This is a genomic window from Xanthomonas campestris pv. campestris str. ATCC 33913 (genome assembly GCF_000007145.1).
In the GTDB taxonomy this organism is placed as follows: Bacteria; Pseudomonadota; Gammaproteobacteria; order Xanthomonadales; family Xanthomonadaceae; genus Xanthomonas; species Xanthomonas campestris.
The window spans coordinates 2,764,383-2,879,725 of record NC_003902.1 but is presented as its reverse complement, the minus strand read 5'-3'; the positions used below and the strand labels follow the sequence as shown (position 1 = coordinate 2,879,725).

Genomic DNA, 115,343 nt, shown 5'->3' with positions numbered 1-115,343 from the left:
CGTCCACCAAGAACCGCGCCTTGGACAAGGGCGGCAACGAAACCATCCTGATCGTGGAAGACAAGGAGGACGTGGCGGTGGTGGCCAAGATGTTCCTGGAAGGTGCCGGTTATCGCGCGCTGTCCGCGTCGAGCGGGCGCGAAGCGATCGAGGTGCTGGAGCAGCATCCGGAAGTGGACGCCTTGTTCACCGACCTGATCATGCCAGGCGGCATGAACGGCGTGGTGCTGGCGCGCGAAGCACGGCGGATGCTGCCCAAGATCAAGGTGCTGCTGACCACCGGCTATGCCGATGCCAGCATCCAGCGCACCGATGTGGGCGGCGCGGAGTTCGACGTGGTCAACAAGCCGTACACGCAGAAGGAATTGCTCAAGCGCATTCGCATGTTGCTGGATGGTCCCACCGGCGTTGGTTGAATACGTGCAGGTGCCGGCGCGGCCTGGAGTGCCCGGCAGTGGCCCATCCGTGAACGCGTGGCCAGGCACGCGCGCACTTTCAGCCAGGCATGACATCCGGCGGGGCATGCTCAGGCGTCATTGCCGAGGTGTCCCATGCACAAATTCATTTGGATGGTCATCGCCCTGCTGAGTCTGGTTGGCTGCGCCACCGGGCGCCTGTCTGACGAAGAGCGCCTGCAGCTGTACCGCGCCAACGCCGGTGCGCCGGTTCGCGATTTCCGCTATGGCAACAGTCTGGCCGGCTGGACCGCATTGGGCGGCAGCGCGTTGGCGGTGTGGACGCGCCCCAATCAGGCGTATTTGCTGGAACTACGCGCGAGCTGCAACGAGCTGGGGTATGCGCCGGCCATTGCGATCACGCAGCGCTTTGGTCAGGTGAGTGCGCGCTTCGACAATGTGATTGCGCTCGGTGGCCCGGGGATGATCCGTATTCCGTGCCGCATCGAGACGATTCGCCCGCTCGACGTCAAGGCGATCCGTGCCTCGGAGAAACAACTACGCGAGGCCAGGATGCAGGAGCGCACGGAGGCGGAAGCCGAACAGACTACGCAGGAGTGAGCGTGGGCGCCTACTCCGGCGAGTCATGATGTCGGCCCGCTGGTCGGCGGCAGTGGCGATGCACCACAGCGCCTCAGCGCGAACATGTGGGCACTACCGGGTCGGACGCACGCTGCAGCCACATCAGCGCATTGCCGTGCTCACTCTTCACCCAGCGGATCGACATACCCTTCCGGCTTGTCGGCGTTGCGTTCGAACAGGAACTTCTGCAGTTCCGCCTCGAGGAAGGCGCGGTGCTTGGGGTCACGCGGCGAGAGCCGGTTTTCGTTGATCAGCATGGTCTGGTGCGCAAGCCAGGCCTGCCAGCCGGCCTTGCCAATCTGCGCGAAGATGCGTTGGCCGAGCTCGCCCGGATACGGCGCAAAATCCAGGCCTTCGGTGTCGCATTGCTGGTACTGGCAGAACACGGTGCGGGACATGCAAAGTTCCTTGTATGGGGCGCGCGTGATGTGGGCGATGCAGGTGTGCAGGGCTCAACCAACACACGGTGCGCTGGAGTCGCAGTGTAAGCCCGTGTTCTGTCAAAGCCGAGCCGCGGTTGCCTGCGCACGTGGTTCTCGTGCGGCGCGTTTACAACGCGTCGAGCAATTTGCGGATCGGCGCCGGCAGACCCAGCGTTGCAAGGTCTGCGCGTGCCACCCAACGCAGGTCGTCGTTGTCGCGCAGCACCTGGCGCAGCGCGACCTTGCGCAGGCGCAGTGGCTGCAAATGCAGACGGTAGTGGCTGAAGGTGTGCACGATCATCGGCATTTCGTCGGCACGGTCGTAATCGCCATCGATATGCGCGGCGAACCACTCACGCAGGTCGCTGTCGGTTTCGGCTTGTGGCAGCGTCCACAGCGACGCCCAGATGCCGGTGGGCGGGCGGCGTTGCAGCAGGATCTCGTTGTGCGCGTTTTCCAGCAGCAGCGCGGTGGCCTCGCGCTCGGGCAATTGCTTGCCGGGCTTGGGCGTGGGCAGTGCCTCGACCAGGCCTTCGCGGCGCGCCACGCAGTTTTCCTGCAGCGGGCACACCATGCACGCCGGTCTGGCGCGCGTGCACAGCGTGGCGCCGAAATCCATCTGTGCCTGCGTGTAGTCGGCCAGGCGGCCGGCGGGCACGTGGGCGACATGGTTCGCCGCCAACTGCCATAGCTGTTTTTCCACGACTGGCAAGCCGGGATAGCCGGCAATGCCGTGGATGCGCGTGAGTACGCGTTTGACGTTGCCATCCATGATTGGAAAGCGGTCGTTCCAGGCCTGGCTGAGGATCGCGCCGGCGGTGCTGCGGCCGATGCCGGGCAGCGCCAGCAGCGCATCGAAATCGCGCGGCAACTCGCCTGCATGCAAGGCCACGCACTGCTTGGCGGCGGCATGCAGGTTGCGAGCACGCGCGTAGTAACCCAGCCCGGCCCAGTGCGCCATCACCGTGTCGTTGTCGGCGGCGGCCAGATCGGCCAGGGTCGGGAAGCTGGCGACGAACTTCTGGAAGTACGGGATCACCACCGCGACCTGGGTCTGCTGCAACATGATTTCCGACAACCACACCCGGTAGGGCGCGCGCGGATGCTGCCAGGGCAGGTCGTGCCGGCCGTGGCCGTCGAACCAGTGCAGCAGACGGTCGACGAACGCATCGGTGGTGAGCGTGGCGGGTACGGGCATGGGGTCTGCTGGCGTGGGAAGGCGAAGGGTCAAGGCGGTTGGTGTGCAAAAAAAGCGGGGTGGTGACTTCATCCCGCATGCGGCTGCGCGCTTCGTGCGAGCTGAGACGCAATGCCACCATCGTGCAGTGTAGGCGTCGGTGGCTTGACCTCGGCACTCAGCAGCGCACCAAGGTGCGTGTTTGCTGCGTGGATAGGCATCGCGCCTTATGGCTAGCTGCACATCCGGCCGCCCTTGATGGCACTGCCACGCCGGTACTTTGTCGATCAGACGCTGCAGGGTCGATCACGCGCTGCAGATGGCAAACCTGCGCCGCGCCAGAGGCGCATGCCGCAGCGCCTCCCGCTGCATCGGCTGAAGGTGGCCGCTGCAGCGCAATCCCGCAGCTGCCTGGCCAGTGCAGACGCAGCGCGGTGAATGCATCCGCGCAGCCATCTGGACCCCAGCGCCAGTGCTGCATGCGTGCAGCACTGCAGCAGGCGTGGAATCAGCTGCCCAGCGCTTCTGGCAGCAGCGCATCGACAAACGCTTCCGGGTCGAACACGCGCAGGTCTTCCGGGCGCTCGCCGATGCCGGCGAAGCGGATTGGAATGCCGAACTCGCGGGCCAGCGCAAATACCACGCCGCCCTTGGCGGTGCCATCGAGCTTGGTCACCACCAGGCCGGTGACGCCGACGGCCGCGTGGAACTGGCGCAGCTGCGAGATGGCGTTCTGGCCGGTGGTGCCGTCGATGACCATCAGCACTTCGTGCGGCGCGGCGGCATCGATCTTGCCGAGCACGCGGCGGATTTTGCCCAGCTCGTTCATCAGCCCGGTCTGCGTGTGCAGGCGGCCAGCGGTATCGGCAATCAGCACCTCGGTGCCACGGGCCTTGGCGGCCTGCAGTGCGTCGAACGCCACCGAAGCGGCATCGGCGTTCTGTCCCTGCGCAATCACGGCCACGCCATTGCGATCGCCCCAGGCCTGCAGCTGGGCCACCGCGGCGGCACGGAAGGTGTCGCCGGCGGCCAGCATCAGGCTGTGGCCGTCGTCCTTGAAGCGCTTGGCGAGCTTGCCGATGGTGGTGGTCTTGCCGACGCCGTTGACGCCGACGGTCAGCACCACGAACGGCTTGACCGAGCGGTCGATCACCAGCGGTTTGGAGACCGGCTGCAGCAGTGCGATGAGGTCGGCGCGAAAGGCCTTGAACATGGCCTGGGCATCGACGAACTCGCGCGACTTCATGCGCTTGCGCAGGCCTTCGACCAGCGCGGTGGTGGCGCCGATGCCGACGTCGGCGGTGATCAACGCGGTCTCGATCTCGTCGAGCAGGTCGTCGTCGAGCTTGGGGTTACGGGAGAACAGGCCGCCAAAGCTGCGCGCAAAGGTGCTGTTGCGCAGGCGCTCGCGCCAGCCCGGCTTGCCGGCCGGCGCGGCAGGCAGGCTGTCGTGGGTGTCGATGCCGCTGTCCTGCACGAGGTGCGTGGGCGCAGCCACCGGTGTGGTGACCACGGGCGCTGCCGGAGCTGGCGCGTATGCGGCGGGCGGTGTCGCTGCGGGCACCGCAGGCGCGGCCGGTGCAGGCACCACGGGCGGTACCGCCACCTGCGGCGTGGCTACTTGCGCGGCTGGCGTGACTGCCGGGGTCGGCGCTTGCAGCGGTGCAGCAGGTGCGGCCTGTGGCAGGGGCTGTGGCGTAGGCACCACAACGACGGGCGTGGCGGTGGCAGGCGCGCTCGGCGCAACCGGATCCGGCAATGCCTGCAGCGCCGAGGGCGCAGCGGCTGGCGCCGGCGTGGGGGCGCTGGGCACCGCGGCAATGCTCTGCGCCTGCCCGGTGCGTGCGGCGATGTCCTGCGCCAGTTGTTCAGCGGGTGCGGCCGGCGCTGTTGGCGTTGGCGTTTCTGCAGCCGGCGTGCTGGGCGCTGCAACCGGCGCGACCGGTGTGGTCGGCGCGCTGGCAGGCGGTGTCTGGGTGGGCGCGGGCGGAGCGGCTGGCGTGGCAGCCGATGGCGCCGTGGGGAATGCGGCTGCCAGTTCTTCCAGGCTGTAGCGCGAGGTCCGCGAGCTGTCGGGCGTGGTTGGCTTGTTGCGACGGAAGAAGCTGGCCATTGGCAACGCAGTAGGGGAAACGCGGAATTCTACCATCCGGGCCCGGTTCGGCCCTTGACGCGTCCTTCAGCGCAGCCAGCGCCACGGGCCTCGCGGCCCGGCTGCAATCCTGCCGAATTCTGCATCTGCGGCATACGCCCTCACGGCGTGCTGCCGCGGTCTTAGAGCTGGCCTTTCAGCGCCCGGTAGTCGCGCGGGGTCATGCCCACCGTGGCCTTGAATTGCCGCGCGAATGCGCTCTGGTCGGCAAAGCCGCAGCGCTGGCCGATGCTGGCAATGCTGTCGTCGCCATACAGCAGGCGCATCGCCGATTCGATGCGTAACTTGGTCAGCAGTTGCTGCGGCGTCACCTGGAACACGCGGCGGAAATGCCGTTCCAGCTGCGCCACCGACAACCCGGCCAGGTCGGCCAGCGCCTGCACGCGCAGGTTGTCGCCGAAGTTGGCCTGCATGTGGTCCATCACCTGGCTCAGGCGCTCGTACGCCGAGTGACGGCTGTCCGGCTGGCCAAGATCGCGCGAAATGCCGACCACTCCAATCACCTCGTCGCCTTCGCACAGCGGGCGCTTGAAGGTGAGGCACCAACCCGGCAGGCGATTGGGATACAGGTGCACTTCCAGCTGGTTGTCGATGAGCTCGCCACACAGCACGCGGCGGTCCTGCATCATGTAGCTGCCACCCAGCGGCAGCGGGAATACCTCCAGCGGCGAGCGGCCGATGATCTCGCTGCGCAGCTTGCGCCCGAGCCGGCGCACCAGGGTGAGGTTGCAATGGGTGTAGCGGCCTTCGCCATCCTTGATGAAGAACACCACATCCGGCAGCGCGTCGAACAACGTCTGCATTTCCAGCGCGGGCAGGTTGAGGTCCATCGGAGTCATCGTGGCGGTCGCATTTGTCGGTCGCGCGAAAGGCGCGGCCCGACCCCGATCCTAGCGCAAACGCGCGGCTGTGAATCAGGTCGGCGATTGTGCGGATTTCCGCATTTGCGCCTCGCATTGCGCGCTAGTCGCCCGCGCGCCGTGGATGGGAGCATGGCGGCATGCACACCATCGACGTCATCGACTCCCATACCGCAGGCGAACCGACCCGCGTGGTCCTGGCCGGCTTCCCCGACCTGGGCGATGGCGACCTGGCGCAGTGCCGCGAGCGCTTCCGCAGCGACTTCGACCACTGGCGCAGTGCCATTGCCTGCGAGCCGCGCGGCTCGGACACCATGGTCGGTGCCTTGTTGCTGCCGCCACGCGACCCGAGCGCCTGCACCGGGGTGATCTTCTTCAACAACGTCGGCTACCTGGGCATGTGTGGGCACGGCACCATCGGCGTGGTGCGCACGCTGGCCGAACTGGGCCGCATCGCGCCGGGGCAGCACCGCATCGAGACGCCGGTGGGCACGGTAGGCGTGGCGCTGGCCGACGACGGCACGGTGTCGATCGACAACGTCGAAAGCTACCGCCACGCCGCCGGCGTGGAAGTGGACGTACCCGGGCATGGCCGCGTGCGCGGCGACGTGGCCTGGGGCGGCAATTGGTTCTTCATCACCGAGCAGGCGCCGTGCGCGTTGGGCCTGGCCCAGCAGCGCGAACTCACCGCCTACACCGAGGCGATCCGCCTGGCCCTGGAAGCGGCCGGCATCACCGGCGAGGCGGGCGGGGAGATCGACCATATCGAGATCAGCGGCGTGGCCCCGGACGGCAGCGGCGCGGCACGCAACTTCGTGCTGTGCCCCGGCTTGGCCTACGACCGCTCGCCGTGCGGCACCGGCACCAGTGCGAAGCTGGCCTGCCTGGCCGCCGACGGCAAGCTGGCCGAAGGCGAGCGCTGGCTGCAGCAAGGCATCCTCGGCAGTGCGTTCGAAGGCAGCTACCGGCACAGCGGGCGTGGCATTGCGCCGCGCATCAGCGGGCACGCGTTCATCACCGCGCGGTCGCAACTGCTGATCGATCCGGCCGACCCATTCGCCTGGGGCATCGTGGCCTGATGCAGCCGCCACCGCGCGCGCAGGGCGGTACCGGTGCAGCGCCTGCTGCGGCGACTGCCGTGCCCGAAGCCGCACCGCCATCACATAGCGACACGCACGCCACCGCCGCTTCAACGCGCCGCAGCTACGACCTGATTGTGGTCGGCGCCGGCATCGTTGGCGCGGCCTGCGCGGAGGCCGCCGCCGCCGAGGGCTTGCGCGTGGCGATCGTGGAACCGGGGCCGATCGGCGGTGGCTCCACCGCCGCGGCAATGGGGCACCTGGTGGCGATGGATGACGACCCCGCCGAGCTGGCCTTATCGGCGTATTCGCTGCGCCTGTGGGAGCGGTTTGCCGAGTTGAGCGAGGCCGAATTCAGCCGGTGCGGCACGCTGTGGGTGGCCCGCGATGCGCGCGAACTGGCAGCGGTGCCGGCCAAGATTGCGCGGCTGGCCGCCGCCGGCCTGCGTGCCGAAGCGATCGACGCCACGCAGCTCTACGCGCTGGAACCACACCTGGTGCCCGGCCTGGCGGGTGGCATGCGCGTGCCTGACGAGGCAGTGGTGTATCCGCCGCGGGTGGCGCGGCATCTGGTGAGCCTGGCTTGCACCGCAGGCGCGCACTTGTTCGCCGGCCGCAAGGTCGAGCAGCTGCAGGTCGGCGGCGTGCGTCTGGATGATGGGCAGGCGCTGGCCGGGCCGGTGCTGGTTGCCAGTGGCGTGGCCTTGCCCGCCTTGTTGCCCGAACTGGCGCTGCGCCCGCGCAAGGGCCATCTGGTGATCACCGACCGCCATCCGGGGCTGATCCGGCATCAGTTGCTGGAACTGGGCTATGCAGATTCCGCACATGGCGCCGACGACAGCAGCGTGGCCTTCAATGTGCAACCGCGGCCGACCGGGCAGATCCTGATCGGCTCCTCGCGCCAATACGGCGCGGACGACCGCACGCTGTCGATGCCGATCCTGCAGCAGATGCTGCAACGCGCCTTCGCGTATTTGCCGGTACTCCGCGAGCTGCAGGCGATCCGGGTATGGACCGGCCTGCGCCCGGCCACCCCGGATGGCCGGCCGTATCTGGGGCCGGTGCCGGGCCGGCGCGATGTGTGGGTGGCGGCCGGCCACGAGGGCTTGGGGGTTACCACGGCGCTGGGGAGCGCACGGGTGATCGTGGACAGCCTGCTCGGGCGCACGCCGGCGATCGACCCGGCGCCCTATGCGCCCGCCCGCGCGGTACAGGGCGTGGCGGCATGAGCGGCATGGTGCGCCTACATGTGGATGCGCAGCCGGTGGAGGTGCCGCTGGGCGTCAGTGTTGCGGCCGCCGTGGCGCAGGCAACGCTGCAGTTTCGCCAGTCGGCGAGCGGGCAGCCGCGCGCACCGCTGTGCGGCATGGGCGTGTGCTTCGAGTGCCGGGTACGCATCGACGGCATCGGCCAGCAACGTGCGTGCATGGTGGATGCACGGGATGGCATGCAGGTGCGTACCGATGGCTGAGCGTGTGCGCCATTTCGATGTGTTGGTGATCGGCGCCGGCCCGGCCGGGCTGGCGGCGGCACGGGCGGCCGCCAGCCACGGCGTGCAGGTGGGCGTGGTGGATGCGCAGCCGCGCGCCGGCGGGCAGGTGTGGCGCAGCGACGTGCAGCACGGTGCGCCGGCCGATGCACGCACGCTGCTGGCGCAGGTGGCCGGCGATGCGGCGATCACGCTGCTCACCGGGCTGCAGATCGTGCTGGCGCAACCGGGCTGGCTGTTGGCCGACGGCGCGCAGGGCAGCGTGCAATTGCATTACGCCGCGCTGGTGCTGGCCACCGGCGCGCGGGAACTGATGCTGCCGTTCCCCGGCTGGACATTGCCCGGCGTGACCGGCGCCGGTGCGGCGCAAGCGCTGACCAAGCAAGGCTGGCCGGTGCGCGGCAAGCGTGTGCTGGTGGCCGGCAGCGGGCCGTTGCTGCTGGCCAGCGCGGCCACCTTGCAGCGGCACGGCGCGCAGGTGCTGGGCATTCACGAACAAGCCAGCGCGGCGGTACTACGCGGCTTCGCGCTGCAGTTGTGGCGCTGGCCGGGCAAGGCCGCGCAGGCGGTGGCACTGCGTCTGCAGTTGCATGCGGTGGCTTACCGCAGCGGCAGCGTGGTGGTTGCGGCGCATGGCGACACCCAACTGCGCGAAGTCGAGATCGACGGCCCTGCCGGGCGCAGCCGCATGGCCTGCGATCAGCTCGCAGTGGGGTACGGGCTGGTGCCGAATGTCGAACTGGCGCAGTTGCTGGGCTGCCAGCTGGAGCCGTGCGGTGCGCACCAGCAGGTACAGGTGGATGCGCTACTGCGCACCAGCGTGGCGCAGGTGTTTGCCGCTGGCGAAGCCTGCGGGATCGGCGGGCGTGAGTGCGCGTTGATCGAAGGTGCGATGGCCGGGCACATGGCCGCCGACGTGCCGGACGCAGCGCAACACCTGCAACCGCAACGGCTCAAGGCGCGTGCCTTCGCCGCCCTGTTGCAGCAGCACTTCGCGCTTGATCCGCGCATTCGCCGCCTGGCCCAACCGGACACGCTGGTGTGCCGCTGCGAAGACGTGCCGCTGGGCGCGCTGGACCCCTTCAACGATGCACGCGATGCGAAGTTGGCCTCGCGCTGCGGCATGGGCGCCTGCCAGGGCCGCATCTGCGGCAGCGCGCTGGCCGAACTGGGCCGCTGCCTGCCCGCACTTTCCACCGACGCCGGCCGCCGGCCGCCGTTGTTCCCGGTCCGCCTCGCGGCGCTGGCCGACTCCTTCACTTCCGACTCGCAAGGGAATCATCCATGAGCATTGCTGCGTTCTGGCACGGCGTGTTGCCGGCCATCACTACCCCGTTCACCGCCAACGGCGACATCGACCACGACTTCCTGGCCAAGCATGCCAATCAGCTGGTGGACGCCGGCTGCACCGCGATCGTGCCGCTGGGTTCGTTGGGCGAAGCCGCCACCTTGAGCGTGGACGACAAGCTCGCCATCCTCAAGACGTTGGTAACGGCCTTGCAGGGCCGCGTGCCGGTGGTGCCGGGCATCGCCAGCCTGGCCACGGGCGAGGCGGTGGCATTGGCAAAGGCGGCAAAGGAACTGGGCTGCGGCGGGCTGATGGTGTTGCCGCCGTACGTGTATTCCACCGACTGGCGCGAGATGGGCGCGCATGTGCGTGCGGTGATCGCGGCCACCGATCTGCCGGTGATCCTCTACAACAACCCGGTGGCCTACAAGACCGATTTCGGCCCGGCACAGATCGCCGAGCTGGCGGCCGAATTCCCCAATCTGCAGGCAGTAAAGGAATCTTCCGGCGATGTGCGCCGCTTCGCCGCGCTGCAGGAATTGCTGGGCGATCGTCTGGCGCTGCTGGTCGGCATGGACGACGCCATCGTCGAAGGCCTGAGCATGGGCGCCAAGGGGTGGATCGCCGGGCTGGTCAATGCATATCCGAAGGAGTCGGTACGCCTGTTCGAACTGGCACGCGACGGCGGTTACCCCGCCGCCAAGGAACTGTACGACTGGTTCCTGCCGCTGCTGCGCCTGGATACCGTGCCCAAGTTCGTGCAGCTGATCAAACTGGTGCAGGAAAAGGTGGGCCTGGGCAGCGAGCGTGTCCGTGCGCCACGCCTGGTGGTGGACGGTGCCGAGCGCGAGGCAGCGCTGAAGGTGATCGACCACGCCATCGCCACCGCGCCCAGCCTGCACTGAGCACGCGCCACCGCCGTCGCGCGGCCTTGTTTAGCGCAGCCGCGGTGCGTGCTGCGTTGTATGGGCCGGTGCCGGTAGTGGTCCACGATTCAAACGGGTGGCACGTCGCAGGCGCGTTACCCTCATCCGCCGTTCGATCGCCCGTGCTGCGTGCGGGCGCTTCCACGTAACCGAAGGTGCCGCGATGACCCAGACTCTCCAACCCGTGCTGCTGGCCGGCCAATGGCAAGCCAGCCGCGATGCCGCCGGCAGTTTTCGCGCTGCCGACCCCACCACCGGCGAGGCGATCGGGCCGCAGTTCCCGGTCAGCGGTGCCGACGATATCGACACCGCCATTGCGGCGGCGCACGCGGTGGCTGCCGAACTTGCCGCCGCACCTGCCGAACGGATCGCTGCGTTTCTGGACGCCTACGCGGATGCGCTGGACGCCGATGCCGAGACCCTGGTGGCGCTGGCCCATGCCGAAACCGCAATGCCGGCGCCCACGCGTTTGCGCGGCAACGAACTGCCGCGCACCAGCGGGCAGCTACGCCAGGCCGCCCAGGCGGTGCGCAGCTACAGCTGGACGCACCCCGTCATCGATACCGCCGCCGATCTGCGCTCGCATCTGGCGCCGCTGGGCAAGCCGGTGCTGGTGTTCGGGCCGAATAACTTTCCGTTTGCGTTCAACGCGATTGCCGGCAGCGATTTCGCCTCGGCGATCGCGGCGCGCAATCCGGTGATCGCCAAGGCGCATCCGCTGCATCCGGCCACCAGCCAGCGCATGGCCGAGCTGGCGCATCAGGCGCTGTTGACTGCCGGGCTGCCGGCCGCGGCGGTGCAGTTGCTGTATCACTTCGACAACGCGCTTGGCCTGCGACTGGCCGGCGATGCACGGCTGGGGGCGATTGGTTTCACCGGCAGCCGTGCCGGTGGCCTGGCGCTGAAGGCCGCCGCCGATGCCGCCGGTGTGCCGTTCTACGCCGAGTTGTCCAGCGTCAACCCGGTGTTCCTGCTGCCCGGCGCGGTGGCCGAACGCGGCGCCGCACTGGCACAGGAATTCTTCGCCTCGTGCACGCTGGGCAGCGGCCAGTTCTGCACCAATCCCGGCGTGCTGGTGCTGCCGCACGGCGAGGCGGGCGATGCACTGGTGGCCGCGGCTACCGCGCACTTTGCCGGCGCCGCACCGATGGTGCTGTTTTCGCAAGGAGGCGTGGATGGCGTGCAGCGCGGCGTGGAGACCTTGCGCGCGGCCGGTGCCCAGGTGCTGGCCGGGGCAGCGGCAGGCGAGGGCGGCTACCGCTATGCGCCAACCTTGCTCAGCGTGGAAGCGGACGCCTTCATCGCGGCGCCGCACGCGCTGCAGACCGAAGCTTTTGGCCCGGTGAGCCTGCTGGTGCGCACGCGCGACAGCGCCCAGATGGCGCAGGTGGCCGCCGCATTCGAAGGCAACCTCACCGGCACGCTGTACCGCGCCAGCGATGGCAGTGACGATGCCGCCTGGCAACAGATTGCACCGGTGCTGCGCGCACGCGTGGGCCGGTTGATCAACAGCAAGATGCCGACCGGCGTGGCGGTGAGTGCCGCGCAGAATCATGGTGGGCCGTTCCCCAGCACCGGGCATCCGGGCTTCACCGCCGTGGGCATGCCGGGCGCAATCCGCCGGTTTGCCGCCTTGCACAGCTATGACGCCGTGCCGGATGCGCTGCTGCCGATGGAGCTGCGCCAGCGCAACCCGGGCGGTGTGGCACGCCTGGTGGATGGGCAGTGGAGCAGCGCCGACCTCGGGGCGCATGCATGAGCACGCAGATCGGCGGGATGTCGCTGGACCAGGCCCGCACGCAGCTGGCGCCGTGGACGCAGCGGGCAGCGCCGATCGGCGCGGACGAATACCAGCAGCGTATCGAGCGCGCACGCGTGCTGATGCGCGCGCAGGGCGTGGATGCCTTGCTGATCGGCGCAGGCACCTCGTTGCGCTATTTCAGCGGCGTGCCGTGGGGCGCCAGCGAGCGGCTGGTGGCGCTGTTGCTCACCACCGAGGGCGACCCGGTGCTGATCTGCCCGGCCTTTGAAGAAGGCTCGCTGGATGCGGTGCTGCAACTCCCGGTGCGCAAGCGCCTGTGGGAAGAGCACGAAGACCCGTATGCGCTGGTGGTGCAGGCCATGGATGAGCAGCATGCGCATGCCCTGGCGCTGGACCCGGGCATCGCCTTTGCGGTGCACACCGGTTTGCGGGCGCACCTGGGCACCGCGATCCGCGATGCCGGCGCCATCATCGATGGCTGCCGCATGTGCAAGTCGCCGGCGGAGCTGGCGTTGATGCAGCAGGCCTGCGACATGACGCTGCTGGTGCAGCGGCTGGCCGCCGGCATTGCGCACGAAGGTATCGGCACTGACCAACTGGTGCGCTTCATCGACGAAGCGCACCGCGCGCTGGGTGCCGATAACGGCTCCACTTTTTGCATCGTGCAGTTTGGTCATGCCACCGCATTTCCGCATGGCATTCCCGGCGTGCAGCATCTGCGGGCCGGCGAGCTGGTGTTGATCGATACCGGCTGCACCGTGCAGGGCTACCACTCCGACATTACCCGCACCTGGATCTACGGCACGCCGAGCGACGCGCAGCAGCGCATCTGGGAACTGGAGCTGGCCGCGCAGGCGGCCGCGTTTGCCGCGGTGCGCCCGGGCGTGGCGTGCGAGGCGGTTGACCAGGCGGCGCGCGCGGTGTTGCAGGCGGCCGGGTTGGGGCCGGATTACCGCTTGCCCGGGTTGCCGCACCGCACCGGCCATGGCTGCGGCCTGGCGATCCACGAAGCGCCGTACCTGGTGCGCGGCAATCGCCAGCCATTGCAGCCGGGCATGTGCGCCAGCAACGAACCAATGATCGTGGTGCCGGGTGCGTTCGGTGTGCGCCTGGAAGACCATTTCTATGTCACCGACACCGGCGCGCAGTGGTTCACGCCGCCGTCGGTGGCGATCGATCAACCGTTTGCATGAGCCAGCACACGCGCGCAGTGCGCTGGTGTGGTGACCGGCATGGTCCGGTCGATCTCGTAGGAGCGCGCTTGCGCGCGATGCGGCATTCCCGGGACAGCGTCATCGCGCGCAAGCGCTCCTACGGTGCCGATGGGTCGCGTCTCTTGGAGTGAATGCATGAACGTGTTGCGCCCTGTTGTTGTCAGCCTGCTTGCCGCTGCGTTGTCTACTTTGCGTAGCTGCACTGATCGGGCGGCCGCCACGCGCAAAAATGACCTGGATGTCGTAGGAGCGCGCTTGCGCGCGATGGGGCATTCCCGGGAAAGCGTCATCGCGCGCAAGCGCGCTCCTACGGTGCCGATGGGCCGCGTCTTTTTCGGAGTGAATGCATGAATGTATTGCGTCCTGTCGTTGTCAGCCTGCTTGCCGCTGCGCTGTTCACTGCCTGCAAACCGGCAACGCCCGGTGCAAGCACCGCCGCCGCCGCAGCGCCTGCACCCACCAACGAACAGGCGGCCAAAGCCTTCGATGCGTTGCTCGATCAGCAATGGCAATACCAGCTGCAGCACAGCCCGGAATTTGCCAGCATCATCGGCGACAAGCGCTACAACGATCGCTGGAGCGACTATTCGCTGGAGGCCGCGCAGGCCGAGCGCGTTGCCACCGCCGCATTACTGCGTAAGTTCGAGGCAGTCGACGCCAAGGCGTTGGACGAGCAACGCCAACTCAGCCTGCAGATGATGCTCGGCCAACTGCGCGACCGGCTGGAAGGGCTCGACCTCAAGACCTATGAAATGCCGCTGGAGCCGATCGGCGGTATCCAGCTGGCGCTGGCCGGGTACGGCGATGCGTTTGCGTTTGAGAACGCCAAGGACTACCAGGACTACATCACCCGGCTGAAGGCGATCCCCACGGTGATCGACCAGGTCATCGCGGTGTCGCGCCAGGGAGCGAAGGATGGATTGGTGCAGCCGCGCTACCTGCTCGAGCGGCTGCCGGAGCAGATCGACAAGATCGCCGCGATGCAGGGCGCGCAGAGCCCGTTTGCCTCGCCATTGAAGAAGCTCGACGGCGCGGTGCCGGCCGACCAGCGCGCTGCCTTGCGCACACAACTGATTGCAGCAATCGACCAGCAGGTCCGGCCCGCCTACACCCACCTGGCGGCATTCGTGCGTGACGAATACGCCGCCCAGGGGCGCGCGCAGGAAGGCATCTGGTCGCTGCCCGATGGCGAGCGCCGCTATCGCTACGCCATCCACACCCAGACCACCACCGACATGGCGCCGGAGGAGATCCATCAGATCGGCTTGAAGGAGGTGGCGCGCATCGAAGGCGAGATGGCCGTCATCGCCAAGGCGCAGGGCTATCCGGATCTGGCCAGCTTCCGCAAGGCGGTCGACGCCGACAAACGCCACTTCGCCAAATCCGGCGAGCAGATCCTGCAGCAATACCGGCAGTACATCGCCGCGATGCAGCCGGAGTTGCCCAAGCTGTTCGGCAAGCTGCCCACGGTTGCGCTGGAGGTGCAGGCAATGCCGGCGTTCCGGCGGACCGCACCGGGCGCGGAGTACTGGCAGAGCAATCCGGAAGGCAGCAAGCCGGCCATCGTGAAGGTCAACACCAGCGACTACGCCAGCCGCACGCTGATCAATATCGAAACCACCGCCTACCATGAGGGCGTTCCGGGCCATCACCTGCAAATTTCGCTTGCGCAGACGTTGCCGCTGCCGCCGTTCCGCCAGCAGGCCGGCTACAACGCCTACATCGAAGGCTGGGCCCTGTATGCCGAGCGGTTGGGTAAGGACATCGGCTTCTTCAAGGACCCGTACAACGATTACGGGCGGCTCTCCGGCGAGTTGCTGCGCGCCAATCGCCTGGTGCTCGATACCGGCGTGCACTACAAGCGCTGGAACCGCCAGCAGATGGTGGATTTCTTCCACGCGCATCCGTCCGACGACGAGCCGAGCATCCAGTCCGAAACCGACCGCTACATCGTCTGGCCGGGCCAGGCGCTGGGGTACAAACTGGGTCAGTTGCAGATCCTGGCCTTGCGTGCCGAAGCCGAAAAAGAACTGGGCACGCATTTCGACATCCGCGGTTTCCATGATGCGGTGCTGGGCGGTGGCGCAATGCCGCTGGCGATGCTGCAACAGCGCGTGCGCGCGTGGATCGTGCAATCGAAAGCGGCCATTGCCACGCGGGATGCACGCGGATGAGCGCGCTGACCGTATTGCGTAACAGCGTCCTGAGCAGCGTGATCGCAGCAAGCCTGTGTAGCGTGGTTGCGCCCGTGCAGGCGGCGGCGCCGGCGTCGGCTGTACAGACGTCCGCTGCGCAACGCTTCAAGGCGTTGTACACGCGCGAATGGCGCTGGCGGCAGGCGCAGCTGGCGGGTGCGGTGGACGAAGACAACCAGGCCACCCAGAGTGGGCCGGCTGATCACCTGCCCAAGGTCGACGTGGCCACGCAGCAGATGCGCACCGCGTACTGGCAACAGGTGCTCAAGGAGCTGGACGCGATTCCGATGGCGCAGCTCTCGGCCGAGGATCAGGTGAACGCGCAGGTGTATCGCCAGCAGCTCGACGTGCTGCTGGACCAGCAGCATTTCCGCGCCTGGGAGATGCCGTTCAACAGCGACTCGGCGTTCTGGAGCGACCTGGGCTTCAGTGCCGAGGCCACCTTGCGCACGCGCCAGGATTACCAGCGCTATCTGAAGATGCTGGCCGATATTCCGCGCTACTTCGGTGAGCAGACCGACAACATGCGCGCCGGCCTGGCGCGCGGTTTCAGCCAGCCCAGGGTCACCTTGACCGGGCGCGATCAGTCCATTGCCGACGTGGTGCAGGCCAAGGGCGAGGCCAATCCGTTCTACGCACCGTTCAAGCAGATGCCGGCGACCCTGCCGGCCGCCGAGCAGGCGCAGTTGCGGCAACAGGCGCTGCAGGTCATCGCCCAACACGTGGTGCCGGCGTACGCCAAGCTGCTCAGCTTCATACGCGAGGAGTACCAGCCACGCGCCCGCGACACTCTGGCCGGCGAAGCGCTGCCCGACGGCGCGGCCTATTACCGCGCGCAGATCCGTGAGTTCACCACGCTGGATCTGAGCCCGGAGCAGATCCATCAGATTGGCCTGCAGGAAGTGGCCAAGCTGCGCACGCAGATGGACCAGACCATCGTTGCCAGCGGCTTCAAGCCGCCAGCCGGGCAGGCGGTGTTTCCTGCGTTTTTGCAGTTCTTGCGCACCGATCCGCAGTTCTATGCCAAGACGCCGGAGGAGCTGCTCAAGCAGGCGGCCTGGATCGCCAAGCGCGTCGACGCCAAGGTGGGCGACTACATCGGCCGCCTGCCGCGGCAACGCTTCGCCATCGAGCCGGTGCCGCCGGAGCTGGCACCGTTTTACACCGGTGGCCGCGGTGGGCCGGGTATCTATCTGGTCAACACCTACAACCTGCCATCGCGCCCGCTGTACAACCTCACCGCGCTGACCTTGCACGAGTCATCGCCCGGCCACGCGTTGCAGATGCCGCTGGCCGCCGAAGCGCAGGACCTGCCGGAGTTCCGCCGCTACAGCTTCATCTCCGCCTATGGCGAGGGCTGGGCGCTGTACTCGGAGTATCTGGGCCAGGAAATGGGGATGTACGAGACGCCGTACGACCGCTTCGGCTATCTCACCTACCAGATGTGGCGTGCCTGCCGGCTGGTGATCGACACTGGCATCCATCACCAGGGCTGGACGCGTGCGCAGGCGATCGCGTATCTGCGCGACAACACCGCGCTCAGCGAGCACGAAGTCACCACCGAGGTGGATCGCTACATCGCCTGGCCGGGCCAGGCGCTGTCGTATTACCTGGGCGAGTTGAAGATTCTGGAGCTACGCCGCAAGGCAGAGGCGGCGCTGGGCGAGACGTTCGACCTGCGCCACTTTCATGATGCAGTGCTGCAGACCGGCTCGGTGCCGTTGCCGGTGCTGGAAGCGCGGATCGACCGCTTCATTGCCGATGGTGGTGCTTCGCCGTATCCGGATCCGCGCGCCGGCTCCGATGCCGATGCCAAGGTGTCGGCCAGCGACTGAGCTGCTTTGCCTCATGCCGGCGCACGCCGCGCGGTTTCACTGCTTTCCTCTCTGGGGGTGACGTATGACCACACACGGTGCGAGCGCACAGGGCAAGTTCCACAAGCGGCTCAGCCTGACCGACCTGACCTTCATCGGGCTGGGCTCGATCTTCGGCTCGGGCTGGCTGTTTTCCGCCAGCCACGTGTCCTCGATCGCCGGGCCGGCCGGCATCGTATCGTGGATTCTCGGCGGCATCGCGGTGTTGTTGCTGGGGCTGGTGTATTGCGAACTCGGCGCCGCGTTGCCACGCGCCGGCGGCGTGGTGCGCTACCCCGAGTACTCGCACGGGCCCTTGCTCGGGTCGTTGACCGGCTTCATTACATTGATTGCGTTTTCCAGCCTGATCGCAATCGAAGTGGAAGCGGCGCGCCAGTATGCGGCGGCCTGGTTCCCGGCGCTCAGCCAGGCCGGCAGCACGCATCCCAGCCTGCTGGGCTGGCTGGTGCAACTGGCGTTGTTGCTGCTGTTCTTTGCGCTCAATTACTTCAGCGTCAAGACCTTTGCGCTGGCCAACAACATCGTCAGCGTCTTCAAGTTTCTGGTGCCGATCCTGGTGATCGTGCTGCTGATGAAGCACTTCAATGCCGACAACCTGAGCGTGCATGGCTTTGCACCGTCGGGCATGGCCGGGGTGGAAGCGGCGATCTCCGCCGGCGGCATCATCTTTGCGTACCTGGGGCTCACCCCGATCGTCTCGGTCGCCAGCGAGGTGCGCAACCCGCAACGCAATATTCCGATTGCCTTGATCCTGTCGGTGGCGCTGTCCACGGTGATCTACGTGCTGTTGCAATTGGCATTTCTGGGCAGCATTCCGGCCGCGCAACTGGCGCAGGGCTGGAGCGGCATCGACAAGGCGTTTTCGCTGCCGTACCACGACATCGCGCTGGCACTGGGGATGGCGTGGCTGGCCGCGCTGGTGATCTGCGATGCGATGGTGTCGCCCAGCGGCACCGGCAATATCTACATGAATGCCACGCCGCGCGTGGTGTACGGCTGGGCGCGCAGCGGCGGGTTTCTGCCGGTGTTGACGCGGGTGGATCCGGCCTCGGGCATCCCGCGGCCGGCGTTGTGGCTGAGCCTGGGGTTGTCGATCTTCTGGACCTTGCCGTTCCCGTCCTGGGAAACCTTGATTGGCGTGGTGTCGGCCGCGTTGGTGCTGAGCTATGCGGTGGCGCCGGTCACGGTGGCCGCGCTGCGCCGCAGTGCGCCCGGCCTGGCGCGGCCGTTCCGCGTGCGCGGATTTGCGGTGCTGGGGCCGCTGTCGTTCGTGGTGGCCGCGCTGATCGTGTACTGGTCCACCTGGCCCACGCTGTCCTGGCTGCTGGGCCTTCAGGTGCTCGCGTTCGCGGCGTACGTGCTGTATCGCCTGCCATCGCGCGCGTGCAGGGCCCGGCTGTTGCGCCAGGTCCGTGCGTCGCTGTGGCTGATCGTGTTTTTCGTGCTGGTGATGGCAGTGTCGTGGGCGGGCACCTTCGGTGGCCATGGCTGGATCGCGCATCCGTTCGACACGCTGAGCGTGGCGGTGATCGCCTTCGGCATCTATCACTGGGGCGCGCGTAGCGGCCTGCGCAGCGACGAACTGGCGCTGGAGGAGGACGATGGTGAGTGAGCACTGCAAACGCACCTACGTGCGGCAGTGGTTGCGCGGCGTGGTTGCCTACGCGGTACTGCTCACCGCTGCGGCGCAAGCCGCGCCAAGCGTTGCCGACTACCAGCGGTCGCTGGGCCTGCGTGCGCAGTGGATGACACTGACGGAGAACGTGAGCTGGCCGGCGCAATGGCACGACGCTGAGACGTTCTACTACCGCAAGACCGTGCCGGGCGGCTTCGCGTTCATGCGCGAAGACCTGGCCACGCTGCAGAAAACGCCCGCCTTCGATCACGCGCAGCTGGCGCGTGCGGTGTCTGCTGACGGCGGCAACAGCGTCACCGCGACGACACTGCCGTTCGAGCGTTTTGCGTATGCCCAGGAGGACGGGCGTGCCGATGGCGCGATGGAATTCGAGATCGGCGATACCAGCTGGCGCTGCACACTGACCAACTACCAATGCGCGCCGGTGGCTGCCACTGCGCAGCCGCGCCCACGCGGGTTTGGTGTGGTGCGCGATCCGGCTGTGCCGGCCGACGCCACGCCGCGGCGCTCGCCCGATGGTGCGTGGGAGGTGGTGGCCAACGGCTGGAATCTGCAGCTGCGGCGCGTTGCCGACGGCCAGAGTACGCGGTTGAGCAGCGACGGCCGCGCCGAGGATTTCTATGATCTTGAAAGCGTCGCCTGGTCGCCGGATTCGCAGCACCTCGCGGTGTACCGCGTACGCCCCGGGTATGCGCGGCGGGTGACCCGCGTGGAAGCGGCGCCGCCTGGTGGCGGGCAGCCGGTGGTGCACACGCAGCTGTACCCAAAGCCGGGCGATGCGGTGGACGTGGAGCGGCCGGTGCTGTTTGCACTGGATGGCAGCCGGCGTGAGGTGGACACGGCGTTGTTCGGCAACCCGTATGCGCTGTCGCCGTTGCAGTGGCGCAGCGATAGCCGCAGCGTGAGTTTCGAGTACGTGCAACGCGGGTTTCAACGCATGCGCGTGATTGCGGTGGACGCGCAGACCGGCCGCGCGCACGTGGCCGTGGGCGAGGACGCGCGCACGTTTGTGTATGCCGACCGCAGCTTTCGCCACGATGTCGAAGGGCGCGGCGATGAGATCCTGTGGATCTCCGAACGCGACGGCTGGCGCCATCTGTATCTGTTCGACGGCCGCAGCGGCAAGGTCAAACGCCAGCTCACCCGCGGTGCATGGATCGTGCGCGATGTGCTGCGCGTGGACGATGCACAACGCCGCATCTGGTTCACCGCCAGTGGCATGGATGCTGGCAAGGACCCGTACTACCGCCAGCTCTACAGCGTGGATTTCGATGGCCGTCAGCTCACCCGGCTGACCCACAGCGATGCCGACCACGACGTGGCGATTGCCCCCGATGGGCAGCATTACGTCGATACCTATTCGCGCCCGGATCTGCCCCCGGTGATGGAGCTGCATGCCATCGATGGCCGCCTGCTGCAGCAGGTGGAGCAGGGCAGCATCGATAAACTACAGGCCGCCGGCTGGCGTGCGCCGGAGACCTTCGTGGCCAAGGGCCGCGATGGCCGCACCGACATTTGGGGCATGGTGGTGCGCCCGCGCGATTACGACCCGCGCAAGCGCTACCCGGTGATCGAGAACATCTACGCCGGGCCGCACGACGCCTTCGTGCCGAAGACGTTCTGGCCGTTCGGCTACCACTCCGGTGGCGACAAGCAGATCGGCATGCAGGCGCAGGCGGACCTGGGCTTCATCGTGGTGATGATCGACGGCATGGGCACCGCCAACCGCTCCAAGGCCTTCCACGATGTGGCGTGGAAGAACCTGGGCGATTCCGGCTTTGCCGACCGCATTGCCTGGCACCGTGCGCTGGCCGCAAAGGACCCCTCGTACGACATCAGCCGGGTCGGCATCTATGGTGCCTCTGCGGGCGGGCAGAGCACCCTGGGCGCTCTCGAACGCCACCCGGAGTTCTACAAGGTAGGCGTGGCGTTTGCGGGCTGCTACGACAACCGCATGGACAAGATCAGCTGGAACGAGCAGTGGATGGGCTGGCCGGTGGATGCCAGTTATGCCGCCGCATCGGGCGTGGTCAATGCAGCAGCGCTGCAGGGCGATGTGTTGCTGATCGTCGGCGAGCAGGACAGCAACGTGGATCCTGCGTCCACCGCGCAAGTGGTGGATGCGCTGATCCAGGCCGGCAAGGATTTCGACCTGCTCAACGTGCCGGGGTGGTGAGCATTCGGTAGGCCGCTCCAGCGGGGCCGATCGACTACGTGCAGCGCCGCCAGTACGACTTTTTCGTTCGCCATCTGCGCGGCGACGCCACGCCGCGCTGGAATGCCACTGCCCAGGAGGCCCGCTGATGCGCCTGTTTCTTTCCCGTGGCGCCGTGCGTCGCTGTGTTGCGCAAGTGCTGCTCTGCATGCTGGCATTGCTGGGCGGCCCCGCTGTTGCCAATGCTGAAGAACTGCCACGTTTCTTCACCCAGAACGGCCGCCACGCCTTGCTGGTCGACGGCGCGCCGTACACCATCCTGGCCGCGCAGCTGCACAACTCCAGCGCCTGGCCGGCGGTGCTGCCGCCGGCGCTGGACCAGGTGGTCGCGCTGCATGCCAACACGGTGGAAGCGCCGGTGTATTGGGAGCAGTTCGAGCCGGCGCCGGGGCGGTTCGATACCACCAATGTGGATGCGTTGATCGCCGGGGCACGCAAGCGCGGCCTGCGCGTGGCGCTGCTGTGGTTCGGCAGCTGGAAGAACGGCCAGATGCATTACGTCCCCGAATGGATCAAGCGCGACGAGGCTACCTACCCGCGTATGCGCGATGCCAATGGCGAACCGGTAGACGTGTTGTCGCCGCACGTGGCGGCCAATGTGCAGGCCGACGCGCGTGCATTCACCGCGCTGATGCAGCACCTGCGCAAGATCGATGGCGACCGCCACACCGTGATCGTGGTGCAGGTGGAAAACGAGCCCGGCGCGATCGGCACCGTGCGCGATCACGGCCCGGCCGGCGAAGCGGCATTCGCGCAACCGGTGCCGGCCGCCATTGCCGCGGCGCTGGGCAAGCCTGCTGGCAGTTGGCAGCAGCTGTTTGGTGCCGAGGCAGCGGAAGCCTTCAATGCGCATGCCACCGCCGCGTATATCGAACAGGTGGCCGCAGCCGGCAAGCGTGCGTATCCGCTGCCGCTCTACGTCAACACCTGGCTGCGCTACAAGGGCAAGCGTTACCCCGGCATGGATTACCCCTCCGGCGGCGCCACGGTGAATGTGTTTGCGCTGTGGCGCGCGGCCACGCCGTCGATCGACTTCATCGGCACCGACATCTACACCAGCGACTACGGCGAATACACCAAGGTCATCGGCCAATACGCGCGCCCCGACAATCCGGCCTGGGTGTCGGAGACCGGCTTCGAGGCGGCGACGGCGCCGTATCTGTTTCATGTGCTGGGGCAGGGCGGGATCGGGTTCTCGGTGTTCGGCATCGACGGTAACCCGGACAGCGGGGCCAACCGCGCGGCCATTGCCGCGCACGCGGCCAACTTCCGCCAGCTGGCGCCGCTGCAACGCCTGATTGCCCAAGCCAATCTAGATGGCCGCCTGCAAGCGGTGGCCGAGCAGCCGGGGGCGCCGCAGCGCACGCTGCGTTTCGGTGACTGGGAGGCCAAGGTGTCGTTTGGCGCGCCGCTGTGGGGCGATGCGCCGGCCATCCTGCCGGGCAACGACGATCATGCCGGCCGGCTGCTGGTGGCGCAGCTGGGGCCGGAGGAGTTCCTGGTCACCGGTACCGCAGCGCGGATTGAATTTTTCCGCAGCGCGGCCGATACCCGCCATGGGCAGCTGTTGCAGGTGGAGCAGGGCCGGTATGTCGACGGGCGCTGGCAGATGGAGCGCCAGCTCAACGGCGACCAGACCGACTACGGGCTCAATTTCGGCCGCACCGATGCGGCTGGCCAACCGCCGCCGGTATTGCGGGTGCGGGTGGGCAGCTACTGAACGCTTAGCGGCTGCGGATTGGCCGCCGGTGATCGGCCGGCCGTGATGTGCTGGACGGGTGTGGCGCCTGGCTGGCGGTTCGCATCGGCCAGTTGATGGTTGCAGTAGGCGTTTGTCGTTTTTTTCTTGTTCTCAGTCCGGAGCCACCATGAGCATCAGCACCATCGCCAGTTCCGGAATGCAGGTGGCCGCCCTGCGCCAGCAAGTGGCCGCCAGCAATGTGGCGCGTCAGCCGGTGGAGGGCAGCCCCCGCCAGGCCGTGGCGGCGAGCACGCAGACCGGCGGCGGTGTGACTGCCAGCGTGGTGGATGCGGCGGCGGATCCGTCCGCCTTGGCCACCGATCTGGTGGCCGGCCTGTCCGCGCGCAACGATTTTCAAGCCAACGCCAACGTACTGCGGCGCTCCGACGAAGCGCTGGGCAGCTTGTTGAACGTGCTGGCCTGAAGCAGGCGCGGTTCGCGGGCGTGAGCGCAATGCACATGCGGCACGCCGCAGCGGCTCACCGGGAAGGTGCGCCAAGCACCTGTTGTGCATCGACGATATCGATGCCTTGCAGTTGCCCCAGCAGGCTGTCGAACCACGGTTTATGCATCGCGCCAACGATGACCAGCACGCGTGCGCCGGGTCGATCGCCGAAGCTGGTGCGGATGTTGGAGACCATGCGCAGGTTGCGCGCTTCCCAACCGGCCACATACCGCTGCCCGTAATGCTCCGGTGAGCTGTCGCGGAGCGCCGCGCGGAAATCGACATCCGCCGCGAGCTGCGCGTTGCCGGGCGCATTGATCGCGCGATACAGCTCCAGCAGGCGGCCCTGCGATGCCAGCGCATCTTCCTTGTCGCGCATTGGCTTCGCGCGTGGTGCGGCCTGTTCCCACTGGGCCTGGATCACCTTGCCGTACGCCGCCGGGTCGCCAAGATCGATGTTGTCGCCGGTGTGGTCGTCCACCGGATGGACCCGCTGCAGGCCGAGCTGCGCCGCCAGGCGTGCGGCAATCTGCTGGCTCTCGTTGGGGCGGTCCTGATACGCGCGCAACCAGGTCACCAGCGCCTGGTCCAGGCCATCGCCTGCACGCTGTTCGGCGGCCGGCAGTTGCATCCATTGCACGCTGGCCGATGCAGGGTCGCCTGCAGCCAGGAACACCGCGGCCAGGTGGCGGCGCTGCGCGGGTGTGGATGTGCGCGCGATGGTCTTCAACAGCGTGCGCATCTGGGCGATTGCCGCGGGTACGTCCAGCCCGGTTGCGGCCTGCGCGGCGGCCGTGTCCGGGCAATACGCGGCCACGTCCTCGGCCAGATACACCGCTGGATGCCGCCGCATCAGGTCGCAGGTTTCGCCAGACAGCCCTTCAATGGTGATGATGTCCGGCTTGAACGCGGCAAGGCGCTCCAGCAGCGGTTGCAGGCGCGCGGTGCTGACATCGCTCCCCTTCGGCAGCTGCGACAGATGCACGCTCCCCAACACCAGAACCGGCGTGCGCGGGCCGGCCATCTCCGCATCCAGCGTGGACAGGTCAACGTGGGTGGCCTGCGCCTGTGCGAGGCTAGGCAATACGAGCGCAAACGACAGGGCCCATCTAAACGCATGCAGATGCATCTTCATTCCTTGAGGTGGTGCGCGGATGCGGAACCGGTGAACGTGCCGGCCTGCAGATGGACGCGGCGCCGCGTGTGGTTGCGTTGTCGTTCGGTCCGGGTGATCACAGTGCGCTGTGGAGCCGCTGGCGCACGACGAGTGTCGTTGCCGCGTACGCTTGGAAACAATAGGCGATAAGTCACTGCGCCTGATGGCGGTGCGTGCGCGGGGTTCGCAGGCTGCCCGTTGCCGTTGAGTGCCTGTGCGGCGTCGTTGTTGATGCAGCTGCCTGATGTGCGTTGTGCTGTGTCGCTTGCGAGTAGCGATGTGGGTTTCCAGCGCGGTCTTCATCACCGTGAATCCGGGACGCATGTCCGCATGCAACGCAATTGGTCGGCAGACGCTGGCATCTGCAACGTGCAAGCGCGTGACGTGTCTGGCACCGCGCGCACCGTGCATCCACCCACGTCGTCTTGTTGGTGGCATCCAGGCTGCTAATGATCCCGTCCGCGGTGACGCCAGCATCCATCAAAGACTGCCTATGCTCAAAACCACACTGCTTCGCTACGGACCATGCCCCCACATGCCTGAGCTCCACGTGCCTGCAGCCTCCCGCGCGCCTGTGCAGATTTCCGCACCCCTGCCAGGCAGCGGCCACAAGACGTGGCGCCAGTGCGCGCGCACGATGTGAAGTCAAGACTCGAATGGGGCGCAACGATGGACCGTCGAACGTTTTTGCGGCAGGGGATTGCCGCCACCGCCGTGGTAGGCGTGGCGGGTGCCGGGGCGGTACCGGCTGCGGTGGCCGGCGACGCCACGCCTGTGCCGCTGCATCCGCGCCTGGAAGCGCTGCCTTCGGCGGCGCATGTCGGTGCCACGCTTTGCCGGTTTCGCCACCTGGAGCAGGACTGGACCGTCTACGAGCATCTCGACGACCCGCAAGGCCAGCTGACGCTCTGGACCGACAGCGGCATGCTGCGCCTGGACAAGCGCACCGAGCCTGCCTATCCGGCCGCGGGTAAGCCGTATTTCGGCCTGCCGCTGGCCGAGGTAGCGATGGCCGAAGCGGATCTGCTCGCCGACCGCCTGCTGCGCGATGGCGACCCGGACGAGGCGCAGGTGCGCGACGTGGCGCCACCGCCGGCCTCGCTGCTTGATCCCAAGGACAATGGCGGGCGCTGGCCGTGGACCACCTTTGTCGGCACGCGCGAAGCGCTCGACACCATGCCCATCCTGCCCAACGGCCGCAGCCGCACGTCGCGCCCGGAACATGCCTTTACCGCGTTGGGCGACGAGGCGCTGATCAAGCGGCGCGAGGAGGGCATGCTCGGTGGGTGGATGCCGGCGGTGCGCAAGGTCATGCGCCACGATGGCCAGGCCGATACGTGGTACGACGTATTGGTGTTTGCCGATGTGCGCGCCACCGATCGCTTCGTGGTGCAGACCTGGTACCGCACCATGCAGGTGAAAGGTGGGCAGATCGTGGCGGTGCACTACACCCACAGCTACCCTGCCTTTGGCCCGGTGCGTGGCGAGGCCAGTGCCGAGCAGTTCTATGCGGCGCTGCTCGATTTTGCCGCGTATTGGCAGCACGCACTCAACGGCACGGTGCAGGCGCAGCTGCCCGATGCCAGCTGGAACGACATGGCGCAGTTTGCGTTTGCGCGCGAACTGGTGGTGCGCCCCGGCGGCGACTACCCCAAGTACGGCGCAGTGGAGCGCGACTACTACGGCAACGAGTACGACGGCTTTCAGGACACCTTTACCAGTTCCTTCTACGCCAACCTGGAGTGGGGGCGCTTCGACCAGGCCGCCGCGGTGCTGGACAACTATTTCGCGATGTTCGTGCAGGACGACGGCCTGCCGAACATGCGCGGACCGGAGGTCGGGCAATTCGGGCTGACGTTGTCGCTGTTGGCGCGCTATCTGCGGTACACCGGTGATGTCACGCGCCTGCGCCGGCATCTGCCCAGGATCACCGCCACCGCGCAGGTGTTATGCACCTTGCACGACCAGGCGCTGGCGTTGCCGCGTAACGCCCATGGCCACGGCCTGCTGCATGGCTGGAACGAATCCGATGCCTGCCTGTTCCCCGATCCGTCGCTGTGGTGGAAGCCGTACTACGCCAACAGCGCGCTGACCATTCGCGGCTGGGAAGACATCGCACAGGTCTGGCGCACGCTCGGCGGCGAGCCATCTGTCGCGCAGGACTGGCAGCGCCGCGCCCGGCAACTGCGCGCGCGTCTTGAAGCCAGCCTGCGCGCCAACGTGCGGCGTGATCTCTCACCGCCGTACGTGGGGCCACTGCCAGGTACCACGCTGACGTTCCGGCAATCGCTGCTGCAGGAAAAACCCAGCGAACAGCAATGGCCGCACCGTGCCTATGCCGAACTATTGCAGGCCGATGTGCTGCCGGAGGCATTGGCCAACCTGGTGATCGATTGCCTGCGTGGCCACGGCGGCACCAGCTTGGGTGTGGTGGCCAACATCGCGCCGCCCGAGCCCGGCAGCCGAGATCTGCTTGGCTTTATTTCCTACGGTTATGCGCAACAACTGCTGCGGTTGGACCGCATCGAAGAGTACCTGCTGTTCCTGTACGCGCATCGCTATCAGGTGCACACGCGCGGCAGCTGGACGGCCGGCGAGGTCAGTGGCATCACCGGTGGCATGCCGCTGTTCTGCATTCCCGCGCAGATGACCATCCCGCTGCTGCTGCGCTGGATGCTGGTCAGCGATGACAGCGCCGGCGAGCAGCTATTCCTGGCACGTGCAGTGCCGCGTGCTTGGTTCGGCACCGGCAAGACGGTGGGCATCACCGCTGCGCCCACGCGCTGGGGCACGGTCACGCTGACGCTGCAGGCCCTGCCGGAGCAGCGCCGCATCGATGCGCAGGTGGTGCTACCCGCGCGCAGCCCGCAGCAGACCTGGCTCAGCATGCGCCCACCGCACGGCACGCGCCTGCAACGGGCAGCGGTGGACGGAAAGCCGGCGCGCCTGCACGGGCCACACGGCGACCGTGTGGCACTGCCTGGCACCGGTGGCACGGTAAGCGTGCAGGGGTGGTACACGTGAGCCAGTAGCTGCGAGATCGCTGACAGCGCGCCAAGCCCGTGCCGCCGTGGGCCTCTGCTGCGGTACTACAGCGGCACGCCTGCCGCCAGGACGCGTATCTCCTGTAAGCGAGCGTTGTGGCGCACTAGCTGGTCTATGCCACACAAACGTGGATGACGTCGGTAGATGTATCGGCGTCGCAACGTTGTGTCGATCAAGCGCGCTGTGCACGAGTGTCGCGATGCGTTGCGAGTAGCGCGCTGTGACACAGACCTCGAAACACCGCGTGCGCAGCAGCGCCAGGTCCTTCAGTCGCTGGCCCTACAAAACCCTGCTATGCCCGTTATCGATAGTCAGCAAGCGAACTTCCGCACGCTGGCCGGATAAATTCGTCAAGACGGCGCGCTGGCGTTGTCGCAAGCTTTTTTTGCGTTGTCCGGTGTTACCGGGCATGTGCTCTCAGGGGGAGCCACGTCATCGTTGGTGCTGGAGACCTGCCGTGTTTGATGGCGGTCGTAGGTGTCGCATCTGTCATGTCCCAACTCACCTCGCGCTGTCGCAGTGCGGCAACGCCGTGCGCGTGCGTGGGCCGTTGTCCCCATGAAATCACAAGGAACTCCGATGTCGCACAGCCGTTCCGCTGGGTTGCTGCCCCCGTTCTCGTGCAAGACACCGTTGCGTCGCGCGATCCTGCTTGTGCTGGCCGCGGCGGCGCTGCCCGCAGCCGCGCAACAGCAAGGCAGTGATGCGAGCGCGTCGCCGGAGACCGCGCAGACGCTGGAGCAGGTCAACGTCACCGGCACACATTTGCGCCGCGTGGATGCAGAAACCGCCAGCCCGGTGGTGGTGATCGATCGTCAGCGCATCGAGGACAGTGGCAAGAGCACGTTGGGACAGCTGCTGCAGCAGCTGCCGGTGATGGCCGGCTTCATGGCAGGGCCGGCGCTCAATTCCGGCTTCAGCCACGGACGCGCACTGGTGTCGCTGCGCAATCTCGGCCCCGAACGCACGCTGGTCTTGGTCAACGGCCATCGCATGGCGGGGCCGGCAAGCAGCGTGGCCTCTGCGCCCGGCGTGGACGTCAATGCGATTCCGGCGGCAATGGTCGAGCGTGTGGAAGTGCTCACCGATGGCGCCTCTTCGGTGTATGGCTCCGATGCGATTGGCGGGGTGGTCAATATCATCCTCAAGGACAAGTACGACGGCTTTGCCGCCACCGTCGACTATGCCCAAAGCACGCACGGCGATGCCAACAGCCGCACGCTCGGTGTGGAGTGGGGCAAGAGCTGGGACCGCGGCGGGGTGATCGTCGGGCTGAGCCGCAATTCGATGAATCCGGTCTTCAACCGCGACCGCAGCTATGCGGCCAAGGCCGTGGAATATTTCGAAGGGCAGGTCAGCGAGGTCCGCGGCGCCAACACCCGCGCCTTCCTGACCGACGGGCGCCGGTTGACGCCGGCCGAGGGCGTTGCGCCCGGCCCGGTGGGCCAAGATGCGTTTCGCCCGTATCAACGCGCTACCGACAGCTACAACGTTTACGACGCGCAATACCTGATCACGCCGATCGAGCGCACCAACGCCTCGCTGCACGGCAGCTTCGACTTCACCCCCAGCATCCAGGGCTATATGGATGTGTTCTGGACCCGCAGCAAGACCACGTCGCGGCTGGATGCGTTCGGCCTGGAAATGCTCGGTGCGTCCGACAACTACTACAACCCGTTCGGCGATCTGCTGGAGCGCTACGACCTGCGCTCCACCCAGGCCAATACACGCGTGTATACCGCCACGATGTTCCAGACCAACATCGTGGCCGGCCTGCGTGGGCGCGTGCAGGGCACCAGCTGGCAGTGGGACGCGGCAGCCGGCTATGCGCGCTACAAGGACACGCTGGTGCGCACCGGTTTTTCGATCACCTCTGCATTGAACAATGCGGTGGGCGCCTCGTTCCTGGACAGCGATGGCGTGGTCAAGTGCGGAGCGCCCGGTGCGGTCATTGCAGGGTGCACGCCCATCAACATCTTCAACCCAAATGACCCGGCTACCATCGCCGCATTGCGCGGCACGCAGCGCCCGGTGGACCTGATCGACGAAAGCGAGATGCGGTTTGTCGACATCAGCGCCAATGGCGATCTGTTCGCCATGCCGGCCGGCGCGGTGCAGGCGGCGGTGGGGCTGGTGTACCGCACCAACAAGTTTGCGCAGGGCACCACCAGCGATGTGGCCGCCGCCGATGCCGATGGCAATTGCGATTACAACGATGGCTGCATCCTGCAGCAGGGGCGCGATGAATCCGTGCGCGAGGCCTATGCAGAACTGCTGGTGCCGTTGCTGAAGGGCGCCCCGTTTGCGGACACGCTCAACCTCAACCTGGGCTCGCGCTATTCGAAGTACGACGCCTGGGGCGCGACCACCAACAGCAAGGTCGCGATCGAGTGGCGGCCGGTGGCGAACCTGCTGGTGCGCGCCACCGGCTCGCAGGTGTTCCGTGCGCCGGCCTTGGGCGACCTGTACGGCTCGCCCTTCACCGCGGTGATCGACAACACCGGTGATTTCCAGGACCCATGCGAAGGCTACACCGGCGCACCCAATCCGGCCTGCACCAACGTGCCCAACGATGGCAGCTTCACCAATACGGCGCGCTTCAATGTGGTGACCTCCGGCGCCAACAATATCGGCTTCCAGCTCAAGCCCGAGCGCGGCCGCTCCTACAACCTGGGGGTGGTGTACGACCCGCTGCAGAACCTGTCGGTGAATGTGGACAGCTGGCGGGTGGTACTGGATGACATGCTGTCCGGTGTTGGCGATCAGCAGGTGGTCAGCGACTGTTTCGAAGGCCGCGAGGCGGCGTTCTGCGGGCTGATCCAGCGCGATGCCAATGGCCAGCTGACGCGGGTGGCGGTGCCATTCGCCTATAACAGCGGCAAGGTGGATATCCGTGGTTACGACGCCGGCATTCACTACCGCCTGGCAGACACCGCATGGGGCGATTTCAGCACCGGGCTGGATGCAACCTACTTTTCGAGTTTTCGCTTTGCGGGAGAGACCCATAACTATGTGGGCGAGAATTCCAGCTGGGGCAACATGCCGCGCTGGCGTGCCGTGGCCAACCTTGCCTGGGACAAGGGGCCGTGGCATGCGAGCTGGAACACGCGTTACCTGGGCCCCACCGTCAATGGCAGCCAGTACGAGGACTTCTGCGCCGACACCAATGCCGATGGCAGTTGCCGTTATTTCCGCATCGGCTCGGTGGTCTATCACGATGCATCGCTGAGCCGGAAGATCGCCGCCCTGCACGGCACGCTGGCGCTGGGCGTGGACAACCTGGGCAATCGCAAACCACCGCGCTTCTACAGCTACTCCAACGCCGCCAACACCGAAGCAAGCACCTACGACACCTTGGGGCGTTATTTCTGGAGCCGGCTGCGGGTAGAGTTTTGAGCGCGGCCGGGTGCGTGGCGACCTTGCGCGCGAACCGAGTCGTCGCAGCCGGGCAGCGGCGCATGTACAGAACGACCGCGCCGCCTTCGTTTCGCTGCGGGGTGCTTCGCGTTCGCGCAATGCCCCACGTCCTGGCCGCGTATGGTGGATGACCGCCGCACAACCGAGCGGAGAGCCGGCGGGCGGGCAGCACGGCGCAAAGCCATCGGTCCAGTCACGCCGAGTGCGCTGCCGTGCGTCGTGCCTTTTCACCTGCACGGAGTGCGCGCATGCAGCGTTTGGGGTTGATCGTGGTGCAGCGCATGCATAGCTGCCTGAGCTTGCGGGCGCAGCGCGTAGGCTTGGCAGCGCTGTGTCTTCTGGTGCTCTTCGTCACCAGCACGGCTTCGGCTGGTACCAAGCAGGCGCAGGAAGCGCCGGTGGTCAAGGCCAATGCTGCCATTGGCGAACCACGCTTTCGCGGGCTGGCGCATCCGGTGCCCGAAAGCGGCGTGGCCTTCGCGCCGGATGGCCAGCTGGCCAGGATCTTCGCGGCCGATGTCGCACGCGGTGCAGGGCAGGTGCCGGGCAACGACTTCTGGGTGGACCGCATGCTGGTGCGCGAGGGCACCGGCGGCGGATTCGACGATGAGAACAACTGGCTGTTCACGCGCGGCCGCGCCGCGTATCTGTCTTCGCACGTTCCCGAGCAGCCGGGGTTCGTTGGCCAGGTAGCGTACTGGCATGCCACCGACTACGACGCGTTGTTCCACTTGCAGTCCACGCAAGGCACGCGCGAGGTGCAGTGGAACGAGCAGCCGCAGCAGCGGCGGCAGACGACCAGCTACTTCAGCACCGTGTTCGAAGATGCGGGCGCCGGGGTGCGGATGCGTTTGGTCAAATACATCACCGAGCAGAACGTGGCGGTCGCCACGTTTGTGCTGTCCAGCCTGGATGGTGCGCCGCATACGCTGTCAGTGCAGGCGCGCTCACCGATGGCAACGCATGCCGATGGCGCTGCGCTGACGGGCGCATTCGATGCCTACAACGCGATCACCACGGTGTTTCCGCGGCTGTCAGGCGATGGCTTTCGTGTGGACGGTGCCCGCTTGGTGCGTGAGGTGGCCGTACCCGCCACCGGCGAGGCGGCGCCCATCAAGGTGCAGCTGGGCCTGCTCACGCACGAGCTACCGGAGGCCCAGGCCGAGTACGACCGCATTGCCGGGCAATCGCCGCAGCAGGCGTATCAGCAGCATGTGGCCCGCTACAACCGCTGGTGGGTGGACAACGTGCCGTATCTGGACACGCCCAACGCGAACATCACCAAGAGCCTGTTCTACCGCTGGTGGGTGCTGCGTTTCAACTTTCTCGATGCCAATGTGCCAGGCAACGATTACCAGTTCCCGGTCGCGATCGAAGGCGTGCTGGGCTACAACAATGCCATCGTGCTGACCACCGGCATGTTTCTGGACGATTTGAAGTATCTGCGCGACCCGATCTACGCCTACGGCAGCTGGCTCAGCGCCGGCGAAACCGCAGGCGGTGGCAAGTATGTGGACAACCCCGGATCGCCGGAAAACTGGTCCAACTCCTACGCACAGTCCATCACCGCCGCGGCCTGGCGCTCGCTGCAGGTGCATGGTGGCCCACCGGCGCTGGCCAGCAAGTTGGCGCGCTATGGCAGTGGCGACGTGGATGGCGTACTGGCTGCCTACGATCTCAACCACAATGGCTTGATCGAGTACGACTGGGCCGCGATGACCGGCAACGACGCCGATGCGGTGTCCTTCGACTGGGCAAAGCAACACGGCGAGATCCGCATGGACCGCACCGAAAGCGCCTACGTGTACGCCAATGCGCACGCGGCCGCGCAGGCCGCGCAGCTGGCCGGTGACAGCGGGACCGCGCAACGCATGCAGACCACTGCGGCGCGCATCCGCAAGGCGGTGCTGGAGGTATTGTGGCAGGACCGCAGCAGCACGGCCGATTCGGTGGGATTATCCGGCGATCTGCTCAAGCACCGCCAGGCCAAGGGCCCGCGCCTGCCGGTGGACTGGAAGGAAACCAATAACTATTACCCCTTCAGCGTGGGCCTGATGCCTAAGCACGGCGATGCCGACGACGACCCCAAGTACATCCGCGCCTTGCGCCTGTTTGCCGATGCCGCGCAGTACCCGCTGTTTCCGTTCTACACGGCAAATCAGGTCGATCTGCATGCGCGCGGTAGCGGCGCAGAGGCGGGCAGCAATAACTTTTCAACCATCAATGCAACGGTTGCGTTCCGCTTGCTGGGCGCAGCCTTACGCGATTACCCCAGCCCGTATCTGAGTGCGCACAGTTACCGCACGTTGCTGTACTGGAATGCGTGGGCGACGTATATCAATGGCGACAACCGTTACCCGGATCAGAACGAATTCTGGTCCAAGGGCAGCGCCGCAAACGGCGGCACGATCGGCTACCGCTCGTGGATCCACCACACCCAGCTGGGCGCAACCAACTTCAGCATGATCGAAGATGCGATGGGCTTGCGCCCGCGCAGCGACAACCAGATCGAGTTGTATCCGATCGACATCGGCTGGGAACATTTCGCTGCCGATAACCTGCGCTACCGCGATCGCAACCTGAGCATCGTCTGGGACCGTGATGGCACCCACTACGCCGGCCAGGTGCCCAAGGGCTATAGCGTGTATCTGGATGGCCGGCTGGCGTTCCGTATCGACCGGCTGGCGCATGTGCTCTACGACCCGGCGAGCGGGCAAGTGACGGCGCTGCCCGACGCGGTCAACCCTGCCGGTGCGGTACAGGTGCTGGAAACGCACCCGGCGCACCTGGCAACGATGACGCAGGTGGCGTTCGCTCCCGCCTCACGCGCGGCGCAGGTGCTGGCCAAGGCCGGGCTGGATGTGACATTACCCGCGGCGGCGCGGCTGGATCTTGCACACGGCGCGCAGGCCACCGCCAGCTTCGCCACGCCCGGGTTCGCGGCTGCGGCGGCGGTGGACGGAAGCACCGCCAATACGCCGTTCTGGGGCACCGCAGGCTCGCCGGCGGCCAGCGACTGGCTCGCGCTGCGGTTCGCTGGCAGCCGGCAGGTGGATCAGGTGGTGCTGTACTTCTATCGCAGCTCGTCGCCCGGCGGCGAGCAGCACGGCTTCCCCTCGGGAACCCGGCCTGGCTACGCCGCACCATGGATGTACGTGGTGCAGTACCAGGATGGCGGCAGCTGGAAGGACGTACCGGGGCAGGTGCGTGATGCGCTGATTGCCGAGGGCAACCGCAATCGGGTGCGTTTCCCGCCACTGCGTGCGCAGGCGCTGCGGGTGGTAGTGACGCATGCCGGCAGTGCACGCACCGGTATCAAGGAACTGCAGGTCTTCAACAGCAGCCAGGCGCCGCCCGCGTTCGTGGGCAATGTGGCGCCCCAGGTGCAGGCCTGGCAGCTGGACACGCCCGGTGCCGACGGCACGGTGCGGGTGAACGGGCGTGTGGGTGACGATGGCCTGCCCAGCGGCGCGCTGCAGGTGCGCTGGTCGCTGCTGCAAGGCCCGTCTGGCGGCGAGGTGGTATTCGCCGATCCTGCGGCAGTGCAGACCACAGTGCGTTTCACGCAGGCAGGGCATTACACCTTGCGGCTGGCTGCCAACGACGGCGCGTTGGCCGGCCACGCCGATGTGCAGGTGAACGCGCCTGCATCGCCGCCTGTTGAGCGCATTGCGCTGCAGAGCCTAGCCACGGTCAGCGCTCAGCTCACCGGCACGCAGTACCGCGTGCAGGCGCTCAACGACGGCGTCCTCCCTGCGGCGGACAGCACGCCCAACGGCAGCCGGCGCTGGGGCAGTTACGGCCGCGCGCAGCCGCAGACGGTGTGGCTGCACTACCAATGGCCGCGACCGGTGCGGCTGTCGTCCAGCACGCTGTATTTCTGGAGCGATCAACCCGACGGCGCCGTGGCGCCACCCGCCAGCTGGACACTGCAGACGTTGCAGGACGGGCGCTGGCAGGACGTGTCGGCCCGCAGCGGGTATCCGGTGGCCGCCAATGGCGCGGTCAGCACGGTGAGCTTTGCGCCCATCGTCACCACCGGCCTGCGTGCGGTGCTGACCACGCAAACCTTGGGCACCGGGCGCGCAGCGATCGGCGTGGACGAATGGCAGGCGTGGTCGGACGTGCCCAGGCAGCTGGAGCCGATCGATCTGCGCACCGCGCCGGGTGAGCTGCCCACGCTGCCGCAGGAGGTCACCGCGTTTTATGCCGATGGCAGCGTGTTGCCGGTGGCGGTGCAGTGGCCGGATGTTGCATCCGAAAGACTGGCCAGCGAGGGCAAGGTCGAGGTGCAGGGCCTGGTGGAAGGCGTGGTGCCGATCAAGGCCACGCTCTGGGTGCGCGCCACGCCGCCGGGCCAGATCACGGCCGTGCAGCCGTTGCCGGTGGTCATGGCGGTGGTGGGGCAGGCACCCACGCTGCCGGGGTTCGTCAGCCTGCAATACAACGACGGCTCGCGCGAACGCGTGCCAGTGCACTGGCCGGCGCTGGCGCCAGCGCGCTACGCGCAACCGGGCGAGATCCCTCTGACCGGCACTGCGCAAGGGCGCGTGCCGACCGGGCAGGTGGCGGTGCCACTCATGCTGCAGATCAAGGCGGCCACGCCATGAAGTGGAGCGTTATGTGCGCGCGTGCGTGCGCACGCATCTTCGCGACGACCTTGTGGTTGGTCAGTGTTCCGGCATGCGCGGCAGTGCCAGCGCAGCCCGTGCAGTTGCACGCGCCGGGCAACCCGATCCTGGCCGACGGCAGCACGTATTCGGCCGACCCGGCGCCGCTGGTGGCCGATGGCAAGCTCTACATCCTGGCCGGGCGCGACACCGCGCCCCCGGAGCGCAACGACTTCGTCATGCCGGGCTGGCAATTGTTTGTGACCGGCGACCCCGAACGCGGCAACTGGAGCCACTACCGCGACTTTTTGCGCCCGCACGCCGTGTTCGCCTGGGCCGGCAAACGCCACGCCTATGCAGCGCAGATCGTGCAAGGGCCCGATCGCCGCTACTACCTGTATGCGCCAGTGCAGCAGCGCAACGCGTCCAGTGCCGATCCATTCGGCATCGGCGTGGCGGTGGCCGACAGCCCACTCGGTCCGTGGACCGATGCACATCCACAGGGGCCGATCGTGTCGCAGTCGGTGCCCACGCCCAACACCATCCAGAACATCGATCCCACCGTGCTGGTGGATGACGACGGCCGCGTGTATCTGTACTGGGGCACCTTCGGCGCGCTGTACGGCGTGGAGCTGCAGCGCGACATGGTCAGCTTCAAGGGCACGCCGGTGGCGGTGGACACGCTGGGCGGCTATTTCGAGGCGCCCTGGTTGTTCAAGCGCAAGGGCACCTACTACCTGGCATATGCCGCCAACAATGCCGGGCGCGGCTCGGCATGCACGCCAACGCAGTATCACGCGTGCATCGCGTATGCGAGCGCGCCCACGCCACTGGGGCCGTGGACGTATCGCGGCATCGTGCTGCCACCGGTGAGTTCGACCACCTCCCATCCGGGCATCGTCGCCTTTGCCGGCCAGTGGTATCTGGTCTACCACACCGCCGATGCCGCCGGCGGTGGGCATTTCCGTCGCAGCGTGGCGATCGATCGCCTGCAATGGGACGACGGCACGCAGCCGGCCAGCATCCGCACCATCACGCCGACGCGGCGCCCGCAACCGCCGATGCAGCCGCAGCGCAACCAAGCGCCAGCCGCCTACGCCAGCGCCTCCAACGGCCCGGATATTCCCGTGCAGTACTGGATGGCAGCGCTCAACGACGGCATCGTCAAAGCGAATCCGCTGCCGCCACAGCTGTGGGGCAGCTGGATGCCAGACAACCCGCCGCAGCAATGGATTCAGTACAGCTGGGCACAGCTGGTGACGCTGGACCGCACCCGCATCGTGTTCTGGGCCGACCAACCGACGGGCGCGCAGATCGGCGTGGCGCCACCGGCGCGCTGGCATCTGGAATATCGCCAGGGTGGGCACTGGGTGCCTGTGCAGGCCAGTGACCGCTATGGCACACGGACCGGGCGCTATGAGGCTGTGTCGTTCTCACCGGTGACCACGCGTTGCGTGCGTGCGGTGTTCGATGCGTCCGGTTCCGGCCCCAGCTACGCCGCCTTCGCCGTGCAGGAGTGGGAAGTACTGGCACCGCAGCCGCAGCAACTGCCCGCCGCCACGGACGCCGACAGCCGCCACTGCGATGCGCCGTGATTGCGCTGACGACAACGCAACCGCTGCCTACATTTCTCTCCACCCATCACCGGCTTTCTCACCTGGATCGACCCATGCTCCTGCAGTTGCAACGTCCCGCGCGCCTGTCGCAATTTCGTCTCCTTATCGCGTGCTGTCTAAGCATTGCCATGCTGCCAACGCTGGCGCACGCGGCGGCGCAGCCTGCCGAGCCCACACCGGCGCAGTACACCGCGGCGATCGGGTTGACCGACCGCTACGACGCCCTGGTCGACCGCCAGCCCAGCGCGCCGGTATGGGTGGATGCGCAGCGCTTTTTGTACCGGCGCGGGAGCATGCGCCAGGGCCAGGCGCCGGCGATCGCGTACCGGCTGGTGGACGCCGCCAGCGGGCGCAACACGCCGGCCTTCGACCACGCACGTCTTGCCGCCGCGCTGACCCAGGCCGGCGCACACAACGTGGATGCGGCAGCGTTGCATTTGCAGGATCCAGCGCTGGAACAGCAGACGCTGCGCTTTCAGCTGGCAGATCTTGGCTGGCAGTGCGAGTTGGTACGTTACCGCTGCACGCACCTGCCCGAGCGCGATGTGCGGCCCGAGTCGATGGACATGAGTTTCCCGCTCAAGCAGGGCGAGCGCTATGCCAAGCACTCGCCGGACGGGCGCTGGCGGGTGTGGGTGGAGCAGGGCAATCTGCTGATCGCCCCGGTGGGCGGCGGCACGCCAACGGCCATCAGTGACGATGGCAGTGCGAGCGACTTCTACGCCATCGACACGGTGGTGTGGTCGCCCGACTCGCAACATGTGGCCGCCTATCGGGTCAAGGCGCCGCCGCCGCACATCGTGTATTACATCGAATCGGCGCCGGCCGATCGCGTGCAACCCAAGCTGCATCAGCAGGTCTATCCCAAGCCCGGCGACCCATTGCCGGTGATGCAGCCAGTGCTGTTCGACGTGGCCACGCGCACCGCGCGCCCGGTGGACATGACCCTGCTGCCCAACGCCTTCACCCTTAGCGAGCTGCAATGGTGGAAGGACAGCCGCGGCGTGACCTTCGAATACAACGCCCGTGGGCATCAGCTGTACCGCGTGATCGAAGTGGATGCAGGCACCGCCGTTGCGCGCACCGTGATCGAGGAAACCTCGCCCACCTTTATCGAGTACTCGCCACTCAGTGGCGACAACGAAGACGGCGGCAAGTACGCGCGCCACGATCTTGCCGATGGCGCGCAACTGCTGTGGGCCTCCGAGCGCGATGGCTGGGAACACCTGTATCTCTACGATGGCCGCACTGGTCGCGTGATGCGCCAGGTCACCCGTGGCGAGTGGGTGGTGCGCAGGCTCGATCATGTCGACGAGGCGGCCGGGCAGGTGTACTTCAGCGCCTCCGGCATGCAACCCGGTGAAGACCCGTACTACCGCCATGCCTATCGCATCGGCCTGGACGGCACCGGCCTGACCGCGCTGACCCCGCTGGCCGCCGATCATGATGTGCGTTATTCGCCGGACGGGCGCTGGTTTCTGGACCTGTCTTCGCGCGTGGACCTGGGGCCGGTACTGGAGCTGCGGCGCAGTGCGGATGGCAGCCTGGTACACACGGTGGAGCGCACAGATCTAAGCCACCTGCTGGCGGCCGGTTGGCAGCCGCCGTTGCCGTTCCATACCCCCGGGCGCGATGGCAAGACCGAGATCTGGGGCGTCATTTTCCGCCCCCAGCAGCTCGATGCCCAGCAGCCGTATCGCGTCGTCGAATACATCTACGCCGGGCCGCAGGGCTCGTTCGTGCCGAAGCGCTTCACCACGCGCACGCCGCCGCTGACGGGGCTCGGCTTTGCGGTGGCGCAGATCGACGGCATGGGCACCAACAACCGCTCGCGCGCTTTTCACGACGTGGCCTGGCGCAATCTTAAAGACGCCGGCTTGCCGGACCGCATCGCCTGGCACAAGGCGGCCGCCGCACGTTACCCCTGGTACGACATTCGCGGCGGGGTGGGCGTGTACGGCACCTCGGCCGGCGGGCAGAACGCGCTGGGCGCGTTGCTGTTCCATCCCGAGTTCTACGTGGCCGGCGTGGCGAACTCAGGCTGCCACGACAATCGCATGGACAAGATCTGGTGGAACGAGCAATGGATGGGCTGGCCGGTGGGGCCGTGGTACGCCGAATCCTCGAACGTGGAAAACGCCGCGCGCCTGCAGGGCCATTTGCTGCTGGTCACCGGCGACATGGACAAGAATGTCGATCCTGCCAGCACCTTCCAGGTGGCCGATCGCCTGATCAAGGCGGGCAAGGATTTCGACCTGCTGGTGGTGCCCGGCGGCGATCACGGCGCAGGCGGTGACTACGGCAAGCGCCGCCTGTTGGATTTTTTCCAGCGCTGGTTGCACCGCACTCCGACGCCGGAGTGGAATCAGGTCTCTGCCGCAGTGCCCGCGCCATGACAACGGATTGGCAGGCCGGCGTTGCGCAACGTGGCGATCCAGCCGAACGCCGCCGAAAAACTGCGCTTGTGAGTCGGCGTCTCCCGCAGCTCATCGGTAATCGCGGCTGCATCGCAAGACCGACCGGCGATCCCACTGCCCACTTGCACGACCCGATTCACATGCATCCCTGCACTTCGTTTTGGAGACCCGACAATGACGCAACATCTCATCCCCGTCACGCGCTGGATACTTGGCGCCGTCCTTTCGATGTCGCTGCCCAGCCTGGCAATGGCGGACGAAACGGTCGGTTGCCAGAGCCTCTCGCAACGCTATCCCTGGGGGGCGGCGCAGCCGCTACGCACCTGGACGCCCAACAATGGGCAACCGGACGCCGGAAAACCGAACAACGCCGGCATTGCGCAGGGGCAGCCCTTCGATGCCAGGTTGGTCGTTGCCGTCGGGGAGGCGTCTTCGCAATCCTGGCGCACGGTGGTGCTGGAGAGTGCCGATGGCTGCCGCCGGCGCTATCAACTCAATTCGTTTGGAGAGCCTGACCGCCGCTATGTTGCCAATGTCGCCAAGGCACATCCAATCCGCAAGGACACCCGCCGCTATGTCACCGAGGCCGAGCCCGAGACGGTCACTGCCGCGATGCTGGCCAATGGTTCTGTGCAGAAGTACGAAACGCAGCACTTTGCGTTGTGGTACGGCATCGATCGCAATGGCGAGAGTTACCGCGACGTGGCCAGCCGGGGACTGGTGTGGAAGGATTTTGTCGCCCAAAGCGCGCGTTGGCTGGAGCAGGTTTGGGACATGAACGCACAGGCGCTCGGTGCACCGATGCCGTATGCAACTGCAGCCAAACCCAAGCGCATTAATGTGTACATGTGCGCAACCGGCCTACCTTATGTGCAAGGCGGAGACCTTACCGAATGCGGCGCCTCCGGTGGTCAGGCCATCGGCGCCTCGTCGTGGGCGCTGGGCTATGGGTCATTCTCGATTGCACACGAATTTACCCATGTCATCCAGTTCTACAGCGGCGGCTATCGCAACAAGCAGGCGGCCGGGTGGTTCTGGGAAACCAACGCCAACTGGAGCGCGTACCAGACAACGCGCATGGACGACCAATGGCTGGCGTACTACTACTCGAATCTGGAAAACGGCCCGTTCTTTCCGCAAAGCCGCTACGGCGCGCATCCGTGGTTGATGTATCTGGACGAAAACGATGCCACCCGGTCACTGGTCTGGGACATGTGGCTGAAGAACCTGCGCAATGCCGATGGCGACACCCTGGAACTGCCGGTAGAGACCCTGGTGCGCCTGGGTCAGCAGGGCGGGCAGTTTCCAAACGGGTATCGTTCGTTCGCCGACACCGTGGGCCGCTATGGCGCACGTTTAGCGGCGTTCGACTTCGTCAGCCAAAAGGCGATGCTCGATATCGGCAACGGCAACGCCGCTGGCAAACGCTATGTGCCGCTCAAGCCCCTGGCGGCGCCCGGCCGCTACGCATCGTCGCCGGAGCGCCCGTTGAACATCTACGGCACGCACGTGATTCCGTTGACGCCGCTGAGCTCGGCGACCTCGATCAAGGTCAGCTTGACCGGCAAGACCCGCGCTGATCAGGCGTCGTGGCGATTCACTGTGGTCTCACTGGATGCCCAGGCGCATCCGCGCTACGCGCCGTTGGTTGCGGTGGACGGCACTGCGTCGGCGACTGCGTCATTCCCGCTGCAAGGCGGTAAAGGCATCACGCACTACCTGGTGGTCACCGCCACGCCGTATCGCTACTCCGAGGTGCCTACCGGGGAAGAGCAGCTGGCGGGCCAGGCAGCTGCGCGGTTTCCCTATGAGGTTAGTATTCAGGGCGCCACTCCGCTAGTGGGCCCGGCCGCGACCTGTTATGCCTATAAAGGCGACGATGGCCTGGATCGGAACTGGAATACCAACGGCCATCAGTTCGAGCCACAACCCTGCCGATGAGGTGAGTGGTCGCATGCACTGATTGCCGTGGGGTTGGGAGCGCAGATGGCTGTTCGGCTGCCGATCCCACGTTCCTGAGGCGCGCACGCGCAGATCCGCACCTGCGCTGCAGTCTGCTATGCGCGCGGTCAGCCGCTGAAAGTCGGCGGAGTTGCCCCGCCAATACATGTGCACTGCGCCGACGTCGGCGTCGACCGTCCATCGATCGTGCAAGTTTCCGCGCCAATGCGTTGCAAATGCGACAAGACGTCGGGTGGCGGTGCTGCCTAAAGTGTGACGCACCGATGACAAAGCGCGTGCTGGTACGCGCATTACCTGCTGATGCACATGTCTTCAGACGCGTCGCGTCTTAGGCAATGCAGTCCTCTTTGCGTCAACGCGTGATGCGGCCGGCTCAGTCTGCTAGGCCGCACTGCTTCTCATGAATGATTTCCGAGGAGTTCCGATGTCGTTTTCTTTGCCGTTACGTCCGGTGCGCAGTCCTTCGTTCCTGAGTCTTTCCGTCGCCGCAGCCCTGGGCCTGACAGTGGGGGCGGATCTGCATGCGCAACAGACCCCAGCTGCCGGCGATGCAACACAGACACTCGACAGCGTGGTGGTCACCGGCTCGCGCCTGCGCCGAGTGGATACCGAAACCGCCAACCCGGTGGTGACCGTCAGCCAGGAGCAGATTGCCGCCACCGGCAAGGCCACTGTAGGCGACCTGTTGCAGGAGCTGCCGTCCATTGCCGGCAATGCCACCAACCCGTACACCAACAATGGCGGCGGCACCGGTGCGTCGGCCGTATCGCTGCGTGGTCTGGGCGACAAGCGCACGCTGGTCCTGGTCAACGGCATTCGGCTTGCCTACAACGACGTCAATGCCATTCCGGCCAGCATGATCGAACGCATCGAGGTACTCAGCGATGGTGCGTCGGCGGTGTATGGGTCCGATGCCATTGGTGGTGTGGTCAACTTCATCCTGCGTACGCGCTTTGATGGTGTGCAATTCAGTAGCGACTTCGGCACCAGCAAGGAGCGCGATGGTAATCGCCGCAATTTCGCGCTCACCGCCGGGAAGACCTTCGAGCGTGGCAGCCTGATTGCGGGTCTGTCGTATCACAACATCGACCCGGTTTCTGCCGCCGCGCGTGACTATTCCAAGGATGCGCTGGCGCTCACCGATGGCGTGCCGGTGAAGCAGGGCTCCTCCGCAACGCCCACCGGCACCGTCAATTTCAACGATGGCTCCGACGCGTCAAGCCAGCTGCGACAAGCGAATGGCTGTACGCGTGTCACCCTCAATGGCGGTGTCAGCGGCCGTGCCGGGCCCGGCGATTTCCATTGTTACGACGCCGCTGCCGATTCCTACAACTACCAGCCGTTCAACCTGCTGCAGACACCGCAAAAGCGCACCAATGCCTTTGTGCTGGGCACGTATCGCTTCAGCGACAGTGTGGAGGGCTACGTCAACACGTGGTTCAGCAAAACCGAATCCGCCTCGATCATTGCGCCGATCCCGATCTTTTCCAACGGCGACAACATCCTGGTGTCGTCGCAAAGTTACTACAACCCATTCGGGGTGAATTTCGGCACCGATCGCAGCTCCGGCACCTCGTACAACGACTTCAATACCCGCGCCACCGTGCTGGGCAATCGCAGCTACCAGTACAACACCTACAACTTCCAGATCAGCCCCGGGCTGCGCGGGCGCTTCGGTGACAGCTCCTGGCAATGGGATGCCACGTTCAACTACGGCAAGGTCAAGCAGAAGTCGATCAACAACGGCTTCCTGGATTACGCCACCTTCAATCAGGCCATCGGTCCGTCGTTCCTGGACAGCGATGGCGTGGTCAAGTGCGGCAGCGCGGGCGCGGCGATCGCCGGCTGCACGCCGCTAAATTTCTTCAACCTCAACGACAGCTCCAACCTCGCCACCCTGCAGGGCATGGTGGTCAACCCGATTGTCACCAGCGTCTACACCGTCAAGCAGTTCGAGGCCAATGCCAACGGCACGCTGTTTGATATGCCGGCCGGCGCAGCCAGCCTGGCGGCCGGTCTGTCGTATCGCAAGGAGCGCTCCACCACCACCTCCGACCCGTTGTGGACGGGCGATGAGGACGGCTTGTGCGGCGTGATCGAATACTGCGCCTCCACGTTGAGCGGCAGCTTCGATGTCAAGGAGGCCTATGCAGAAGCGCTGTTCCCGCTGCTCAAGGACCTGCCGGGTATCAATGCCTTGAACATCACCCTGGGCACGCGGTTTTCCGACTACAGCTCGGTGGGCAGCAAGACCAATAGCAAGGTGTCGCTGGAGTACCGCCCGATCGAAAACCTGCTGCTGCGTGGCACGGTCTCGCAGGTGTTCCGCGCGCCCAATATCAACGAGCTGTACGCCGGCGTGGCCGGCGATGCGGCCACCGTCAATGACCCATGCAATGGCTACACCGGCGGCAGCAGCGTTGCATGTGCCAACGTGCCCACCGATGGCAGCTATCAGCAGTCCGATGGCCAGGTGTCGGGCAAGGTCTCCGGCGCAGCGGTTGCTGGTTACCAGCTCAAGCCGGAAACCGGTAAGTCCTATGATGTGGGCCTGGTGTACGACCCGCAATGGATCGATGGCCTCTCGCTGAGCGCGGACTGGTGGCGCATCGATCTGGAAGACACCATCACCACCGTCTCCGCGCAGACCGTGCTCAATCAGTGTTATGCAAATTCTGCCAGCGCGTTCTGCCCGCTGATCCATCGCAACGGCAATGGCACCATCAACTACATCGCCGAGCCCACCGTAAATCTGGGCAAGCTGTGGGCCAAGGGCATCGACTTCAACCTGACCTATCGTCTGCCGGAAACCGCATGGGGTAACGTCAATGTAGGCCTCAATGGTACCTATCTCACGCGCTACGACGTGCTGCCCGACACCACCGACCCCAGCTCGGTCACCATCCACAATGTGGGCCGCTACACCCAGGCCTATGGCAACTTCCCGCGCTGGCGTGGCCTGGGCACGGTGAGCTGGGCGTTGGGCGACTGGAGCGCAACCTGGCGCATCCGTTACGTCGGCAATACCGCCATCGGCAATTCCGATCCGGATCAGAGCCTGTCGGCCGATTCCAGCCAGCCCACCGTGGTGCGCAAGATCGGCGCCTATGTCTACAACAATCTGCAGCTGGGCTACGAGGTGCAACCGTGGCACACGCGTTTCGAAGTGGGCGTGGACAACATCGCCGACAAGCAGCCGCCGCTGTATTACTCCAACAATGTTGGCAACGCCAATACTGACGTGGCTACTTACGATTTGTTGGGCCGGTTCTATTGGGCGCGTGCCACGGTGAAGTTCTGACTGGCGCAGTGGTGGGCGTGTGTGCGTGCAGCCGGCGCTTGCGTTCCATCGTCGCAACGACGCCGCAACACCGCCGAGCGCAAGGCCGACCACCGCAGACTGCAACCGCGTGCGCACTGCGCCGTTGCCTACAGGAGCTAAGCTGGTCCGATGACGCATGCACACCCCAATGATGACGTGAACGATGCTGCGCTGAGCCTGTCGCGGCGTCGGTTTCTGGCCTGGAGCAGTCTGGCGGTGGCGGCCGGATTCCTGCGTTTTCCAGCCCAGGCCGCCGCGGCGCAGCCCGGCAGCATCCGCGCGGTGCCGCTGGCGCAGGTGCGGCTGATGCCGTCGCTGTTTCTGGATGCGTTGCACACCAATCGCCGTTATCTGATGCGCTTGCAGCCGGACCGCTTGCTGCACAACTTCGTGCTGTACGCCGGTCTCGATCCCAAGGCCCCCGCCTACGGTGGCTGGGAAGCGGACACCATCGCCGGCCACACGCTGGGACACTACCTCAGTGCCTTGGCGCTGATGCATGCGCAAACCGACGATGCGCAGTGCCGCACGCGCGCCAGCTATCTGGTGGCCGAACTCGCACGCTGCCAGGCGCATGCCGGCGATGGCTACGTGGCCGGCTTCACCCGCAAGAATGCGGCCGGCCAGATCGAGAGTGGCCGCGAGGTGTTCGACGAACTCAAACGCGGCAAGATCGAGCCGCTACCGTTCTATCTCAACGGCAGCTGGGCACCGCTGTACACCTGGCACAAGCTGTTCGCCGGCCTGCTCGACGTGCATGTGCATTGCGACAACGCGCAGGCACTGCAGGTGGCGGTGGGCTTAGCTGGCTATCTGCAAGCGGTGTTTTCCGTACTCGACGATGCGCAGTTGCAGAAAGTGCTGTCGTGCGAATTCGGGGGCCTCAACGAATCCTTCGTCGAGCTGCATGTGCGCACCGGCGATGCGCAGTGGCTGGCGTTGGCGCAACGCCTGCATCACCACGCCGTGCTCGATCCGCTGGTCGCACAACGCGACGAACTGGTGCACCAGCATTCCAACACCAACATCCCCAAGCTCATCGGCCTGGCCCGCGAATACGAGGTGACCGGTGATGCGGCTTCCGGCGCGGCGGCGCGCTTCTTCTGGAATACAGTCACCGACCATCACAGCTATGTAATCGGTGGCAATGGCGACCGCGAATATTTCCAGCAGCCGGACAGCATTGCGCGCTTTCTCACCGAGCAGACCTGCGAACATTGTTCCAGCTACAACATGCTCAAGCTCACCCGGCACCTGTACCAATGGGGTCCGCAAGCCGCGTACTTCGATTACTACGAGCGCACGCTGCTCAATCACGTGATGGCGCAGCAGCATCCACGCACCGGCATGTTCACCTACATGACACCGATGCTGGCCGGTGAGGCACGCGGTTGGTCATCGCCGTTCGATGATTTCTGGTGTTGCGTCGGCAGCGGCATGGAAGCGCACGCCCAGTTCGGTGACTCGATTTACTGGGAAGACGGGCAGGGCGTGGCGATCAATCTGTATGTGCCGTCACGCGTGCGGAACGCAGCCGGGCTTGACATGACCTTGCACAGCGCGCTGCCGGCGCAAGGCAGCGTCTCGCTGCGCATCGACGCTGCGCCGGCAGCGCAGCGCACGCTCTCGCTGCGGGTACCCGGCTGGGCGGCCGCGCCGGTGCTGCAGCTCAATGGCGCGGTCGTGGACGCAGCGGCTGTCGATGGCTATCTGCGGGTCACGCGCATCTGGCACCCAGGCGACACGCTCAACCTCAGCCTGCAAATGCCATTGCGGCTGGAAGCCACGCCCGATGACCCCGCCTGGGTCTCGGTGCTGCGCGGACCACTGGTGCTGGCGGCAGATCTGGGCGATGCCGCCACGCCGTGGTCGGGCAAGACGCTGGCGCTGATCGGCGGTGACGAGGTCCTGCAGCAGCTGCAACCAGCGGCGGGGCAGGGCAGCTACGTCTACAGCGATGGCGCCCAACAGTGGCGCTTCTCACCGTTCTACGCGCAGTTCGACCGCCGCAGCGCGGTCTACCTGGAACACCGCAGTGCCAACGACTGGCAGCAACGCCAGGCCGAACAGGACGCCGCAGCCGCACGCCAGCGTGCGCTCGATGCCAGTGCACTGGACTGGGTCGCCCTGGGCGACGACGCGTCTGAAAAAGCGCACGCCCTGCAGAGCGACGGCTCCTACGCACTGAGCTACCGCCGCCGCGCCGGCCGTGACGCCCGCACCGGCGGCTTCATCGCCTTTACCCTGCGCAACACCGCAACCGCCCGCGTGCTGCGCCTGCGCTACTGGGGCGACGAAACCCGCCGCCGCTTTCGCATCCTCGCCGACGGCGAACTTATTGCCAACGAACGCCTCGACGGTAACCGCGGCCTGGACTTCGTCGACGTGGATTACGCCTTGCCAGCAGCGGTCGCCGGACGCGCCACCCTGCAGATCCGCATCGAACCGGAGACCGGCTACTCGGCCGGGCCTGTGTTCGGATGTTGGGTGCTGGAGTCGGCGTGAACTTGTGCCGACCCAAGCTCACGAGCCACGATGAGAGCGAGTCATCCCATCGACAGCCCGACTACGCGGTGCGGCATGTGGACGAGCCAATCGATCCATCTACGCCCCAGCAGCTGGCGATACTCTATGGGAGCGTCTCAAATCCTGGCACGGATGGAACCAATGCATCACTTGCCTAGCGACTGCTCCCGAGCCCGTTCTATCTCCTGCCTGAGCACGCGCTTATTTTCGTCGGAATTCATCGGGCCAAGCCCGACGTCGTCTGCATTATCGACTGGAGCAGACATGCGGGCCTGTTTTTCCAGTGCGGGTAGACGCTTGGTGAGGTAGTAACTGGGATAGTGCGCGCTGACATCCTCCAGTGTGGCCGATCTGAGTTCCAGAAGTTGCTGTTCTTTGGCGCTTGCCGTCGACCCTTGGTATCCCCCGATGAAACGGTCTGCGACAATCAATTTTTTCGGGTTTTCAGGTTCTGTAATGATGCGCTCGCCCAGGCGATCCATGTTGGCGCCGTTGCTGCGGTATGTCACCACGACCGGCTTTGCATTGACGGTCGTGATGACAATCATCGTGCTGAAAAACTGTCGTCCCGAATAGTCGACCAGCGCAACAAGCTCCAACGTTCCATCGTTATCAAGATCGATGAATTGCGCTTCGCTGACGGTTGTTGGGACGATGTTGCCATCGGGATCGAAATTGGCGATCAATGCTTCGGTCAATTTGGGAAGGTCGCGGGTTCGATTGAGTTCAGCGGATCGCGATGATTGCCAAGTTGCTGGTTTGCCGATATCCGAACTCCATGCCGGAAATGAGGCCGCCAAAGCGGCGAGCAGTGCAAGTAGGAATCGATTGTTCATCATTGCAGTTCTGCCTTGTTGCATTGCCGGAGTCAGGTCAATTCAATTGTTTTATGTATTGGCCATGTCGGGAGTGCGGGTGGCATGCCTGCTGCACTCACAGTGGCGGCTGGCGCGCGTTCAACGCTCTGATGATGACGTTCCACTCGGTAAGTGATCTGCGACGCAGGTGAGGCGTCTTCCATAAGCCAGGATAGACATAAAAAAAGACCGGCGCATGCGCCGGTCTTGGTGTATCACCAGTGTGTCGTAAGCTTTAAGCCGACAACTCCAACAACAACTTGTTCAACCGCCGCACATACCCTGCCGGATCCTTGAGGCTATCGCCCGCAGCCAGCGCAGCCTGGTCGAACAACACCCGGCTCAAATCGCCAAACCGGTCCATATCTTGTTCCGCATCCAGCTTTTCGATCAGCGGGTGGGCCGGGTTGAATTCGAACACCGGCTTGGTTTCCGGCACGGCCTGGCCGCTGGCTTCGAGCAGCTGACGCATCTGCAGGCCCAGGTCGCCTTGGCCGATGGCCAGGATGGCGGGGGAGTCGGTCAGGCGGTGCGAGACGCGCACTTCGGCCACGTCGTCGCCGAGGGCGGCCTTGATGCGCGAGGCCAGGCCTTCCTTGGACTTGGCGACTTCTTCCTGCGCCTTCTTATCCTCTTCCGAATCCAGCTTGCCCAGGTCCAGATCGCCGCGGGCCACGTCCACGAACGATTTGCTGTCGAATTCGGTGAGGTAGCTCATCAGCCATTCGTCGATGCGGTCGGTGAGCAGCAGCACCTCGATGCCCTTCTTGCGGAACACCTCCAGGTGCGGGCTGTCCTTGATCTGCGCGTAGCTCTCGCCGGTGAGGTAGTACAGCTTGTCCTGACCTTCGGTCATGCGGCCCACATAATCGGCCAGCGCCACGCTTTGCGCGCCGGTGGTGTCGTGGGTGGACGAGAAACGCAGCAGGCCGGCGACCTTTTCGCGGTTGGCGTAGTCCTCGGCGGGGCCTTCCTTCAGCGCCTGGCCGAAGTTGCGCCAGAAGGTGGCGTAGTCATCCGGCTTGTCCTTGGCCAGTTTTTCCAGCATGTCCAGCGCACGCTTGGTCAGCGCGGACTTCATCGAATCCACCACCGGGCCGGACTGCAGGATCTCGCGCGAGACATTGAGCGACAGGTCGGCCGAATCCACCACGCCCTTGATGAAGCGCAGGTACAGCGGCAGGAACTGCTCGGCCTGGTCCATGATGAAAACGCGCTGCACGTACAGCTTCAGGCCCTTGGCCGAGTCGCGGTGGTACAGGTCGAACGGGGCGCGGCCGGGCACGAACAGCAGCGAGGTGTAATCCAGCTTGCCTTCGACCTTGTTATGGCTCCACGCCAGCGGATTACCGGCATCGTGCGCGACGTGCTTATAGAACTCCTGGTACTCCTCGTCCTTGATCTCGGACTTGGGACGGGTCCACAGCGCGCTGGCGCGGTTGACCACTTCCCACTCGGGCTCGGCGGGCTTGTCGGCGTCTTCGCCGTAGTGCTCCTTGCGCATCTCGATCGGCAGGCCGATGTGATCGGAATACTTCTTGAGGATGTTGCGCAGGGTCCAGCCATCGGCAAACGAATCCTCGCCGTCCTTGAGGTGCAGCACGATGCGGGTGCCGCGCTCGGGCTTGTCGACGCTGGCAACTTCGAACTCGCCCTCACCGCGCGAAGACCAATGCACGCCGTCGCTGGCGGGCAAGCCGGCGCGGCGTGAATACACATCGACCTGGTCGGCAACGATGAAGGCGCTGTAGAAACCCACGCCGAACTGGCCGATCAGGTTGGCGTCCTTCTTCTGGTCGCCGCTGAGATGCTTGAGGAAGTCGGCGGTGCCGGACTTGGCGATGGTGCCCAGGTGGGACACCGCGTCCTCGCGGCTCATGCCGATGCCGTTGTCGTCGATGGTGACGGTGCGCGCCTCCTTGTCGAAGTCGACGCGGATGCGCAGCTCGCCGCTGCCTTCCAGCAGCTCGGGCTTGACCAAGGCTTCGAAGCGCAGCTTGTCGGCGGCGTCGGCGGCATTGGACACCAGCTCGCGCAGGAAGATTTCCTTGTTGGAATACAGCGAGTGGATCATCAGCTGCAGCAGCTGCTTGACCTCGGTCTGGAAGCCCAGCGTCTGCTTGTCGGTATCAACGGTCATTGTGGTCGTGCTCCGTGGTGGCCTGGGCCGCAGTGCGGCCGATGGCCTGGGGGATGAGGCTGCATGCGAAATTTTTCAAGGCCTGATGGCAGGATTCAGCAATGCAGCGGCCGCCCGGAACACGGCGCGGCCATGGCGGCCGCAGCGCTATCATGGGCACCGGTTCTTTCATTGCCTGCCCATGACGCCTGCCGCCCCGTTGCTGCCTTGCCTTCATCAGCCGACCACGTGCGTGCGCCGATGAGCCGCGCTGCACGGCCGGCCAGCGGCGCGGCGGAAGGGCAGGTGCGCATCGTGGGCGGGCGCTGGCGCAATACGCGTTTGTCGGTGCCACAGCTGCCCGGGTTGCGGCCCAGCAGCGACCGCGTGCGCGAAACGCTGTTCAACTGGCTGCTGCCGCGCCTGGCCGGCGCCCGCGTGCTGGACCTGTTCGCCGGCTCCGGCGCGCTGGGGCTGGAGGCAGTCTCGAGGGGCGCCGCGCATGCGCTGCTGATCGAACGCGACCCCGGGCTGGCGCAACGCCTGCGTGAGCACGTGGCCCGGCTGGGCGCCGCCGAGCAGGTGCAGGTGCTGCAGGACGATGCGCTGCGCTGGCTGGAGCGCGCGCCCACCGGCCAGGTGGATCTGGTGTTTGTCGACCCGCCATTCGCCGCCGGGCTGTGGGCGCCGGTGCTGGAACGGCTCTCGCCGCATCTGGCCGCCGATGCCTGGCTGTACCTGGAAACGCCGGCCGAGCTGCCGCCGCAGGTACCGCCGGGCTGGCACCTGCACCGTGAGGGCGCGACCCGTGAGGTGCGCTATGCGCTGTATCGCCGGGCCGCTGCTACACTGAACGGCGATCCGACCCCGGTAGCTTCCGTATGAGCGTGGCCAACAGCCGCACCGCTGTCTATCCCGGTACCTTCGACCCGATCACCAATGGCCATATCGACCTGGTGAACCGCGCCGCGCCGTTGTTCGAGCGTGTGGTGGTGGGCGTTGCCTACAGCCCGTCCAAGGGCCCGGCGCTGCCGTTGGAGCGTCGCGTCGAACTCGCCCAGGAAGCCCTGGCGGCGCATGCCAATGTAGAAGTGCGCGGTTTCGATACCTTGCTGGCGCATTTCGTGCGCGACATGGGCGCCGGCGTGCTGCTGCGCGGCCTGCGTGCGGTGTCCGATTTCGAATACGAATTCCAGATGGCCAGCATGAATCGCCATCTGATCCCCGAGGTGGAAACGCTGTTCCTCACCCCGGCCGAGCAGTACAGCTTCATCTCGTCCTCGCTGGTGCGCGAAATCGCGCGGCTGGGCGGGGATGTGTCCGGTTTCGTTCCGGCGTCGGTCGTCGATGCCTTGCGCCAGGTGCGTGAATCGCGCGCCCAGGTCTGAACCGTCTCAGCAGTCAACACCACCACACGCTTTTCAAAGGGAGGAGTTTCATGAAACACACCATGCGCGCGCTGGCGCTCGCTTCGATCGCCGCTCTGGCCGTCACCGCCTGCAAGAAGGAAGAGCCGGCACCGACCGCCGCTGCCGCTCCGGCTGCGCTGACCGCTCCGGCCAAGGACGACAACGCCGGCTGGAAGAAGTACCTGCAGGAAGTGGTTGGCCAGAACCTGGGCACCACCACCAACAGCCCGTTCCTGTACTACTTGCCGCCGGAATCCGATGCCGAGTTCGCCGGCAGCTACGAGCGTCAGCTGGAAAGCGTCAAGACCGCGCTGGCCCGTGGCGTGCAGCCGGGCAACATGCTGGCCTTCGGTTCGTCGGCCTCCACCAAGATGGCCGACCTGATCGAAGCCGCGTTCAAGGACGTGCAGCCGGATTCGATGAAGGGCGTGCGCGTGTTGTTCATCGGCAATGCCGCCGAGAACGCGCGCGTGCAGACCATCATCCAGCCCAAGGGCGCGGAATACATCTTCGTTGAAGCCAAGTAATGCCGTACCAGGCCGGGTGCGCGGGAGGGCGCATCCGGCCGCGGCGTGGAAACGCACCATGCTGCTGACGTTGCACTCCATCCGGGTCGGCCCTTCGGGGCCGTTCCCCGACACCGCCACCGGCGGCGTCCATCGCAGTGCCTGCGCCGTCGCGCGCGAGCAGCTGCTTCGCCTGGGCCTGGCCCCGCAGGTGGCCTCCACATGTCGCTGAAGATCAACGAGCTGTGCGTCAACTGCGACGTCTGCGAGCCGGCGTGCCCGAATCAGGCCATCTCGATGGGCGAAACCATCTATGTGATCGATCCGGCGCGCTGCACCGAATGTGTCGGTCATTTCGACGAGGCGCAGTGCGTGGTGGTGTGCCCGGTCGAATGCATCGACCCGGACCCGGCGATCCCGGAAACACATGATCAATTGCTGGCCAAGCTCATCCAGCTGCAGCGCGATCATCCCGAACTGTACGAACAGGAGCCTCCCGCCCCGTGATCACTTCCCCCCGACGCTTGTTCCCGAGTGGCCTGTTGTTGCTGGCCTTCGTGGTCGCCCCAGCCGCGTGGTCGGCCCAGCCCGACGCCGCAGCGGCCACGCCGCCGCCCGCCGGCACCGCCACGCATCCGCCGGGTGCGGCGGTGGCCAGTGGCCATGCGCTGGCCACCGATGCCGGGCTGCAGATCCTGCGCGAAGGCGGCAATGCCTTCGATGCGGCGATCGCGGTGTCGTCCACGCTGGCGGTGGTCGAGCCAATCAGCTCGGGGCTGGGCGGCGGCGGGTTCTTCCTGTTGCACGACGCCAAGACCGGCAAGGACGTGATGCTGGACGCGCGCGAGTACGCGCCGGAGTCCGCCACTTCCGCACAGTTTTTGGACAAGAACGGCGGGCTGGACCGCGACCGCTCGGTCAACGGCCCGTGGTCGGCCGGCATCCCCGGTTTGCCAGCGGCGCTTGTGGAACTGGCGGCCAAGCACGGCCGGCTGCCGCTCACCCAATCGCTGGCACCGGCGATCCGCATCGCTACCGAGGGCTTCCCGGTGTATGCGCGCATGGCCAAGGGCTACGCCTCGCGGCGCGAAGTGATGGAGCGCTACCCCGGCACGCGCGAGGTTTACTTGCGCGGCGGAAAACCCATTGCCGAAGGCGACATCTTCAAGCAGCCCGAGCTCGCGCACACCCTGACGCTGCTGGGCGAGAAGGGCTTTGACGGTTTCTACAAGGGCGAGACCGCCAAGAAACTGCTGGCCGGCGTCAAGCAGGCCGGTGGGCGCTGGACCGCTGCCGAACTGGCCGGGTATCAGGTCAAGGAGCGCACGCCGATCCAGTTCGATTACCGCGGCTGGAAGGTCACCACCGCGCCGCCGCCTTCTTCCGGTGGTATTGCACTCGCGGCGATGCTGCAGATCCTGGAAGGCTGGGACTTGAACACGCTCGACGACGCGCACCGCACTCATTTGGTGGTGGAAGCGATGCGCCGCGCCTACCGTGACCGCACCTTTTTCCTGGGCGACCCGGACTTTGTCGACGTACCGCAGCGCGTGCTGACCAGCAAGGATTACGCGCAGGGCCTGCGTGCCACCATCAATCCGGACAAGGCCACGCCGAGCAACCTGCTGTCGGGCAACCCGACGCCGCTGGAAGACGACGAGACCACGCACTTTTCCATCATCGATGGCGAAGGCAACCGCGTGGGCGCCACCCAGACGGTGAACCTGCTGTACGGCTCCGGGCTGATCCCCAAGGGCACTGGCGTGCTGCTCAACGACGAGATGGATGACTTTGCGCTCAAGCCCGGCACCCCGAACGCGTTTGGCGTGATGGGCTATGCCGCCAACGCGCCCAAGCCGGGCAAGCGCATGCTCAGCTCGATGACGCCCACCTTCATGGAGTCGGCCGACAAGGTCGCCGTGCTCGGCACCCCGGGCGGCAGCCGCATCATCACCATGGTGCTGCTCGGCATCCTGGGGTACGACGCCGGACTGGACGCGCAGCAGGTCAGTGCCTTGCCGCGGTATCACCACCAGTGGTTGCCGGACGTCATCGAGGCCGAGAGCAATGCGTTCTCGCCGCAAACCGCCAAGGCGCTGGAAGCAATGGGCCACGCGCTCAAGTTGCCGGGCGACACCGCTGAGGGCGGCCGCGGTTCCAGCCACGTCTGGGGTAATTTCCAGACCGTGGAATGGGACAAGCGCCGCAATGTGCTCAGCGGTGGTAGTGACCCGCGCAATCCGGTGGGCAAGGCCGCAGTGCAGCTGGCAACGCCGGCACGGTGAGTCCCGCATGCCTGCGCCGTTTCCCGGAGCAGGCATGACGGAAGCGTTCGACGGAGCGCGCTTTTGCTGATACGCGATCTTGCTCAGCGGCTCGGCTTTGAGCGGCAACGTGATCAGCAACGCCGCGCTACGAAACGTTTCAGGTGGGCCTGCACACAGTACTGACCCACGCTGGCCCAAGCGCTTGCACGCCACACCTTCGCTAGCAGCAATGCGGTTTGGCGCAGTGGCCTATGTCTGGATTGGACTTGTCGGTGTGCGTCGATTTGGCGACCATCGTGGCATGACCATTTTCCAGACCCTGCTCACCGCCATGGTGATCGCATCGCCCATCGCCGCCTGTGCGGCGGACACGACCGGCACTGCCGGCACCACGCCGGCCGCTGGCGCCACCATCCACGTCAATCAACTCGGCTATCTGCCGGGCTCGGCCAAGCTGGCGGTGGTCGGCTTGCCGGCGTCCGCTGCGGCCGGTCCAGACCGCTTCACGGTGGAGGATGCCAAGGGCGCTCGCGTGCTGGAGGGCAGCTTGTCGCCGGCGGCCAGTTGGGCACCGGCGGGGCAACAGGCACGCGTGGCCGACTTTTCCGCACTGCGCACGCCGGGCACGTATCGGTTGAAGATCGCCGGCATGCCGGCCTCGGATGCATTCCCGATTGCAGCGAGTGCCTACCAGCCGGTCGTGGATGCCTCGCTGAAGGCGTTCTACTACAACCGTGCCAGTACCGAGTTGCCGGCGCAGTTTGCCGGGCGCTACGCGCGCGCGGCCGGGCATCCGGACACCGAGGTGCGCATCCATCCGTCGGCGGCGTCTGCCACGCGCCCGGCCAACAGCGTGATCAGCGCGCCCAAGGGGTGGTACGACGCGGGCGACTACAACAAGTACATCGTCAATTCCGGCATCAGCACCTACACCGTGCTGGCCGCGTATGAGCACTACCCGGCGCTGTTCAAGGCGCAGGCACTCACCATTCCCAACGATGCGCCTGGCGTGCCCGGCATCCTGCAGGAAGTGTGGTGGAATCTGGAATGGATGCTGGCCATGCAGGACCCGGCCGATGGCGGGGTGTACCACAAGCTCACCGACAAGCAGTTCGATGGGCTGGTGATGCCGGACCAGGCCAAGCAGCAGCGCTATGTCGTGATGAAGGCCACCGCCGCCACGCTGGATTTCGCCGCGGTGATGGCGGCGGCCAGCCGCGTGTATGCGCCGTTCGACAAGCAGTATCCAGGCGCGTCGGCGCGCATGTTGAAGGCGGCGCGTAGTGCCTGGGCGTGGGCGCAACAACACCCGAACGTGATCTATCGCCAGCCTGACGACGTGCGTACCGGCGGCTACGACGACGCCACCGTAGATGACGAATTTGCCTGGGCAGCAGCGGAGCTCTATGTGAGCACGCGCGAGGACGCGTTCTACGACGCCATGCTGGCGCGCAACGTACATGCCAGCGTGCCGGGGTGGAGCAACGTGGGTGGATTGGCCTGGATGTCGTTGGCCGCCCACCGTGACCAGCTCACGCCGCATGCCGACCGCGCACGTATCGAAGGCGAAATCAGCGGGCTGGCGCAGCGCCTGGGCGACCAGTGGCAGGCATCGCCGTGGCGTTTGGCCATGGCCGATAATGACTTTGTCTGGGGCAGCAATGCGGTGGTACTCAATCAGGCCATGATGCTGCTGCAGGGCTACCGGGTGACGCAGCAACGTCGTTATCTGGATGCGGCGCAATCGCAGCTGGACTACATCCTGGGGCGCAATCCGCTGGGGCTGTCGTTCGTCACCGGGGTCGGGCAGCGCACGCCAATGCATATCCACCATCGCCCATCCGAAGCCGACGGCATCGATGCGCCCGTGCCGGGCTGGCTGGCCGGTGGCCCGCAGCCGGGCCAGCAGGACGCGAAAGACTGCAAGGTGGCGTATCCGTCCAAGCTGGCCGCGCTGTCGTATCTGGACAACACCTGCAGCTACGCGACAAACGAGGTAGCGATCAACTGGAATGCGCCGCTGGTGTATGTAAGTGCTGCGATCGAGGCGTCGACCCGCTGAGGCAGGCTTCAGCGCGTCGACGCGGTTTTTCCTTCTCCCGTCGGGAGAAGGTGGCGCATAGCGCCGGATGAGGGGCGCCTCAGCGAAATGCCGATGCCTGACATGACAAACGCGTCGCTACGCGTCGGCAGAAGTGAATCGCCGCCAGCATCGCTTGCCGTACCCTCACCCCAACCCCTCTCCCGTAGGAGAGGGGCTTAAAGCCGCCGATTCATCTTATCGGCGCGGTTGCAGCGCGGTCGGATAGTGCAGCGCGCGTCGGTTCTTGATCTGGACGCTTGGGACGCTCATCTCAGCCGGGAAACTCACTTCAGCTGGAAAGCTCACTCCACCCGCGTGCCGAAGATCCGGTCGCCGGCATCGCCCAGGCCGGGCAGGATGTAGCCTTTTTCGTTGAGGTGATCGTCGATGGCGGCGGTATAGACTTCCACGTCCGGGTGTACCGCTTCCAGCGCTTTCAGCCCTTCGGGTGCGGCGACCAGGAAGATGCCCTTGATGCGCCGTGCGCCAGCGCGCTTGAGCATGTCGATGGTGGCGATCAGCGTGCCGCCGGTGGCCAGCATCGGGTCCAGGATCAGCGCATCGCGTTCTTCCAGGCGGCCGGTGAGGCGCTCGAAATACGGCACCGGTTGCAGGGTTTCTTCATCGCGCTGCAGGCCGACCACGCTGACGCGCGCGGCGGGAATCAGTGCCAGCACGCCCGGCAACATCCCCAAGCCGGCGCGCAGGATTGGTACCAGGGTGATCTTGGCGCCGGCGATGCGTTGCACTTCCACCGGCCCGGCCCAGCCCGGCTGCACGTGCGATTCGGTGTCCAGATTGGCCGTGGCCTCGTAGGCCAGCAGGGTGCCCAGCTCGGTCACCAGTTCGCGGAAGCCCTTGGTGCTCAACGCTGCGTCACGCAGCAGGCCGATCTTGTGCTGGACCAGGGGGTGACGGACTTCGACGATTTTCATGGGCGGCAGCATGCGGGAGAGGCCCACAGTGTGCCGCAGCCGGCCGCAGCGTCGCCACACAGGGCCTGTGATGGTGCTCGCATATGTCATGTCGGTGAAACGTCGCAGACATAGTGTGCACACCCATTCTTAACCGATTGGGGAAGCACTCGTGTTGAACAAGACTCCGCTCTGCATGGCGATCACGCTGACGTTGGCTTCGGTCGCGTGGAGCCCGCTGGCACAGGCGGCAGAAGAGGCGGTCGTGACCGGTGCAGCCAGCGGCGCGGCGGCAATCGACCTGGAGCGGCTGGAAGTGCGGCCGCAGCTGGAAGCGCAGGAGCGCGCAGTCGATCTCAAGCGTGCTTCCGATGCGATCCAGGATGCGGTGGCGTCCGATGCGATGGGCCGCTACCCCGACAAGAATGTTGCAGAATCCTTGCAGCGCCTGCCCGGTGTCAGCGTCACCCGCGACCAGGGAGAGGGGCGCTTTGTGGTGATCCGCGGCCTGGATTCGTCGCTCAACAGCGTGACCATCGACGGCATGAGCATGGGCACGCCGGAAGACGGTACACGCTCGGCGCCGCTGGACGTGATTCCGTCCGATTCCACCGAGCGCTTGAAGGTCGTGAAGTCGCCCACGCCGGACATGCCGGGCGATTCGATCGGCGGCGCCATCCAGGTGGAATCCACCTCGGCGTTCGATCGCGACGGGCGCACCCTGCGCGGGTCGATCGAAGGCAGCCACCAGTCGCTGTCGGGCAAGACCAGCCCCAAGGGCGCGTTCAATTACAGCGACATCTACAACGGCACCTTCGGCGTGGCGGTGGGTGTGAACTATCAGGACCGCGAGTTTGAATCCGACAACACCGAAGTGGCCTACGACAGCTTCGACGGTGGCGCTGCCGATGACTTGTTCGCCGGCGAAGTGCAGCGCCGCAAGTACTTCATCGAGCGCACCCGCATGGGCGCCAACCTCAATCTGGACTGGCGCCCGGACGCCGACAACCGCTACTACCTGCGCTCGTTGTACAGCCGTTTCGACGATGCCGAAACACGTCAGCGCACCATCTTCGGCCTGGCCGATGGGCAGGTCAGCGCCAACGGCGATGGCACTTACGACGTGGCCGACCTGCCGGCGGATAGCATCTCCAAGCGGGTGCGCTACCGCACCAAGAAGGAAGACAACACGGCGATCAGCGTCGGTGGTGAAAACCGCCTGAGCGCTGCAACGGTGGACTACAAGGTGGGCTACACCAAGACCACCGAACGCGTAAACGACGAAATGGAAGCGCGCTTCAACTACGACGGCGACGACCTGTCGGCCACCGTGGACCAGCGCAGCGGCATCCCGCGGCTGGGGTTCTCTGACAACGGATGGCAGAGCAACCAGGACTTCGTGTTCGACCGCTTTGTCGTGTCGCCCAAGACGGTGGACGACAGCGAGCACAGCGCGCAGGTCAATGTGCGCTTCGACGGCGAACATTCCAGCCTGAAGATGGGTGTGCTCGGTCGCTGGCGCGAGCGCGATGTCGACGTCAACGAACAGGAGCTGCGGCGTGGCCCGGCGATCGATCTGAGCAGCTGGACCACCGCCGCACCGGAGCACCGCGGCGGCACGCTGGGCGAAAGCATCGGCTCGGACGGCATGCGTCGCTACTGGCGCGCGTCGGGTGGGTTGTACAGCGCTCGTCCGCAGGACGTGGGCGGCAACCAGCAGGTCTCGCTGCAGGACGACTACACCGCCACCGAAGACGTCTTCGCCACCTATGCCATGGGCACCTGGGACATCGGTGCGCTGCGCATGATTGCCGGTGTCCGCGTGGAAAACACGCAGTTCAACGCCATCGGCAACCAGGTGGACGTGGCCGAAAACGGCCGCACCGCCACGGTCACGCCGCGCGAGGCGTCCAGCAGCTACACCAATGTGTTGCCGGGCCTGCACCTGCGCTACGACAGCGGCAACGATTGGGTGCTGCGCTTTGCAGCCAACAAGACCCTGTCGCGCCCGTCGTTCGGCGATGTGTCGCCGCGCGTGAGCATCAACCGCGGCGATGAAGAAGTGAGCATCGGCAACCCGGACCTCAACCCGTATCGCTCCACCAATCTGGACCTGTCGTTCGAAAAATACATCGGCAGCACCGGGCTGGTGTCGCTGGGGGTGTTCAACAAGTCGATCGACGATTACATCGTGCAGACCCTCAGCACCACCGATGCCGAATTCCCGGGCCTGCAGGTGACGCGCTCGATCAATGGCGACACCGCCAAGGTGCGCGGCGCCGAGTTCAACTGGCAGCAGACGCTGGACTTCCTGCCCGAAGGCTGGAACGGCTTGTTGGTTGGCGCCAGCGCCACCGCCCTGGACAGCGACTTCGACCCGGGCCTGAGCAATCGCGCCGGCGACGACTTCATGCTGCCGCGCTCGTCCAAGCGCATCTACAGCGGCCATCTGGGCTATGAAAAGTATGGCTTTAGTGCGCGCGTGGCGGCCGTGTATCGCAGCGAGTACCTGGACACCATCGGCCAGAGCCGCGCGTACGATATCTACGTCGCGCCACACACCCAACTGGATGTCAGCATGAGCTATCAGTTCAACAGCCACGTCAGCCTGTATCTGGAAGCGCAGAACCTGCTCGACGAGCCGTTGGAGCTGTACCAGGGCGTGCCTTCGCGCACGCTGCAGAACGAAGAGTACGGCCGCACCTATGCGCTCGGCCTGAAGGTGGCGCTGTGATGGCCGCGCGCCACATCCTGCAGACCACAGTGCTCGCCGCCGCGGCGGCGTTGGCCGGTTGCGCCAGCGCGCCAGCCGACCGTGAAGCCGACGAAGCGCTGCTGCAAGACCCTTTGCTCAGCGAGTCCAAGGTCGCGCATCAGGTGGTGCCGGAGGCCTTCATCACGGCGCTGACGCCCGCCGACAACCTGGATTCGCCGGCCAGCTGGATTGCGCCGGATGGTAGCCGCTGGCTGATCGCCACCGCCAAGGCCACGCATGCGCTGGTGGTGTTCGATGGCGACAGCGGCAAGCGGTTGCGCGTGGTGGGCGGCAAGGGCAAGGCGCTGGGCAAGCTGGATCGTCCCAACGGGATCTCGGTGGTCGACGATCTGGTGTTCGTGGTGGAGCGCGACAATCGCCGCGTGCAGGTGTTCTCGCTGCCGGACTTCACGCCGTTGATCGCTTTCGGCCAGGACGAACTGCGCGAACCGTATGGGTTGTGGGTGCGCAAGCACGACGGCGGCTACGAGGTGGTGGTCAGCGATAACTACATGTCGCCGGCCAACAAGGACACACCGCCGCCGCTGGCCGAGCTTGGTCAGCGGTTCCGCCGCTATCAGCTGCAGACCACAGGGCAGGGCTGGAACGCGACGCTGACGCAGAGCTTTGGCGATACCACCGAGGCCGGTGCGGTGCGCATTGCCGAATCGGTCTTTGGCGACGAGGCCAACGCGCGCCTGATGATTGCCGAGGAAGATGTCGCGGTAGGCACGCAGTTGCGTGAGTACGGCATGGATGGCCGCTATCGCGGCCGCAATGTGGGCACGGGCTTGTTCAAGGCGCAGGCCGAAGGCATGACCTTGCTGCAGTGCGCCGACGGCAGCGGCTACTGGATTGCCACCGACCAGTTCAAGGACCGCAGCGTGTTCCAGGTGTTCGATCGGCAGAGCCTGGCGCCGGTCGGCGCGTTCGCCGGGCGGGTGACCGCCAATACCGATGGCGTGTGGCTGGACCAGCATGGCGATGCGCGCTTCCCGGGCGGGGTGTTCTACGCGCTGCACGACGACCAGGCCGTGGCCGCATTCGATTGGCGCGACATCGCGCGCACGTTGCGCTTGAAGGACTGCGCACTGTGACAGTGATGCAGCAGTCGTTGAAGCAGCATTCGTTACGCGCCGTGCTGGCGTTGCTGGCGCTCGCCTGCGTGCCCGCCGTGGCTGCCGACAAGGCGGCCGAGCCGAACACGCAGGTGCCGCTGGGCTCCACGCACTATGTGGCCGATGGCTTCCCGGACCGGATCGTCGCCACCCCGGCGCAGGATGCCGCGCGAGGCTTCGCAGTGGCCTGGCGCACCGATGCCAGCGTCACTGCGCCCTGGCTGGAACTGGTGGTAGCCGGCGATTCGCCGGATGTGGGCACGCCGCGGCGCATCCAGGCCACGACCGCGACCTTGAGCTCGGAAAACGGCGCCTCGCATCATCACCGCGCCGACATCGACGGACTCACGCCGGACACGCTCTACGCCTATCGCGTGCAGGGCCACGGCACCTGGGGCGCGTGGAATCACTTCCGTACCGCAGCCACGCCCGGCACCCCGCTGACACTGTTGTATTTCGGCGATACGCAGAACAAGAATCTCAGCCTGGTGTCGCGGTTGATTCGTCAGGCCTGGCGCTCGGCACCGGAGGCGCGGCTGGCGCTGTTCGCCGGCGATCTGGTCAGCGGCAAGGACGGCCAGGACGATAACGAGTGGGCCGAATGGTTCGAAGCCGGCCGCTGGTTGCTGGAAGGCACCGCGGTGGCGCCAGCACCGGGCAATCACGAATATCACGAAGACGCCGAAGACACCCCGCAGGCCACCCGCACCCTGGGCGGCCATTGGCCGGTGACCTTCGCGCTGCCGCGCAACGGCCCGGCCGCCACCGCGCGCACCAGTTACTGGTTCGATTACCAGGGCGTGCGCATCGCAGTGCTCGACGGCACCTCGGCGCTGGATCTGGGCACCGGGCAGGCACAGGCGCAGTGGCTGGATGGCGTGCTCGCCGACAACCCGCATCCGTGGTCGATCGTGCTGATCCATCAGCCGTTCTTTTCGCCGCGTGCCGACCGCGAGAACCAAAAGCTGGTCGAGCAAGTGTTGCCGGTGATCCGCCGCCATAAGGTCGATCTGGTGCTGCAGGGCCACGACCATACCTACGGCCGTCGCGGCGATGACGGCGGCCAGCCAACGCCGGTGTTCGTGGTGTCGGTAGCCGGCCCCAAGCAGTACCGGCTCTCGGACATGGCGCGCAAGACCATGCGCCCGGTGGGCGAAGACACCCAGCTGTATCAGGTGCTGCGCATCGATCAACAGAAGCTCGTCTACGAGTCGCGCACGGCGACCGGACGCCTCTACGATGCGTTCGAGCTGCAACGCCGCGCAGATGGGTCCAAGCAGTTGATCGAGCACGAGGCGGGCCGGATTGCGCCACGCGATTGCCCGCGCAGTGCCACGCTCAAGGGGCGGGCGGATCGGTGTTGGGAATGACCCGTAAGTAACTGCGGCCTGACCGATTCAGCACCAACGCGAAGCGGCGTTGCGATCTTTATAAAAGATAACTTCGTCACACTATGGATGTGATTAAAATCACTCGGGCTGACTCTGTGGCCCGAGGTGATCCGGGCTGATGTGAGGGCAGCGCCCCCCACTCGTGAGAGCCCACATGATTCCGCATGTGTTCCATCTGACCGCACCCACCAAGCACCTGATGTGGGAAGAGCGCCGCGTCCAGGCCCGGCTGCAACGTCTTCTTCCTGGCTGGACCTGCAATGTCTGGGACGACGCCGACAATTCCGCGCTGATGCGCAGCGCATTTCCGGAACTGGCCGATCGCTTTGAAGCCATCCGCTTCGGCGTCATGAAGGCCGACATCGCACGCTGTGCCTACATGCACGTCTACGGCGGTTTCTACTTCGATACCGACTATAAATTGCTGCGCACGCTCGGCCCGGATGTCTTGACCCAGGCCTGCGTGCTGCCCGTGGAAGAGGGCGCGCCAGACAATGCGGCGTTCAAGATCGGCAACGCGGTGTTTGGCTCGGAAGCGGGCCATCCATTCTGGCGGGCGTTCATCGAGCACATCTTCAGCGCGCACGCGCCGGAGTTGGTGGAGGACCATCGGCAGATCCCGATGATGTCCGGCCCACGTGGAATGACGCGGTTCTATAACGCCAATGGTGCCCAGTTCGCGGGCATCGTGTTCCCGGTGCGCGATGCGTTCCATCCCGACCGCACCTGGTTCGGGCTTGGCCACCGCGGCGGCGCCACGGCAGTCGGTTCGCATCTGTGCTGGGCGTCGTGGCGCGGCAAGTCGCCGCGTCGCGCCGTCACCAACTACCTGCGCCGGAAGTTGAGTGCCGTGCCCATCTGAGAAGTCCAAGCGGCTTACTGGCGTTTTACGTGTGCGAATGCAGTTGCGGCGACCTCATGGGTCGCCGCAACCGTGTTGTCGTGTGGCTGTCGCGGCGCAGATGACGAGCGAGACGGCCGACGAACGCCCCACGACGCATCGCCATCAGGCGGTGCCAGATCCACTGCCCGGCGCGTGTCAGACGCCGCCAGCACCAGTTGCACCGTGCTGGCGGCAAGTCACCTCGCCAGCACTCAACCTATTCACCAGCCCTCAAGCCGCCTCGGCCTGCGCCTGACGCGGGCCTTCCTTGAGCGCTTTGGCGATCAGGCCCACCAGCAGGTCGAGTTCGGCTTCGTCCATGCCGAAGTGCGGGGTGAAGCGCAGCGAATTCTCGCCGCCGTGGATCACGTTGACGCCGTGGTGGCGCAGCCACTCCTCGGTAGAGCCGGCACCGTAGCACTTGTACTGCGGTGCCAGTTCGCAGGAGAACAGCAAGCCGGTGCCCTGCACCTTGGTGATCAGGCCGCCGAGCTCGGCCTGCAGCGCTTCCAGCTTGCGCAGCGCCTGTGCACCGCGCAGGCGGATGTTGTCGCGGATCTGCGGGGTGAACAGCGCCAGGGTGGCGCAAGCCACATCCAGCGCGCGCGGGTTGGTAGTCATGGTGTTGCCGTAGGTGCCCTTGCGGTACACCTGCGCGGCCTGCTCGGTCACCGCGAGCACCGAGAGCGGATATTGCGCGGCATTGAGCGCCTTGGAATAGGTTTCCAGATCCGGCGGATCGAGCTGTTCGAAACCGGGGTAATCCACCACCGACAGCACGCCGTGCGCACGCAGGCCGGCCTGGATCGAATCCACCAGCAGCAGGCTGCCGTGGTTGCGGGTCAGCGTGCGCGCGGCAGCGTAGAACTCCGCCGGCAGCGCACGGCCCGGGTCGCCTTCGCCCATCACCGGCTCCAGGAACACCGCCTCGATGAACCAGTGGTTGCGCGCAGCCTCATCGAAGGCACGCTGCAGGGCGGCGATGTCATACGGCGCAATCGCAATCACCGAGTCTTCGTCGCGGTAGCTGGCCAGGTACTTGCTGTAGGTCTTGCGGCTGGAATCGGAATACAGCCCCGGGCGATCGGTGCGGCCGTGGAAGCTGCCCTTGACCACCAGGCGCTTGATGGTGGCGCCGGCGTGGCGCGCACCCGGATCGGTGTGCAGCTTGGCGTTGGTGTCGACGATGCGCGCGGCCAGGCCCACCGCTTCGGAGCCGGAGTTGAGGCACATGAAGCGCGCGAACGGGCAGCCGCCGCGGGTGTGGCCGATCTCCGCACGCAGGGCGCGGTCGAGCTTGCGCTGCGCCAGGCTGGGCGTCATCACGTTGGCCATCACCTGCGGGCGCGCCATGGCGTCGAGCACCGCCTCGGGCGTATGGCCGAAACCGAGCATGCCGTAGCCGCCGGCGTCGTACAGCACCGCGCCCTTGAGCGTGATCACCCACGGGCCGCGCGCGGCCAGCGCCACGTACGGAGTTACCGCATCGTCGGCGTAGAAATTGATGAAGCCGTCCTGCACCGCGCTGATCTGTGCGTCTTCGTCCAGGTCCAGTAGGTCGGCGACCTCGGCCTGCACCAGCGCGTATTCGCTGCCGGCGGCCTCGATGGCCTGGCGCAGGGTGGGGTGGTCGGTGGCCAGGCGTTCGATGGTGGCATCGTCCAGGCCGGCGGTCAGGCGGCGGCCGGCGTGGGCACGCAGCGGGGCGAGCGGGGCAAGGACAGACATGCGCATCTCCTGAAGCGGTGGCGTTCCCGTCACATTAACGGCAGTGGATCGTCGTTTGGCAGCGCCGATCCGGGCAGGAATTGAGGTATTTTCGTCGATTCGACGAAATGAATGGCCGAAATGAAGATCACGCCCGCCGACGAGCAGTTGTTGTCCCTGCTGCGCGAGGACGCGCGCGCCTCCACCGCGCAGATCGCGCGCCGGCTCGGGCTCTCGCGCACCACGGTGCAAAGCCGGCTGGAGAAACTCGAGCGCGAAGGCGTGATCAGCGGCTACACCGTGCGCACCCACGACGCCTACGAACACGGCCGCATCCGCGCGCACATCCTGATCACCGTGCTGCCGAAGAAAATGCCCGCGGTGGTCAAGGCCCTGCGCGAGATCGCCGACGTCCGCGCGCTGCATTCGGTCAGCGGCCCCTACGACCTGATCGCCCTGGGCGTGGTCGGCGGCGTAGACGCCATGGACGTGCTCACCGACGCCATCGGCGCCATCGACGGCGTGGAGCGCACTACATCCTCGATCATTCTGTCGACCAAGTTCGAGCGGTGAGGGGCAGGGAATCGGGAGTGGGGAATCGGGAATCGTAAGAGCCATGATTCGCGAGCTAGCAAGCCCCTCTCCCCCGGGAGAGGGGTTGGGGTGAGGGTACGGGGCGAAGCCTCTGCAATATTTGAGCGCATTATGCTTCGCCCGTACCCTCATCCGGCGCTGCGCGCCACCTTCTCCCGATGGGAGAAGGATCTGCTACCTCCGCGATCTCCGCAGGTCTTGTTTCCCTGGAGGAAAAGGCTGCCAAACCTGCCTCAGCATGTCCCGCTAAACTAGCGCCCCCAAACCGCTGTACCGCCACGCCTTGAAGAAGTCCGATTTCCATTACGACCTGCCCGAAGAACTGATCGCCCAGGCGCCGTTGGCCGAGCGGGCGGCCAGCCGTTTGCTGGTGGTGCCGCCGACGCCGGCCGCCTTCAGTGATCGACAGGTGCGCGATCTGCCTGAGCTGCTGCAGCCGGGCGACCTGCTGATCTTCAACGACACCCGGGTGATCCCGGCGCGGTTGTTCGGGCAGAAGGCCAGCGGCGGGCGGGTGGAGATCCTGATCGAGCGGCTGCTCGGCGGGCAGCAGGCGCGGGCGCAGATCGGCGCCAGCAAGTCGCCCAAGGCCGGCAGCGTGATCGCGCTGGACGCCGGTGGCCAGGCCGAAGTGCTGGGCCGCGACGGCGAGTTCTACCTGCTGCGTTTCGACATCCCCGCGCCGCTGGAGCATTGGTTGCTCGACGCCGGGCGCCTGCCGCTGCCGCCGTACATCCGCCGCGAGCCGGGGCTGGACGATCGCGAGCGCTACCAGACCGTGTTCGCGCGCGAAGTGGGCGCGGTCGCTGCGCCGACCGCCGGCCTGCATTTCGATGAAGCCCTGCTGGCGCGCCTGCGCGAGCGCGGGGTGGAGTTCGGCCATGTGACCTTGCACGTGGGCGCCGGCACCTTCCAGCCGGTGCGCGTGGATGCGCTGGACAAGCATGTGATGCACACCGAGTGGCTCAATGTGGGCGCCGCGCTGGTCGAGCAGGTGCGCCGCACCCGTGCGCGCGGTGGCCGCGTGATCGCGGTGGGCACCACCGTGGTGCGCTCGCTGGAAAGCGCCTGGCGCAAGACCGACGACGCCCCGCACGGCGAATTGCAGTCGTTCGCCGGCGAAACCCAGATCTTCATCCTGCCCGGCTACCGCATCCGCAGCGTCGATGCGATGGTCACCAATTTCCACCTGCCCGAAAGCACGCTGCTGATGATGGTCTCGGCCTTCGCCGGCTGCGACCGCATCTTCGCCGCCTACGCACACGCCATCGCGCAGCGCTATCGCTTCTTCTCCTATGGCGATGCGATGTTGTTGTGGAGCAGGGAGTGGGGAATCGGGAATGGGGAATCGTAGGGCTTGCCGCCACACGTTCCGCCATCGCCACCCGCTTCTCCGATTCCCGACTCCCGATTCCCCATTCCCCATTCCCGGCCTTCCAATGTCCCGACTCCAGTTCCAGCTCCAGACCACCGACGGCCATGCGCGCCGTGGCCGCCTGACCTTTCCGCGTGGCACGGTGGAGACGCCGGCGTTCATGCCGGTGGGCACCTATGGGTCGGTCAAGGGCATCCTGCCCGAGCAGATCCGCGCGCTGGGCGCGGAGATCATCCTGGGCAACACCTTCCATCTGTACCTGCGCCCTGGCCTGGACGTGATCGGTGACCATGGTGGCCTGCACGGGTTTGCGCGCTGGGACGGGCCGATCCTCACCGACTCCGGCGGCTTTCAGGTGTTTTCGCTGGCGCATCGCCGCAAGATCACCGAACAAGGCGTCACGTTCTCCTCGCCAAACGACGGCGCGCGGGTGTTCCTGGGGCCGGAAGAGAGCATGCAGATCCAGAAGGTGCTCGATTCGGACATCGTGATGATCTTCGACGAATGCACGCCGTACCCGGCCACCGAAGACGTCGCGCGGCGTTCGATGGAGCTGAGCTTGCGCTGGGCGCAGCGCTCGCGTCAGGCGCATGACGGGCTGGGCAACGACGCGGCGCTGTTCGGCATCGTGCAGGGCGGGGTGCACCCGGACCTGCGCAGCCGCTCGCTGGACGGGCTGCAGGCCATTGGCTTCGACGGCTATGCCATCGGCGGCCTGGCGGTGGGCGAGCCGGAGCACGAGCGCAATGCCATGCTCGAACACCTGCACCCGCGCCTGCCGGCCGAGCGGCCGCGCTACCTGATGGGCGTGGGCCGGCCGGAGGATCTGGTCGAAGGCGTGGCGCGCGGGGTGGACATGTTCGACTGCGTGATGCCCACCCGTAACGCCCGCAACGGCCACTATTTCACCTCGTTTGGCACGGTGCGCATCCGCAACGCCAAGTACGAACGCGACCTGGACACCATCGAGCCAGGCTGCGGCTGCCACGCCTGCAGCAGCGGCTACACGCGCGCGTACCTGCGGCATCTGGACCGCTGCAACGAGATGCTGGCGCCGATGCTGGGCACCCTGCACAACCTCTGGTACTACGAAAAACTGATGGCCGACATGCGCGCGGCGATCGCGGCGGGAACCTTTGTGGAGTTCCGGCGGTCCTTCTATGCGGCACGCGGCGCCACCACGCCGCCGCTGCCCGGGGAATCCAGCTGAGACCTGCCGTCCGTGCCCTGGCGCGGACGGCGTGGGACCCGCATGGCATAATTCCCGGCTGTTCCGCTCCGGCGGTACCTGAATGGCGAGCGGGCCGCTGGGCGCGCTGGCACCAAACCTAGGATGCATAGAATGAATCTGCTCGATTTCCTGATCCCCGTCGCCCAGGCGCAGGCCACTGGCGGCGCGCCGGCCCCCGGCCCGATGGGAAGCCTGTCCACCTTCGCGTTGCCGATCATCCTGATCGCGGTCATGTACTTCCTGATGATCCGCCCGCAGATGAAGCGCCAGAAGGAACACAAGGCGTTGCTGGACAAGCTGTCGCGTGGCGATGAAGTCATCACCTCCGGCGGCGTGGCTGGCGTGATCACCGATATCGGCGAGAACTTCATCACCGTGGAAGTGGCCGACAACGTGCGCATCCGCGTGCAGCGCAGCGCCGTTGGCCACGTGCTGCCCAAGGGCACGCTGAAGTCCGCCAGCTAAGTCGCGTCATCGGCAGCGGGCACCGTCCGGCGCTGCCGGCAGGTGCTCGAAAACGGCAGGGGCCGCTCGTACACTCCGCTGTCGTTGCGCTGCCAATGCGTGCTTGGGTCCGCCCAAGACGTCGCTGCAAGTGAACACCTGCAACACCACAGCTGCGCGCACCCTCTGGTGGGCGCAGTCGGTGCACGAAGTCGGACCACGCCCCTGGGCGCTTTTGCTCCATGCACTGCCCGTATCCACCGGATGACCGCTCGCGACGCTGTATCGGCCGCCTGAAGTCGTTCTCACTGCTAGGCGCGGCGCCGGGATGGTGCCGCGCGGGACTGTCGCAATGCTCGAATTTCCTCGCTGGAAGTATTTCCTGATCCTGGTGGTGCTGGCGGTCAGCGCGTTGTATGCGCTGCCCAACGTCTACCAGAAAGACCCGTCCGTGCAGATCACCGCCAGCCGCGGTGCGCAGCTGGACGACGCGTTGCGCAGCCGGATCGACGCCGACCTCAAGAGCGCCGGCATCACGCCCAAGGCGGTGACCCGGGAAGGCGACAGCCTGATGGTGCGCCTGCCCACCCTGCAGGCGCAGACCCGTGCCAACGACGTGTTGCGCCAGCAGCTGGGCGAGAACTACACGGTGGCGCTGAACCTGGCATCCACGGTGCCGGACTGGCTCGCCAAGCTGGGCGGCCGGCCGATGGTGCTGGGTCTGGACCTGGTCGGCGGCGTGCACTTCGCCATGCAGGTCGATCAGAAAGCCGCGCTGGAAAAGCGCCTGGAGGGCTTTGCCGAGGACATCCGCACCACGCTGCGCGATGGCCGCATTGCGTATCGCTCGGTGGAGCGTCGTGGCGACAACAGCATCCAGGTCTCGTTGGGCGAGGGCGCCAGCGCCGATGCCGCGCGGACCGCGCTGGCCAAGTCGCAGCCAACGCTGACCTACGACGTCAGCGGCCAGACCATCTCGGTGAAGGTGCCGGAGGCCGAACTCAAGCAGATCGCCAGCGGTGCGATCGAGCAGAACCTCACCACCTTGCGCAATCGTGTCAACGCGCTGGGCGTGTCCGAGCCGACCATCCAGCGCCAGGGCGAAGACCGCATCGTGGTCGAATTGCCGGGCCTGCAGGACACCGCCGAGGCCAAGCGCCTGATCGGTGCCACGGCCTCGCTGGAATTCCGTGCGGTGGTCGAAGGCAATGCCGAAGATGCCGTGCGCAGCGGCACCATTCCGCCGGAAGCCAAGGTCTACCGTCTGCGCGACAGCAATGCACCGGTGTTGCTCAACAAGCGCGCGCTGGTGACTGGTGATCAGATGGTCAGTGCCAGCGTCAGCAACGACCAGAACGGCATGCCGGCGGTGGCGGTGACGCTCAACAACGTCGCCGGCCAGCGCATGCTCGACTACACCAGCGCCAATGTCGGCAAGCTCATGTCGGTGGTCTACATCGAGCGCATTCCCACCGTGACCATGGTTGACGGCAAGGAAGTGCGCAGCGTGCGGGTCAAGGAAGAGGCTCTGTCGCCGACCCGCATCGCCGGCGTGTTCGGCAAGAATTTCCAGACCACCGGTCTGGAAAAGACCGAAGCCGAGAACCTGGCCAAGTTGTTGAAGTCCGGCTCGCTGGCCGCGCCGATGGATTTCGTCGAGGAATACGTGATTGGCCCGAGCCTGGGTGCGGAGAACGTGGAGCGCGGCGTCACTGCGGTGGTGTTCTCGTTCGTGTTCACCCTGGTGTTCTTCACCGTCTACTACCGCATGTTCGGCGCGATCACCTCGGTGGCGCTGCTGTTCAACCTGCTGATCGTGATCGCGGTGATGTCGCTATTCGGCGCCACCATGACGCTGCCGGGCTTTGCCGGTCTGGCGTTGTCGGTGGGTCTGTCGGTGGACGCCAACGTGCTGATCAACGAGCGTATCCGCGAAGAATTACGTCTCGGCGTGCCGCCCAAGTCGGCGATCGTGGCCGGTTACGAGAAGGCCGGTGGCACCATCCTCGACGCTAACCTGACCGGGTTGATCGTCGGCGTGGCGCTGTACGCGTTCGGTACCGGCCCGCTGAAGGGCTTCGCGCTGACCATGATCATCGGTATTTTCGCCTCGATGTTCACCGCGATCACCGTGTCGCGCGCGCTGGCGGTGCTGATCTATGGCAGCCGCAAGAAGCTGAAGTCTGTCGCTATTTAATGCGAGTCCCTCGCAAGAGCCCGCAGGTAAAATGCGAGTCCCTCGCAAGAGCCCGCACATCCATGTGCGGACTTTTTAGGAAGATCTTTCAATGAAAATTTTTCCGCTTCATCTGATCCCGAACGACACCAAGATCGATTTCATGCGCCTGCGCAAGCCGGTGCTGATCTTGATGCTGGTGCTGGCGATCGCCTCGATCGGCATCATCGTCGGCAAGGGCTTCAACTACGCACTGGAATTCACCGGCGGCACGCTGGTGCAGACCTCGTTTCAGAAGACGGTGGACGTGGACCAGGTGCGCGAGCAGCTGGCCAAGGCCGGCTTCGAAAACGCGCAGGTGCAGAACGCGCGTGGCGGCAACGAGGTGATGATTCGCCTGCAGGCGCGCGAGCAGCACAACAACCGCGACGATGCCGCCACCACCGTCGCTGAAGAAGTGCGCAAGGCCGTCAGCACCGAGCAAAATCCTGCCACCGTGCAGCCGGGCGAATTCGTCGGCCCGCAGGTCGGCAAGGATCTGGCCTTGAACGGCGTGTACGCCACGGTGTTCATGCTGGTGGGCTTTCTGATCTACATCGCGTTCCGCTTCGAGTGGAAGTTCGCTGTGGTCGCCAGCCTGACCGCGTTGTTCGATTTGCTGGTGACGGTGGCCTTCGTGTCGCTGACCGGCCGCGAGTTCGATCTGACCGTGCTGGCGGGCTTGTTGTCGGTGATGGGTTTTGCGATCAACGACATCATCGTGGTGTTCGACCGCGTGCGCGAAAACTTCCGCGCGCTGCGCGTGGAACCGCTGGAAGTGCTGAACCGCTCGATCAACCAGACGTTGTCCCGCACGGTGATCACCGCGGTGATGTTCTTCCTGTCTGCATTGGCGTTGTACATCTACGGCGGCGAGTCGATGGAAGGCCTGGCCGAGACGCACATGATCGGCGCGGTGATCGTGGTGATCTCCTCGATCATCGTCGCCGTGCCGATGCTGAGCATCGGGCCGTTCGCTGTGACCAAGCAGGATCTGCTGCCCAAGGCCAAGGACGTGGAGGCGCTGGCGCGTCGTCCTTAATTTGCTGACTGCTGTGCAACCACGAAAAAACCGCGCAGTGCGCGGTTTTTTCGTGTCGTCGCTTCAATCGCTGGCGTTCCAGGGCGTGTCCTCGATTTCCGACCCGAAGGACCGCGCTTGCGCGTGCCCGGTACTGGATCATCGCTCGTGCGTGGACGCGCGTTCCTTCCTCCAACCGCAGGTTGCACGCGCGGTATGTTCAACGCTGCTTGTCCAACAGCTGGGTGCGCACTGCAGCCATGCAGGGCGCCTTGCTGGCACCGTGTGGAAAAAATGCGCCAGATGTCACGGGAACGAGTTTCACCTGATTGCTGCCATTGCGCTTGAAGTCGGCCAGCGCCTCTTGCGCAACGCTGAATGGCACCACATTGTCGTCCTGCACCCCGCACAGCAAGGTGGGCGTGCGCGGGGTCCAATTGACCAGATCGTTGCGCATGAGGTCTTTGATGAATGCGTTTTTGGCGTTGCTGACGACATCGCGCGCGAACTCCGGCTGAAACACGTCCTTGACGTCGGTCAGTTGTTCGAGCCCAAGCGTGATCGCATCGAATTTCCCGGGGAACAGACTCTCGACCTTGTTCGCCAATGGCTGCTGAAACACCTGCATGGGTGTCGTGTAGAGATTGGAGTAGGTGTGCTGCATGCCGATCAAGGTAAAGGTGTTGAGTACGAGCGTGAGCGTGTTGAGTCCCTCGGCCTTGGGGCCGCCCCAGTTTTTCAGCACGGTCTTGGAGAGGGAATAGGGCCCGGAGATAGGACCACTTGCGACCAGGTTGAATTCGCTGGACAGGTGCAGCTCGATCTCGCGTTGGGCAGCCATCACGGCGTGGGCACCACTGGAAAAACCGGAGAGCATGACCTTGCCCGAAAGCGGCGCATGCTGCTGTGCAAGCAGGACACGCGCGGCGCGTAGCGCGTCCACGATGGCGCTGGCTTCAGGGGCAGCTTGAAGATGGGGCGCGAAGGGATAGGTCGACTTGCCAATACCCAGATAGTCGGTGGCCACGACCGCATAGCCTTGTGCCGCAAATTGGCTGATCACCTCGTGGTTGCCGCGCGATGCGCGGAACCCTTGTGCCTGTGAGCTGGCCCTCTGCAACTGCGCGCCCTGTCCCCATCCCAGCAATGGATACGACGTCGTACAGTTGATGCCGGAGGGGATCAGGACGGCAGCGGAGGCGGTGGTGGGTTCGTTATGGACGCCGACGGTGGCGTAGACGATTTCCGCCACGCTGACGTTGCAGCGCGGCGGCGGCGCATCGCTCTGTGTGCCCAGTTGCTTGGCGATCTGAGTGCTGGTGAAGGTGGTCAGTACGCGACTGCTGATCACGTCACCGCGCTGCGTTGCTGCGGTTGCCATACAGGGCAGTGCCAGGAGGGGCAGTAGCGCCAGACGGTTTGGGTTGGAGCTAGAAGCGCGCAGTTTCATGTTGCGAATTTCCTCTGAAGTGCACCTGACATTCCGGTGTTATCCATGAAGTCGCTGCTGTGGATGATGGTGAAGATTTTTGGGATCTGTCGTGGTGGAGCGTTCGGCGGAGGCGCCATCGTCTCGCGTGTAGGCGAGCCAGGAGCGTTTGCCCGGATCGCAGCGGTAATGGACATGCGAAAATGCATGCAGATCGCGATCTGCGCGTCAGTCTCCGTCAGGTTGGCGCGCTGTGCTCTGATACGGTTCGTTTATGTCGCTGACGCTTCTCGCTAGCGTCAGCGTTGCAGGAGCACGCTTGCGCGCGACCGCACATCACCGGCAACGCTTGATCGCGCAAGCTCGCCCCTACGGGGTTACGCAACGCGGACACACCCGCCAACAAACTCACAGATTCCAGTCGATCCGCATGCCCGCGATCAATGCGTTCTTCAGGTCGTTGCTGCGGGTCGGCTCGTTGAACTGGTCCGGGTTGATCACGTAATGCAGGTTCGGCGCGATGCGCAGGCGCTTGGTGACCTGGATGCCGTAGCTGAGCTCCATCATGATCTGGTTGTCGGCCGGGGTGCCGGTGCCGCCGGCCGAGGCGCGGGCCAGGCGCAGGTTTTCGATTGCCTCGTCGCTGTACTTCTGCTGGGTGATCACAAACGCAATGTTGTCTTGCGGGCGGCTGGCGAAGGTGCCCTTCTGCACCAGGCCCAGTTGCACGAAGTGGTCCTCGATCGCCTGGCCGCCGGTGCTCTTGAGGATGGCGCCGAACACGGTCAGGCCACGGGCGCCGGACGGATCCGGGTTGGTGACCTGTTGTTCGAAGCGGGCGAACATGCCCGAGCGGCCCTGCTTGTTTTCATAGCCCAGGCCGCTGAGCACAGCCGGGTTGCCGTTGCGGTCGCGCAGCGGGTCGGTGTAGTCGGAGTTGTCCTGCCAGCCGCCGAGTTCGTACATCGCGGCCATGCTGCCGTCGCCGCCCTTGTTCTTGTAGCCGATGGCGTAGGGCACCACCACGCCGGTGGTGTCGTCGGTGCTCCACTTCAGGCCGTGCTGGCCGTCCTGGGCCTGCACCGGGTTCACTTCGTACGCGCCTACATGCACGTAAACCTTGGGCGTGACCCAGGCGGTGGCGTGCGCGGCCCAGCTGGAGACCGGCCAGTAGGTGAAGTTGCTGGTGCGGAACACGAAGGTGGGGTTGCCGCAGGCCGAGTTGCCCTGGAAGTACTGGCACAGGTCCGAGCCGAGGAAGTGGATGTTGGCCACGCTGCGGCCGGCTTCCAGTTCCAGGCGGTCGTCGAACAGTTTCTGCACCAGGGTGAGGTTGGCCAGGCGGGTGCCCTGGCCGCCGTAGATTTCCTGCACCGAGGTGCTGTTGCCGATGCTGCTGTTGGACAGGTTGGTGCCGTGACGGTTGGTGACGTAGGCCTTGACGGTGGCGCCGTGCCAGCCGAACAGGCTGTTCAGATCGACGTCGGTGCCGACCATCAACTGGCCGGCGTAGGCGTCGCCGTTCTTGCGCCCGCCGTCGATCATCGAGGCCGCTTCGCCGGTGTAACCCAGCTTGAGCTTGAAGGCATCGGCGGCATCCTGCGCGTGGGCGAGCGGGGCCAGCGCCAGTGCCAGCGAGAGGCACAGAAGGCGGGGACGGGCATGGCGGGGGGCGAGGGCGGTCATGGCAGGACTCCGAACAAAGAGGGCGTGGCCGAGAAGGCGAACGCGACAGCTAAGGGGTGGGCAAGCCGCTGGCCGCGCACGAAGGTGCGCAGCGCAGCGGTGAAACCAGTCAGGGGTGACGCAGATCAGCGATCAGATGCGCCGGATGCGCGGTGTGGAATCGGTCGGGGCGGGGCAGCCGAACGTCAGGCGATCACGTCGGCCACCGGCTTCTTGAGCAGGCGCAGCGCCACCGCGGTGACCACCACGCCGACCACCAGGGCCAGCACGTAATTGAGCAGGTGGGTCACGGCATTGGGGATCAGCAGCACGAAGATGCCGCCATGCGGCGCCTTCAGTTCGGCACCGGCGGTCATCGAGATCGCGCCGGCCACGGCCGAGCCGATCACCAGCGCCGGGATGGTGCGCAACGGGTCGCGGGCGGCATACGGGATGGCGCCTTCGGTGACGAAGGCCAGCCCGAGCACGCCGGCAGCGGTGGCCGAGCCGCGTTCTTCGACGGTGAAGCGGTTGCGGAACACCCAGGTGGCCAGCGCGATGCCCAGCGGCGGGGTCATGCCGGCCACCATGGCCGCAGCCATCGGGGTATAGACCTGGCTGGCGATCAGGCCGGTGGAGAACGCGTAGGCGGCCTTGTTGACCGGCCCGCCCATGTCGAAGGCCATCATGCCGCCGAGCAACAGGCCCAGCAGCAGCGCGCTGCTGCCCTGCATGCCGCGCAGCCAGGCGGTGAGCCAGGCCAGCAGGTCGGCCACCGGTTGGCCGAACACATACATCATCGCCAGGCCGACCAGCAGTGTGCCCAGCACCGGCAGGATCAGCACCGGCTTGAGCCCTTCCAGGTTGCGCGGCAGCTTGATGTAGCGGTTGAGCGCGGCCACGCCGTAGCCGGCGATGAAGCCGGCAATGATGCCGCCGAGGAAACCGGCATTGAGATTGGCCGCGACCAGCCCGCCGATCATGCCCGGCGCGATGCCGGGGCGGTCGGCGATGGAATAGGCGATGTAACCGGCCAGCGCGGGCACCATCAAGGTGAAGCCGGCCTTGGCGCCGATCTGGAACAGCGACCAGGCCAGCGTGCCCTGGTGCGCGTCGTCGCCGGCATAGATGCCGCCGAGCGCGAAGGCCAGCGCGATCAACAGGCCGCCAGCGGTGACGAAGGGCAGCATGAACGACACACCGGTCATCAGGTGCTTGTAGGCGCCGGTGCGCGCATTGCCCTTGGCGTCCGATGTGGCGTTGGCGCCCGCAACCGGAGCTGCGCCACCGTGCACGCCGGCCTCGGCCAGGGCTTTCTGGATGAGCGCCGGGCCATCGTTGATCGCCGGCTTGGTGCCGCTCTTGAACAGTCGCTTGCCACCGAAACGGGCCAGGTCCACTTCGCGGTCGGCAGCGATGATGACCACGTCGGCCGCGCGGATTTCCTCGTCGGTCAATGCGTCCTGCGCGCCCACCGACCCCTGCGTTTCCACGCGCATCTGGTAGCCGAGCTTCTTTGCGGCCTGCTGCAGGCCTTCGGCGGCCATGAAAGTGTGCGCGATGCCGGTGGGGCAGGAGGTGATCGCAACGATGCGCTTGCCGCCTGCGCCGGATGCGTCGGTCGTTGCCGATGTACTGGCTGGTGCGGTGGTGGCAGCGAGCTGGCTGACGGCGGCGGCCGGGTCGTCCAGTACCGCGCCCAGGCTCAGATGCAGCAGTTGCGCGTCGCCGAAGCGCGCGGTGTCGGCATCGGCATCGCCGACGATCAGGACGTGCGCGGCGCCGTTGGTCAGCTCGGTCGGCAGTGCGCCGAGCACGCCCTGGTCGCTGCGGATTTCGATCGTCACGCTGCGCCCGGCGGCGGTGGCCGCGCGGCGCAGCGCTTCGGCCGCCAGAACGGCTTCGGTACTGCGTTCGCCGGCGGCGATGACCACGATGGAAGAGGACATGGCAAAACTCCTGCTGTATTGCGGTCGCCGGCGCAGCCGGCGGGGGGGATTCGAAGGGCTAGGCGCGCGGCTGCCAGATAGCAGCGCAGCAAGGCGGTGCGGCCCGCGATGGCGCGTACAGCGCAGCGCGCTGCGGCCGGTGTACGGCTGCGCTCACGGCACCGCCCCGATGACGACGGCGGCGGCAGCGTCGCGCACGCCTTCGGGCGTAATCCGGCGTGCATCGCCGCTTTCCAGCCGGCACATCGAAAACGCCGTGGCCAGCCGCGCGCACTGTTCCAGCTCGGTGGCGTCGTCCAGCAACGCGGCCGCCAGGCCGGCCACCATGGCATCGCCGGCGCCCACGCTGCTGCCTTGCGCCAGCCGTGGCGGGCGCGCAATGAGCTGTTGGTCGCGCTGCACGAACAGCGCGCCCTCGGTGCCCATGGAAATCACCACCAACTGGATGCCGCGGGCGATCAGCGCATGCGCGGCGGCGGTGAGTGCGGCGTGGTCGCCGAGCGGGTGGCCGGTCCAGGCTTCCAGTTCGTGGCGGTTCGGCTTCACTGCATACGGCATTGCGACGGGAGCGGCAGCGAGTGCGGCCACCAGCGGCGCACCGCTGGTGTCGAGCAGGACGCGTGCGCCCGCCGCGCTGGCCTGCGCCTGCAGCTGCGCCCAGCTGTCCTCGGGCAGGCCGGCCGGCAGGCTGCCGGAGAGCACCACCGGCAAGCCGGCGCGCAGCAGCGGGGCCAGATGGTCGGCCACGCCTTGCAGATGCGCCTGGCCCAGCTGCAGCCCGGGCAGATTGATGTCGGTGGTCTCGTTGACCTGCGCTTCGACCAGCTTGAGGTTGGTGCGGGTGTCGCCGGCCACGCGGTGGCAGTGATCGGTAATGCCGCGCTCGCGAAACAGCGCTTCGAACACCCCTGCGTTACCGACGCCAAGCACGCCGAGCGCGGCGACCTGGCTGCCCCAGTCGGCCAGACAGGCGGCCACGTTGATGCCCTTGCCGCCGGCATCGTTGCGCACGCTGCTGGCGCGGTGCACGGCGCCAGGTTGCAGGCGATCGAGCTGGATGGTCTGGTCGATCGCCGGATTCAGCGTGACGGTGATGGCCTGCAGGCTCATGCCTGGCCCTCGCGCTGTGCTTCAAGCGCACGCACCTGCTCTGCGGTTTCGCACTGCAGCGCCTGCTCGGCCAGCTGCTGCAAGGCGCTCAGCGCCCTGCCACGCAGCCGCGCCTTGACCGCCGGAATGTCGTTGGGCGTCATCGACAATTCCTGCACGCCCAGCCCGGCCAGCAGGCTGGCGCCGAACGGGTCGCCGGCCAGACCGCCGCACACCCCGACCCAGCGGTCGTGCTTGCGCGCGCCGTCAATCGTGCTGCGGATCATGCGCAGCACCGCCGGATGCAGGCTGTCGGCTTCGGCGGCCAGTTCCGGGTTCTGGCGGTCGATTGCCAGCACGTATTGGGTGAGGTCGTTGGTGCCGATCGAGAAGAAATCCGCATGGCGCGCCAGCACATCGGCCTGGGCGGCGGCGGCGGGCACTTCGATCATGATGCCGATCGGCAGCTCCGGTGCGTCGAGTTCGGCGCGGATGCGTGCGCAGATCTCGCGCAGGCTGATCAGCTCCGGCACCGAGGTGATCATCGGGAACATGATCGACAGCCGTGCGCCGTCCTTGGCCGCGCGATACAGCGCCCGCAGCTGTGGCTCGAGCAGGTCGGGGCGGCGCAGCAGCAGGCGCGCGCCACGCACGCCCAGGAACGGGTTTTCTTCGTGCGGCAGCTCCAGGTGCGCCACCTGCTTGTCGCCGCCGATGTCCAGCGCACGCACGATCAGCGGGCGGCCGTCCAGGGCCCGTGCCATGGCCAGGTATGTCTGGTACTGCTCGTCCTCGGTGGGCGTGCTGCCGCGCTCAAGGAACAGGAATTCGGTACGCATCAGGCCCACGCCTTCGGCGCCCTGGGTCAAGGCCATGGCGACCTGCTCAGGCAGGTTGACGTTGGCGCCGATGTCGATGTGGTGGCCGTCGGTGGTTTCGGCGGGCAGGGCGCGCTGGGCGGCTTCGCGCTCGCGGATGGCCTGCTGCTCGGCGATATGCGTACGCGCCGCGTCCAGGTCCAGCTCGGAGGGGTTGATGTAGAGCCGCCCGCTGCTGCCGTCGATGATGGCGGTGACGCCGTCTTCGATATCCAGCAACTGGCCGCCAGCCGCGACCAGCGCCGGCAGGCCGAGCGTGCGCGACAGGATCGCGGTGTGCGAGGTCGGCCCGCCCTGGGCGGTGGCCAGGCCAAGCACGCAATCGGTGTCGAGGTTGGCGGTGTCCGACGGCGACAGGTCGCCGGCGAGCAGGATGCAGGGCTGCTCGGGCAGGTCGGTGAGGCCGGCGCCGGCCGCTGCCGGGTCGAGTTGGGCCAGCACACGGCGGCCCACGTCGCGCAGGTCAGCGGCGCGGCCGGCCAGCACCGGGTTGCCCAGCGCCGCGAGGCCGGAGGCGATCTGTTCCACCGCCTGGTGCCACGACCACGCCACACCGTGGCCTTCGACCATCAGCTGGCAGGTGCGGGTGATCAGGTCGGTGTCGTTGAGCAGCTCGGCCTGGGCCTTGAAGATCGCCGCGTCCGAGGCGCCCAGGCGGCGCTGGGTGTCGTCCTGGATGGCGGCCAGCTGCTGGCGGGTGCGGGTGAGGGCGTCATGCAGCAGCACGCCGCCGTCGCCCAGGCCGATCGGCTGGTCGGCCACCTCGGTCTGCGCGGCACGCAGGCGGTGCACGATGCCGATTGCCACGCCCGGGCTGGCGCCGATGCCGACGATGGCCGGCTGCGCCTGCGGCGGGGTCCAGCCGATGACCGGTGCGGCGCGGCGTTGCGCGGCACGTTCGGCATCGGCCTTTTCCTGCGCGGTCAGGCTGTCCATCACCGCGCGCAGGCGCTTGAGCAGGGCGGGGGCATCGCTGCCTTTCGCTGAGACCGTAATGCTGTCGCCGGCGCGCAGGCCCAGTTGCAGCAGGCCGACCAGGCTCTTGGCATCGGCGGCCTGGTCACCGGCGCGGACCTGGGCGCGGGCCGAAAAGCCGCGCGCGGTCTCCGCCCAGCGAGTGGCCGGGCGCGCGTGCAGGCCGCTGGGGTAGGCGATGGTCCATTCGAACCGTTCGGCCAGGTCGGTGGCCGGGGCGGCGCTGGTGTCGGGTGCGCGGTCGCCGGTCAGCGCGGCCACGATCACGGCCGGGTCGTCGGTGGTGAACAGCGCTTCCAGCTGGGCCGGATCCTGGATCAGGCGGGTCAGCCGGCGCAGCAGGGTGATGTGGGTGTCGGACTGGGCGGCGATGCCCACCACCAGGCGGGTGGTCTGGCCGGGGTTCCATTCCACGCCCTCGGGCAGCTGCAGCACCGCGATGCCGTCGCGGCGCACCAGGTGCCGGTCTTCGCCCACGCCGTGCGGAATCGCCAGGCCGTGGCCCAGGAAAGTATTCGCCAGGCCTTCGCGCCGCCGCATGCTGGCGTCGTAGCCCGGCGCCACGCATCCGGCTGCCACCAGCAGCTGGGCGGCCTGGGCAATGGCGTCGTCCTTGTCGCGGGCAGTGGCGCGCAGGCGCACCAGGTCGGGGGTGACGGGGGCAATCGACGGAGAGGACAAGGCGGGCTCCGGGGGTGGGGAACGGCTGGGAAGTATAGTGGGAACGTTCCCACGGTCCAGGTCAATGTGCGGTGCACAAAAACCCTGTAGTGCTTTCGGGTTAGCATCGGAATCGCAGGGCGCCTGGGTCCAGGTGCGCAATATGGAGCGGGAACGGTCCCAGTGAGTATCAGCATCAATGACGTGGCCCGCGTGGCCGGGGTGTCCAAGTCCACGGTGTCGCGCGCCTTGGGCACCGGCCCGGTGAGCGAAGAAGTGCGCGCCAAGGTGGAAGCTGCGGTGCGCCAGACCGGCTATCGCCCCAACCTGATGGCGCGGCGATTGCGATCCCAGCACTCCGGCATCCTCGGGGTGATCGTGGCCGACATCCGCAACCCGTACTTCACCGCGCTGATCCGTGCTGTGGAAGAGGTCGCTTACAAGGCCGGTATGCGCGTGACCCTGTGCAATACCGATGAAGATCCCGAGCGCGAGGCGCTGTACCTGGAGCTGATGCAGGAAGAACGCATCACCGGGCTGATCTTCGCGCCCACCCGGGTCACGGTGGGGCGCATGCACGAGCTGGTACTGGATTACCCCACCGTGCTGGTGGACCGCGCCGGTCCCGGCAGCCGCTACGACAGCGTGGTGCTGGACAACGCCGCGGCCATGGCCGAACTGGTGGCGCATCTGCAGGCGCAGGGCTACCGCCGCATCGGCGGGTTGTTCGGCAGCACCAGCACTACCGCGGCCGAGCGCCGCGACGGCTACCTGGCAGCCATGCATGCCCAGGGCCTGGCACCGGACTACCGCGAGGTGGCACCCACCGCCGAGGCCGCGATTGCCGAACTGGAGCACTGGCTGGCCGCCGCCGACCGCCCCGAGGCCATCGTCACCAGTAACAGCCTGCTGCTGATGGGCGCATTGAAGGCCGCACGTACCGCCGGCCTGCGGCTGCCGCAGGACCTGGCGTTGGCGGGCTTCGATAACGAGCGCTGGACCGATCTGGTCGAACCCGGCATCACCGTGGTCGAACAGCCGGTGGAGGACATGGGCCGCGCCGCGATGTCGCTGCTGCTCGAACGCCTGGCCAGCCCGCAGCTGCCGATTCGCCGCATGGTGATGACCGGCCGCTGCGTGGTGCGTGGCTCCACCGGCGCCCGCAGGCCGGGTATCTAACTGTCCCGAAGTAGCGCCAGCGCCGGCCCAAAATCCTGGCTCGTCGCGCGTGCGGTGCCCTCACCGCTCGCGGGACACGCCGTGAACCCGTCCCTGGGGCGTTGCTGCTCGAACGCCTGGCCAGCCCGCAGCTGCCGATTCGCCGCATGGTGATGACCGGTCGCTGCGTGGTGCGCGGCTCCACCGGCGCCCGCAGGCCGGGTATCTAACTGTCCCGAAGTAGCGCCAGCGCCGGCCAAAAATCCTGGCTCGTCGCGCGTGCGGTGCCTCACCGCTCGCGGCACACGCCGTGAACCCGTCCCTGGGGTTCGGCGGCGGCATCCATGCCTCCACACGGTCCCGCAATCAGTAAGGACACCGCACCAGGACGTTGGTCGGTAGCCGGATAAAAAGCTGGTCGCCTCGCACGTTGCGTAGCCTTGCTGGCATGGTTCGCAGAACACGATAGCTGACGAATTAAAAGCGCGTCATGCCCTGCCCGCAACCATGCATACCAACCATCTCGACTGGTCCTTGCCCGCCTACCGTCGCGGGACCTTACGCGGCATGGATGCCGCGTAAGAGCCTACTTGCGGCGTGTCCCGCGAGCGTAGGCGGGTAAGGGCCCTGCACCGACGCCGCAGATCAGCGGCTCTACAACTGATCTCTCCGCACTGTCGAATCACTTCGATACGCTGAGGCGGTAAAGCTCCATCGCGCCCAAGGGCGCTCCTACGGAGTATCCCGCTTCGTCGCTGCAGCACACAAAAAAAGCCCCGGCATTGCCGGGGCTTTTTGGTTTACAGCGAACGCCTGACTCAACGATCCGGGCGGTGCGTGCCGCTGTCGTTCTGCACGGCCAGGTATTCCTTGGGCGGCTCGTCGAGCTTGTCGCCGAGCATGCGGCGGACCACCACGAAGAACAGCGGGATGAAGATCACGCCGAGCACGGTGGCGAACACCATGCCGCCGATCACGCCGGTACCGATGGAGTGACGCGAGTTGGCGCCGGCACCGGTGGAAATGGCCAGCGGCAACACACCCAGGATGAACGCGAACGAGGTCATCAGGATCGGGCGGAAGCGCAGATGCGCCGCTTCCAGCGTTGCCTCGCGCAGCGTCTTGCCGGCCGCGCGCTGCTCGACTGCGAACTCCACGATCAGGATCGCGTTCTTCGCCGCCAGGCCGATCACCGTGATCATGCCGATCTTGAAGTACAGATCGTTCGGCAGGCCACGCAGCATCGAGAAGGTGATCGCACCCAGCACGCCGATCGGCACCACCAACAGCACGGCCACCGGAATCGACCAGCTTTCGTACAGCGCCGCCAGGCAGAGGAACACCACCACCACCGACAACGCGAGCAGCAGCGTGGCGGCGTTACCGGCGATGATTTCCTGGTACGACATGCCGCTCCAGTCGAAGCCGAAGCCCGGCGGCAGATCGTTGTTGACGATCTCCTCCATGGCCTGCATCGCCTGGCCGGAGCTGCCGCCCGGGGCCGGGTTACCGACGATGTTCACCGCCGAATAGCCGTTGTAGCGGTTCAATGCCGGCGAGGCGTAGGTCCACTCGGCCTTGACCACGTTGCTCAGCGGGATCATCCCCGGCTGACCATCTGCACCGGTCGCCGTGCTGCTGGGGGTGAAGAAGTTACGCAGCGACTCGGGGCCGGTGCGGAACTGGTCGTCGGCACGGATGTTGACGCGCTTGATGCGGCCTTCGGAGAAGTAGTCGTTGACGTACACCGGGGCCAGCATCAGCTGGATCGAGCTGTAGATGTCGCTCACTTCCAGGCCCATCGACTGCGCCTGCACGCGGTCCACATGCAACTGCAGCTGCGGCGAGTTTTCCAGGCCGTTCGGGCGCACGCCCACCACGGTGTCCTGCTTCTGCGCCGCCTTGCCGAGCACGATGTTGCGGGCCTGGGTCAGCGCCTCCTGGCCTGCACCGGAACGGTCCTGCAGCCACATGTCGAAGCCGCCGAACTGGCCAAGACCCTGCACGGTGGGCAGGTTGACCACGAAGATCTGCGCGCCCTTGATGCCGTAGAAGGCACCGTTGAGTTGCTGGATCAACTGCTCGGCGGTGACGTCACGCTCTTCCCACGGCTTGAGCCGGATGAAGCCCATGCCGACGTTTTCGCCCGAACCCAGGAAGCTGAAGCCGGCGATCTGCAGCATGCCTTCCACGGCCGGCTGCTTTTCCAGCACCGCACGCATCTGCGCGAAGGCCTCGTTGGTGCGGATCTTGGTGGCACCCGGCGGCAGCTGCACGATGGCCACGGCAAAGCCCTGGTCTTCTTCCGGCAGGAAGCTGCCCGGCATGCGCGTGAACAGGAAGCCGCACAGCACCACCAGCACCACGAACACCACCATCCAGGCCGGCGAACGCTTGAGCGTGTTGCCGACCACGCCGACATAGCGATGCGCCAGCTTGTCGTAGTACTTGTCGAAGGTGCGGTAGATCCAGTTCTTCTTGTCCGAATGGGTGGACTTCAGGAACGCCGCGCACAGGGCCGGGGTGAAGCTCAACGCCAGGAACGCGGAGAACGCCATCGCCATCGCGATGGTCAATGCGAACTGCTTGTAGATCGCGCCCGAGGCGCCCGGCTGCATGGCCGAGGGAATGAACACCGCCGCCAGTACCACGGTGATGGCCACCACCGCGCCGGTGATCTGGGTCATCGCCTTCTGCGTGGCCGCCTTCGGCTCCAGGTGCTCCTCGCTCATGATGCGTTCGACGTTCTCGATCACCACGATCGCGTCGTCCACCACGATGCCGATCGCCAGCACCATCGCAAACAGCGTCAGCTGGTTGATGGTGAAGCCGATCACGTACATGCCGAAGAACGTGCCCAGCAGCGCCACCGGGATCACCAGGGTCGGGATGACCGTGGCGCGGAAGTTCTGCAGGAACAGCAGCATCACCAGGAACACCAGCACGATGGCTTCCACCAGCGTGTGCACCACTTCTTCGATGGAAATACGCACGAAGGTGGTGGACTCGTACGGCGCGAACCAGGTCACGCCCTGCGGGAAGGTGGGCTGCAGCTCGTCGAGCTTGGCACCGACCGCCTCGGAGACGTTCAGCGCATTGGCGCCCGGCAGCAACTGGATACCAAAGGCACCGGTCGGCTTGCCGTTGTACTGGGTGTCGAAGCCGTAGTTGCTTGGGCCCACCGTGACGCGTGCAACGTCTTTCAGACGCACCGTGGCACCGTTGTTATCGGTGCGCAGGATGATGTTTTCGAACTCCTGCGGCGAGCTGAAACGGCCTTCGGCCGAAACCGTCGCGGTGAAGCTGATGCCCTGCGGGGTGGGGTCGGCACCGACCGAACCGGCCGCGAACTGCACGTTCTGGTTACGCACCGCGGTCAGCACCTGGGTGGCCGACAGGTTGTAGCCCTGCAGCTTCTCCGGGTTCAACCAGATGTTCATGGCGTACTCGGCGCCGAACTGGTTGGTGCTGCCCACGCCGGGCACACGCGAGATCTGTTCGAGCACGCGCGAACCGACGATGTCGTTGAGCGCATCGCGGTCGATCGACGGGTTGTCCGAGCGCAGCGCGGCCACCATCAGGAAGCCGGCGTTGGCCTTGGCCACCACCACACCCTGTTGGGTCACTTCCGAAGGCAAGCGCGGCGTGGCCAGCGACACCTTGTTCTGCACCTGCACCTGCGCGATATCCGCGTCGGTGCCGGTTTCGAAGGTCAGCGTGATGGTCACGCGGCCGTTGGAGGCCGACGAGGAGTTGAAGTACAGCAGGTGGTCGATACCGGTGAGCTGCTGTTCGATGACCTGCGTCACCGCCTTTTCGGCGGTATCGGCGCTGGCACCGGGGAAGTTGGCGGTGACGGTGACCTGCGGCGGGGCGATCGTGGGGTACGACTCGATACCCAGATTCAGGATCGAGATCACGCCCGCGAGCGAGATCAGGATCGCCACCACCCAGGCAAAGACCGGGTGTTCGATAAAAAACTTAGGCATGGCGGGGTTCCGTCACTGCTGCTTGGACTGGGAATCGGACGGCTGGGCCGCGTCATCGGACTTGGGCTGTTCGCCAGCCGCCGGAGCGGCGGCGTCGGCCTTGCCGGCACCGGCCGGTGCGCCCTGGCCGGTGCCGGCCTGACCCGCGGCCGGGGCGGCACCCGGCGCACCGGGCTGGCCGCCTTGTGCGGGCTTGTTCGGATCCCACGGCACGCCCTTGGCGGGCTGGCCTTCCTTCGCCTTCTGCACGCCGTCGACGATGACCTGGTCGCCCGGTGCCATGCCGGCGGTGACGATCCACTGGCCTTTCTGCTGGCCGTCGACGGTGAGGTTCTTGCGGACCACCTTGCCGTCCTTGCCCAGCACCAGCGCGTAGGCGCCGGTGGCATCGCGCTGCAGCGCCTGCTGCGGCACGAGATAGGCGTTGTTGCGCTGGCCCAGGCTGGCCTTGAAGGTTACGAACGCGCCTGGCAGCAGCGCCATTTCCGGGTTGGGCAGGGTGGCGCGCAGCGACACCGCACCGGTGCTCGGGTCCACCGTCACCGCGGACACGTCCAGCGTGCCGGGGTGCGGGTACTGCGTGCCGTTGCCCAGCTCCACGTTGATGGTGGACTTGCCGTCGCCGCTGAGCTGCACATTGCCACTGCTCTGCGCCTGACGCAGTGCCGCCAGTTCTTCGCTGCTCATGGCGAAGTTCACGTACAGCGGGTCGATCTGGTCGACCGTGGTCAGCAAGGTGGCTTCACCCGACCCGACCAGCGCGCCTTCGGTGACGCGCTGAATGCCGGCGCGGCCGGTGATCGGCGAGGTCACGCTGGCGAAGCTGAGCTGGATGCTTGCGGACTCGACCACACCGCGCGCCTGCTGCACGCTGGCGCCGGACGAGCGCTCGGTGGCTTCGGCGGTGTCGATGTCGGCGCGCGAGACGTACTGCTGCGGCGCCAGGCTGCGCGCGCGCTGCGCGGCGATCTTGGCGTTGGCATAGGTGGCCTCGGCGGCAGCCAGCTGGCCCTGTGCCTGCAGCAGCGTTGCGCGCAGCGGCATCGGGTCGATCTCGAACAGCGGCTGGCCTTCCTTGACGTCGGTGCCTTCGGTGTACAGGCGCTTGAGCAGCACACCATCCACACGGGCGCGCACGTCGGCCGAGCGGAACGCCGAGAGGCGACCAACCAGGTCACGTTCCAGCGGCAGCGTCTGCGGTTTCATTTCCAGCACCGACACTTCCGGCGGCGGCGGAGCCTGCTGTTGTTCGGGCTTGCTGCAGGCAGCGAGCGCCACGGTGATGGCACAGGCCAGGCCGAAGGTGCGGAGCGGGGCAATCATGAGGAGGAACTCCGTTAGGGTCTTGAAGTGAGAAAGGAACGCGCGGGCGTCCGGGGCGGCGTGACCACCGCGGCGAACGCACGCATAAACGTGTCGACAGCGAACTGTGCCCACTGCTGCCTGGCGGGCAGGCCGGCGCGGTGTGGCACCTGAAAGCGCTGACGGTCGAAATCCAGGCCGACAATCATGCTGAGCAGCAGCTCGGCCATGAAGTGCGGATCGTCATGCCGCAGCTGACCGGCGTCGATCGCTTGTGCAAACCGCGACGCAAGTCGTTCCTGCATGCCAACCACGCCTTCATGGAAGATCTGCTGCGACTGGCCGGGGAACCGGTGCGATTCCGCCTCCACCAGACGGCAGGTCTGTAGCACATCCGGGCGATTGAGCCGGTCAAGATGGGCCAGCGCGAAGGCCAGCAGGTCTTCACGCAGGTCGCCGGTGGCGGTCCCGAGCGGCACCGTGGCCAGCTGCACGTGTTCCTGCAGCACATCGCGCAGCAGGTTTTCCTTGCAGCCGTAGTGGCTGTACAGGGTCTGCTTGGAACAGCCCGCGCGCTCGGCCACCGCCGTCATGCTCACCCGCATGCCGCGCTCGGCCAGCAGCGCGTGCACGGCAGCGTGGATACGGCGGTCGCAGTCCGAACGCCGGGCAGCACGGGGGGAACGAGGGGTCATGGCGGTAGACTATACCGTCCAGTTTAGTTTTTAAACAGCCTTGACGGCGCCCGTCTGGTCTGCGCAACTTTTCTGCGACCCAGGTCCGCAAGCCTTGCGCCGTCTGGCGCGCGGGCCATCGAGGCCCTCAAGAGGCGGTTGGGCGACGCTTCACTCCTGTAATGCGCCGCCGCCGGCGTTGCTTCAGTTTGCAAAAGCCGTGGCCTGCCTGCGTTTGCGCTATGCAGCAAGGCGTCGTCATCGTGCATCGGTACAATTCAGGTTTTCCACCGAGCATCCCAGCTCTCTCATGACAGCCAAGAAAGCCGCTTCGAACTCGTCCACGACGTCAGCCAAGCCGGTCGCCGAACGTGCCGTCCCCGTGGTCGCCACTGCTCCGCAGGCGATCACCCTCGAGCCGGTGTTTGCCGCATTGCGCAAGCGCTACCCGGCCGCGCGTCAGTCGGAAGTGCAGCTGTTCGCCGCCGATTTCTACCGCCGCATGGAAGAAGACGAGTTTCCCAACCACCCGCCGGAACAGTGGGCGGCGCTGGCGGCAGACATGCTGGAGTTTGCGCGCACGCGCAAGGCCGGCACGGTCAATGTGCGGGTGTTCAACCCGACCCTGAAGAGCCACGGCTACGAGTCGCCGCACACGCTGCTGCAGATCGTCAACGACGACATGCCGTTTCTGGTGGACTCGGTGAGCATGACGTTGTCCGAACTGGGGATCGGTGTGCACGTGCTTGGCCACCCGGTGCTGCGCATTGCGCGCGACAAGGGCGGCAAGCTCACCGCAGTGGGCGAGGGCAAGAGCGAATCGCTGATGGTGTTGGAGATCGACCGCCAGCCGGCCGACGAAATGCCCAAGGTGGAGGCGGCCATCCGCAAGGTGCTGGCCGAAGTGCGCGCGATCGTGCATGACTGGGCGGCAATGCGCGAAAAGATGGTGATGCTGGCCGACGACCTGGCCACGCGTCGCTTGCCGATGGACGACATCAGCCGCCACGAAGCGCAGGAATTCCTGCGCTGGGCGGCCTCGGACCACTTCACCTTCTTCGGCTACCGCGAATACCGTGTGGAGAAGCAGGACGGTCAGGAGATGCTGGCGCCGGTGGAAGAAAGCGGCCTGGGCCTGATGCGCGGGCATGACATTTCGCCGGCACGGCCGGTGACCTCATTGGCCGCGCATGGCCTGAACACCTCGGCCAAGCTCAAGGATGCGCTGATCCTGACCAAGACCAATGCACGCTCGCGCGTGCATCGGGTAGGCTACATGGATTACATCGGCATCCTGGAATTCGATGCCAAGGGCCGCATCGTCGGCGAGCAGCGGTTCCTGGGTCTGTTCACTTCCAGCGCGTACAACCGCCGTCCGTGGGAAATCCCGCTGGTGCGCCAGCGCTACGAATACGTGATGAGCAAGTCCGGGCTGACCCCGAGCAGCCATAGCGGCAAGGCGTTGCGCCACATCCTGGAAAAGCTGCCGCGCGAGGAGCTGTTCCAGTCCAACCAGGACGAGCTGTATCGCACCGCGATCGGCATCCTGGGGCTGCAGGAGCGCGTGCGCAGCCGCATGTTCCTGCGTCGCGACAAATACAGCCGGTTTATTTCCGCGCTGGTGTACATCCCGCGCGAGCGCTTCAACACCGATGTGCGTCTGCGCATCGAAGCGCTGCTGAAAGACGCACTGCATGGCGAGTACATCGATTCCAGCGTGGTGCTGGGCGAATCGCCGTTGGCGCAGTTGCACTTGATCGTGCGTGCCAAGAGTGGTGAGGCGCTGGAGTTCGACACCACCGCGCTGGAAGCCCGCCTGGCGCACGTGCTGCGCAACTGGCACGACGCCTTGCGCGAGGCCTTGGTGGCCCGTCATGGCGAAGCGCATGGCCTGCGTATGGCGGCCAATTTCGGCCGCGCGCTGCCGGCCGGTTACATCGAGGATTCGTCGATCGAATCGGCGGTCGCCGACGTCGAACACCTGGCCGCGCTGGATGGCCCTAACGATCTGCATCTGAGCCTGCAGGAAGTGCGCCGCGATAGCGCGGTGCGCCTGGATACCGGCGACGGCCTGCGCCTGAAGCTGTACCGCCAGCTCGACGACATCCCGTTGTCCGACGCGATGCCGATGATGGAAAACATGGGCCTGCGGGTGATCTCCGAGCGCCCGTACCGCTTGCAGGTCAGCGACACGCCGGTCTACATCCAGGACTTCGAGGTTGAATCCACCGCCGGCCACATCGACGCCAGCAGCGCCGATGCGGCGTTTGGCGAGGCGTTCGAGCGCATCTGGAATGGCGATGCGGAAAACGACGGTTTCAACCGGCTGATCCTGGCTGCCGGCCTGCATTGGCGCCAGGTCGCGCTGCTGCGCGGCTACTGCAAATACCTGCTGCAAACGGCCACGCCGTTCTCGCAGGCGTATGTCGAGGCAACCTTTACCCGTTACCCGCTGCTGGCCCGCCTGCTGGTGGAATTGTTCGAAGCACGCTTCGACCCGTCCACCGGCGGTGAAACCAAGGCACAGATTCTTGCCGGACAGGAGCGCCTGCGCGAGCAGCTGTCGGTGCTGGCCGACGGCGACGAGGCCACGCTCAAGGCACTGGAACCGGTGCTGCAGGCGCGCGGCAGCGACCGCGCCGCGCAGCAGGAGGCCACCCGCGCCACCTTGCTCAAGCTGATGGACCGCGTCTCCAGCCTGGACGAAGACCGCATCCTGCGCAGCTTCATCGACGTGATCGACGCAACGCTGCGCACCAACTACTACCAGACCAGCAAGGACGGCAAGCACGGCCATTGCATCAGCTTCAAGCTGGACTCGTCGCTGGTGCCGGACCTGCCCAAGCCGCGCCCGTACCGCGAGATCTTCGTCTACGGCCCGCGCGTGGAAGGTGTGCACCTGCGCTTTGGCGCGGTGGCGCGTGGCGGCCTGCGTTGGTCGGACCGCCGCGAGGATTTCCGTACCGAGGTGCTGGGCCTGGTCAAGGCGCAGATGGTCAAGAACACCGTCATCGTGCCGGTCGGCGCCAAGGGCGGTTTCTACGTCAAGCGCTCGCCGGTGGGCGGCGATCGCGATGCGATCCAGGCCGAAGGCATCGCCTGCTACAAACTGTTTATCCAGAGCCTGCTGGACATTACCGACAACATTGTCGGCGGCAAGATCGTGCCGCCGACGCAGGTGGTACGTCATGACCAGGACGACCCGTACCTGGTGGTGGCGGCCGACAAGGGCACGGCGACTTTCTCCGACATCGCCAATGGCCTCGCGCTGGACCACGGCTTCTGGATGGGCGATGCATTCGCCTCCGGTGGCTCGGTCGGTTACGACCACAAGGGCATGGGCATCACCGCGCGCGGTGCGTGGGAGTCGGTCAAGCGCCACTTCCGTGCACTGGGACGCGATTGCCAGAGCCAGGATTTCAGCGTGGTCGGCATCGGTGACATGTCCGGCGACGTGTTCGGCAACGGCATGCTGTTGTCGCGCCACATCCGCCTGCTGGCGGCGTTCGATCACCGGCATATTTTTCTGGACCCGAACCCGGATGCGGCGGTGTCCTTCGCCGAACGTGAGCGGCTGTTCGCGTTGCCGCGTTCCAGCTGGGCCGATTACGACGCCAAGCTGATCAGCGCCGGTGGCGGCATCTACCCGCGCACGCTCAAGTCGATCGAACTCAGCGCACCGGTGCGCGAGGCGCTGGGGCTGGACGCCAGCGTCAAGCAGCTGTCGCCGAATGAGCTGATGAACGCCATCCTCAAGGCGCCGGTGGACCTGTTCTGGAACGGCGGCATCGGCACCTACGTCAAGGCGTCCAGCGAGTCGCACGGCGACGTCGGCGACCGCGCCAACAACGGCCTGCGCGTCAATGGTGGCGAGCTGCGCTGCAAGGTGGTGGGCGAGGGCGGTAATTTGGGCTTGACCCAGCTTGGCCGCATCGAGGCCGCGCAGACCGGCGTGTTGCTCAACACCGACTTCATCGACAACTCGGCCGGCGTGGACACCTCCGATCACGAGGTGAACATCAAGATCCTGCTCAACGATGTGGTTCAGGCCAAGAAGCTCACCTACGACGCGCGCAACAAGCTGCTGGCGTCGATGACCAACGAAGTGGCCGACCTGGTGCTGTGGGACAACTACCGCCAGAACCAGGCCATCAGCCTGATGGAGCGGATGAGCGTCAAACGCCTGGGTTCCAAGCAGCATTTCATTCGCACGCTGGAGCTGCAGGGCCTGCTGGATCGGCAGATCGAATACCTGCCTTCCGACGCCGAGCTGTCTGCCCGCAAGGCACGCGGGCAGGGCATGACCCGGCCGGAGCTGTCGGTGCTGCTGTCGTACTCCAAGCTGGTGGCGTTCCAGCAATTGCTGGAATCGGATATCCCCGAGGACCCGTACCTGTCCAAGGAGCTGCAGCGGTATTTCCCGCAGCCGCTGCAGAAGAAGTACGCCGATGCGATGGAGCGCCACCGCCTCAAGCGCGAGATCATCGCCACCGCGGTGACCAACACCACCATCAATCGCATGGGCGCCACCTTCCTGATGCGCATGCAGGAAGACACCGGCCGCAGCATTGCCGAGGTGGCCAAGGCCTACACCATCAGCCGCGAAACGCTGGATGCGCGCGCGCTGTGGACGCAGATCGACGCGCTGGACGGCAAGGTGCCTGAATCGGTACAGATCGACGCGCTGGAAGTGATCTGGCGCCTGCAGCGCTCGTTCGTGCGCTGGTTGTTGTCGCGCCCGGGCCAGATGCCGGGGATCACTGCGGCGGTGGAGCGCTACCACGGCCCGTTCAACGACATCCGCGTGGCCTCCGGCGTGCTGCCGGATTCGCAGCGCCCGGTGTACGAAGCCAGCGTGCAGGAATGGCAGGAGAAGGGGCTCACGCCCGAGCTGGCGCAACAGCTGTGCGAGTTGCGTTACCTGGAACCGGCCTTCGACATCATCGAACTGGCGCGCACGCGCAAGCTCAAGCCGGTGGAAGTCTCCAAGGTGCATTTCCGTCTTGGCGAAGCGCTGCGTCTGCCGTGGCTGTTCGAGCAGATCGACGCGCTGGAGGTCAACGGCCGTTGGCACGCGGTGGCACGTGGCGTGCTGCGTGACGAGCTGGCCGCGCACCAGCGCACGCTGGCCGGTCAGGTGTTGTCGATGCCCGGCGCCAGTGCCGAGGACAAGGTGGCCAACTGGCTGGCACGCGATGACTCCAGCCTGCGTTTCACCCTGGCGATGCTGAGCGATGTGGCCGAGCAGAAGACGCTCGACTACCCGACCGTGTCGGTGGCCGTGCAGCGGTTGGGGCAGTTGGCTGCGCACGGCGTGTAATCGCAGGTGTGGCATGACGGCGAAGTTGCGGCTTCGCCGTCGTGCGTTTGGTGAGCGGTAGCGTTGCGGGTGATGGCCGGGTGCTTTCGGCCTTTCAGGCGTGCCGGTGTCCTGCGTGATTAGCGTGACCACGCCTGGCAGGAACAACGGCGGCGGCGGCTTACGTGTTGCTGCACCCAGGACGCAACGTCTGCGTGCTCCGCGTCGCCTGACGCTCTGATTTGAAAAGCGCTCGCATGCAGTTGCCGGCGCTTTTTTTTGCGCGTCATTCGTGTCACGCGACGCATGACGATGCGCAGAAAACGCCTTGTTCAAACCCGCAACGATTCCTGCTCTAGCAGGGTGAATCGCTTGCGCCATTCGCGCGGGCTGGTCTGGAATGCCTGGTTGAAGCGCTGCCGGAACGACACTGCGCTTTTGTAACCGGATTGTTCGGCCACCTGCTCGATCGACAGCGCGGTGGATTCGAGCAGATCCTTGGCACGCCGCAGGCGTTCGGCGCCCAGCCATTCACCCACGGTCATGCCGGTGGCCTTGTGGAAGCGGCGGGTGAACGAGCGTCGGCTCATCGCCACACGCTCGGCCAGTGCATCCAGCGCATGATCCTGCTGCAGATCCGCGCGCATGAAGTCCAGCAGCCGGCTCAGTGCCGCATCCTGTGGCGAGGCGGGCACGGGCTGATCGATGTACTGCGCCTGGCCACCGTCGCGATGCTGCGGCAGCACCATCATGCGTGCGATCGCATTGGCCTGGCGCGCGCCACACAGCTTGCGCACCAGATACATGCAGCAATCCAGCGCCGCACCGGTTCCTGCCGAGGTCACGATGCGCTGCTCATCGACGTAAAGCGCATTCATGTCCAGCCGAACGCGCGGAAAGCGGTGGTGGAAATCGGCCTCGGCATGCCAATGCGTCGAAGCCAGCTTTCCATCCAGCAGGCCCGCATAAGCCAGCGCATAGGCACCGTAGCAAAGGCCCACCACGTGCGCGCCGCGCTGAGTCGCCGCGACCAGCGCGGCGCGCAGTGCGGCGCTGGGAGCACGGTCCAGATCGGCCCAGCCGGGAACGATGAGCACCTCCGCCTGATCCAGCAGGCTCAGGTCGCCGTCCGGCGTGACGCCCACTTGGCCTCCGGCCAGCGCGACACGCGTGTCTTCGGCGGCGATGCGCAGCGTAAACAGCGGGCGATCGTCCGGCTGCAGGTCGAAGATCATCATCGGCACCGACAGATGAAAGGGACTGATGCCCGCTGGCGCCACCACCACGACCGAGATCGGCGCAGGGCTAGGAGGGACTGAACGTTGCGCGCGCATGGCCCGATCTCATCGATGTTGGTCTCGCAGGCCAGTATCGGTGCGAGGGTGTCGCCGTCAAGCTGTAGCGGTGGGTTTCGGAAGCGACATCAACCGCTGCATCGGCTGCTTTCGTGCCGCTGCGCATCACCGAGATCCCGTTGCGCCGCTGCACACCGGCGTGTGGCTGGCCACACCCGGCAACACCCTGACATTCGAGGAGCAACACATGAGCACTGCATTGATCGTGGTGGATATCCAGAACGATTACTTCCCCGGTGGCCGTTTCCCGCTCGAGAACAGCGAGCAGGCATTGGCCAGCGCCCTGGAGCACATTGCGCAGGCCAAGCAGGCCGGCCAAGTGGTGATCGGCATCCGGCACACCGCACCGGGCGATGGCCCGCTCCTTGCCGATGGCAGTGTGGGCGCCGAGTTTCATCCGGCGATTGCCGCGGCGCTCGAAGGCTGCACGGTGATCGAGAAGCATCAGGCCGATAGCTTCCTGGGCACCTCGCTCGGACAGACGCTTGCCGGTGCGAATGTTGCAGCGATCCAGCTTGCCGGCATGATGACGCAGCACTGCATCACCCACACCGCGTTGTCGCCGGACGCCGCTGGTTTTGATGTGGCGATCATCGCTGCGGCCTGCGCGGCGCCAACGGCGGTGATCAGCGACGTTGCGCTGTCCGGCCTGGCGGGGCGTTGCACGGTGCTGTGATCTGGGGTGCTGGTTGCTGCGGCCTGCAGGCGCGCAACCACCGCAGCGTCGCGCGCCTGATCAGCCATCACGCGATGACAGGCGCGCGCTCAGCCAAGTGCAGTGCGTCGCCACGGCGACGCAGGCTCAGGCGCGATGCCCGCTCATTTCCTGCCCGGCATGCTTGTCGAAGCGCACGTGCCACCACGTGGCGCTGAGCGAGATCAGGCTGACCACGCAGAACGCCAGCGAAAAATCGCGTTGCTGCGGCTGCGGGTGATCGCCCGCCAGCATCGCCAGCTTGAGGATCATCGCGCCGGCACACACACCGACCGACAGCATCAATTGCTGCAGCGTGGTGTACAGGCTGCTGGCGCGGCCCATGCGCGCGGCCGGCACGTTTTCGTAGGCGATGGTGTTGTAGGCGGCAAACTGGAACGACATGAACGCCCCGCAGCACAGCAGCAAACCGAACATCAGCGCCGGCGGCCAGTCTGGCCTGAACAGCGCGCACACCATGTAGCCCAGGCTGGCCAGTACGCCGTTGCCGATCAGGCTGTTGCGGTAGCCGAAGCGGCGCAGCAATTGCGGGGTGATGCTGCGCATCAGCAGCGCGCCCAGCGCGGTGGCCAGGATCAGCCGCCCGCTGCGCGCGGCGCTGAAGCCGAAGCTGATCTGGAACAGCAGCGGCAGCAGGAACGGATGCGCGCCCTGGGTAATGCGCATCAGCGCGCCACCGATCACCGACAGCCGGAACGAGTCGATCCGCAGCAGGCTCAGATCCAGCAACGGTGCCGGATGCTGGCGCGCATGCCACAGATAGCCCAGCGCCGTGGCACCACCGATGGCCAGCAGCCAGCTGGCGCGCGGGATGCCATCTTCCTGGCTGACCATTTCCAGCCCGAACAGCAGGCAGCCCAGGGCGGTGCCGCACAGCACGAAGCCGCGCAGATCAAAGCGCGCGGGTGCAGATTCGCTGGGAATGTCCGGAATGAAGCGCCGCACCAGCAAAAAGCCGGTGATGCCGATTGGCACGTTGATGTAGAAGATCCAGCGCCAGTCCAGGTAGGACACGAAGAACCCGCCCAGCGGCGGCCCAAGCATCGGGCCGATGAAGGCCGGCACCAGCGTCCAGGCCATTGCGGACACCAGGTGGCGGCGCTCCACGGTGCGCAGTAGGATCAGCCGCCCGAGCGGGGCCATCATCGCGCCGCCGGCGCCCTGCAGCACCCGCGCGGCCACCATGGTCGGCAGGCTGTCGGCCAGCGAGCACAGGATGGAGCCGCCAATGAATACCCAGATGGAGGCGCTGAACACGCGACGCAGCCCGAAGCGGTCAGCGATCGCGCCGCTGGCCGGGATCAGCACCGCCAGCGCCAGCAGGTAGCTGGTCATGGCGATGCTCATCGCCGGCGCGGCCACGCCGAAATCGCGCGCCAGGGTCGGCAGTGCCGTCGCCAGCACGGTCGCATCCATCTGCTCCATGAAAATGGCGCAGGCCAGGATCAGCGAGATGATGCGGTAATCGGGATAACGCGGCGCCGGCGCCGCGCCGGCCTCGGACACGCTGGAGGACATCGGAGTCTCGGTTGCGGGGCCGCTGCAACAGCACGGTGCGACGGCTGGAGCGGCCCGCGTCGCACGGTGTTGTGCGGCGCAACATGGGCATTGTCCGCCTGCCGGCCAGATGGTTCAAGCACGCAGCGGGCAACATTGCGTGCGCAATGTGGCGCTTTTCAAGCGCCTGCCCGACTAGGCGAGACCGTTGGCCAGCGATCGCCCGAGCTCTCGCCATCTCGCACGACAGACGCACCGCCTGGCGAATCCGAGTGCGCGCTACAGCACCAAAATCAACAACGCCCTGATGGACCCCCCATTCCCGATTCCCAACTCCCGATTCCCATCTCTCAACGCTCCCGATCCCAGGCGTCCTTGATCTGCAGCATCTGCGGCAGGGCATCGCGAAACGCGTGCACCAGGCGCGGCTCCAGTTGCTTCCCGGCCATGCTGTCGAGCTTGCGCATGGCATCTTCCACCGCCCACGGCGCTTTGTAGGCGCGGCGCCCGCACAGTGCATCGAACACATCGGCCACCGCCACGATGCGGGCGGCTTCGGGGATGGCATCGCCCGCCACGCCCTGCGGATAACCGCTGCCGTCCCAGCATTCGTGGTGGTGCAGGGCGATATCGGCAGCCAGCTGGAACAGCGGCCCGCGGCCGTGCCGCAGCAGGTCGTGGCCCACCTGGGGATGCTGGCGCACCACCTCGCGCTCGTGCTCGTCCAGGGTATCGGGCTTGTGCAGGATGCTGCCGGGCACGACGATCTTGCCGGCGTCATGCAGCGGCGCGGCATCTTCCAGCAGCTGTGCCTGCGCGGGTGGCCAGCCGACTTTCTCCGCTAGCAGGCGCGCATAGGCAGCCATGCGCCAGATATGCGCGCCGGTGTCCGCGTCCTGGCCCTGGCCGGCGGTGCCCAGCAGATGGATGGCGTCGCGGTATTGCTGCGCCAGGCGCGCATTTTCGGCCAGGGTCAGATGCGTGGCGATGCGCGCCTTGAGCAAGGCGGCGGAGTAGGGCCGGCTCACGTAATCGGCGGCGCCTGCCTCCAGGCCGGTGCGCTCGTCGTGCTCGGTACTGCGCGAGGTCACGAACAGGATCGGGATGGCGGTGCTGTCCGGGTCCTGCTTGAGTGTGCGCGCCACTGCGTAGCCATCCATGTCCGGCAGTTCCACGTCCAGCAGGATCAGCGCCGGCGCATGCCGCGCCACCGCATCCAGGGCTTCACCGCCGGATTTGGCGAATACCAGTGGATAGTCGTCGCGCAGCAACTGGCGCAGGGTGGCCAGATTGCTGGATTCATCGTCAACGCAGAGCAGGGGACGGGCTGGCATGCGGAATCCTTGCGAACCGGTACGGGGACACGGTCAGCGTGGGTGGTTGGCTTGCCAATCGCGCAGGGTGGCTTCGGCGCGGCGGAAATCGAAGTCGTCCACGGCGCGCTGCAGGTCTTCCTGCAACGGCGGTGGCAGACGTGGGGCACAGATCAGCAGCGCGTGGTCGATCTTGTCGGCATCGTCGCTGCGCAGCGCGTTTTCCAGGATCAGCGCGCTGTCGTCGTCCAAAGCGGCACCGGTTTGCCCGGTGTCTTGCGTGCTGGGGCTGGTCTGCAGGAAGGCGTGGATGGCCGCGGTGGTCTGCGCCATGGTGTCCTTGAGCGCGAGCAATGCGGCGGTCAGGTCATGGCCCTGTTCCACACGCGATTCCAGATCGCCCGACGCGCCGGCCAGGGCGGGCAGGGCCAGCGAACCGGCGGCGCCGCGCAGCTTGTGTGCCAGTGCGCCAATCGCCGGCAGCTCGTTGTTGCGCAGATGCGCGGCGGCGGTCTCGGCCGGGTCGGGGTTGTCGCGCAGCAACTTGAGCAGGTAGCGCTCGTACGGCTCACGCTCGCGCCACAGGCTTTGCGCGCGTGCGGCATCCAGCAGCAGCGGATCGGTGTGCGCCCACTCCGGGCCTGCGGCCGGCGCGCGTTCGTGCGGCAGCGAGGATACCCGCCGGCTGCCGGGCTGCAGGAAGTGCCGGATTGCGGTGACCAGTTCCTCCACGTTGAAGGGCTTGGCGATGAAACCGTTCATGCCTGCTTCCAGCGCTTTTTCCTGCTGCGGTCGGAAGGCACCGGCGGTCAGCGCGATCACCGGCAGGCTGGCCAGCGACGGAATCTGGCGCAGGCGGCGGGTGGCCTCGTAGCCATCCACCACCGGCATCTGCACATCCATCAGCACCAGGTGGAACAGGTCCGGCGCGCGCTTGAGCGTGTTCACCGCCTGCTCGCCGTCGTGGGCCACGGTGACCATGGCGCCTTCGCCTTCGAGGATGCGCTGTGCCACTTCACAGTTGATCTCGCTGTCGTCCACCAGCAGCAGCTGCGCGCCTTCCAGCCGGCGCGCGACGAAGGTTGGCGTCGCTGGGCGTGCGTTGGGGCGCTCGTCGACCAATTGTTCCACCAGCCGATGCAGCGCAGCGCTGGTCACCGGCTTGGTCATCACCGCATCCAGGTCCTGCTGCTCGGGGTGTTGCTCCAGCAGCCGGCGTTCGTAGGCGGTGACCATCACGATCACCGGATGCCGGCCCGGTGTGGCGCGGGCACGCACCTGGCGCGCGATTGCCACGCCGTCGATGTCGGGCATGCGCCAGTCCAGCAGGAAGATGTCGTACGGTTCGGTGGCGTCTTCGATCGCTTGCATCGCGGCCTGGCCGCTGGCCACCGCATCCACCCGCCAGCCCAGCTCGGTAGCGATCCGCACCAGGTTGTTCAAGGCCGCATCGTGGTCGTCGGCAATCAGCACGCGCGGCATGGATTCGGGCGGCAGTAGCGCCGCTTCCTGCTGGGCCTTGGGCGGGTCGGTTCTTTCCAACGTGATGACGAAATAGAACTCGCTGCCACGCCCGGGCACGCTTTCCACTTCCAGCGCGCCGCCCATCAGTTCGATCAAGCGCCGGCTGATGGTGAGACCCAGCCCGCTGCCGCCGTAGCGGCGGCTGGTGGAGGTATCTGCCTGCAGGAACGGCGAGAAGATCAGGCTCTGCTTTTCCTTTGAGATGCCGATGCCGGTGTCGCGTACCGAGAACAGCAGCTTGATCTTGTTGGGGTCGCCACTGGGAAAGCGGCGCACCGACAACACCACTTCGCCTTGTTCGGTGAACTTGATCGCATTGCCGACCAGGTTGACCAGCACCTGGTTGATGCGCAGCGCATCGCCGAGCAGCCAGCGGCATTCGCGCGGCAACGGCTCGACGATCATCTCCACCGGCTTGGCGCTGAGCGAGGAGCGCATCAGGTCGGCGATGTTGTCGAACAATTGATTGAGGTCGAACGGTGCGCGCTCCAGATCGATGCGCCCGGCCTCGATCTTGGAGAAGTCCAGGATGTCGTTGATGATCTCCAGCAGCGACCGTGCCGAGCGGTCGATCTTGGTCACCATGTCCTGCGCGGCGCCCGGCAACTCGCTGCGCTGGAGCAGGTACAGCATGCCCAGGATGGCGTTCATCGGCGTGCGGATTTCATGGCTCATGTTGGCCAGGAAATCCGACTTGGACTGGTTGGCGCTTCTGGCCGCGTCCATTGCCAAGCGCAGCTGTTTTTCGTGCAGTTTCTGCTCGGTGAGATCCACCGCCACGCCCAGGTACCCGATCACCTGGTCGTTGTCGTCGCGCAACGTGCTCAAGGTCAGCAGCACTGGCAGGCGACGGCCGTCCTGGCTGACATAGGTCCATTCGCTGGTGTCGCTGCGGCCGAGGCTGGTGAGCGCAGCGACCGCTTCCAGCGTGCCGGCGACCGGCGTGCCGGTCTGTTCGGCCAGCCGCAGTGCGCGCTCCTGCAGTTCGTCCGCTTCGATGAACTGGCTGGCCTTGCGCCGGCCGATCACATCGTCGGCGCTGTAGCCAAGCAGTTTTTCTGCGGCTGGATTGAACATGGTGACAAAGCCGCTGGAATCGGTGGCGATGATGGCGTAACCGGCGTGCGCCAGGATCGCGCGTTGCAGCACCGAGAACTGCACCAGCTCGCTGGTGCGTTCGGCCACCTGATGCTCGAGCGAGGCGTTGAGATCGACAATGCGCTGATGCGAGCGCACACGCTCGGAAATGTCGCGGAAGAAATGCGAGTGGCCGCTGACCGCATTGTCGTGCTCGATGATCGGCGCCTTGCTCGCCAGCACGAACACCTGATGCCCGTCGCGGTGGCGCATGGTCTGCGCGGCGGAGAGGGCTGCGACCGGCGGTGCCTCGTCCTGGTCGATCTGCGGCATGGCATAGGGTTGCGGCGACAACAGCGTGGTCAGGTCCTGGCCGATCGCCACATCGGCCGGATAACCGAACATGGCCTCGGCTGCCGGATTCCAGTGCGTGATTTCACCGTCTGGTGTTTCGGCCACGATCGCTTCGCTGGAATGGCTGACCAGGGCGGCCAGTTCCATCTGCTTGCGCAGCACCTCTTCGCGACGCAGGCCGTTACTGAAATACAGCCCGAGCAGCGCGGCCAGCAGAATGGCGGTGCCCAGGACCAGGCTGCCCATCAGCCACGGCGAGTTCTGGTTGAGTGAGCCGATGAAGTGCAGCGTGGGCCGCGCGGTAAGCACCCAGGTGCGGCCATAGATTGGCAGCAGCTGGGTGTGTGCAGCGCGGCGCATGCTTTCTGGCGCGGCAATGCCGCTCCGGTAGAAGGTGTGCTGGGTGTCCTCGCGATCACTCAGGCTAATCGCAACATCATCGCGGTCGCCCAGGGTGCTCTCCAGCATCTGTTTGACGCTGAGTGGCGCGTACGCCCAGCCGGTGGTCGCGTCCATGCGCTGCTGCGGTGTCTGCAGTGGCATGCCTTCGCGGTAGACCGGCAGCAACACCAAAAAGCCGCCTTCGCTGGGAGTCTGGTAGCCCGACAGCGAGACCGGCGAGGTCATGGTCGGCTGGCCGCTGCGCGCGGCTGCGATCGCTGCGATCCGCCGGCGTGGCTCGGACGCAACATCCAACCCTAGCGGGCGGTTACCGGATGACTCCGGTTCGAAATACAGCACGATGAAGCGCTCGCCATCCCACGGCGCCAGCAGCCTGCGCTGAATATCGGGCGCACCGTCAGCGCGTGCGGCATCCAGGAAGGCCGCTTCATCTGCGGCGGCAACGCGATGGATGTAGCCGTAGCCGAGCACGCCTGGAAATTCGCGTGGGTAATCGCGCGAGCGGCTGTAACGGGTGAAGCGGTCTCGACTGATCACATCGCTGCCGGCACCGATTACCGCACCGCGCGCGCCGCGCAGGCCATGCTCGAAGGTGTACATGCGCTCGCTGATGTTGCGCGCCAGTACCCGCACCACCATATCGAAGCGCCGCTCACGCTCCAGCTCGTTATGCCGATGCACCGCGAAGCCGACCAGGAATGCGGCGATCAGGCCTGCGCTCAGCAGCAGGACGGCGCCGATGGAGGCACGGCGTCCGTATTTCCTGCGCAAATCCCAGCGGCCGTGCGGCATGCTTCTTCCTTTGCCTTGCCTGTTGCCTTGCGTCCTACCGCGGTCGACGCGATGCCGGCCTTTCGGTGTGACGCAACGTATCGCAGCAAACCACACACGGCCACCACCCGGCTAGTGCATTCACGTGCGTGATGATCACCGCTGCGGTTGCAGCATCAGAACGACAGCCAGATCGACAAGGCGTGCAGCGCAAGTCCGATCAATCCACCCACCAACGTTCCGTTGAAGCGAATGTATTGCAGATCGCGGCCGACCCCCAATTCCAATTGTTCGACGAGGTGACGTTCGTCCCAACTTTTCATCGTCGATGCGATGTGCTCGGTGACCGATGCACGCAGGCGTGTGGTGAGTTTGTCGGCTGCATCGAGCATGTGCACGTTGAGTGCGTCGCGCAGCGATGGGTCTTGTGACAGCGACTGGCCGAGCGACTGCATCGAGCGCTCCATGTGCGCGGCCATCGACGAATCTTCCTTCGCCAGATCATTGCGCAGGGCTTCGCGTATCTCGCTCCACAGGCCTTGCACGTATTCCTGCAGGGCAGGGTGCTCGATCGCGCGTTGCTTGAGTTCTTCCACGCGCGCGGCCATTTCCGGCTCCTCGCGCAGGCGGGCGATGTAGGTTTGCAGCCACGCCTCATAGTCGAGCCTGATTGGATGCTCGGGCGTGGTGAGGATGTCCTGCAGTTCGTCGATCGCTGCGCGCGCCATGCGGTCGGCCAGGCTGTCGCCGATCTCTTCGATCGGCTTGACCCAGTTCACCGTGCCCACCAGCTTGGGCCACTCGCGGCGTGCGTAGCGCACGATCAGTGCCGACGTGCGGGTCTTCACCTTCTCTTCGTCCAGCCACTGGCCCAGCCGCAGCAGCACTTCATCGAGCAACTTCTGGTGGCGGCCATCGGTGGTGAGCAAGGCCATCACATCGCCGGCGGTGGCGGCGGCATTCCATTTGCGCAGGCGGTCGACCACGAAGCGCTGGATCGCGCGGCGGACGGCTTCTTCATCCAGCAGGTTCAGGGCCTGCAGCAGCCAGCCGCGCGCCATCTGCGCCAGCATGCGCGCCTGTTCCGGCTTGGACAGCCATTCGCCCAGGCGACTGGCCGGGTCGAACACGCGCAGCTTTTCCATCAGCGCGTCCGGTGCCAGGAACTGATCGCGCACGAAGCCGGCCAGCCCATCGGCCAGCCGCTCCTTGCCGCGCGGCAGGATCGCGGTATGCGGAATCGGCAAGCCCATCGGGCGGCGGAACAGGGCCACCACCGCGAACCAGTCGGCAAGCGCGCCGACGGTGGCGGCTTCGCAGAATGCCGACACCCAGGCCCAGATGCCGTGTTCGCCCATCAGGTGGCTGACGACGAAGCCGGCGAACATAGCCAACAACAGGGCCACTGCCAGCAGTTTCATGCGCTGCAGCTGTGCGCGGCGGGGATCGATCGGACGGGTGTCGCTGACGCGTGGTTCCATCCGCGAAGTGTACCGAGTCGGGATGCGAGGGCATGTCCACGCTGTGTGGCGGCGGTAGAGGCGCACCCGGGCGCGAGAGCATTGCCTGCAAAGCCGGTCGCGCCCGGGTGCGCTCCTACCGTGTGGTCGCGCGTTCAGCGGCGTGAGCGACCTCGGTCTCTCAAAGCCCCCGTACCGAGGTAGGAGCGCCCTTGGGCGCGAGAGGCGTTACCGGGAATGCCCTCGCGCCCAAGGGCGCTCCTACGGGATTGCGGAGCCTTGCGCGCTCGCGCAGCTGAGCTGCAGGTGCTCCAACAGTGCGTGCAACACAGGCACTACGTTCTCTCAGAGCACGCGTGATTTACGTAGGAGCGCCCTTGGGCGCGAGAGGCGTTACCGGGCATGCCCTCGCGCCCGAGGGCGCTCCTACGGGATTGCGGTGTTTTAAGCGCTCGCGCAGCTGAGCTGCAGGTGCTCCACCAGCGCGTGCAACACGGGCACTACGTTCTCTCATAGCACGCGTGACTTACGTAGGAGCGCCCTTGGGCGCGATGGGGCCTTACCGGGAATGCCCTCGCGCCAAAGGGCGCTCCTACGGGAGGCCGGAGACCTGCCACCACGGCCTCAGCCGCGCAGCCGCTCCAGCTGCGCCTGCAGCGCGGCGACCTTGGTCTGCAGGGCGGCGTTCTCGTTTTCCAGTTCGGTGACGCGCCGTTGCAACGCCTTGACGTCGCGGCGTTCGGCTTCGCCGCCTTCGGCCTCGTCCGGCTTGGGCTTGCGCTTGGCGTCGCGCACCCGCTTGGCGGCCTGCTTCAGCTCGGCCTTGCCGGCCTGGGCGGCGGCGCGCTGCTCGTCTTCGGACAAGGTGGCCACCGCGGCGGCGGCGCTGATCGAAATCTCACCGGCCCTGACCGCCTGCACCACTTCCGGCGCGGCCTGCTTGTGGATGCGCTCGATCATGGTCACCTGGTTGCTGCTCAGGCGTGCTTCGCGTGCCAGCTCGGCGCGGCTGACTGGCGTGGAGGTCTCCTCCCACGGCGGGCTGTCCAGCGCTTCGGCCGGGCGCGCTGCGGCGTCGGAGGTATCGACGCTCAGCTCGGCATCGCTTGCCTCCGGGGGGCTGCCGGCGGCATCGGCATCGCGCTGGCTGCGCTGGCGGGCCGCCAGGATCTCGCGCTTGCGCAGCGCCAGCACGCCGCGCTGGAAGTCCGACACGCTGCGCCGGCCCAGGTGCTGCTCGATCATCCATAGATGCACGTCCTGCATCGACTGGAAGTGCGGATTCTGCACAGTCTGGAACGGCAAACCGTGCTTCTGGCAGATGCCGTAGCGGTTGTGCCCATCCACCAGCACCTCGCCCCAGAGCACCAGCGCATCGCGGCAGCCTTCGGCCAGCAGGCTGCGCTCCAGCGCCTCGTGCTCGTCGGGCGTCAGCGGGTCGATGTAGGCCTTGAGTTCTTCTTTGACAACGATGTTCATGCGGCAACTGCGCGAGGAGCGGGGCCGGCATTGTAGTGAGCCTGCCCCGGCTTTGCGCGCTTGACGTGGCGCCCGTTGGCATGACACGCGGGCGCCTGATGCCGGGTCTTTATTAGTCGCAGTAAGGGGCGCAGCGGCACGGGGCGCCGTGTGGCGGGCAGGGCAGCCGGCCATGGCGCGGCCCGGTGACACACTGGCCAGCCAGCGCGTCGGCACGCCAATGCGAGCGGCCGCTCGCACTGCAAGGCCTTTAGTCCACCTTGCGCAGGATCGCGGCCAGCGTCTCCACCATTTGTCCGATCTGGTCGGGGGTGACGATCAACGGCGGCGACAACGCAATGACATCGCCGGTGACACGCACCAGCAGGCCGCCCTCGTGGAAGCAGCGTTCGAACACCTCGTAACCGCGCGCCCCCGGGGCACCCTCGCGCGGCGCCAGTTCGATCGCACCGATCAAGCCGATGTTGCGGATGTCGATGACGTGCGGCAGTCCGCGCAGGCTGTGCAACGCCTCCTCCCACTGCGGCCCCAGCGTAATTGCCCGCGTGAACAGCTGTTCTTCGGCGTAGGTGTCCAGCGTGGCCAGGGCTGCGGCGCAGGCCAGCGGATGTCCGGAATAGGTGTAGCCATGGAACAGCTCGATCGCCGCCTGCGGCCCATGCATGAAGGCATCGTGGATCGCATCGGCCACCAGCACCGCGCCCATCGGCACCGTGCCGCTGGTCAGGCCCTTGGCGGCGGTGATCAGGTCCGGGGTCACCCCGAAGCGCTGCGCGGCGAACGCCTCGCCCACGCGCCCGAAGCCGGTGATCACCTCGTCGAACACCAGCACGATGCCGTGGCGGTCGCAGATGGCGCGCAGGCGCTGCAGATAGCCCTCCGGCGGCAGGATCACCCCGGCCGAGCCGGACACCGGTTCGACGAACACTGCGGCGATGGTGGAGGCGTCGTGCAGGGTGATCAGCCGTTCCAGGTCGTCGGCTAGCTCCACACCGAAGGCGGGCAGTCCCCGCGAATACGCATTGCGCTGCAGATCCAGCGTGTGCCGTAGATGATCGGTGCCGGCCAGCAGCGGGCCGAACCATTTACGGTTATTGGGCAGCCCGCCGATCGACATCCCGCCGAAGCCCACCCCGTGGTAGGCCTTCTCGCGGCCGATGAAACGGGTGCGCTGGCCCTCGCCGCGCAAGCGGTGATAGGCCAGCACGATCTTCATCGCGCTATCCACGGCTTCCGAGCCGGAGTTGGTGAAGAACACATGGCCCAGGCCTGGCGGCGCCAACGCGGCCAGCCGTTCGGCCAGGGCGAACGGCAGCGGTGAGCCCATCTGGAAGGTGGGCGCGAAATCCAGCGTGCCGGCCTGCGCGCGGATCGCCGCGACGATGCGCTCGCGCGCATGGCCGGCGTTGCAGCACCACAGCCCCGCGGTGCCATCCAGGATCTGCCGGCCCTCGACATCGCGGTAATACATGCCTGCAGCCGAGGCCAGCAGGCGCGGGCGCGCCTTGAACTGCCGGTTGGCCGTGAACGGCATCCAGAACGCCTCCATCGCCGCCGGTGTCTGCATCGCGTGGGCGGCATCGCTCGAAGGGTGGTCGTGCATCGCAGACTCCGGGGCGGGGATGGGCCGACTCTACGGCAGCAGCTGCGTCATCTGGAACCGCAGCGGCGCGCACCTGGCGCACCCGGGCCGCGTGGCGGCCGTACGCCTAATCCATAGGGACTAGTCAATTAGTCGCAGCGTCGGCCGCTAACCTCAAGGAACGCTTGCGTGCGGCCGCGCGCGGCAGGTTTTTGAGACGCTTTGGCGCGCTGTAAAGCGTTGCAAACCGGTGGTGATCGTCGATGATGCGCGAGACGACCACCAGACGGACCCAAGCGTCGCCGCTGCACCCATCGGATCGCGCAGATCGATCGCAGCCATCAATGGACTTCACATCAGTCAGTTAGGGGAAATACGCATGACGCAAGGGTCCACCGTGGCGAACGCCAACGGCGCAGATGCCGGTTTGTTGTCCAAGGAGCGCATTGTGGCGCGGCCTGGTTTTAATCGTTGGTTGGTGCCGCCGGCTGCCTTGGCGATTCATTTGTGCATCGGCATGGCCTACGGGTTCAGCGTGTTCTGGCTGCCGTTGTCCAAGGCGCTGGGCATCACCGAATCGATCGCCTGCCCGGCCGACATGGGCCTGTTCGCGCGCATGGTGGCCACCACCTGCGACTGGAAGATCAGCGAACTGCAGTGGATGTACACGTTGTTCTTCGTGCTGCTGGGCTGTTCGGCCGCGATCTGGGGCGGCTGGCTCGAACGCGCCGGCCCGCGCAAGGCCGGCGTGGTCTCGGCACTGTGCTGGTGCGGCGGCCTGGTGATTTCCGCGGCCGGGATCCACTTCCACCAGATCTGGATGCTGTGGCTGGGCTCGGGCGTGATCGGCGGCATTGGTCTGGGCCTGGGCTACATCTCGCCGGTGTCCACCCTGATCAAATGGTTCCCGGACCGCCGCGGCATGGCGACCGGCATGGCGATCATGGGCTTCGGCGGCGGCGCGATGATCGGCAGCCCGCTGGCCGATGCGCTGATGCGCCACTTCGCCACCCCCACCTCGGTGGGCGTGATGGAAACCTTCCTGGTGATGGCGGCGCTGTATTTCGTCTTCATGATGGCTGGCGCCTTCGGCTACCGCGTGCCGCCCAGCGGCTGGACGCCGGCCGGCTGGACCGCGCCGGTGGCCTCCAACAACGCCATGATCACTGCCAACCACGTGCACGTGAAAAAGGTCTGGGGCATTCCGCAGTTCTGGCTGCTGTGGGGCGTGCTGTGCCTCAACGTCTCGGCCGGTATCGGCGTGATCGGCATGTCCTCGCCGATGCTGCAGGAAGTCTTCGGCGGCCGTCTGATCGGTGTGGATGCCGGCTTCGGCAGCCTGGATGCCGCGCAGCTGGCCAGCATCGCCGCGATTGCGGCCGGCTTCACCGGCCTGTTGAGCCTGTTCAACATCGGTGGCCGCTTCTTCTGGGCCAGCATGTCCGACAAGCTCGGCCGCAAGAACACCTACACGCTGTTCTTCCTGCTGGGCATCTGCCTGTACGCGGCGGCGCCGTCGGCCGGCGGCGTGGGCGGTATCGCGCTGTTCGTGGGCATCTTCTGCATCATCCTGTCGATGTATGGCGGCGGCTTTGCCACCATTCCCGCGTACCTGGCCGACCTGTTCGGGACCCAGATGGTCGGCGCCATCCACGGCCGCCTGCTCACCGCCTGGGCTACTGCCGGCATCCTCGGCCCGGTGGTGGTTGGCTACATGCGCGAGTACCAGCTGGCGCACGGCAGCCCGCCGTCACAGGTCTACAACACCACCATGTACATCCTCGCCGGCATGCTCGTGCTTGGTCTGATCTGCAACCTGCTGGTGCGCCCGGTGGCCGCGCGTCACTTCATGACGCCCGACGAACTGGCGCGCGAAAAGCAGCTGGCCCACGAAAAGGTGGACCGCAGTGGGCAGGCCGTGCTGGCGCCAGAAGACATGGCGCGCATCGGCCACGGCGGCAATCCTGCGCTGGTGGCGTTTGCCTGGTTGGCAGTGGGCGTCCCGATGGCATTCGGCATCTGGGTCACGCTGCAAAAAGCCTTCGTGCTGTTTCATTGAGATGAGATGACCGGCCAGCCTTCCACTCCCGTGCGCCCCGGCAGTGTGGTGCGCACGGTCCGCCGCCATCGCGGTGGCCGCAGCGCCACCGTGCAGGACATGGTGGCGGCCGAAATGCCGGTCGCCTTCAATTACAACGGCGTGCCGTTCGCAGTGATGATGGCCACCCCCGAAGACCTGGAAGATTTCGCGCTGGGGTTTTCGTTGAGCGAGGGCATCGTGGACCACCCGCAGGACCTGCGGGTGGTGGCGGTGGACACCTTTCTGGAAGGCGCCTCGCTGCAGATCGAGATCCCGCCCGAGCGCGCGGCCGCGTTGGATCAGCGGCGGCGCAATCTGGACGGGCGCAGCGGTTGCGGGGTGTGCGGCAACGAGTCGATCGAAGCAGTGTTGCGTGTGCCGCCGGTCCTGCAGTCGGCATTGCGCATCGATGTCGACGCGTTGGCGCGCGCGCTGGATGCACTGCACGCGCGGCAGCCCATCGCGGCGCAGACCGGCGCGGTGCACGCGGCCGGTTGGGCCGATGCGCAGGGCATGGTGCAGTTGGTCCGCGAAGACGTGGGCCGGCATAACGCGTTGGACAAGTTGATCGGTGCGTTGGCGCGTGCGCGCGTCGATGCAACGCAAGGGTTTGCGGTGGTGACCAGCCGCGCAAGTTACGAGATGGCCATGAAAGCTGCGCAGGCCCGAATCCCGCTGTTGGCGGCGATTTCGGCACCCACTGCGCTGGCGATCAGTCTGGCCGACAGTGCGGGTTTGACCCTGATCGGGTTTGCCCGCGATCACGATTGTGTTGTTTACAGCCATCCTCAACGCCTGGACCTGGGCGTTGCCGTGGGAGAGCCCGCATGAGCAAGAAAACCATCAAGCAGTACGACAATCCCGCGGGCGGCTGGGGCGCATTGCGCTCGGTGGCCAAACACCTGATGGAACAGGACATCGCGGTGCAGGGCGCCAAGACGCTGCTGCACGCCAACCAGCCCGACGGCTTCGATTGCCCGGGTTGCGCGTGGCCGGATCGCGACCACACCTCCACCTTTGAATTCTGCGAGAACGGCGCCAAGGCCGTGGCCGCCGAATCCACCGCGCGCCGCGCCGGGCTGGAGTTGTTTGCCTCCCACAGCGTGAGCCTGCTGTCGCAGTACAGCGACTACTGGCTGGAAGGGCAGGGCCGCCTGACGCATCCGATGCGCTACGACGCAGCGACCGACCATTACGTGCCGGTGAGCTGGGACGACGCGTTTGCGCACATCGCCGGGCATCTCAATGGCCTGGCCACGCCGGACGAGGCGATCTTCTACACCTCCGGGCGCACGAGCAATGAGGCGGCATTTCTGTATCAGCTGTTCGTGCGCGAGTTCGGCACCAACAATTTCCCCGATTGCTCGAACATGTGCCATGAGCCATCCGGCACCGCGCTGCGCTCGCAGATCGGTGTGGGCAAGGGTACGGTGTCGCTGCATGATTTCGAGCTGGCCGATGCAATCCTGATCTTCGGCCAGAACCCGGGCACCAACCATCCGCGCATGCTCGGCGAGTTGCGCCAGGCCTCCAAGCGTGGCGCAGCGATTGCCGCGTTCAATCCGCTGCGCGAACGCGGACTGGAGAAATTTGCCGACCCGCAGGACAAGCTGGAGATGCTGCATAACGGTTCCACGCGCATCGCCTCGGATTATTTTCAGCTCAAGATCGGTGGCGACCTGGCCGCGGTGAAGGGCATGATCAAGCACGTGCTGGAGCGCGATGCGCAGGCACAGCGCGATGGCACGCCGCGTTTGCTGGACCTGGAATTCATCGACGCGCACACCGCCAATTTCGACGCCTTCGCTGCCGACGTGCATGCGGAATCCTGGGACACCATCGTCGAAGAGTCCGGCCTGGACGAGGCCGCGCTGCGCAAGGCCGGCGAGATCTATCTCAAGGCCGAGCGCGTGATCGCCTGCTGGGGCATGGGCATCACCCAGCACAAGCATTCGGTGGCCACCATCCACATGATCACCAACCTGCTGTTGCTGCGCGGCCACCTGGGCCGCCCCGGCGCAGGCGTGTGCCCGGTGCGCGGCCACAGCAACGTGCAGGGCGACCGCACGATGATGATCTACGAAAAGCCGCCGGCCACGTTCCTGGACACGCTGCAGTCGGTGTTCGGCTTCGACCCGCCGCGTGCGGACGGTTTCGATACGGTTGGTGCGATCGAGGCGATGCTGGACGGGCGCGGCAAGGTGTTCTTCGCGATGGGCGGCAACTTCGCAGCGGCCACGCCCGATACCGACGCCACGCACCGCGCGCTGCGCAATTGCGAGCTGACTGTGCACGTGACCACCAAGCTCAATCGCAGCCATCTGGTGCACGGCAAGGATGCATTGATCCTGCCGTGCCTGGGGCGGACCGAGATCGACATCCAGGACGCCGGCTCGCAAGGCGTCACCGTGGAAGATTCGATGAGCATGGTGCACCTGTCGGCCGGCATCAATCCGCCGGCGTCGCAGGATCTGCTGTCCGAGCCGGCGATCGTGGCGCGCATGGCCGAGGCGACGCTGGGCGCGCGCAGCGCGATCCGCTGGCGCTGGCTGGTGGGCGACTATGACCGCATTCGCGATCTGATCGCGCAGGTGTTCCCGGACTTCGCGGATTTCAACCAGCGCGTACGTACGCCGGGCGGCTTCCGCCTGTCCAATACCGCGCGCGACCGCCAGTGGGTGACGCCGGAGCAACGCGCGGTGTTCAAGCCGCATGCGGTGCCCACCGACAACCCGATCCATCGCGCGCGGCGCAGCCGTGGTGAGCAGATGGTATTCACGCTGGCCACCACGCGTTCGCACGACCAATACAACACCACCATCTATGGCCTGGACGATCGCTACCGCGGCGTGTTTGGCGAGCGCCGCGTGCTGTTCATCAACGGCGCCGATATCGCGGCGTTGAACATGAAGGCTGGCGACTGGGTGGACCTGGAAAGCCTGTGCGAAGACGGCGTGCACCGCGAGGCGCGGCGCTTCCTGCTGGTGGACTACAACATCCCGCGCGGCTGCCTGGCCGCGTATTACCCGGAGACCAACGCGTTGGTGCCGTTGTCGAGCTTCGCCGACGAAGCGCGCACGCCCACGTCCAAATCGATCCCGGTGGTGGTGTTGCCGCATCGCGCAGAAACCGCCGATGCCGCGCCGCGTGATATCGGAGCGGTGCTTGTCCGCTGATCCACAGCTCACCGCGCAGCTGCTGCACGCGCTGGCCGATGCGCCCGAGGGCGTATCGCTGGCGCGGCTGTGCAAGCAGCTTGGCGTGCGCATGAGCGTGTTGCTGCGCACGCTGGCCTGGCTGGGCAGCGCCAATCTGGATGGCCAGCCGGGCCCGGGCTGGATCCGGGTGGAGGAGCGCAGCGAGCGCCAGTTTGCAGTGCTGACGCCGGCGGGTGTGGATGCGCATGCGCAGCGTGGGTCGTTGGCGGACGGGTAGTACTAGGCGTTTGCTCTTCGCCGCAGGGGCGGACTGTGCGGCTGCGCGTATCTCGAAACGTGGTCAGTGTGGCGTTGCAGGCGCGGTGAGGTTTACCTGCCGCGCGCCGGGCTGGGCGATTTCAGATGCACAACGTGTTGATCAGCATTGTTCTTCGGTAGTGATGCACCTCTTCCGTGTTGAGTGCAGCTGACGTCTCCAGGCACAGCGCGTGTCTACAGGCGTCTCCGTCTCGCCTTCAACACAAGACAGCGTCGTTCTTCACCCGGACGGTCCCGGGCCAACCGTGACACGCAGCGCACTGTGTGTGGTTCGGTAACGCATGCAACTTTTGCGGGCTGGCGGAGGCTGCGCAACGCCCAGGTGTGATCTGCGAGAATCGGCCGTCTTTCCTATGGATGCCGATCCTCGATGACTGCCGCCACGCCGCTCGCCACGCCCATCAATTCGCCTGCGCGCGTGCTGTTCGCCAGCCTGATCGGCACCACCATCGAGTTTTTCGATTTCTACATCTACGCCACCGCGGCGGTGCTGGTGTTTCCCACGTTGTTCTTCCCGGCCGGCGATGGCGGCGCGGCCATGCTGCAGTCGCTGGCGACGTTCGCGGTGGCCTTCATCGCGCGGCCGGTGGGCTCGGCGGTGTTCGGGCACTTCGGCGATCGTGTCGGGCGCAAGGCCACGCTGGTGGCAGCACTGCTGACGATGGGCATTTCCACCGTGGCGATCGGGCTGCTGCCCAGCTACGCGCAGATCGGCGTGTTCGCGCCGTTGCTGCTGGCGCTGTGCCGGTTCGGCCAGGGGTTGGGCCTGGGCGGTGAGTGGGGTGGGGCGGTGCTGCTTGCGACCGAAAACGCGCCACCCGGCAAGCGCGTGTGGTACGGCATGTTCCCGCAATTGGGGGCGCCGCTGGGCTTTTTGCTCTCCACCGGCACCTTTCTGGGCATGGGTGCGCTGCTGGACGATGCGCAGTTCATGCGCTGGGGCTGGCGCGTCCCTTTCCTGGCCAGCGCCGCGTTGGTGCTCACCGGTCTGTGGGTGCGCCTGAGCATCACCGAAACCCCGGACTTCCAGAAAGCCCTGGATCGCAACACCCGTGTGCGGCTGCCGCTGGGCACGGTGATTACGCAGCACTGGCCGGCACTGATCATCGGCACCTTGGGCGCGTTTGCAACGTTCGTGTTGTTCTACCTGATGACGGTGTTTGCGCTGGGCTACGGCACCAAGACGTTGGGCTACGACAAGGAGCAGTTCCTGCTGCTGCAGATGGCCGGCATCGTGTTTTTCGCGCTTGGGATTCCGATCTCAGCCAAGTTCGGCGACCGCCACGGCGCGCCGCTGGCAATGATGCTGGCCAGCGTGGCGATCGTGGCCTTCGGCCTGGCGTTCGCGCCGTTGTTCCAGGCCAATCATCCGCTGCAGGTGCTGGCGTTTTTGTCGCTGGGGTTTTTTTTCATGGGCCTGACTTACGGCCCGTGTGGCACATTGCTGGCCGAGTTGTACCCCACCGAAGTGCGTTACACCGGCGCGTCGTTGTCGTTCAATTTGGCCAGCATCCTGGGCGCGGCACCGGCACCGTATGTGGCCACCCAACTGGCCGCACGCTACGGCGTGCAGGCGGTAGGTTATTACCTCGGCGGTGCGGCGGTGTTGAGCCTGTTTGCGTTGATGCTGGCACGTCGATCGCGGCGCTGAGGTAGGCGCGCGTCTGAGCATCTGAGCGCTTGAGTGTGACTGCAACGCCGGTGAAGTCTGGTCGCGCGCAAGCGCGCTCCTACCAGGCTGCTTGTTCTGATTGAAATGACGTGCCCAGAGAGTGCGCGCAGTTGATGCACCGTGGCGCTGAAGAAAATGGGCCACGCTTCCGTAGGAGCGCGCTTGCGCGCGATGGGCGTTACCGACAACGGTTGGTCGCGCGCAAGCGCGCTCCTACCAGGGCTGCTGGTTCTGATTGAAATGATGTGCCGAGAGAGTGCGCGCAGTTGATGCACCGTGGCGCTGAAGAAAATGGGCCACATATCCGTAGGAGCGCGCTTGCGCGCGATGGGCGTTACCGACAACGCTTGGTCGCGCGCGAGCGCGCTCCTACCAGGCTGCTTGTTCTGATTGAAATGATGTGCCAAGGGAGCGCGCACAGTAAATGCATCATGATGCTTGACGAAGGTTTACACACCCGTAGGAGCGCGCTTGCGCGCGATGCGGCATTACCGATACGCCCAGTCGCGCGCAAGCGCGCTCCTAAGCGGGCTCAGCCACCCAATGCATCAGCGAAACAAGCGCTTGAGCGTCCGTCCCAGCCAGCTGCCGTGTTGATGGGTGCGGCTGAATTGGTCCAGGTGCGCGATCACCTGCGGGGCGTAGGCCTGATCGTCGCCGCGGATGTGGTTGAACAACCAGCGCGAGAGCATGTTGCGGAGTTCGTCGCTGATATCTTCGCCCGCCTGGAAACGCAGGCGATAGTCGCCAACGCGCTTGGCGAACACCGCGTGCACGCGCTGGTGGGCGTGGCTGAAGGGGTAGCCGGCTTCTTCCATCAGCTCCTCTTCGAAGGCGAAATGCGACAACGTGTAGTCGATCAATTCGTCGATCACGTCCGACACCACCAACCGCTGCAGGCTGGTCTGCGCCACGTGCAGGTGATTGATCATCTCCACGATGCGGCGGTGTTGGTGATCGATCACCTCGATCCCGGTGTTGAGGTCGTCCTGCCAGATCAGCAGTGCCATCGATATGCCTTGCCCCATGCGATGGGCGCACGATAGG

Annotated in this window: 73 protein-coding genes and 2 pseudogenes (1 of these 75 only partly in view); 50 read left to right on the top strand and 25 right to left on the bottom strand. The window is 66.1% G+C overall.

From position 1 onward, the window contains the following. Together XCC_RS12595 and XCC_RS12590 are read left to right on the top strand one after the other, a co-directional pair. Positions 1 to 416, top strand: partial view of a hybrid sensor histidine kinase/response regulator gene (locus XCC_RS12595; protein ID WP_011037563.1) — the final stretch only. 1,207 nt of this gene lie to the left of the window's left edge; 416 of the gene's 1,623 nt are visible here — the last part of the coding sequence; its start codon lies beyond the left edge, outside the window; the stop codon is at positions 414 to 416. 135 nt (positions 417 to 551) lie between these two features. Then, entirely contained in the window at positions 552 to 1,016 is a 465-nt protein-coding gene (locus XCC_RS12590; RefSeq protein WP_012438045.1) for a DUF6491 family protein, read from the top strand. Positions 1,017 to 1,156: 140 nt separating this feature from the next. Here the strand turns inward: XCC_RS12590 and XCC_RS12585 are convergent, their stop codons facing one another. The 4 genes from XCC_RS12585 to XCC_RS12570 all read right to left on the bottom strand — a co-directional run bounded on the left by XCC_RS12585 (position 1,157) and on the right by XCC_RS12570 (position 5,627). Continuing rightward, positions 1,157 to 1,435 (bottom strand): oxidative damage protection protein, encoded by a 279-nt coding sequence (locus tag XCC_RS12585; protein ID WP_011037561.1) that lies wholly within the window; start codon positions 1,433 to 1,435, stop codon positions 1,157 to 1,159. 151 nt (positions 1,436 to 1,586) lie between these two features. Then, positions 1,587 to 2,657 (bottom strand): A/G-specific adenine glycosylase, encoded by a 1,071-nt coding sequence (gene mutY / locus XCC_RS12580; RefSeq protein ID WP_011037560.1) that lies wholly within the window; start codon positions 2,655 to 2,657, stop codon positions 1,587 to 1,589. Positions 2,658 to 3,144: 487 nt separating this feature from the next. Beyond that, positions 3,145 to 4,749 carry a signal recognition particle-docking protein FtsY gene (gene ftsY, locus XCC_RS12575; protein ID WP_016944283.1) on the bottom strand — a complete coding sequence of 535 codons (1,605 nt, stop codon included), beginning with the start codon at positions 4,747 to 4,749 and terminating at the stop codon, positions 3,145 to 3,147. 161 nt (positions 4,750 to 4,910) lie between these two features. Continuing rightward, positions 4,911 to 5,627: an AraC family transcriptional regulator gene (locus XCC_RS12570; protein WP_011037558.1), complete on the bottom strand. Its 717-nt coding sequence runs from the start codon at positions 5,625 to 5,627 to the stop codon at positions 4,911 to 4,913. Between the two features lie 161 nt (positions 5,628 to 5,788). On the opposite strand from XCC_RS12570, the gene XCC_RS12565 reads away from it, so the two are divergent. The 14 genes and pseudogenes from XCC_RS12565 (at position 5,789) to XCC_RS12500 (ending at position 23,491) form a co-directional block, all read left to right on the top strand. Further along, a complete protein-coding gene (locus XCC_RS12565) occupies positions 5,789 to 6,727 on the top strand; it encodes a proline racemase family protein (RefSeq protein ID WP_011037557.1) in 939 nt (312 codons plus the stop codon). Further along, on the top strand, positions 6,727 to 7,956 hold the full coding sequence (locus XCC_RS12560) for an NAD(P)/FAD-dependent oxidoreductase (RefSeq protein WP_011037556.1): 1,230 nt from the start codon (positions 6,727 to 6,729) through the stop codon (positions 7,954 to 7,956). The genes XCC_RS12565 and XCC_RS12560 overlap by 1 nt, the downstream gene beginning before the upstream one ends. Next, positions 7,953 to 8,198: a 2Fe-2S iron-sulfur cluster-binding protein gene (locus XCC_RS12555; protein WP_011037555.1), complete on the top strand. Its 246-nt coding sequence runs from the start codon at positions 7,953 to 7,955 to the stop codon at positions 8,196 to 8,198. The genes XCC_RS12560 and XCC_RS12555 overlap by 4 nt, the downstream gene beginning before the upstream one ends. After that, positions 8,191 to 9,504 (top strand): NAD(P)/FAD-dependent oxidoreductase, encoded by a 1,314-nt coding sequence (locus XCC_RS12550; protein WP_016944282.1) that lies wholly within the window; start codon positions 8,191 to 8,193, stop codon positions 9,502 to 9,504. The genes XCC_RS12555 and XCC_RS12550 overlap by 8 nt, the downstream gene beginning before the upstream one ends. Continuing rightward, positions 9,501 to 10,409: a dihydrodipicolinate synthase family protein gene (locus tag XCC_RS12545; protein WP_011037553.1), complete on the top strand. Its 909-nt coding sequence runs from the start codon at positions 9,501 to 9,503 to the stop codon at positions 10,407 to 10,409. Before XCC_RS12550 ends, XCC_RS12545 begins: the two co-directional genes overlap by 4 nt. A gap of 184 nt (positions 10,410 to 10,593) precedes the next feature. Next, a complete protein-coding gene (locus XCC_RS12540) occupies positions 10,594 to 12,189 on the top strand; it encodes an aldehyde dehydrogenase family protein (protein ID WP_011037552.1) in 1,596 nt (531 codons plus the stop codon). Beyond that, positions 12,186 to 13,385: a M24 family metallopeptidase gene (locus tag XCC_RS12535; protein WP_011037551.1), complete on the top strand. Its 1,200-nt coding sequence runs from the start codon at positions 12,186 to 12,188 to the stop codon at positions 13,383 to 13,385. The genes XCC_RS12540 and XCC_RS12535 overlap by 4 nt, the downstream gene beginning before the upstream one ends. A 156-nt stretch (positions 13,386 to 13,541) precedes the next feature. Further along, a complete protein-coding gene (locus XCC_RS12530) occupies positions 13,542 to 13,757 on the top strand; it encodes a hypothetical protein (RefSeq protein WP_225443898.1) in 216 nt (71 codons plus the stop codon). Continuing rightward, positions 13,754 to 15,580: a DUF885 domain-containing protein gene (locus XCC_RS12525; protein ID WP_011269637.1), complete on the top strand. Its 1,827-nt coding sequence runs from the start codon at positions 13,754 to 13,756 to the stop codon at positions 15,578 to 15,580. Before XCC_RS12530 ends, XCC_RS12525 begins: the two co-directional genes overlap by 4 nt. After that, the gene (locus tag XCC_RS12520) at positions 15,577 to 17,436 is read left to right on the top strand and encodes a DUF885 domain-containing protein (protein WP_019237554.1); all 1,860 of its coding nucleotides are present in this window, start codon (positions 15,577 to 15,579) and stop codon (positions 17,434 to 17,436) included. Before XCC_RS12525 ends, XCC_RS12520 begins: the two co-directional genes overlap by 4 nt. A gap of 64 nt (positions 17,437 to 17,500) precedes the next feature. Continuing rightward, a complete protein-coding gene (locus XCC_RS12515) occupies positions 17,501 to 19,087 on the top strand; it encodes an APC family permease (protein WP_011037548.1) in 1,587 nt (528 codons plus the stop codon). Further along, positions 19,077 to 21,415: pseudogene (locus XCC_RS12510) on the top strand (S9 family peptidase). The gene XCC_RS12515 and the pseudogene XCC_RS12510 overlap by 11 nt, the downstream one beginning before the upstream one ends. Continuing rightward, a complete protein-coding gene (locus tag XCC_RS12505) occupies positions 21,415 to 23,046 on the top strand; it encodes a DUF5597 domain-containing protein (protein ID WP_011037546.1) in 1,632 nt (543 codons plus the stop codon). Before XCC_RS12510 ends, XCC_RS12505 begins: the two are co-directional and overlap by 1 nt. Positions 23,047 to 23,194: 148 nt before the next feature. Next, a complete protein-coding gene (locus XCC_RS12500) occupies positions 23,195 to 23,491 on the top strand; it encodes a hypothetical protein (protein ID WP_011037545.1) in 297 nt (98 codons plus the stop codon). A 55-nt stretch (positions 23,492 to 23,546) separates the two neighbouring features. Here the strand turns inward: XCC_RS12500 and XCC_RS12495 are convergent, their stop codons facing one another. Continuing rightward, positions 23,547 to 24,641 carry a DUF5694 domain-containing protein gene (locus tag XCC_RS12495; protein WP_057672197.1) on the bottom strand — a complete coding sequence of 365 codons (1,095 nt, stop codon included), beginning with the start codon at positions 24,639 to 24,641 and terminating at the stop codon, positions 23,547 to 23,549. A gap of 696 nt (positions 24,642 to 25,337) precedes the next feature. Between XCC_RS12495 and XCC_RS12490 the strand changes: the two genes are divergently transcribed. The 8 genes from XCC_RS12490 to XCC_RS12455 all read left to right on the top strand — a co-directional run bounded on the left by XCC_RS12490 (position 25,338) and on the right by XCC_RS12455 (position 47,562). Further along, the gene (locus XCC_RS12490) at positions 25,338 to 27,692 is read left to right on the top strand and encodes a hypothetical protein (RefSeq protein WP_011037543.1); all 2,355 of its coding nucleotides are present in this window, start codon (positions 25,338 to 25,340) and stop codon (positions 27,690 to 27,692) included. A 600-nt stretch (positions 27,693 to 28,292) separates the two neighbouring features. Next, entirely contained in the window at positions 28,293 to 31,109 is a 2,817-nt protein-coding gene (locus XCC_RS12485) for a TonB-dependent receptor domain-containing protein (protein ID WP_029628937.1), read from the top strand. 269 nt (positions 31,110 to 31,378) lie between these two features. Then, positions 31,379 to 35,740 (top strand): Ig-like domain-containing protein, encoded by a 4,362-nt coding sequence (locus XCC_RS12480; RefSeq protein ID WP_012438056.1) that lies wholly within the window; start codon positions 31,379 to 31,381, stop codon positions 35,738 to 35,740. 11 nt (positions 35,741 to 35,751) lie between these two features. Beyond that, a complete protein-coding gene (locus XCC_RS12475; protein ID WP_016944277.1) occupies positions 35,752 to 37,335 on the top strand; it encodes a family 43 glycosylhydrolase in 1,584 nt (527 codons plus the stop codon). A 149-nt stretch (positions 37,336 to 37,484) separates the two neighbouring features. Next, on the top strand, positions 37,485 to 39,752 hold the full coding sequence (locus XCC_RS12470; RefSeq protein WP_372380383.1) for a S9 family peptidase: 2,268 nt from the start codon (positions 37,485 to 37,487) through the stop codon (positions 39,750 to 39,752). Positions 39,753 to 39,947: 195 nt separating this feature from the next. Next, on the top strand, positions 39,948 to 41,714 hold the full coding sequence (locus XCC_RS12465; RefSeq protein WP_172642097.1) for a DUF6055 domain-containing protein: 1,767 nt from the start codon (positions 39,948 to 39,950) through the stop codon (positions 41,712 to 41,714). Between the two features lie 445 nt (positions 41,715 to 42,159). Continuing rightward, entirely contained in the window at positions 42,160 to 45,036 is a 2,877-nt protein-coding gene (locus XCC_RS12460; RefSeq protein ID WP_019237560.1) for a TonB-dependent receptor domain-containing protein, read from the top strand. Positions 45,037 to 45,186: 150 nt separating this feature from the next. After that, positions 45,187 to 47,562, top strand: coding sequence for a glycoside hydrolase family 127 protein (locus XCC_RS12455; RefSeq protein WP_011037536.1), 2,376 nt, complete (start codon positions 45,187 to 45,189; stop codon positions 47,560 to 47,562). Between the two features lie 167 nt (positions 47,563 to 47,729). Here XCC_RS12455 and XCC_RS12450 read toward each other — a convergent pair whose 3' ends face one another. Both XCC_RS12450 and htpG read right to left on the bottom strand, forming a co-directional pair. Further along, positions 47,730 to 48,419 carry a hypothetical protein gene (locus XCC_RS12450; protein ID WP_228422533.1) on the bottom strand — a complete coding sequence of 230 codons (690 nt, stop codon included), beginning with the start codon at positions 48,417 to 48,419 and terminating at the stop codon, positions 47,730 to 47,732. Between the two features lie 256 nt (positions 48,420 to 48,675). Beyond that, positions 48,676 to 50,580, bottom strand: coding sequence for a molecular chaperone HtpG (htpG, locus tag XCC_RS12445; RefSeq protein WP_011037535.1), 1,905 nt, complete (start codon positions 50,578 to 50,580; stop codon positions 48,676 to 48,678). A gap of 240 nt (positions 50,581 to 50,820) precedes the next feature. Between htpG and rsmD the strand changes: the two genes are divergently transcribed. From rsmD to XCC_RS12415, 7 genes are all read left to right on the top strand, one after another. Next, on the top strand, positions 50,821 to 51,444 hold the full coding sequence (gene rsmD / locus XCC_RS12440) for a 16S rRNA (guanine(966)-N(2))-methyltransferase RsmD (protein WP_011037534.1): 624 nt from the start codon (positions 50,821 to 50,823) through the stop codon (positions 51,442 to 51,444). Continuing rightward, the gene (gene coaD / locus XCC_RS12435; protein WP_011037533.1) at positions 51,441 to 51,947 is read left to right on the top strand and encodes a pantetheine-phosphate adenylyltransferase; all 507 of its coding nucleotides are present in this window, start codon (positions 51,441 to 51,443) and stop codon (positions 51,945 to 51,947) included. The genes rsmD and coaD overlap by 4 nt, the downstream gene beginning before the upstream one ends. Positions 51,948 to 51,997: 50 nt before the next feature. Next, the gene (locus XCC_RS12430) at positions 51,998 to 52,495 is read left to right on the top strand and encodes a hypothetical protein (protein WP_014508077.1); all 498 of its coding nucleotides are present in this window, start codon (positions 51,998 to 52,000) and stop codon (positions 52,493 to 52,495) included. 58 nt (positions 52,496 to 52,553) lie between these two features. Further along, positions 52,554 to 52,706: a hypothetical protein gene (locus tag XCC_RS22115; RefSeq protein WP_019237562.1), complete on the top strand. Its 153-nt coding sequence runs from the start codon at positions 52,554 to 52,556 to the stop codon at positions 52,704 to 52,706. Beyond that, positions 52,697 to 52,981, top strand: a complete 285-nt coding sequence (locus tag XCC_RS12425; protein ID WP_011037531.1) for a YfhL family 4Fe-4S dicluster ferredoxin — start codon at positions 52,697 to 52,699, stop codon at positions 52,979 to 52,981. The genes XCC_RS22115 and XCC_RS12425 overlap by 10 nt, the downstream gene beginning before the upstream one ends. Further along, positions 52,978 to 54,759 carry a gamma-glutamyltransferase gene (gene ggt / locus XCC_RS12420; RefSeq protein ID WP_011037530.1) on the top strand — a complete coding sequence of 594 codons (1,782 nt, stop codon included), beginning with the start codon at positions 52,978 to 52,980 and terminating at the stop codon, positions 54,757 to 54,759. Before XCC_RS12425 ends, ggt begins: the two co-directional genes overlap by 4 nt. A 283-nt stretch (positions 54,760 to 55,042) precedes the next feature. Continuing rightward, positions 55,043 to 56,803 (top strand): glycoside hydrolase family 9 protein, encoded by a 1,761-nt coding sequence (locus XCC_RS12415; RefSeq protein WP_011037529.1) that lies wholly within the window; start codon positions 55,043 to 55,045, stop codon positions 56,801 to 56,803. Positions 56,804 to 57,126: 323 nt separating this feature from the next. Here the strand turns inward: XCC_RS12415 and upp are convergent, their stop codons facing one another. Beyond that, the gene (gene upp, locus XCC_RS12410) at positions 57,127 to 57,759 is read right to left on the bottom strand and encodes a uracil phosphoribosyltransferase (protein WP_011037528.1); all 633 of its coding nucleotides are present in this window, start codon (positions 57,757 to 57,759) and stop codon (positions 57,127 to 57,129) included. 151 nt (positions 57,760 to 57,910) lie between these two features. Between upp and XCC_RS12405 the strand changes: the two genes are divergently transcribed. The 4 genes from XCC_RS12405 to XCC_RS12390 all read left to right on the top strand — a co-directional run bounded on the left by XCC_RS12405 (position 57,911) and on the right by XCC_RS12390 (position 63,864). Next, complete coding sequence (locus XCC_RS12405; RefSeq protein ID WP_012438071.1) at positions 57,911 to 60,472, top strand: TonB-dependent receptor; 2,562 nt, start codon at positions 57,911 to 57,913, stop codon at positions 60,470 to 60,472. Next, positions 60,472 to 61,590 (top strand): phytase, encoded by a 1,119-nt coding sequence (locus XCC_RS12400; protein ID WP_011037526.1) that lies wholly within the window; start codon positions 60,472 to 60,474, stop codon positions 61,588 to 61,590. The genes XCC_RS12405 and XCC_RS12400 overlap by 1 nt, the downstream gene beginning before the upstream one ends. A 5-nt stretch (positions 61,591 to 61,595) precedes the next feature. Further along, positions 61,596 to 62,981, top strand: coding sequence for a purple acid phosphatase family protein (locus XCC_RS12395; protein ID WP_011037525.1), 1,386 nt, complete (start codon positions 61,596 to 61,598; stop codon positions 62,979 to 62,981). Between the two features lie 175 nt (positions 62,982 to 63,156). Next, positions 63,157 to 63,864, top strand: coding sequence for a glycosyltransferase family 32 protein (locus XCC_RS12390; protein ID WP_011037524.1), 708 nt, complete (start codon positions 63,157 to 63,159; stop codon positions 63,862 to 63,864). A gap of 252 nt (positions 63,865 to 64,116) precedes the next feature. Here the strand turns inward: XCC_RS12390 and XCC_RS12385 are convergent, their stop codons facing one another. Continuing rightward, a complete protein-coding gene (locus tag XCC_RS12385; protein WP_011037523.1) occupies positions 64,117 to 65,613 on the bottom strand; it encodes an aminotransferase class III-fold pyridoxal phosphate-dependent enzyme in 1,497 nt (498 codons plus the stop codon). A gap of 120 nt (positions 65,614 to 65,733) precedes the next feature. On the opposite strand from XCC_RS12385, the gene XCC_RS12380 reads away from it, so the two are divergent. From XCC_RS12380 to secF, 6 genes are all read left to right on the top strand, one after another. Continuing rightward, the gene (locus XCC_RS12380) at positions 65,734 to 66,165 is read left to right on the top strand and encodes an Lrp/AsnC family transcriptional regulator (RefSeq protein WP_012438075.1); all 432 of its coding nucleotides are present in this window, start codon (positions 65,734 to 65,736) and stop codon (positions 66,163 to 66,165) included. Between the two features lie 304 nt (positions 66,166 to 66,469). Continuing rightward, positions 66,470 to 67,540 (top strand): tRNA preQ1(34) S-adenosylmethionine ribosyltransferase-isomerase QueA, encoded by a 1,071-nt coding sequence (gene queA, locus XCC_RS12375; protein ID WP_011037521.1) that lies wholly within the window; start codon positions 66,470 to 66,472, stop codon positions 67,538 to 67,540. An 85-nt stretch (positions 67,541 to 67,625) separates the two neighbouring features. Next, positions 67,626 to 68,771 carry a tRNA guanosine(34) transglycosylase Tgt gene (gene tgt, locus XCC_RS12370; RefSeq protein WP_011037520.1) on the top strand — a complete coding sequence of 382 codons (1,146 nt, stop codon included), beginning with the start codon at positions 67,626 to 67,628 and terminating at the stop codon, positions 68,769 to 68,771. A gap of 132 nt (positions 68,772 to 68,903) precedes the next feature. Next, positions 68,904 to 69,257 carry a preprotein translocase subunit YajC gene (yajC, locus tag XCC_RS12365; protein WP_011037519.1) on the top strand — a complete coding sequence of 118 codons (354 nt, stop codon included), beginning with the start codon at positions 68,904 to 68,906 and terminating at the stop codon, positions 69,255 to 69,257. Between the two features lie 331 nt (positions 69,258 to 69,588). Further along, on the top strand, positions 69,589 to 71,433 hold the full coding sequence (gene secD / locus XCC_RS12360) for a protein translocase subunit SecD (RefSeq protein ID WP_029628940.1): 1,845 nt from the start codon (positions 69,589 to 69,591) through the stop codon (positions 71,431 to 71,433). 91 nt (positions 71,434 to 71,524) lie between these two features. Beyond that, positions 71,525 to 72,493, top strand: coding sequence for a protein translocase subunit SecF (gene secF / locus XCC_RS12355; RefSeq protein ID WP_006448912.1), 969 nt, complete (start codon positions 71,525 to 71,527; stop codon positions 72,491 to 72,493). Positions 72,494 to 72,692: 199 nt separating this feature from the next. Here secF and XCC_RS12350 read toward each other — a convergent pair whose 3' ends face one another. The 5 genes from XCC_RS12350 to ptsP all read right to left on the bottom strand — a co-directional run bounded on the left by XCC_RS12350 (position 72,693) and on the right by ptsP (position 81,138). Next, complete coding sequence (locus tag XCC_RS12350; RefSeq protein ID WP_029216987.1) at positions 72,693 to 73,853, bottom strand: alpha/beta hydrolase family protein; 1,161 nt, start codon at positions 73,851 to 73,853, stop codon at positions 72,693 to 72,695. A 456-nt stretch (positions 73,854 to 74,309) separates the two neighbouring features. Beyond that, positions 74,310 to 75,587, bottom strand: a complete 1,278-nt coding sequence (locus tag XCC_RS12345; RefSeq protein WP_019237567.1) for a carbohydrate porin — start codon at positions 75,585 to 75,587, stop codon at positions 74,310 to 74,312. A gap of 185 nt (positions 75,588 to 75,772) precedes the next feature. Then, positions 75,773 to 77,515: a PTS fructose transporter subunit IIC gene (locus XCC_RS12340; RefSeq protein WP_011037515.1), complete on the bottom strand. Its 1,743-nt coding sequence runs from the start codon at positions 77,513 to 77,515 to the stop codon at positions 75,773 to 75,775. 153 nt (positions 77,516 to 77,668) lie between these two features. Then, a complete protein-coding gene (gene pfkB, locus XCC_RS12335; RefSeq protein ID WP_011037514.1) occupies positions 77,669 to 78,625 on the bottom strand; it encodes a 1-phosphofructokinase in 957 nt (318 codons plus the stop codon). Continuing rightward, the gene (gene ptsP / locus XCC_RS12330) at positions 78,622 to 81,138 is read right to left on the bottom strand and encodes a phosphoenolpyruvate--protein phosphotransferase (RefSeq protein WP_011037513.1); all 2,517 of its coding nucleotides are present in this window, start codon (positions 81,136 to 81,138) and stop codon (positions 78,622 to 78,624) included. Before ptsP ends, pfkB begins: the two co-directional genes overlap by 4 nt. A gap of 162 nt (positions 81,139 to 81,300) precedes the next feature. Between ptsP and XCC_RS12325 the strand changes: the two genes are divergently transcribed. Together XCC_RS12325 and XCC_RS12320 are read left to right on the top strand one after the other, a co-directional pair. Further along, positions 81,301 to 82,296 carry a LacI family DNA-binding transcriptional regulator gene (locus tag XCC_RS12325; RefSeq protein WP_011037512.1) on the top strand — a complete coding sequence of 332 codons (996 nt, stop codon included), beginning with the start codon at positions 81,301 to 81,303 and terminating at the stop codon, positions 82,294 to 82,296. 98 nt (positions 82,297 to 82,394) lie between these two features. Next, a pseudogene (locus XCC_RS12320) lies at positions 82,395 to 82,505 on the top strand (LacI family transcriptional regulator); the annotation flags it as partial. Between the two features lie 588 nt (positions 82,506 to 83,093). Here the strand turns inward: XCC_RS12320 and XCC_RS12315 are convergent. The 3 genes from XCC_RS12315 to XCC_RS12305 are packed head-to-tail and all read right to left on the bottom strand — an operon-like array spanning position 83,094 to position 88,261. Next, entirely contained in the window at positions 83,094 to 86,264 is a 3,171-nt protein-coding gene (locus tag XCC_RS12315; protein ID WP_011037511.1) for a multidrug efflux RND transporter permease subunit, read from the bottom strand. A gap of 12 nt (positions 86,265 to 86,276) precedes the next feature. Further along, entirely contained in the window at positions 86,277 to 87,587 is a 1,311-nt protein-coding gene (locus tag XCC_RS12310) for an efflux RND transporter periplasmic adaptor subunit (protein ID WP_011037510.1), read from the bottom strand. 14 nt (positions 87,588 to 87,601) lie between these two features. After that, positions 87,602 to 88,261 carry a TetR/AcrR family transcriptional regulator gene (locus tag XCC_RS12305; RefSeq protein WP_011037509.1) on the bottom strand — a complete coding sequence of 220 codons (660 nt, stop codon included), beginning with the start codon at positions 88,259 to 88,261 and terminating at the stop codon, positions 87,602 to 87,604. Between the two features lie 289 nt (positions 88,262 to 88,550). On the opposite strand from XCC_RS12305, the gene XCC_RS12300 reads away from it, so the two are divergent. Beyond that, positions 88,551 to 93,560 carry an NAD-glutamate dehydrogenase gene (locus XCC_RS12300; protein WP_011037508.1) on the top strand — a complete coding sequence of 1,670 codons (5,010 nt, stop codon included), beginning with the start codon at positions 88,551 to 88,553 and terminating at the stop codon, positions 93,558 to 93,560. Positions 93,561 to 93,871: 311 nt separating this feature from the next. On the opposite strand, the gene XCC_RS12295 is transcribed toward XCC_RS12300, so the two are convergent. Next, a complete protein-coding gene (locus XCC_RS12295; protein ID WP_011037507.1) occupies positions 93,872 to 94,873 on the bottom strand; it encodes a GlxA family transcriptional regulator in 1,002 nt (333 codons plus the stop codon). A gap of 208 nt (positions 94,874 to 95,081) precedes the next feature. On the opposite strand from XCC_RS12295, the gene XCC_RS12290 reads away from it, so the two are divergent. Then, a complete protein-coding gene (locus tag XCC_RS12290; RefSeq protein WP_011037506.1) occupies positions 95,082 to 95,570 on the top strand; it encodes an isochorismatase family protein in 489 nt (162 codons plus the stop codon). Between the two features lie 126 nt (positions 95,571 to 95,696). On the opposite strand, the gene XCC_RS12285 is transcribed toward XCC_RS12290, so the two are convergent. From XCC_RS12285 to XCC_RS12260, 6 genes are all read right to left on the bottom strand, one after another. Beyond that, on the bottom strand, positions 95,697 to 97,127 hold the full coding sequence (locus XCC_RS12285; RefSeq protein ID WP_011037505.1) for a DHA2 family efflux MFS transporter permease subunit: 1,431 nt from the start codon (positions 97,125 to 97,127) through the stop codon (positions 95,697 to 95,699). Between the two features lie 329 nt (positions 97,128 to 97,456). Then, on the bottom strand, positions 97,457 to 98,440 hold the full coding sequence (locus XCC_RS12280; RefSeq protein WP_011037504.1) for an HD-GYP domain-containing protein: 984 nt from the start codon (positions 98,438 to 98,440) through the stop codon (positions 97,457 to 97,459). Positions 98,441 to 98,473: 33 nt separating this feature from the next. Then, positions 98,474 to 102,568 carry a CHASE domain-containing hybrid sensor histidine kinase/response regulator gene (locus tag XCC_RS12275; RefSeq protein ID WP_011037503.1) on the bottom strand — a complete coding sequence of 1,365 codons (4,095 nt, stop codon included), beginning with the start codon at positions 102,566 to 102,568 and terminating at the stop codon, positions 98,474 to 98,476. Positions 102,569 to 102,723: 155 nt separating this feature from the next. Further along, entirely contained in the window at positions 102,724 to 104,028 is a 1,305-nt protein-coding gene (locus XCC_RS12270; RefSeq protein ID WP_011037502.1) for a DUF445 domain-containing protein, read from the bottom strand. 603 nt (positions 104,029 to 104,631) lie between these two features. Next, positions 104,632 to 105,486 (bottom strand): hypothetical protein, encoded by an 855-nt coding sequence (locus XCC_RS12265; protein ID WP_016944535.1) that lies wholly within the window; start codon positions 105,484 to 105,486, stop codon positions 104,632 to 104,634. 250 nt (positions 105,487 to 105,736) lie between these two features. Further along, positions 105,737 to 107,089: an aspartate aminotransferase family protein gene (locus XCC_RS12260; RefSeq protein ID WP_011037500.1), complete on the bottom strand. Its 1,353-nt coding sequence runs from the start codon at positions 107,087 to 107,089 to the stop codon at positions 105,737 to 105,739. 358 nt (positions 107,090 to 107,447) lie between these two features. Here XCC_RS12260 and XCC_RS12255 point away from each other — a divergent pair, with 358 nt between their 5' ends. From XCC_RS12255 to XCC_RS12235, 5 genes are all read left to right on the top strand, one after another. Continuing rightward, entirely contained in the window at positions 107,448 to 109,127 is a 1,680-nt protein-coding gene (locus tag XCC_RS12255; protein ID WP_011037499.1) for an OFA family MFS transporter, read from the top strand. A 6-nt stretch (positions 109,128 to 109,133) separates the two neighbouring features. Then, the gene (gene fdhD / locus XCC_RS12250) at positions 109,134 to 109,979 is read left to right on the top strand and encodes a formate dehydrogenase accessory sulfurtransferase FdhD (protein WP_011037498.1); all 846 of its coding nucleotides are present in this window, start codon (positions 109,134 to 109,136) and stop codon (positions 109,977 to 109,979) included. Next, complete coding sequence (locus XCC_RS12245) at positions 109,976 to 112,324, top strand: FdhF/YdeP family oxidoreductase (RefSeq protein ID WP_011037497.1); 2,349 nt, start codon at positions 109,976 to 109,978, stop codon at positions 112,322 to 112,324. The genes fdhD and XCC_RS12245 overlap by 4 nt, the downstream gene beginning before the upstream one ends. Next, positions 112,314 to 112,583 (top strand): hypothetical protein, encoded by a 270-nt coding sequence (locus XCC_RS12240; protein WP_019237575.1) that lies wholly within the window; start codon positions 112,314 to 112,316, stop codon positions 112,581 to 112,583. The genes XCC_RS12245 and XCC_RS12240 overlap by 11 nt, the downstream gene beginning before the upstream one ends. Positions 112,584 to 112,994: 411 nt before the next feature. After that, positions 112,995 to 114,275 (top strand): MFS transporter, encoded by a 1,281-nt coding sequence (locus XCC_RS12235; RefSeq protein WP_011037495.1) that lies wholly within the window; start codon positions 112,995 to 112,997, stop codon positions 114,273 to 114,275. Positions 114,276 to 114,844: 569 nt separating this feature from the next. Here the strand turns inward: XCC_RS12235 and XCC_RS12230 are convergent. Then, positions 114,845 to 115,306, bottom strand: a complete 462-nt coding sequence (locus XCC_RS12230; RefSeq protein WP_011037494.1) for a bacteriohemerythrin — start codon at positions 115,304 to 115,306, stop codon at positions 114,845 to 114,847. Positions 115,307 to 115,343: the final 37 nt, after the last annotated feature.

Coding starts and splice junctions, on each gene's coding strand:
- XCC_RS12550 (WP_016944282.1), top strand. CDS start 8,191: ATGGCTGAGCGTGTGCGCCATTTCGATGTGTTGGTGATCGGCGCCGGC.
- pfkB (WP_011037514.1), bottom strand. CDS start 78,625: ATGAGCCTGCAGGCCATCACCGTCACGCTGAATCCGGCGATCGACCAG.
- XCC_RS12310 (WP_011037510.1), bottom strand. CDS start 87,587: ATGATTGCCCCGCTCCGCACCTTCGGCCTGGCCTGTGCCATCACCGTG.
- XCC_RS12270 (WP_011037502.1), bottom strand. CDS start 104,028: ATGGAACCACGCGTCAGCGACACCCGTCCGATCGATCCCCGCCGCGCA.
- XCC_RS12505 (WP_011037546.1), top strand. CDS start 21,415: ATGCGCCTGTTTCTTTCCCGTGGCGCCGTGCGTCGCTGTGTTGCGCAA.
- XCC_RS12395 (WP_011037525.1), top strand. CDS start 61,596: ATGCAGCAGTCGTTGAAGCAGCATTCGTTACGCGCCGTGCTGGCGTTG.
- XCC_RS12235 (WP_011037495.1), top strand. CDS start 112,995: ATGACTGCCGCCACGCCGCTCGCCACGCCCATCAATTCGCCTGCGCGC.
- XCC_RS12585 (WP_011037561.1), bottom strand. CDS start 1,435: ATGTCCCGCACCGTGTTCTGCCAGTACCAGCAATGCGACACCGAAGGC.
- XCC_RS12530 (WP_225443898.1), top strand. CDS start 13,542: ATGAACGTGTTGCGCCCTGTTGTTGTCAGCCTGCTTGCCGCTGCGTTG.
- htpG (WP_011037535.1), bottom strand. CDS start 50,580: ATGACCGTTGATACCGACAAGCAGACGCTGGGCTTCCAGACCGAGGTC.
- upp (WP_011037528.1), bottom strand. CDS start 57,759: ATGAAAATCGTCGAAGTCCGTCACCCCCTGGTCCAGCACAAGATCGGC.
- XCC_RS12515 (WP_011037548.1), top strand. CDS start 17,501: ATGACCACACACGGTGCGAGCGCACAGGGCAAGTTCCACAAGCGGCTC.
- XCC_RS12525 (WP_011269637.1), top strand. CDS start 13,754: ATGAATGTATTGCGTCCTGTCGTTGTCAGCCTGCTTGCCGCTGCGCTG.
- ftsY (WP_016944283.1), bottom strand. CDS start 4,749: ATGGCCAGCTTCTTCCGTCGCAACAAGCCAACCACGCCCGACAGCTCG.
- XCC_RS12305 (WP_011037509.1), bottom strand. CDS start 88,261: ATGACCCCTCGTTCCCCCCGTGCTGCCCGGCGTTCGGACTGCGACCGC.
- XCC_RS12555 (WP_011037555.1), top strand. CDS start 7,953: ATGAGCGGCATGGTGCGCCTACATGTGGATGCGCAGCCGGTGGAGGTG.
- XCC_RS12290 (WP_011037506.1), top strand. CDS start 95,082: ATGAGCACTGCATTGATCGTGGTGGATATCCAGAACGATTACTTCCCC.
- coaD (WP_011037533.1), top strand. CDS start 51,441: ATGAGCGTGGCCAACAGCCGCACCGCTGTCTATCCCGGTACCTTCGAC.
- XCC_RS12390 (WP_011037524.1), top strand. CDS start 63,157: ATGATTCCGCATGTGTTCCATCTGACCGCACCCACCAAGCACCTGATG.
- XCC_RS12275 (WP_011037503.1), bottom strand. CDS start 102,568: ATGCCGCACGGCCGCTGGGATTTGCGCAGGAAATACGGACGCCGTGCC.
- yajC (WP_011037519.1), top strand. CDS start 68,904: ATGAATCTGCTCGATTTCCTGATCCCCGTCGCCCAGGCGCAGGCCACT.
- XCC_RS12590 (WP_012438045.1), top strand. CDS start 552: ATGCACAAATTCATTTGGATGGTCATCGCCCTGCTGAGTCTGGTTGGC.
- XCC_RS12535 (WP_011037551.1), top strand. CDS start 12,186: ATGAGCACGCAGATCGGCGGGATGTCGCTGGACCAGGCCCGCACGCAG.
- XCC_RS12460 (WP_019237560.1), top strand. CDS start 42,160: ATGTCGTTTTCTTTGCCGTTACGTCCGGTGCGCAGTCCTTCGTTCCTG.
- secF (WP_006448912.1), top strand. CDS start 71,525: ATGAAAATTTTTCCGCTTCATCTGATCCCGAACGACACCAAGATCGAT.
- XCC_RS12380 (WP_012438075.1), top strand. CDS start 65,734: ATGAAGATCACGCCCGCCGACGAGCAGTTGTTGTCCCTGCTGCGCGAG.
- XCC_RS12400 (WP_011037526.1), top strand. CDS start 60,472: ATGGCCGCGCGCCACATCCTGCAGACCACAGTGCTCGCCGCCGCGGCG.
- XCC_RS12480 (WP_012438056.1), top strand. CDS start 31,379: ATGCAGCGTTTGGGGTTGATCGTGGTGCAGCGCATGCATAGCTGCCTG.
- XCC_RS12540 (WP_011037552.1), top strand. CDS start 10,594: ATGACCCAGACTCTCCAACCCGTGCTGCTGGCCGGCCAATGGCAAGCC.
- XCC_RS12350 (WP_029216987.1), bottom strand. CDS start 73,853: ATGGCAACCGCAGCAACGCAGCGCGGTGACGTGATCAGCAGTCGCGTA.
- fdhD (WP_011037498.1), top strand. CDS start 109,134: ATGACCGGCCAGCCTTCCACTCCCGTGCGCCCCGGCAGTGTGGTGCGC.
- XCC_RS12260 (WP_011037500.1), bottom strand. CDS start 107,089: ATGCACGACCACCCTTCGAGCGATGCCGCCCACGCGATGCAGACACCG.
- XCC_RS12230 (WP_011037494.1), bottom strand. CDS start 115,306: ATGGCACTGCTGATCTGGCAGGACGACCTCAACACCGGGATCGAGGTG.
- XCC_RS12545 (WP_011037553.1), top strand. CDS start 9,501: ATGAGCATTGCTGCGTTCTGGCACGGCGTGTTGCCGGCCATCACTACC.
- XCC_RS12495 (WP_057672197.1), bottom strand. CDS start 24,641: ATGCATCTGCATGCGTTTAGATGGGCCCTGTCGTTTGCGCTCGTATTG.
- XCC_RS12465 (WP_172642097.1), top strand. CDS start 39,948: ATGACGCAACATCTCATCCCCGTCACGCGCTGGATACTTGGCGCCGTC.
- XCC_RS12255 (WP_011037499.1), top strand. CDS start 107,448: ATGACGCAAGGGTCCACCGTGGCGAACGCCAACGGCGCAGATGCCGGT.
- XCC_RS12570 (WP_011037558.1), bottom strand. CDS start 5,627: ATGACTCCGATGGACCTCAACCTGCCCGCGCTGGAAATGCAGACGTTG.
- XCC_RS12345 (WP_019237567.1), bottom strand. CDS start 75,587: ATGACCGCCCTCGCCCCCCGCCATGCCCGTCCCCGCCTTCTGTGCCTC.
- XCC_RS12295 (WP_011037507.1), bottom strand. CDS start 94,873: ATGCGCGCGCAACGTTCAGTCCCTCCTAGCCCTGCGCCGATCTCGGTC.
- XCC_RS12565 (WP_011037557.1), top strand. CDS start 5,789: ATGCACACCATCGACGTCATCGACTCCCATACCGCAGGCGAACCGACC.
- rsmD (WP_011037534.1), top strand. CDS start 50,821: ATGAGCCGCGCTGCACGGCCGGCCAGCGGCGCGGCGGAAGGGCAGGTG.
- XCC_RS12315 (WP_011037511.1), bottom strand. CDS start 86,264: ATGCCTAAGTTTTTTATCGAACACCCGGTCTTTGCCTGGGTGGTGGCG.
- XCC_RS12265 (WP_016944535.1), bottom strand. CDS start 105,486: ATGAACATCGTTGTCAAAGAAGAACTCAAGGCCTACATCGACCCGCTG.
- XCC_RS12385 (WP_011037523.1), bottom strand. CDS start 65,613: ATGTCTGTCCTTGCCCCGCTCGCCCCGCTGCGTGCCCACGCCGGCCGC.
- XCC_RS22115 (WP_019237562.1), top strand. CDS start 52,554: ATGCTGCTGACGTTGCACTCCATCCGGGTCGGCCCTTCGGGGCCGTTC.
- XCC_RS12520 (WP_019237554.1), top strand. CDS start 15,577: ATGAGCGCGCTGACCGTATTGCGTAACAGCGTCCTGAGCAGCGTGATC.
- XCC_RS12500 (WP_011037545.1), top strand. CDS start 23,195: ATGAGCATCAGCACCATCGCCAGTTCCGGAATGCAGGTGGCCGCCCTG.
- tgt (WP_011037520.1), top strand. CDS start 67,626: ATGTCCCGACTCCAGTTCCAGCTCCAGACCACCGACGGCCATGCGCGC.
- XCC_RS12455 (WP_011037536.1), top strand. CDS start 45,187: ATGACGCATGCACACCCCAATGATGACGTGAACGATGCTGCGCTGAGC.
- XCC_RS12285 (WP_011037505.1), bottom strand. CDS start 97,127: ATGTCCTCCAGCGTGTCCGAGGCCGGCGCGGCGCCGGCGCCGCGTTAT.
- XCC_RS12430 (WP_014508077.1), top strand. CDS start 51,998: ATGAAACACACCATGCGCGCGCTGGCGCTCGCTTCGATCGCCGCTCTG.
- XCC_RS12450 (WP_228422533.1), bottom strand. CDS start 48,419: ATGAACAATCGATTCCTACTTGCACTGCTCGCCGCTTTGGCGGCCTCA.
- XCC_RS12340 (WP_011037515.1), bottom strand. CDS start 77,515: ATGTCCTCTTCCATCGTGGTCATCGCCGCCGGCGAACGCAGTACCGAA.
- XCC_RS12280 (WP_011037504.1), bottom strand. CDS start 98,440: ATGCCAGCCCGTCCCCTGCTCTGCGTTGACGATGAATCCAGCAATCTG.
- XCC_RS12490 (WP_011037543.1), top strand. CDS start 25,338: ATGGACCGTCGAACGTTTTTGCGGCAGGGGATTGCCGCCACCGCCGTG.
- XCC_RS12560 (WP_011037556.1), top strand. CDS start 6,727: ATGCAGCCGCCACCGCGCGCGCAGGGCGGTACCGGTGCAGCGCCTGCT.
- XCC_RS12300 (WP_011037508.1), top strand. CDS start 88,551: ATGACAGCCAAGAAAGCCGCTTCGAACTCGTCCACGACGTCAGCCAAG.
- XCC_RS12425 (WP_011037531.1), top strand. CDS start 52,697: ATGTCGCTGAAGATCAACGAGCTGTGCGTCAACTGCGACGTCTGCGAG.
- mutY (WP_011037560.1), bottom strand. CDS start 2,657: ATGCCCGTACCCGCCACGCTCACCACCGATGCGTTCGTCGACCGTCTG.
- XCC_RS12415 (WP_011037529.1), top strand. CDS start 55,043: ATGACCATTTTCCAGACCCTGCTCACCGCCATGGTGATCGCATCGCCC.
- XCC_RS12475 (WP_016944277.1), top strand. CDS start 35,752: ATGTGCGCGCGTGCGTGCGCACGCATCTTCGCGACGACCTTGTGGTTG.
- XCC_RS12470 (WP_372380383.1), top strand. CDS start 37,485: ATGCTGCCAACGCTGGCGCACGCGGCGGCGCAGCCTGCCGAGCCCACA.
- XCC_RS12485 (WP_029628937.1), top strand. CDS start 28,293: ATGTCGCACAGCCGTTCCGCTGGGTTGCTGCCCCCGTTCTCGTGCAAG.
- XCC_RS12245 (WP_011037497.1), top strand. CDS start 109,976: ATGAGCAAGAAAACCATCAAGCAGTACGACAATCCCGCGGGCGGCTGG.
- secD (WP_029628940.1), top strand. CDS start 69,589: ATGCTCGAATTTCCTCGCTGGAAGTATTTCCTGATCCTGGTGGTGCTG.